Origin of the sequence: Sphingomonas morindae, from assembly GCF_023822065.1 — a bacterium.
GTDB lineage: Bacteria > Pseudomonadota > Alphaproteobacteria > Sphingomonadales > Sphingomonadaceae > Solisphingomonas > Solisphingomonas morindae.
In genome coordinates this window covers 343732-459074 of the sequence record NZ_CP084931.1, presented here as the reverse complement: position 1 = coordinate 459074, position 115343 = coordinate 343732, and the positions used below count along the sequence as shown (strand labels likewise).

At 70.5% G+C, this 115343-nt stretch carries 91 protein-coding genes and 1 riboswitch (1 of these 92 running past the window's edge); of the genes, 48 read left to right on the top strand and 43 right to left on the bottom strand.

Annotation, left to right across the window (positions count from 1 at the left end):
• The first annotated feature begins 114 nt into the window (after window positions 1-114).
• Window positions 115-2673, top strand: coding sequence for a TonB-dependent receptor (locus LHA26_RS18705; protein WP_252168602.1), 2559 nt, complete (start codon window positions 115-117; stop codon window positions 2671-2673).
• A gap of 102 nt (window positions 2674-2775) precedes the next feature.
• Here LHA26_RS18705 and LHA26_RS18700 read toward each other — a convergent pair whose 3' ends face one another.
• Window positions 2776-5379, bottom strand: a complete 2604-nt coding sequence (locus tag LHA26_RS18700; protein ID WP_252168601.1) for a glycosyl hydrolase 115 family protein — start codon at window positions 5377-5379, stop codon at window positions 2776-2778.
• Window positions 5380-5593: 214 nt separating this feature from the next.
• Between LHA26_RS18700 and LHA26_RS18695 the strand changes: the two genes are divergently transcribed.
• From LHA26_RS18695 to LHA26_RS18680, 4 genes are all read left to right on the top strand, one after another.
• Window positions 5594-6097, top strand: coding sequence for a 2Fe-2S iron-sulfur cluster-binding protein (locus LHA26_RS18695; RefSeq protein WP_252168600.1), 504 nt, complete (start codon window positions 5594-5596; stop codon window positions 6095-6097).
• Window positions 6094-7077, top strand: coding sequence for an FAD binding domain-containing protein (locus LHA26_RS18690; protein WP_252168599.1), 984 nt, complete (start codon window positions 6094-6096; stop codon window positions 7075-7077). The genes LHA26_RS18695 and LHA26_RS18690 overlap by 4 nt, the downstream gene beginning before the upstream one ends.
• The gene (locus tag LHA26_RS18685) at window positions 7074-9407 is read left to right on the top strand and encodes a xanthine dehydrogenase family protein molybdopterin-binding subunit (protein ID WP_252168598.1); all 2334 of its coding nucleotides are present in this window, start codon (window positions 7074-7076) and stop codon (window positions 9405-9407) included. Before LHA26_RS18690 ends, LHA26_RS18685 begins: the two co-directional genes overlap by 4 nt.
• Before the next feature lie 61 nt (window positions 9408-9468).
• A complete protein-coding gene (locus tag LHA26_RS18680) occupies window positions 9469-11241 on the top strand; it encodes a putative bifunctional diguanylate cyclase/phosphodiesterase (RefSeq protein ID WP_252168597.1) in 1773 nt (590 codons plus the stop codon).
• A gap of 16 nt (window positions 11242-11257) precedes the next feature.
• Here LHA26_RS18680 and LHA26_RS18675 read toward each other — a convergent pair whose 3' ends face one another.
• The gene (locus tag LHA26_RS18675) at window positions 11258-11971 is read right to left on the bottom strand and encodes an SDR family NAD(P)-dependent oxidoreductase (RefSeq protein WP_367890751.1); all 714 of its coding nucleotides are present in this window, start codon (window positions 11969-11971) and stop codon (window positions 11258-11260) included.
• Entirely contained in the window at window positions 11968-12465 is a 498-nt protein-coding gene (locus tag LHA26_RS18670; RefSeq protein WP_252168596.1) for a DUF427 domain-containing protein, read from the bottom strand. Before LHA26_RS18670 ends, LHA26_RS18675 begins: the two co-directional genes overlap by 4 nt.
• Window positions 12466-12575: 110 nt before the next feature.
• Window positions 12576-12683, top strand: a riboswitch (SAM-I-IV-variant riboswitch).
• A gap of 52 nt (window positions 12684-12735) precedes the next feature.
• Between LHA26_RS18670 and LHA26_RS18665 the strand changes: the two genes are divergently transcribed.
• Window positions 12736-13806 (top strand): threonine aldolase family protein, encoded by a 1071-nt coding sequence (locus LHA26_RS18665; protein ID WP_252168595.1) that lies wholly within the window; start codon window positions 12736-12738, stop codon window positions 13804-13806.
• Between the two features lie 6 nt (window positions 13807-13812).
• Here LHA26_RS18665 and LHA26_RS18660 read toward each other — a convergent pair whose 3' ends face one another.
• The gene (locus tag LHA26_RS18660; RefSeq protein WP_252168594.1) at window positions 13813-15063 is read right to left on the bottom strand and encodes an NAD(P)/FAD-dependent oxidoreductase; all 1251 of its coding nucleotides are present in this window, start codon (window positions 15061-15063) and stop codon (window positions 13813-13815) included.
• Between the two features lie 181 nt (window positions 15064-15244).
• On the opposite strand from LHA26_RS18660, the gene LHA26_RS18655 reads away from it, so the two are divergent.
• Both LHA26_RS18655 and LHA26_RS18650 read left to right on the top strand, forming a co-directional pair.
• The gene (locus tag LHA26_RS18655; RefSeq protein WP_252168593.1) at window positions 15245-16435 is read left to right on the top strand and encodes an acetate/propionate family kinase; all 1191 of its coding nucleotides are present in this window, start codon (window positions 15245-15247) and stop codon (window positions 16433-16435) included.
• Window positions 16432-18834 (top strand): phosphoketolase family protein, encoded by a 2403-nt coding sequence (locus LHA26_RS18650; protein ID WP_252168592.1) that lies wholly within the window; start codon window positions 16432-16434, stop codon window positions 18832-18834. Before LHA26_RS18655 ends, LHA26_RS18650 begins: the two co-directional genes overlap by 4 nt.
• 6 nt (window positions 18835-18840) lie before the next feature.
• Here the strand turns inward: LHA26_RS18650 and LHA26_RS18645 are convergent, their stop codons facing one another.
• The 7 genes from LHA26_RS18645 to LHA26_RS18615 all read right to left on the bottom strand — a co-directional run bounded on the left by LHA26_RS18645 (window position 18841) and on the right by LHA26_RS18615 (window position 29556).
• The gene (locus LHA26_RS18645; RefSeq protein ID WP_252168591.1) at window positions 18841-20334 is read right to left on the bottom strand and encodes a tryptophan halogenase family protein; all 1494 of its coding nucleotides are present in this window, start codon (window positions 20332-20334) and stop codon (window positions 18841-18843) included.
• Between the two features lie 9 nt (window positions 20335-20343).
• Window positions 20344-22380, bottom strand: a complete 2037-nt coding sequence (locus tag LHA26_RS18640; RefSeq protein WP_252168590.1) for a hypothetical protein — start codon at window positions 22378-22380, stop codon at window positions 20344-20346.
• Window positions 22377-25265 (bottom strand): TonB-dependent siderophore receptor, encoded by a 2889-nt coding sequence (locus LHA26_RS18635; protein ID WP_252168589.1) that lies wholly within the window; start codon window positions 25263-25265, stop codon window positions 22377-22379. The genes LHA26_RS18640 and LHA26_RS18635 overlap by 4 nt, the downstream gene beginning before the upstream one ends.
• A 69-nt stretch (window positions 25266-25334) precedes the next feature.
• Window positions 25335-26285, bottom strand: coding sequence for a FecR family protein (locus LHA26_RS18630; protein ID WP_252168588.1), 951 nt, complete (start codon window positions 26283-26285; stop codon window positions 25335-25337).
• Window positions 26278-26865, bottom strand: a complete 588-nt coding sequence (locus LHA26_RS18625) for an RNA polymerase sigma factor (protein WP_252168587.1) — start codon at window positions 26863-26865, stop codon at window positions 26278-26280. The genes LHA26_RS18630 and LHA26_RS18625 overlap by 8 nt, the downstream gene beginning before the upstream one ends.
• 64 nt (window positions 26866-26929) lie before the next feature.
• Window positions 26930-28453, bottom strand: a complete 1524-nt coding sequence (locus LHA26_RS18620) for a sialate O-acetylesterase (RefSeq protein ID WP_252168586.1) — start codon at window positions 28451-28453, stop codon at window positions 26930-26932.
• Between the two features lie 59 nt (window positions 28454-28512).
• Window positions 28513-29556: an SMP-30/gluconolactonase/LRE family protein gene (locus tag LHA26_RS18615; protein WP_252168585.1), complete on the bottom strand. Its 1044-nt coding sequence runs from the start codon at window positions 29554-29556 to the stop codon at window positions 28513-28515.
• Between the two features lie 131 nt (window positions 29557-29687).
• On the opposite strand from LHA26_RS18615, the gene LHA26_RS18610 reads away from it, so the two are divergent.
• Window positions 29688-29876: a hypothetical protein gene (locus tag LHA26_RS18610; protein ID WP_252168584.1), complete on the top strand. Its 189-nt coding sequence runs from the start codon at window positions 29688-29690 to the stop codon at window positions 29874-29876.
• Between the two features lie 9 nt (window positions 29877-29885).
• Here the strand turns inward: LHA26_RS18610 and LHA26_RS18605 are convergent, their stop codons facing one another.
• A complete protein-coding gene (locus LHA26_RS18605; RefSeq protein ID WP_252168583.1) occupies window positions 29886-30986 on the bottom strand; it encodes an NADH:flavin oxidoreductase/NADH oxidase in 1101 nt (366 codons plus the stop codon).
• 107 nt (window positions 30987-31093) lie between these two features.
• On the opposite strand from LHA26_RS18605, the gene LHA26_RS18600 reads away from it, so the two are divergent.
• Window positions 31094-31411, top strand: coding sequence for an ArsR/SmtB family transcription factor (locus LHA26_RS18600; protein ID WP_252168582.1), 318 nt, complete (start codon window positions 31094-31096; stop codon window positions 31409-31411).
• 151 nt (window positions 31412-31562) lie between these two features.
• The gene (locus LHA26_RS18595; RefSeq protein ID WP_252168581.1) at window positions 31563-32354 is read left to right on the top strand and encodes a hypothetical protein; all 792 of its coding nucleotides are present in this window, start codon (window positions 31563-31565) and stop codon (window positions 32352-32354) included.
• On the opposite strand, the gene LHA26_RS18590 is transcribed toward LHA26_RS18595, so the two are convergent.
• Window positions 32351-33679, bottom strand: coding sequence for a GntP family permease (locus LHA26_RS18590; RefSeq protein WP_252168580.1), 1329 nt, complete (start codon window positions 33677-33679; stop codon window positions 32351-32353). The genes LHA26_RS18595 and LHA26_RS18590 overlap by 4 nt on opposite strands.
• An 80-nt stretch (window positions 33680-33759) precedes the next feature.
• Entirely contained in the window at window positions 33760-35145 is a 1386-nt protein-coding gene (locus tag LHA26_RS18585; RefSeq protein WP_252168579.1) for an oligopeptide:H+ symporter, read from the bottom strand.
• Window positions 35146-35337: 192 nt separating this feature from the next.
• On the opposite strand from LHA26_RS18585, the gene LHA26_RS18580 reads away from it, so the two are divergent.
• Complete coding sequence (locus LHA26_RS18580) at window positions 35338-36864, top strand: sensor histidine kinase (protein WP_252168578.1); 1527 nt, start codon at window positions 35338-35340, stop codon at window positions 36862-36864.
• Entirely contained in the window at window positions 36861-37229 is a 369-nt protein-coding gene (locus tag LHA26_RS18575) for a response regulator (RefSeq protein ID WP_252168577.1), read from the top strand. The genes LHA26_RS18580 and LHA26_RS18575 overlap by 4 nt, the downstream gene beginning before the upstream one ends.
• Window positions 37230-37266: 37 nt before the next feature.
• On the opposite strand, the gene LHA26_RS18570 is transcribed toward LHA26_RS18575, so the two are convergent.
• The 3 genes from LHA26_RS18570 to LHA26_RS18560 all read right to left on the bottom strand — a co-directional run bounded on the left by LHA26_RS18570 (window position 37267) and on the right by LHA26_RS18560 (window position 38436).
• Entirely contained in the window at window positions 37267-37782 is a 516-nt protein-coding gene (locus LHA26_RS18570) for a hypothetical protein (RefSeq protein WP_252168576.1), read from the bottom strand.
• 90 nt (window positions 37783-37872) lie between these two features.
• A complete protein-coding gene (locus tag LHA26_RS18565; RefSeq protein ID WP_252168575.1) occupies window positions 37873-38259 on the bottom strand; it encodes a PRC-barrel domain-containing protein in 387 nt (128 codons plus the stop codon).
• 36 nt (window positions 38260-38295) lie between these two features.
• A complete protein-coding gene (locus LHA26_RS18560; protein WP_252168574.1) occupies window positions 38296-38436 on the bottom strand; it encodes an entericidin A/B family lipoprotein in 141 nt (46 codons plus the stop codon).
• Between the two features lie 47 nt (window positions 38437-38483).
• Here LHA26_RS18560 and LHA26_RS18555 point away from each other — a divergent pair, with 47 nt between their 5' ends.
• The 3 genes from LHA26_RS18555 (at window position 38484) to LHA26_RS18545 (ending at window position 42291) form a co-directional block, all read left to right on the top strand.
• Window positions 38484-39584 (top strand): DUF2252 family protein, encoded by a 1101-nt coding sequence (locus LHA26_RS18555; protein ID WP_252168573.1) that lies wholly within the window; start codon window positions 38484-38486, stop codon window positions 39582-39584.
• Between the two features lie 122 nt (window positions 39585-39706).
• Window positions 39707-40741, top strand: a complete 1035-nt coding sequence (locus LHA26_RS18550; protein WP_252168572.1) for an alpha/beta hydrolase — start codon at window positions 39707-39709, stop codon at window positions 40739-40741.
• On the top strand, window positions 40738-42291 hold the full coding sequence (locus LHA26_RS18545; protein WP_252168571.1) for a carboxylesterase/lipase family protein: 1554 nt from the start codon (window positions 40738-40740) through the stop codon (window positions 42289-42291). Before LHA26_RS18550 ends, LHA26_RS18545 begins: the two co-directional genes overlap by 4 nt.
• An 81-nt stretch (window positions 42292-42372) precedes the next feature.
• Here LHA26_RS18545 and LHA26_RS18540 read toward each other — a convergent pair whose 3' ends face one another.
• Window positions 42373-45558 carry a TonB-dependent receptor domain-containing protein gene (locus LHA26_RS18540; RefSeq protein ID WP_252168570.1) on the bottom strand — a complete coding sequence of 1062 codons (3186 nt, stop codon included), beginning with the start codon at window positions 45556-45558 and terminating at the stop codon, window positions 42373-42375.
• 270 nt (window positions 45559-45828) lie between these two features.
• On the opposite strand from LHA26_RS18540, the gene LHA26_RS18535 reads away from it, so the two are divergent.
• The 4 genes from LHA26_RS18535 to LHA26_RS18520 all read left to right on the top strand — a co-directional run bounded on the left by LHA26_RS18535 (window position 45829) and on the right by LHA26_RS18520 (window position 50522).
• Entirely contained in the window at window positions 45829-46077 is a 249-nt protein-coding gene (locus LHA26_RS18535; protein ID WP_252168569.1) for a hypothetical protein, read from the top strand.
• Window positions 46078-46127: 50 nt separating this feature from the next.
• On the top strand, window positions 46128-47000 hold the full coding sequence (locus LHA26_RS18530) for a type 1 glutamine amidotransferase (RefSeq protein ID WP_252168568.1): 873 nt from the start codon (window positions 46128-46130) through the stop codon (window positions 46998-47000).
• A 215-nt stretch (window positions 47001-47215) separates the two neighbouring features.
• A complete protein-coding gene (locus LHA26_RS18525; protein WP_252168567.1) occupies window positions 47216-49723 on the top strand; it encodes a glycoside hydrolase family 9 protein in 2508 nt (835 codons plus the stop codon).
• A 358-nt stretch (window positions 49724-50081) separates the two neighbouring features.
• On the top strand, window positions 50082-50522 hold the full coding sequence (locus tag LHA26_RS18520; RefSeq protein WP_252168566.1) for a helix-turn-helix domain-containing protein: 441 nt from the start codon (window positions 50082-50084) through the stop codon (window positions 50520-50522).
• A gap of 7 nt (window positions 50523-50529) precedes the next feature.
• On the opposite strand, the gene LHA26_RS18515 is transcribed toward LHA26_RS18520, so the two are convergent.
• Window positions 50530-51528 carry a cupin-like domain-containing protein gene (locus LHA26_RS18515; RefSeq protein WP_252168565.1) on the bottom strand — a complete coding sequence of 333 codons (999 nt, stop codon included), beginning with the start codon at window positions 51526-51528 and terminating at the stop codon, window positions 50530-50532.
• A 3-nt stretch (window positions 51529-51531) separates the two neighbouring features.
• The gene (locus LHA26_RS18510; protein ID WP_252168564.1) at window positions 51532-52221 is read right to left on the bottom strand and encodes a SapC family protein; all 690 of its coding nucleotides are present in this window, start codon (window positions 52219-52221) and stop codon (window positions 51532-51534) included.
• Window positions 52222-52621: 400 nt separating this feature from the next.
• On the opposite strand from LHA26_RS18510, the gene LHA26_RS18505 reads away from it, so the two are divergent.
• The 3 genes from LHA26_RS18505 (at window position 52622) to LHA26_RS18495 (ending at window position 59806) form a co-directional block, all read left to right on the top strand.
• On the top strand, window positions 52622-55666 hold the full coding sequence (locus LHA26_RS18505) for a TonB-dependent receptor (RefSeq protein WP_252168563.1): 3045 nt from the start codon (window positions 52622-52624) through the stop codon (window positions 55664-55666).
• Between the two features lie 91 nt (window positions 55667-55757).
• A complete protein-coding gene (locus LHA26_RS18500; RefSeq protein WP_252168562.1) occupies window positions 55758-57311 on the top strand; it encodes a tryptophan halogenase family protein in 1554 nt (517 codons plus the stop codon).
• Window positions 57308-59806 carry a glycoside hydrolase family 9 protein gene (locus LHA26_RS18495; protein ID WP_252168561.1) on the top strand — a complete coding sequence of 833 codons (2499 nt, stop codon included), beginning with the start codon at window positions 57308-57310 and terminating at the stop codon, window positions 59804-59806. Before LHA26_RS18500 ends, LHA26_RS18495 begins: the two co-directional genes overlap by 4 nt.
• On the opposite strand, the gene LHA26_RS18490 is transcribed toward LHA26_RS18495, so the two are convergent.
• A complete protein-coding gene (locus tag LHA26_RS18490; protein WP_252168560.1) occupies window positions 59798-61675 on the bottom strand; it encodes an AsmA family protein in 1878 nt (625 codons plus the stop codon). The genes LHA26_RS18495 and LHA26_RS18490 overlap by 9 nt on opposite strands.
• Window positions 61676-61750: 75 nt before the next feature.
• Window positions 61751-62173, bottom strand: a complete 423-nt coding sequence (locus tag LHA26_RS18485; protein WP_252168559.1) for a hypothetical protein — start codon at window positions 62171-62173, stop codon at window positions 61751-61753.
• A 177-nt stretch (window positions 62174-62350) separates the two neighbouring features.
• Between LHA26_RS18485 and LHA26_RS18480 the strand changes: the two genes are divergently transcribed.
• From LHA26_RS18480 to LHA26_RS18465, 4 genes are all read left to right on the top strand, one after another.
• Entirely contained in the window at window positions 62351-63298 is a 948-nt protein-coding gene (locus tag LHA26_RS18480; protein ID WP_252168558.1) for a hypothetical protein, read from the top strand.
• Between the two features lie 402 nt (window positions 63299-63700).
• Window positions 63701-66442, top strand: a complete 2742-nt coding sequence (locus LHA26_RS18475) for a TonB-dependent receptor (protein ID WP_252168557.1) — start codon at window positions 63701-63703, stop codon at window positions 66440-66442.
• A 2-nt stretch (window positions 66443-66444) separates the two neighbouring features.
• On the top strand, window positions 66445-67482 hold the full coding sequence (locus LHA26_RS18470) for an arabinan endo-1,5-alpha-L-arabinosidase (RefSeq protein WP_252168556.1): 1038 nt from the start codon (window positions 66445-66447) through the stop codon (window positions 67480-67482).
• Between the two features lie 14 nt (window positions 67483-67496).
• Window positions 67497-68825 (top strand): glycoside hydrolase family 27 protein, encoded by a 1329-nt coding sequence (locus LHA26_RS18465; protein WP_252168555.1) that lies wholly within the window; start codon window positions 67497-67499, stop codon window positions 68823-68825.
• Window positions 68826-68831: 6 nt separating this feature from the next.
• Here the strand turns inward: LHA26_RS18465 and LHA26_RS18460 are convergent, their stop codons facing one another.
• Window positions 68832-70208: a glycosyltransferase gene (locus tag LHA26_RS18460; protein WP_252168554.1), complete on the bottom strand. Its 1377-nt coding sequence runs from the start codon at window positions 70206-70208 to the stop codon at window positions 68832-68834.
• A 433-nt stretch (window positions 70209-70641) separates the two neighbouring features.
• Between LHA26_RS18460 and LHA26_RS18455 the strand changes: the two genes are divergently transcribed.
• The 3 genes from LHA26_RS18455 to LHA26_RS18445 all read left to right on the top strand — a co-directional run bounded on the left by LHA26_RS18455 (window position 70642) and on the right by LHA26_RS18445 (window position 74522).
• Window positions 70642-71436 (top strand): N-acetylmuramidase domain-containing protein, encoded by a 795-nt coding sequence (locus LHA26_RS18455; protein ID WP_252168553.1) that lies wholly within the window; start codon window positions 70642-70644, stop codon window positions 71434-71436.
• 17 nt (window positions 71437-71453) lie between these two features.
• Window positions 71454-72617 (top strand): T6SS phospholipase effector Tle1-like catalytic domain-containing protein, encoded by a 1164-nt coding sequence (locus LHA26_RS18450; protein WP_252168552.1) that lies wholly within the window; start codon window positions 71454-71456, stop codon window positions 72615-72617.
• 81 nt (window positions 72618-72698) lie between these two features.
• A complete protein-coding gene (locus tag LHA26_RS18445) occupies window positions 72699-74522 on the top strand; it encodes an aspartyl protease family protein (RefSeq protein ID WP_252168551.1) in 1824 nt (607 codons plus the stop codon).
• Window positions 74523-74525: 3 nt separating this feature from the next.
• On the opposite strand, the gene LHA26_RS18440 is transcribed toward LHA26_RS18445, so the two are convergent.
• Window positions 74526-76448 (bottom strand): CocE/NonD family hydrolase, encoded by a 1923-nt coding sequence (locus LHA26_RS18440; protein WP_252168550.1) that lies wholly within the window; start codon window positions 76446-76448, stop codon window positions 74526-74528.
• Window positions 76449-76596: 148 nt separating this feature from the next.
• Between LHA26_RS18440 and LHA26_RS18435 the strand changes: the two genes are divergently transcribed.
• Together LHA26_RS18435 and LHA26_RS18430 are read left to right on the top strand one after the other, a co-directional pair.
• Complete coding sequence (locus tag LHA26_RS18435; RefSeq protein ID WP_252168549.1) at window positions 76597-78480, top strand: M3 family oligoendopeptidase; 1884 nt, start codon at window positions 76597-76599, stop codon at window positions 78478-78480.
• Between the two features lie 328 nt (window positions 78481-78808).
• The gene (locus LHA26_RS18430; RefSeq protein WP_252168548.1) at window positions 78809-80401 is read left to right on the top strand and encodes an FAD-dependent monooxygenase; all 1593 of its coding nucleotides are present in this window, start codon (window positions 78809-78811) and stop codon (window positions 80399-80401) included.
• An 84-nt stretch (window positions 80402-80485) separates the two neighbouring features.
• Here the strand turns inward: LHA26_RS18430 and LHA26_RS18425 are convergent, their stop codons facing one another.
• Entirely contained in the window at window positions 80486-81736 is a 1251-nt protein-coding gene (locus LHA26_RS18425; RefSeq protein WP_252168547.1) for an arsenic transporter, read from the bottom strand.
• A gap of 201 nt (window positions 81737-81937) precedes the next feature.
• Here LHA26_RS18425 and LHA26_RS18420 point away from each other — a divergent pair, with 201 nt between their 5' ends.
• From LHA26_RS18420 to LHA26_RS18390, 7 genes are all read left to right on the top strand, one after another.
• Window positions 81938-83293 carry an ABC1 kinase family protein gene (locus LHA26_RS18420; protein WP_252168546.1) on the top strand — a complete coding sequence of 452 codons (1356 nt, stop codon included), beginning with the start codon at window positions 81938-81940 and terminating at the stop codon, window positions 83291-83293.
• Between the two features lie 57 nt (window positions 83294-83350).
• Window positions 83351-84751, top strand: coding sequence for an alginate export family protein (locus LHA26_RS18415; protein ID WP_252168545.1), 1401 nt, complete (start codon window positions 83351-83353; stop codon window positions 84749-84751).
• Window positions 84752-84799: 48 nt separating this feature from the next.
• Window positions 84800-87397, top strand: coding sequence for a PAS domain-containing protein (locus tag LHA26_RS18410; protein ID WP_252168544.1), 2598 nt, complete (start codon window positions 84800-84802; stop codon window positions 87395-87397).
• A 108-nt stretch (window positions 87398-87505) separates the two neighbouring features.
• Window positions 87506-88192 carry a MarC family protein gene (locus tag LHA26_RS18405; RefSeq protein ID WP_252168543.1) on the top strand — a complete coding sequence of 229 codons (687 nt, stop codon included), beginning with the start codon at window positions 87506-87508 and terminating at the stop codon, window positions 88190-88192.
• Window positions 88193-88307: 115 nt separating this feature from the next.
• Window positions 88308-88862 (top strand): hypothetical protein, encoded by a 555-nt coding sequence (locus tag LHA26_RS18400; protein ID WP_252168542.1) that lies wholly within the window; start codon window positions 88308-88310, stop codon window positions 88860-88862.
• On the top strand, window positions 88859-89944 hold the full coding sequence (locus tag LHA26_RS18395) for an SPL family radical SAM protein (RefSeq protein ID WP_252168541.1): 1086 nt from the start codon (window positions 88859-88861) through the stop codon (window positions 89942-89944). Before LHA26_RS18400 ends, LHA26_RS18395 begins: the two co-directional genes overlap by 4 nt.
• Before the next feature lie 49 nt (window positions 89945-89993).
• Complete coding sequence (locus tag LHA26_RS18390; protein WP_252168540.1) at window positions 89994-90761, top strand: 3'-5' exonuclease; 768 nt, start codon at window positions 89994-89996, stop codon at window positions 90759-90761.
• Here LHA26_RS18390 and LHA26_RS18385 read toward each other — a convergent pair.
• Entirely contained in the window at window positions 90756-91091 is a 336-nt protein-coding gene (locus LHA26_RS18385) for a hypothetical protein (protein ID WP_252168872.1), read from the bottom strand. The genes LHA26_RS18390 and LHA26_RS18385 overlap by 6 nt on opposite strands.
• A gap of 134 nt (window positions 91092-91225) precedes the next feature.
• Between LHA26_RS18385 and LHA26_RS18380 the strand changes: the two genes are divergently transcribed.
• Together LHA26_RS18380 and LHA26_RS18375 are read left to right on the top strand one after the other, a co-directional pair.
• Window positions 91226-93085: a methyl-accepting chemotaxis protein gene (locus tag LHA26_RS18380; protein ID WP_252168539.1), complete on the top strand. Its 1860-nt coding sequence runs from the start codon at window positions 91226-91228 to the stop codon at window positions 93083-93085.
• A gap of 200 nt (window positions 93086-93285) precedes the next feature.
• Window positions 93286-94317 (top strand): LacI family DNA-binding transcriptional regulator, encoded by a 1032-nt coding sequence (locus LHA26_RS18375; RefSeq protein ID WP_252168538.1) that lies wholly within the window; start codon window positions 93286-93288, stop codon window positions 94315-94317.
• Window positions 94318-94338: 21 nt separating this feature from the next.
• Here LHA26_RS18375 and LHA26_RS18370 read toward each other — a convergent pair whose 3' ends face one another.
• From LHA26_RS18370 to LHA26_RS18355, 4 genes are all read right to left on the bottom strand, one after another.
• Entirely contained in the window at window positions 94339-95193 is an 855-nt protein-coding gene (locus LHA26_RS18370; RefSeq protein WP_252168537.1) for an oxidoreductase, read from the bottom strand.
• 75 nt (window positions 95194-95268) lie between these two features.
• Window positions 95269-96852, bottom strand: a complete 1584-nt coding sequence (locus LHA26_RS18365) for a Na+/H+ antiporter (RefSeq protein ID WP_252168536.1) — start codon at window positions 96850-96852, stop codon at window positions 95269-95271.
• 27 nt (window positions 96853-96879) lie between these two features.
• Window positions 96880-98736 carry a DUF885 domain-containing protein gene (locus LHA26_RS18360; protein WP_252168535.1) on the bottom strand — a complete coding sequence of 619 codons (1857 nt, stop codon included), beginning with the start codon at window positions 98734-98736 and terminating at the stop codon, window positions 96880-96882.
• A 9-nt stretch (window positions 98737-98745) separates the two neighbouring features.
• On the bottom strand, window positions 98746-99117 hold the full coding sequence (locus LHA26_RS18355; protein ID WP_252168534.1) for an ArsR/SmtB family transcription factor: 372 nt from the start codon (window positions 99115-99117) through the stop codon (window positions 98746-98748).
• Between the two features lie 104 nt (window positions 99118-99221).
• Here LHA26_RS18355 and LHA26_RS18350 point away from each other — a divergent pair, with 104 nt between their 5' ends.
• Entirely contained in the window at window positions 99222-99968 is a 747-nt protein-coding gene (locus tag LHA26_RS18350; protein WP_252168533.1) for a glucose 1-dehydrogenase, read from the top strand.
• Window positions 99969-99989: 21 nt separating this feature from the next.
• Here the strand turns inward: LHA26_RS18350 and LHA26_RS18345 are convergent, their stop codons facing one another.
• Genes LHA26_RS18345 through LHA26_RS18325 form a run of 5 tightly spaced genes read right to left on the bottom strand, consistent with a single transcriptional unit; the run spans window position 99990 to window position 102154 of the window.
• Window positions 99990-100454 (bottom strand): periplasmic heavy metal sensor, encoded by a 465-nt coding sequence (locus LHA26_RS18345; RefSeq protein WP_252168532.1) that lies wholly within the window; start codon window positions 100452-100454, stop codon window positions 99990-99992.
• Window positions 100455-100850: a hypothetical protein gene (locus LHA26_RS18340; RefSeq protein WP_252168531.1), complete on the bottom strand. Its 396-nt coding sequence runs from the start codon at window positions 100848-100850 to the stop codon at window positions 100455-100457.
• Entirely contained in the window at window positions 100843-101397 is a 555-nt protein-coding gene (locus tag LHA26_RS18335) for an RNA polymerase sigma factor (RefSeq protein ID WP_252168530.1), read from the bottom strand. The genes LHA26_RS18340 and LHA26_RS18335 overlap by 8 nt, the downstream gene beginning before the upstream one ends.
• Before the next feature lie 36 nt (window positions 101398-101433).
• Complete coding sequence (locus LHA26_RS18330) at window positions 101434-101844, bottom strand: EF-hand domain-containing protein (RefSeq protein WP_252168529.1); 411 nt, start codon at window positions 101842-101844, stop codon at window positions 101434-101436.
• Between the two features lie 55 nt (window positions 101845-101899).
• Window positions 101900-102154: a GCG_CRPN prefix-to-repeats domain-containing protein gene (locus tag LHA26_RS18325; protein ID WP_437441268.1), complete on the bottom strand. Its 255-nt coding sequence runs from the start codon at window positions 102152-102154 to the stop codon at window positions 101900-101902.
• A gap of 155 nt (window positions 102155-102309) precedes the next feature.
• Between LHA26_RS18325 and LHA26_RS18320 the strand changes: the two genes are divergently transcribed.
• The gene (locus LHA26_RS18320; RefSeq protein WP_252168527.1) at window positions 102310-103602 is read left to right on the top strand and encodes a glycoside hydrolase family 130 protein; all 1293 of its coding nucleotides are present in this window, start codon (window positions 102310-102312) and stop codon (window positions 103600-103602) included.
• 12 nt (window positions 103603-103614) lie between these two features.
• Here LHA26_RS18320 and LHA26_RS18315 read toward each other — a convergent pair whose 3' ends face one another.
• Together LHA26_RS18315 and LHA26_RS18310 are read right to left on the bottom strand one after the other, a co-directional pair.
• Complete coding sequence (locus LHA26_RS18315) at window positions 103615-104631, bottom strand: LLM class flavin-dependent oxidoreductase (protein WP_252168526.1); 1017 nt, start codon at window positions 104629-104631, stop codon at window positions 103615-103617.
• A gap of 158 nt (window positions 104632-104789) precedes the next feature.
• Window positions 104790-105707 carry an SDR family oxidoreductase gene (locus tag LHA26_RS18310; protein WP_252168525.1) on the bottom strand — a complete coding sequence of 306 codons (918 nt, stop codon included), beginning with the start codon at window positions 105705-105707 and terminating at the stop codon, window positions 104790-104792.
• Window positions 105708-105709: 2 nt separating this feature from the next.
• Between LHA26_RS18310 and LHA26_RS18305 the strand changes: the two genes are divergently transcribed.
• Complete coding sequence (locus LHA26_RS18305; RefSeq protein ID WP_252168524.1) at window positions 105710-106603, top strand: LysR family transcriptional regulator; 894 nt, start codon at window positions 105710-105712, stop codon at window positions 106601-106603.
• A 63-nt stretch (window positions 106604-106666) separates the two neighbouring features.
• Here the strand turns inward: LHA26_RS18305 and LHA26_RS18300 are convergent, their stop codons facing one another.
• Window positions 106667-107044 carry a DUF1428 domain-containing protein gene (locus LHA26_RS18300; protein WP_252168523.1) on the bottom strand — a complete coding sequence of 126 codons (378 nt, stop codon included), beginning with the start codon at window positions 107042-107044 and terminating at the stop codon, window positions 106667-106669.
• 105 nt (window positions 107045-107149) lie between these two features.
• Window positions 107150-108040 carry a LysR family transcriptional regulator gene (locus tag LHA26_RS18295; protein WP_252168522.1) on the bottom strand — a complete coding sequence of 297 codons (891 nt, stop codon included), beginning with the start codon at window positions 108038-108040 and terminating at the stop codon, window positions 107150-107152.
• A 214-nt stretch (window positions 108041-108254) separates the two neighbouring features.
• Here LHA26_RS18295 and LHA26_RS18290 point away from each other — a divergent pair, with 214 nt between their 5' ends.
• Entirely contained in the window at window positions 108255-109205 is a 951-nt protein-coding gene (locus tag LHA26_RS18290) for a zinc-dependent alcohol dehydrogenase family protein (RefSeq protein ID WP_252168521.1), read from the top strand.
• A 67-nt stretch (window positions 109206-109272) separates the two neighbouring features.
• Here LHA26_RS18290 and LHA26_RS18285 read toward each other — a convergent pair whose 3' ends face one another.
• Entirely contained in the window at window positions 109273-109872 is a 600-nt protein-coding gene (locus tag LHA26_RS18285; RefSeq protein ID WP_252168520.1) for a TetR/AcrR family transcriptional regulator, read from the bottom strand.
• A 78-nt stretch (window positions 109873-109950) separates the two neighbouring features.
• On the opposite strand from LHA26_RS18285, the gene LHA26_RS18280 reads away from it, so the two are divergent.
• Entirely contained in the window at window positions 109951-110898 is a 948-nt protein-coding gene (locus LHA26_RS18280) for an alpha/beta fold hydrolase (RefSeq protein ID WP_252168519.1), read from the top strand.
• A 17-nt stretch (window positions 110899-110915) separates the two neighbouring features.
• On the opposite strand, the gene LHA26_RS18275 is transcribed toward LHA26_RS18280, so the two are convergent.
• Both LHA26_RS18275 and LHA26_RS18270 read right to left on the bottom strand, forming a co-directional pair.
• A complete protein-coding gene (locus LHA26_RS18275; protein ID WP_252168518.1) occupies window positions 110916-111695 on the bottom strand; it encodes an SDR family NAD(P)-dependent oxidoreductase in 780 nt (259 codons plus the stop codon).
• A 110-nt stretch (window positions 111696-111805) separates the two neighbouring features.
• Window positions 111806-112723, bottom strand: coding sequence for an alpha/beta fold hydrolase (locus LHA26_RS18270; protein ID WP_252168517.1), 918 nt, complete (start codon window positions 112721-112723; stop codon window positions 111806-111808).
• Window positions 112724-112835: 112 nt separating this feature from the next.
• Here LHA26_RS18270 and LHA26_RS18265 point away from each other — a divergent pair, with 112 nt between their 5' ends.
• A complete protein-coding gene (locus tag LHA26_RS18265; RefSeq protein ID WP_252168516.1) occupies window positions 112836-113741 on the top strand; it encodes a LysR family transcriptional regulator in 906 nt (301 codons plus the stop codon).
• A 95-nt stretch (window positions 113742-113836) separates the two neighbouring features.
• Here LHA26_RS18265 and LHA26_RS18260 read toward each other — a convergent pair whose 3' ends face one another.
• Complete coding sequence (locus LHA26_RS18260; RefSeq protein ID WP_252168515.1) at window positions 113837-114508, bottom strand: glutathione S-transferase family protein; 672 nt, start codon at window positions 114506-114508, stop codon at window positions 113837-113839.
• A 106-nt stretch (window positions 114509-114614) separates the two neighbouring features.
• Between LHA26_RS18260 and LHA26_RS18255 the strand changes: the two genes are divergently transcribed.
• Window positions 114615-115343, top strand: partial view of a LysR family transcriptional regulator gene (locus LHA26_RS18255; RefSeq protein WP_252168514.1) — the 5' portion only. The gene runs 168 nt beyond the window's last position; only the first 729 of its 897 coding nucleotides appear in the window; the start codon lies at window positions 114615-114617; its stop codon lies beyond the right edge, outside the window.

Below are 115343 nucleotides of genomic sequence, written 5' to 3'. Positions count from 1 at the left end.
AGATTACGGAATTTCTCGGCGTCGCAAAAGTGTAACGAGTTCTACCCCTTTTTGTCGCCATTGGCGCGCTAGCGGCCCCGCATCGCGGCGGTGGGGCCGCGCAAGGGGTCTAGAATGAACCAGAACTATTCCACGCGCCCGCTTCGCGGGGCGGTCTCCACGCGTCTGCGCGCCGCGCTTCCCTTCCTTCTTGCGAGTGCAGCGCTGAGTGCGCCGGCGCTCGCCTTCGCGGCCGCGCCCGACGCCGCCGCCGCGCCGGATGCGGCCGCCGGGGCCGATGCCGAGCCGCTCGGCGAGATCGTCGTCACCGCCACCAAGCGCGAGACCAATCTCCAGCAGACCCCAATCTCCATCTCGGTGCTCAGCGCCCAGACGCTGCGCGATCGCCATGTGCAGAGCCTGCTCGATCTCGCCGACGGCGCGGTGCCGGGGCTGCGCGTCGCCACCTTCGAGGCGCGGCAGAGCGCGCTCACCATCGGCATTCGCGGCATCGTGCCGCTGGATGCCAACCAGCCCGCGCGCGAGCAGGGCGTCGGCATCTATATCGACGGCGTCTATCTCGGCCGCCAGCACGGCCTCAACGCGGCGCTCTTCGATATCGAGCGCGTCGAGGTGCTGAAAGGCCCGCAGGGCACGCTGTTCGGCCGCAACACCGAGGGCGGCGCGCTGAGCCTTGTCAGCCGTGGCCCGAGCGGCCGCTTCGAGGGCCGCGTGACGGGCGGCATCGGCAATTACGGATCGCACAATACCGAGCTGCATCTCGATCTGCCCGAGGTGCATGGCTTCAGCGTAAAACTGGATGGCGTGATCCAGCATCAGGACGCCACCACCAAGAACCCGCTCGAGGGCGCGACCGGGTGGAACTATTATGATCGGAAGGGCATCCGCGCCGCCGTGCGGTGGAAGCCGGTCGACGGCATCACCAACGACTTCTCGTTCGATTACAGCCGCGACAGCAATTCGCCCTTCTACAGCCAGCTGCTCAACGTCAATCCCAATGGCTGCGTCGCCGGGCCGCAGGCCGCCGCGCCCAAGTGCGTGCTGCCGGGCACCCAATATACGACGCTGACCGGGACGGTGAAGCCGACCCTGCCCGGCGTGGTGGTGGAGGGCGACAAGCGCATGACGGTCGCCGATATCGGCGTGCCGCAGCAGCCGAGCGTCGATCGCACCCATGGCTTCACCAACAATCTCAAATGGAGCATCGCCCCGCAGATCGAGCTGCGCTCGATCACCGCGTGGCGCGGCGTGAATGTCGGCCAGTGGGACAATAGCGGCGGCGCGCACCGCGTGCCCGTGGTCGCGCCGGGCTGCGCCACCACCGCGTGCAATTTCAGCCGCTACAGCCTCGCCAATCTGAACCAGACCCAGTTCAGCCAGGAGTTCCAGGCGGTCGGCACGATCAGCCGCTTCGATTATGTGGCCGGCCTCTATTATTTCAACGAACATGTGCGCGACGATGCTGCCACGCCCAATTCCAACGCGATCACCGGCTATGTCACGCCCGGCCAGACCAGCGGCTATCAATATGTGATCCTCGATCCGTGCCGCGGCTCGGGCGGGTTCGGCTCGCAGACCGAGTGCCGCTCCACCGACCGCGCCTCGCGGGTGCGCTCGCGCAGCTATGCCGTCTATGGCCAGGTGACGTGGAACGCGACCGACGCGATCCACCTCACCGCCGGCGGCCGCTACACGCACGACAAGAAGCAGGGCGAGCTGCTGATGTCGCGCAACATCGATTACGCGCTGCGCCCGGACATCGCCGCCGCCAACGGCTATCGCCCGCTCGATGCCAGCTGGAACCGCTTCAACCCGATGGTCACGCTCGCCTATGACGTGAGCAACGACGTGCATGTCTACGCCAAATATGCGACCGGCTATCGCGCCGGCGGCGCCAGCTCGCGCACGTCCAACTATCAGGCGTTCAATCCGGAGGATGTGCGCTCCTACGAAGTCGGCATGAAGACCGATTTCTGGGGCCATCGCGGCCGCTTCAACGTTGCCGGCTACATCATGGACCGCGATGACAGCCAGGTCGATATCAGCTCGATCCAGACGACGGCGACGGGCAATTTCAACAATCTCGTGACGATCAATGCGCCCGGCACCACCAAGATCCGGGGTGTCGAGGCCGATCTGACGCTGCGTCCGGTGGACGGGCTGACGCTGAGCGCCTCCTATGCCTATACCTATACCAAGATCCCGCTGGTGCCGATCACGGTCAATGCGGGCGGCGTCAGCTACACCACGTTGCAGCGCTTCTACATCGTCTTCACGCCGCGCAACGCGGCGAGCGGATCGATCGATTATGAGCTGCCCATGCCGATGGTGAGCGACGGCGCCAAGCTGCGCTTCCATATCGACGGCAATTACGCGCAGGCGACGCAGACCTTCGACCAGTTCGCCACCAAGGCGGACTCGTCCTTCATCGCCAATGCCCGGCTCGCGCTGGCCGATATCAATGTCGGGCGGGGCGATACGCGGCTGACGGCGAGCGTCTGGGTGCGCAACCTGTTCGATCGCGCCTATGTGTATCGCCGCGATCCCTCGAACAGCCTGCCCGGCGCGCCGACCACCAGCGCGACCACGGCGAGCGTCAACAACATCCTCGGGGACTACGGCAATTTCAACGCGCCGCGGACCTTCGGCGGCGAGATCAGCCTGCGCTTCTAAGCGGGCCGAACCGGATGGGAGCCGACCCCGCTCCCAGGCCGGCGCGGCCACCCCGAACCTGCACGGACGCGCCGGCGCCCGATCCAGCCGTCCCGCCGCCGCCTAGCGGTCGTCGGGGCGGCTGGTGACGGTGAGGCCGCCCAGCACCACATTGCCATCCAGCCGCCACACCGAGAGCCGATGCGCCCCCGCGGCGACATGCGGCAGGCGCAGGTGAAGATCGCGCCGGTTCTCGATCACCGCGCGCGTCCAGGCGCGCTGCGCCGCCGTCGCCGGATCGTCGGGCGAGGGCGTCAGCCGATCCTCCAGCACCGCCACCGGCCCATCGTCCAGCGACACGCCGGTGCGCAGCACGCCCGCGCCGCTGGTGTCGAGCGTCGGCACCAAAGTCAGCCCGATGTCGACCGGCCCGTCGCGCGCGACGCGGATGGCATAGTCGAGCCGCATCCCGTCCGCCGGCCGGGTCGGCGCGCGGCCCTGGGGCAGACTGGTCACCGCGCCGCGCCCCGATCCGAGATGCGGGATCACCGCCCAGCGCAGACCCGCCGCGCCTTCGGCGCCGACATAGTCCGCCGCTTCGATATGCAGCGTGTCGGGATCGGGCGCGGGGAGCGTGGCGAAGCGGATCGGCGGCACCGGCCCGGCGGCGGCGATGCGCGTCACCGCCGGCATGATCTGGCGCGCCGGCTCCTGCCAGCCGGTATAGCCGATATGCGTCTGGCGCATCATGCCGTCCCATTTGCCGCCGCGCAGCGCGTGATAGGCGCGGGTCAGCGCCTGATCCTCGGCAAAGGCCGCCTCCGCCCGATCGGCGAAGACATTGGCGCGCGGATCGCCGGCGCCGGCGAGACGGTGGTTCCACGCGACCGCATAATAGAGGCGGTAGAGCGTCGCCATCGCCCGCACCGGATGCTCCACCAGTTCGAAATAGGCGTCGCGCTGATCGGCCGCGAGGTGCGTGCGGACCCGCGCCACATCGCGCTCGAGCCGCGTCCAGGTCTCGACCGCGCGGCCGAAGGCGCCGCCGTCCAGACGCGTCGCGGTCTGGCCGCCGAGCGGGAAGCTGTCGGGATCGAGCAGCTCGGGCTTGCGGAGCGCCACGCCTTGGCCATAGCGGGTCAGGAGCGCGCCGATCGCGGCGGCCTGGCCTGGCCCGAAGGCGGCGGCCGCCCAGTCGCGCGGAAAGGCCTGCATCGCCGCCAGCGTCATCGCGTCCGGATCCCAGGCCTGGCGGAGGAAGAAGCTGAGCGGATATTCCATCGGCTTCAGATCGCCAACATTGACGATCCAGGCGGCGCGCGCGTTCGCCTGATAGGCGAGGTCCATCTGCTGCCAGATCTTCTCGATGGCGTTGGTGTTGATCCACTTATAGTTGCGCGGCGCGCCGACATAGTCGAAATGATAATAGATGCCGTAGCCGCCGGGATGATGATCGCCTGCCGCCGGCAGGCGCCGCAGCTGCCCCCAATTATCGTCCGAAAAGAGCAGGATCACGTCGTCGGGCACGCGCATCCCATGATCGTAATAATCCTGCACCTCCTTGTAGAGCGCCCAGATCTGCGGCGTCTCGGCGGCGGGGCGGCCGGTCACGTCGGCGATGATCGCGCGCTGGTCGGCCACGATCTTTTCGAGCAGCGCCGTGGCGGTGCCTCCGCCCATCGCCTCGTCGCCATCGCCGCGCATGCCGATGGTGACGAGGCTGTCATAGGCCCGGCCGCCGCCCTTGCTCATCATCCGGGCGATGCCGCCGCGCCAGAAGGCGCGGAGATTGGCGCCGTTCCGCGTATAATCCCAGGGGCCGCCGGTGGTGAGGCCGGGCTGCGGGCGGTGCCATTCGGCCTGCGCGCGCATCATCGGCTCGTGATGCGAGCTGCCGATGACGATGCCCATTGCATCGGCGAGGCGGCCATTCTCGGGATCGTCCTGGTGGAAGGCCTTGCCCCACATGGCGGGCCAGAAATAATTGCCCATCAACCGCAGTTCCAGCTCGAAGACATGGCGGTACATGCGCGCATTGACGCCGCCGAACCGCGCCTTGGCCCAGCCGCTGAAGCTCGGATCCTCGTCGTTGATGAAGAAGCCGCGATAGCGGACCTTGGGCTGGTCGCGCCGCGCGCCGGGGGTGATGTCCAGCCGGCGGTGCCGCGCCACCGGCACATCGGCGAACCAGTACCAGGGCGATACGCCGATCCGCGCGCTCAGATCATAGGTGCCGAACACCGCGCCGCGGCGGTCGCTGCCGATCACCACCAGCGCGCGCGGCACGCCGGGCAGCGGATGCTCCACCACGATCTGGCGATAGGCCTCCCACTGGCCGGCCAGATCCTCCGCCGCGATCTTGCGCGCGGCGATCAGCCGGTCGAGCATCGGGCTTTGTCCGCGCACGCCGATCAGCACCACCGGGCCGTGCGCGCGCGCGGGATCGTCGATCAGCGTGGCGCGCCGCCCGCCGACCCGGCCGAGATCCTCGGCGAAGCTGGTCGCGGCCTGGCGCACCGCCGGATCGGCGTTCGCGTCGATCAGCACCGTGGCCGGGCGACCGGGGCGGATCAGCGCGAAGCCGCCCGCGACCGGATGCGTGCACACGGCGATCGGCGCCGCGCAGCCCTTATCCGCCGCCGCCGTCGCTGGCGCGGCCGAGGCGATCGCGAGCACCAGCGCCAGCGGGGCACCTGCGGACCGGCGGATCGAACCGCGATTGAGCATAGATCCTCTCCCTGTCCTTGGTAGCGATACCACCGCGCCGCGCTGCGCGGCGGCGATCCCGCCGCGCATGGCCGCACCCGGAGCACGGCTCGGCTCGTCGCGCGGCAAAGCTCCAAAAGCTGATCTAAGACAATGCAACCAAAGGACATGATCGGGGTTGGCGGCTCCGGCGTGGTCCGCCGCCACGGTGCGGAAAGCAAAGGGGAGGGTCGTCATGGGCTTGACGGTGAATGGCGCGCCGGTGGCGCTGCCGGAGGATCCGCGCGTATCGCTGCTGGATCTGCTACGCGATCGGCTCGGCCTCCCCGGGACCAAGAAGGGCTGCAACCAGGGGGCGTGCGGCGCCTGCACCGTGCTGGTGGATGGCATGCGCATCCTCTCCTGCCTCGCGCTCGCGGTGCAATATGAGGGCCGTTCCATCACCACCATCGAGGGCCTCGGCACCGAGACGGCGCTGCACCCGCTGCAACAGGCCTTTATCGAGCATGACGGGTTCCAGTGCGGCTATTGCACGCCCGGCCAGATCTGTTCGGCGGTCGACATGGTGGCGGAAGCAAGGCGCGGCGTGCCCAGCCATGTCACCGCCGATCTGGCCGAGGAGACGATCCTGCTCGACGGCGCCGAGCTGCGCGAGCGGATGAGCGGCAATCTCTGCCGCTGCGGCGCGCATAACGGCATCATCGAAGCGATCGCGCAGAGCTTGGAGACGATGGCATGACCCCCTTCGGTTATGCCCGCGCCGCCGACGCGGCGGATGCCGTGCGCCGCGCCGGCGGCGCGCCCGTCCGCTATCTTGGCGGCGGCACCAATCTCGTCGATCTGATGCGCGAGACGATCGAGCGGCCGGCGGCGCTGGTGGATGTCACCGGGCTTTCCGCCGAGATCGCGGCGGCGGGCGAGGGGCTGCGCATCGGCGCGGCGGCGCGCAACACCGCGATCGCCGAGCATCGCCTCGTGCGCACCCGCTATCCCGCGCTGGCGCGCGCCATCCTCGCCGGCGCCAGCGCGCAGATCCGCAATATGGCGACCGCCGGCGGCAATCTGCTCCAGCGCACGCGCTGCGCCTATTTCTACGATGTCGAGGGCGCACGCTGCAACAAGCGCACCCCCGGCGCCGGCTGCGACGCGATCGGCGGCTTCAACCGCGCCCACGCCATTCTCGGCGCCTCCGAAGCCTGTGTCGCCACCCATCCGTCGGACATGGCGGTGGCGTTGCTCGCCTATGATGCGCAGCTCGAGATCGAAGGCCCGGACGGCGCGCGCACCCTCGCGCTCGCCGATCTCCACCGCCTGCCGGGCGACCGCCCCGACCGCGACACCGATCTCGCGCCGGGCGAGCTTATCACCGCCATCCTGCTTCCGCCGGTTTCGCCCGCGCTGCGCGCCACCTATCGCAAGGTCCGCGATCGCGCGAGCTATGCCTTCGCGCTGGTCTCGGTCGCCGGCGCGCTGGCGATCAAGGAGGGGCGGATCACCGAGGCGCGGATCGCGCTGGGCGGCGTCGCGCCCAAGCCGTGGCGCGTCCCGGCGGCCGAGGCGGCGCTGATCGGCGGCGCGGCCGAGCCCGCGCGCTTCGCCGAAGCCGCCGAGGCGCTGCTGGCGGGCGCGGCGCCGCTCCGCGACAATGGCTTCAAGATCGAACTGGCGCGGCGCACCATCGTCGCCGTGCTGACCGAAGTGGCGGGAGGCGCGGCATGAGCATGATCGAGGAGGCCAAGCAGGCCGCGCAGGGTCTGGTCCAGGCGGCGATCGGCAAGGCGGTGGCGCTCGCGCCGGACCAGTGGATTCCCGGCGGTGTTCCCGATCCGCTGATCCGCCACCAGCATGGCGTGATCGGCCAGCCCGTGTCGCGGATCGATGGTCCGCTCAAGGTGTCGGGCAAGGCGCCGTTCGCGGCCGAATTCCCGGTCGAGGCGATGGTCTATGGCGCGTTGGTGCACAGCCGCATCGCGCGCGGCCGGATCAGCCGGCTCGATACGGCGGCGGCCGAGGCGGCGCCGGGCGTGGTGGCGGTGATGACGCACCGCAACGCGCCGCGGCTGCGGCCGCCGCCCGTCTTCCTCTCCGCGCCCAAGGCGGCCGGCGGCGATACGCTGCCGGTGATGCAGGACGATCGCATCGCCTGGAATGGCGAGCCGGTGGCGCTGGTGCTCGCCGAGAGCCAGGAACAGGCGGATCATGCCGCGATGCTGGTGGAGGTCGACTATGCGGCCGAGCCGGCGCTCACCGATTTCGCCGAGGCCAAGGCGCGCGGCGCGCGGCCGGCCGAATTTATGGGCGGCCCGCTGCACGATGCGCGCGGCGATGCAGAGCAGGCGCTCGCCGCCGCCGAGGTGCGGGTGGACCAGCGCTACACCACGCCGCGCCACAATCACAATGCGATCGAGCTGCACGGCGTCACCTGCTATTGGGAGGGGGATACGTTGCGGCTGCACGACGCCTCCCAGCTCGTCGCCCACACCGCCTGGTCGCTCGCCCATATGTTCGGCATCGACGAGCGGCAGGTGATCGTCACCTCGCCGTTCGTGGGTGGCGGCTTTGGTGGCAAATGCCTGTGGCAGCACCAGATCCTCGCGGCGGCGGGGGCAAGGCTGAGCGGCCGGCCGGTGCGGCTCGTGCTCTCGCGCGAGGCGGTGTACCGGATCGTCGGCGGCCGCGCGCCGACCGAGCAGCGCGTCGCCCTGGGCGCGGATCGCAGCGGCCGGCTCACCGCGCTGATCCATGAGGGGGTGACGCCCAAATCGCGCGCCAACGCCATGCCCGAGCCCTTCATCCTGCCGACGCGCAGCGCCTATGCCGCCGAGACGGTCAAGCTCGCGGTGGAGACGGTCGAGCTGGACGTGCTGAGCAACACCTTCATGCGCGCGCCCGGGGAGTCGGTCGGCACCTTCGCGCTGGAATCGGCGATGGACGAGCTGGCCCATGCGCTGGCCATGGATCCGGTGGCGCTGCGGCTGCGCAACGAGCCCGAGCGCGATCCGCTGTCCAATCTGCCGTTCTCGGCGCGTCATCTCGATCAGGCGTGGCGGGCGGGCGCGGAACGCTTCGGCTGGTCCGCGCGCGATCCCCGGCCGGGCGCGCGGCGCGAGGGCGAATGGCTGATCGGCCTGGGCTGCGCCACCGCCACCTATCCCTATTACCGCATGCCGGGCGGCGCGGCGCGGATCACGCTCACCGCCGCCGGCGAGGCGGTGGTGGCGATCGCGGCGCACGAAATGGGCATGGGCACGGCCACCGCGCACAGCCAGGTGACGGCGGAACGGCTCGGCCTGCCGATGGCGGCGATCCGGTTCGACTATGGCGATTCCACCCTGCCGGGCGTGGTGCTGGCCGGCGGCTCGCAACAGACCGCGGCGATCGGCGCCTCGATCATCGCCGCGCATCGCGCGCTGGTGAAGGCGCTGCTGGCGCTCGCGGGCAATGATTCCCCGCTGGCCGGCCTGTCGGTGGACGAGGTGGCGAGCCGCGAGGCCGGGCTGTGCGCGCTCGACGATCCGGGCCGGCACGAAAGCTACGCCTCGATCCTGGCCCGCGCCCGACGCGAGTCGATCAGCGTCGAGGCGGAGCCGCCGATGCCGCTCGAGACCCAGCATTGGTCGATGCACAGCCATGGCGCGATGTTCTGCGAGGTGGCGGTCAACGCCGTTACCGGCGAGCCGCGCGTGCGCCGCTTTCTCGGCTCCTTCGATTGCGGCCGCATCCTCAACCCCAAGACGGCGGCCAGCCAGTTCCGCGGCGGCATCATCATGGGCATCGGCCTGGCGCTGATGGAGGAGACCCAGCTCGATCCGCGCACCGGCCGCATCGCCAATCCGAGCCTGTCGGACTATCACATCCCGGCGCATCTCGACGTGCCCGAGATCGACGTGATCTGGACCGACATTCCCGATCCGCACACGCCCATGGGCGCGCGCGGCATCGGCGAGATCGGCATCACCGGCACCGGCGCGGCGATCGCCAACGCGATCTTCAACGCCACCGGCAAGCGCGTGCGCGATCTCCCGATCACTCTGGATCGGCTGCTCTGATCGTATAAAAAATGCTCCTGCTTTTCCCGTTTGTTAAGGGGAAGGCGTGAAAAGCGGGACCATGGACGAACAGAGCGCCCACGATCTGGAGGAAGCCCGTCTGGGCGCGCTGCACCATTTGTGCCTGCTCGATACGCCGGCGAGCGAGAGCTTCGATCGCATCACCCGGCTGGCCGCGCAGATCTTCGATCTGCCGATCGCCGCCATCTCGCTCACCGATCGCGACCGGCAATGGTTCAAGTCGCGCATCGGCGTCGAGCATGATCATATCGCGCGCGATCAGGCGCCTTGCGCCGAAGTCGCGGAGCGGCAGGACGTGCTGATCCTGTCCGATCTCGCGCTATGCCCCGCTTATGCCGAAAGCCGGCTCGCGCGCGATGGCATCCGCTTCTATGCCGGCGCGCCGCTGGTCACGCGCGACGGCCACGGATTGGGCGCCCTGTGCGTGCTCGGCACCGTCCCGCGCGTTGTGAGCGCGGCGGAGCGGGCGGCGCTGCGCGATCTCGCGGCCATGGTGATGGCGCAGATCGAGCTGCAGCACGCCTATGGCCGCGTCGATCCCGTCAGCGGCTTCCCCAATCGCAACCAGTTTCTCGAGGATCTCGCCGATCTCGCGCGCGATCGGCCGGGCGCGTCGCGGATCGCGGTGCTGATCGATCTCGCCCGGCATGACGAGCTCAGCGCGCTCAGCCGCGTGATGGGCGCGGGCCGGCTGGACGAGATGGTGCGCGAGGCGGCGCAGGCGCTGCGCGCGCGCATGCCGGCGGATCGCGCCGCCTATCATGTGGCCGCCACCCAATTCGCCTTCCTCGCCCCGGACGGCGCCGCGCTGGACGATTATGTCGGCCTGCTGAAGACGCATTTCCTCGATGCGCGGGCACGCTCCTCGGTGCGCTTCCTCACCACCGTGTCGATCGGGGTGATGCCCTTCACGCTCGGCGCGATCACGCCCGAGGATGTGCTGCGCGGCGGCCACAGCGCCGCGCAGGATGCGCGCACGGGCGATGGCGCGATCAACATCTTCTCCGCCGCGGCGGACGGCCGCCACCATCGCCGGCTGGCGCTGATCGAATCCTTCGGCTCCGCCTTCGATAGCCCGGGCGAGCTGCGCCTCGTCTATCAGCCGCGGATCGCGCTCGCCACGGGCGCCTGTGTCGGCGCCGAGGCGCTGCTGCGCTGGCATCATCCCGCGCATGGCGAGGTTCCGCCGGCCGAGTTCATCCCGGCGGTGGAGCGCACCTCGCTGATCGCGCGCACCACCGATTGGGTGATGCGCGCCGCCGTCGCGCAGGTCGGCGCCTGGCGCCGCGCCGGCCTCGTCCTGCCCGTCTCGCTCAACATCTCCGCCGCCAATCTCGATGAGCCGGATCTGCCGCACAGGCTGGAGCGGTGCCTGCGCGCCCATGACGTGCCCGTCGAGCTGATCGAGATCGAGCTGACCGAAAGCGCGCTGATGGCGGAGACGGCGCAATCCACCGCCTGCCTCGCCGCGCTCGCCGCCGCCGGCTTCCGCATCGCCATCGACGATTTCGGCACCGGCTATAGCAGCCTCGCCTATCTCCAGCGGCTGCCCGCGCGGATCGTCAAGATCGACCGCGCCTTTGTCGCCGATATCGAGACGCGCGAGGCCGATCGCCGGCTGATCCGCAGCATGATCCGGCTGGCGCAGGATCTCGGCTATGAGGTGGTGGCCGAGGGGATCGAAACGATGGCCGTCGCCGCCTTCCTGCGCGAGCAGGGATGCGAGCAGGGCCAGGGCTATGTCTTCGGCCGGCCGATGGCGCCCGACGCGCTGCGCGCTTGGATCGAGGCGGAGCGCCGCGCCGCCGCCTGATCCGCCGCCGCCCGCGTCAGGGCGGCACCTCGCTGCCGTCCCAGGCGAAGCAGCGGCCGGTGGCGCGCGCGTCCAGCCCGTCGAGCACGCGGAGCAGCCGATCTGCGGCGGCCTCGGGGGTGAAGCGCCGCGCCGCGGGCACTCCGCTCCGGAAGGGCCGGCTGAGCCCGGTATCCACCGTGCCCGGATGCAGGCCGACGCAGATCGCGGCGGGCCGCACCCGCGCGAGTTCGATCGCGGCGGTGCGGACAATCATGTTGAGCGCCGCCTTGGAGGCGCGATAGCCATACCATCCGCCGAGCCGGTTGTCCGAGATGCTGCCGACCCGCGCCGAGAGCGCGGCGATGATCGCGCGGCGATCGCCGGCGAGCAGCGGCGCGAAATGGCGCAGCACCAGCGCCGGACCGATCGCGTTGATCTGGAACTGGCCGGCGAGCCAGGCGGCGTCCAGCGCCTTGAGCGCGCGTTCGGGGCGGTGTTCGCCCTCGTGCAGCAGCCCGGTGGCGATGAGCACCAGCTCGAGCGGTCCGCCGATCGCCGCCGCCGCCGCCGCGATGCTGTCGGGCGCGCCGATATCGATATAGCCCGGCCGCAGCGGCCCCGGTCCCTCGTTCGGGGGCGGATGGCGCGAGAGGGCGTGGACCATATCGAAGCCGGCGCTCGCCGCCAGCCTCCGCGCCAGCGCCGCGCCGATCCCGCCGCCGCTGCCGATCACGACGGCGCGTCTCACCAGCCCGCGCTGCCCGGGCCGCCCTTGAACGGCCCGGCCACGCGCGTGGTGATCCAGCCGCCGTAAAAGCCGCCCGGCTGCGGCACCACCCGCTCGCCATCCACGAAGCAGGCGTCCATCGCCGCCGCGTAGAAGGCGATATGGTCGCGCAGTAGCGCGAAGCCGGGGGTCGGATCGGGATAGCTCCACGCCGCGCGCGGGCGACGCACCCCGCCGCCCACCACGTCGAAATAGCGGGCGTCACCCTTCCATTCGCAAAAGCTCGATCCCGTCGCGGGGAGCAGCACGCCCGCGCGCACCGCGTCCGGGGGCAGATAATAGCTCGGCGGATGGCTCGTCTCGAGCGTCCGGACCGCATGCTGCGTCTCGGCGATCGTCTCGCCGCCGAGGATCACGACGATATGCGCCGTGATCGCCTCGGCGATGGCGGGGCGGGGATAGTCCCAGACACTCTCCTGTCCGGGCTTGAGGGGGTCGGGGGTTGGATGGCGCATCCGGCGGCAACGCGGCGGCGCGCGCCTGGTGCCCTGGCGCCCCTGTACCGCTATGCGACGCGCGCGCGGTCGTGTCGGCTTGATCCCGCCGTGTCGCGCCGCTAGGGCGTCCACGACATCAAGAGTCGGGCCGACGCCCGGCACCAACCTGCTCCCGGGCAAGGTGGTGCCTCCCGTGCGGGAGGGATGTGGCCGGACCGGCAACCAAACGGGACCAAGCCATGCGTCGATCCGAAATCTGGTGGGAACCGGACGAAGGACCAGGACGCAATGCCCAGCAGCCAGCAGTTCGCCAGTGACAATTATGCGGGGATCTGCCCCGAGGTGTGGCGCGCCATGGAGGCGGCGAACACCGGCTCCGCCACCGCCTATGGCGAGGATCTGTGGACGCAGCGCGCATCGGATGCGTTCCGCGGCCTGTTCGGGGCGGCGTGCGAGGTGTTCTTCGCCTTCAACGGAACCGCCGCCAATTCGCTGGCGCTCGCCGCGCTCTGCCAATCCTATCACAGCGTGATCTGCTCGGCGCAGGCGCATGTCGAGACCGACGAGTGCGGCGCGCCCGAATTCTTCTCCAACGGATCGAAGCTGCTGGTGGCGCACACCGAAAACGGCAAGCTCACGGCCGAGACGATCCGCGCGCTCGCCACCGGCCGCTCGGACATCCACTTTCCCAAGCCGCGCGTCGTCACCATCACCCAGCCGACCGAGACCGGCCAGGTCTATACGGTGGACGAGATCCGCAGCCTGTCGGCGGTCTGCCGCGAGCTTGGCCTCAAGCTCCACATGGATGGCGCGCGCTTCGCCCATGCCTGCGCCACGCTGGGCTGCGATCCGGCGGATATAAGTTGGCGCGCCGGGGTCGATGTGCTGTGCTTCGGCGGCACCAAGAACGGCATGGCGGTGGGCGAGGCGGTGCTGTTCTTCGATACCGAACTGGCGCGCGATTTCGATTATCGCTGCAAGCAGGCGGGCCAGCTCGCCTCCAAGATGCGCTTCCTGTCGGCGCCCTGGGTCGGGCTTCTGGAAAGCGGGGCGTGGCTCACCAATGCGCGGCACGGCAATGCGTGCGCCCTACGGCTCGCGCGGGCGATCGCGGACGTGCCCGGCGTGGCGCTGATGTTCCCGGTGGAGGCCAATGCGGTGTTCCTCAAGGCCGATGCGGCGCTGCTGGCGGCGCTGCGCGCGCGCGGCTGGCGCTTCTATACCTTCATCGGCGGCGGCGCCCGCTTCATGTTCGCCTGGGATGCCGATCCCGCGCGGGTGGACGCGCTCGCCGCCGATATCCGGGCGGCGGCGCGGGCCGGCGGGGCGGACGCCGGCGAGGGGCGGGTGGCGGCGTGACGCGCGTCACGCCACTCCGGCCGGGGCATCGGGCGCGATCAGGCTCTTGAGCGGCCGCGCGGCGTCGGCGAGCAGCGCCGGATCGATCACCGCCTGTGCGAGGACCAGCGCCCTGCCCTGGACGAAGTCCTTCACCGCATTGACCGCGTCCACCGCCACCACCCGGCCCTGCTTGAGATAGACGATGGAGAAGGCGCGGCTGGCGGGATCGCCGCGCACCACCTCGGCATCGTGCCCGGCGGAGAGGCCCACCGTCTGAAGCTTGAGATCATATTGGTTCGACCAGAACCAGGGCAGGGCGTGATAGCGTTCGGGCGCGTTCGTCAGCGCCTTCGCCACATTGGTCGCCATGTCGTTGGCGTTCTGCACCGATTCCAGCCGGATCGGCAGGCCCTCGGCAAAAGCGTTGGCGTGGAGCGCGCAATCGCCGATCGCCCAGATGCCCGGCAGCGAGGTGCGGCCATGCTCGTCGACGGCCACCCCGTCGCCGCCGCGCGCGCCGGCCGCGATCAGCGGTTCCACCGCCGGCACGATGCCGATGCCGACGATCACCATGTCGGCGGGCACGATCGTGCCGTCCGCCAGCCGCACGCCGCACGCCCGGCCCTCCGCGCCCTCGATGCAGGCGACCCGCACGTTGAGCCGCACATCCACGCCCTGGGCGCGATGCTCGGCCTCGTAGAAGCGCGAGAGCGCCACGCCGGCGACGCGCGCCAGCACCCGCGCCTGCGCCTCCAGCACCACCACCGATTTGCCGAGCGTGCGCAGGACGGCGGCCGCCTCGAGCCCGACATAGCCGCCGCCGATCACCGCGACCCGCCGCACCCCGTCCAGCGCGGCGATCATCCGGTCGACATCGGCGCGGCTGCGGACGGCATGGACGCCGTCGAGCGCGAAGCCGTCGCACGACAGGCGGCGCGCATGGCCGCCCGCCGCCCATACCAGCGCGCCATAGCCGAAGAGGCGGCCGTCCTGCGCGCGCGCGGTGCGGGCCTCGGCATCCACCGCATCGATCCGCACGCCCGTGTCGATCGTGATCGCACGCTCCGTCCAGAAGCCCGGCTGGCGGATCAGGATGCGCTCGAAGCTCCGCGCGCCCGAGAGATAGTCCTTCGAGAGCGGCGGCCGCTCATAGGGAAGATCGGGTTCCTCGCCGACGATCCGGATCGTGCCCGCAAAGCCGCGCTGGCGCAGCGCGATCGCGAGCTGGGCGCCGGCATGGCCCGCGCCGACGATCAGAATGTCCGAGCACTGCATGATCCCTCCTCTTATGCCGGGGCGCCCCGCCCTTGGCGCAGGGGATCGCGCTTGTCGATCCGCCGCGCGCTGCGCGCCGCGCGGCGGATCGGCTCGGGCGAGCCGGCGCGCGGGACCAGCCGAGGAACGATCGCGCCGGCCGGACGCTTGCGCCGCAGGCCTCATCGCCGGGAGACACCGGATGCGCGGCACCATCCTCGCCCTGAACAGCGGCTCGTCGAGCCTCAAATTCGCCCTGTTCGAGGCCGATCGCGGCGCGCGCGCGGCGCGGGTGCGCGGGCAGATCGAGGGTATCGGCGCTACGCCGCACCTCATCGCCAAGGATGCCGCCGGCGCCTGTCTGATCGAGCGGCGCTGGTCCGCAGGCGAGGATGGCACGCACGAGGCGCTGCTCGGCACGCTGCTCGACTGGATCGACAGCCAGACGGGCGCTGCCGAGCTGGTCGGCGTCGGCCATCGCGTCGTTCATGGCGGGCGCGATTTCACCGCGCCGGTGCGGGTGGATGCGGCGGTGCTCGCCGCGCTGGAGGCGCTGTGCCCGCTCGCGCCGCTGCACCAGCCGCACGCGCTCAACGCGATGCGCGCGGTCGCCGCGCACCGCCCCCAGGTGGCGCAGACCGCCTGTTTCGATACCGCCTTCCACGCCACCATGGCCGAGCCGGCGCGCCACTTCGCGCTGCCGCCCGATCTCGCCCGCGAGGGCGTGCTGCGCTACGGCTTTCACGGCCTGTCCTACACGCATGTGGCGCACACGCTCGCGGACATTGATCCCGCGCTCGCCGCCGGGCGCGTGGTGGTGGCGCATCTCGGCGCCGGCGCCAGCCTCTGCGCCATGGCGGGCGGCCGCAGCGTCGATACCAGCATGGGCTTTTCCGCGCTCGACGGCCTGGTCATGGCCACGCGGCCGGGCGCGCTCGATCCCGGCGTGATCCTCTACCTGCTCCAGCACAAGCATTGGTCGCCGGAGCGGATCGAGACGCTGCTCTACAAGGAGTCCGGCCTCAAGGGGCTGACGGGCGGCACCGGCGATATGCGCGCCCTGCTCGAGAGCACCGAGCCGGCGGCGGAGGCGGCGATCGCGCTGTTCCTCTGGCGGCTGGCGCAGGGCGTGGGGGCGATGGCGGCGGCGCTGGGCGGGCTCGACGGGCTCGTCTTCACCGGCGGCATCGGCGAACATGCCGCGCCGATCCGCGCGCGCGCCTGCGCGCGGCTCGCCTGGCTCGGCCTCGCGCTCGATCAGGCCGCCAACGAAGCCGCCCGGCCGGTGATCAGCGCGCCCGGCGCGCCCGTCACCGTGCGGATCGTGCCGGCCGACGAGGAACGTGTGATCGCCGACCAAAGCCTCCCCCTGCTCGCGGAGACCGACCGATGACCGATGCCGCCCACCCGCTGGACGCCGCCGAGGCGGCCCTGATCGATCGCTACTGGCGCGCCGCCAACTATCTCTCGGTCGGCCAGATCTACCTGCTCGACAATCCGCTGCTGCGCGTGCCGCTCGAGGCCGCGCACATCAAGCCGCGTCTGCTCGGCCATTGGGGCACCACCCCCGGCCTCAACTTCATCTATGCCCATCTCAACCGCGTGATCCGCGCGCGCGATCTCGACATGCTCTATATCTGCGGACCCGGCCATGGCGGGCCGGGCATGGTGGCCAACACCTATCTCGAGGGCAGCTACAGCGAGATCTATCCCGAGATCGCCGAGAACGAGGCCGGCATGAAGCGGCTGTTCCGGCAATTCTCCTTTCCCGGCGGCATTCCCAGCCACGCCGCGCCCGAAACGCCCGGCTCGATCCATGAGGGCGGCGAGCTTGGCTATGCGCTCGTCCACGCCTATGGCGCCGCCTTCGACAATCCCGATCTGGTCGTCGCCTGCGTGGTCGGCGATGGCGAGGCCGAGACGGGGCCGCTCGCCGCCTCGTGGCACGGCAACAAGTTCCTCGATCCCCGCCACGATGGCGCGGTGCTGCCGATCCTGCACCTGAACGGCTACAAGATCGCCGGGCCGACCATTTTCGGCCGGATGGACGATGCCGCGCTGCGCCAATTCTTCGAGGCGCTCGGCCATGATCCGCTGTTCGTCTGCGGCGACGATCCGCTGGTGATGCACCAGGCGATGGCGGCGGCGATGGACCAGGCGCTCACCGCCATCGCCGCGATCCAGGCGGCGGCCCGTGCCGGGCAGGCCGCGCCCGCCGCCGCGCCGCCGCGCTGGCCGATGATCGTGCTGCGCAGCCCCAAGGGCTGGACCGGCCCCAAGCAGGTCGACGGCAAGCGCGTCGAGGGCTTTTGGCGCGCGCATCAGGTGCCGATCGCCGCCGCGCGCGAGAATGCGGATCATCGCGCGCTGCTCGAATCCTGGATGCGCGGCTATCGGATCGAGGAGCTGTTCGACGGCGAGGGCCGGCTGCTGCCCGAGCTGCGCGCGCTCGCGCCGGTCGGCGGCAAGCGCATGGGCGCCTCGCTCTATGCCAATGGCGGCCGCCGCGCGCCGCTCGACCGGCCCGACTGGCGCGCCTTCGAGGTGGCGGTGCCGCACCCCGGCGGCGCCGTCGCCGAGGCGACGCGCGCGGCCGGCGCCTATCTCGCCGAGCTGCTGCGGCGGAGCGAGGCGGCGCGCAATTTCCGCGTCATGGGGCCGGACGAGACGGCCAGCAACCGGCTCTCCGCCGTGTTTGACGTCAGCGACCGCGCCTGGATGGAGCGGATCGAGCCCTATGACGAGGGGCTGGCGCGCGGCGGGCGGGTGATGGAGGTCCTGTCCGAACATCTCTGCCAGGGCTGGCTCGAAGGCTATACGCTCACCGGCCGGCACGGCCTGTTCAACTGCTACGAGGCCTTTGTCCACATCGTCGATTCCATGTTCAACCAGCATGCCAAATGGCTGAAGGTCTCGCGCGCGCTGGACTGGCGGCGGCCGGTGCCGTCGCTCACCTATCTTCTGTCCAGCCATGTCTGGCGGCAGGATCATAACGGCTTCAGCCATCAGGATCCCGGCTTCATCGATCATGTCGTCAACAAGAAGGCCGACATCGTCCGCGTCTATCTGCCGCCCGACGCCAATTGCCTGCTGCGCACGCTGGACCATTGCTTGGGCACGCACGACCGGATCAACGTCATCGTCGCGGGCAAGCAGCCCGCGCCGCAATGGCTGACGGCGGAGCAGGCCGAGATCCACTGCGCCGCCGGCCTCGGCATCTGGCACTGGGCGGGCAGCGAGCAGCCCGGCGAGGCGCCCGACCTGGTGCTCGCCTGTTGCGGCGACGTGCCGACGCTGGAGACGATCGCCGCCGCCGATCTGCTGCGCCAGCACCTGCCCGATCTGCGCGTGCGGGTGGTGAATGTGGTCGATCTCATGACGCTCCAGCCGCGCGAGGAGCATCCGCACGGCCTCACCGATGCCGATTTCGAGGCGATCTTCACGCGCACCCGGCCGATCCTCTTCGCCTATCACGGCTATCCCTGGCTGATCCACCGGCTCACCTATCGCCGCGCCAGCCACGCCAATCTCCATGTCCGCGGCTTCAAGGAGGAGGGCACCACCACCACCCCGTTCGACATGGTGGTGCGCAACGATCTCGATCGCTACCATCTCGCCATGGATGCGATCGCGCGCGTGCCCGGCCTCGCCGATACCGCCGGCCCCGCGCGCCAGGCCTTTCGCGACGCACTGATCGCGCATCATGACTATGTCACCACCCATGGCGAGGACATGCCCGAGATCCGCGACTGGAGCTGGCCCTACCAGACCGCCGCCGACGCGGGCGACTGAGCCGGCCTAGCCGCGCGCCGCGCCGCCGGGGGGCGCGAGCCGCGGCAGCCGCGCGCAGGCGGCGGCGGTGGCCTCGCGGACGGCGGCGAGCCGCGCCGTCAGCGCCGCCACGCTCTCCCCCTCGATCATCGGGCTATGGTCGCGGGCGCGCACGCCCTGCCCATCGAGAATGGCGAACCAGCTCGCGTCGCGGAACAATTCCTCGCTCGCCAGCACGATGCGGCCGGTCTCGCGGAAATGGTCGAGCCGCCAGGCGAGGCTGTCGGGCAGCGTCATCGTCTGGCGCTCGCGCCACATCGGCTCGGGGCGGCCCGAAGTCATCGCATAATGGAGGATGAGGATGTCGCGTATCTCCTCCATCTCGCGCGCCATCAGGCGATTATATTGCTCGGCCAGCAAGGCGCTGCCGCCGCCCGGCGGGAACAGCGCGAGCAGCTTGGCGATCCCGCTCTGGATGAGGTGGATGCTGGTCGATTCCAGCGGCTCCAGAAACCCCGCCGCGAGCCCGATCGCCACCACATTGGCCGACCAGGCGCGCGCGCGGCGGCCGGGGCGGAAGCGGATCAGCCGGGGCTCGGCCAGCACCGGCGCGTCGAGCGCCCCGAGCAGCGCCGCGCGCGCCGCCGCATCCGACTGGAAGCGGCTGGAATAGACATAGCCATTGCCGGTGCGATGCTGGAGCGGGATGCGCCAGCGCCAGCCGGCCTCGGCGGCGGTGGCGCGGGTATAGGGGCGCGGCTCGGTCTCGGCGGCGGTCGGCACCGCCCAGGCGCGATCGCACGGCAGCCACGCGCTCCAATCCTCATAGCCGATGCCGAGCGTCTCGCCGATCAGCAGCCCGCGCAGCCCCGAACAGTCGATGAAGAGATCGCCCGCGATGCGCCCGGCCGAGGTGGCGAGCGCGGCGACGGCGCCGCTCGCCGGATCGCGCTCCGCCCCCTCCACCAGCGCCTCGATCCGGCGCACCCCCGCCGCCTCGGCGCGCGCGCGGAGAAAGGCGGCGTAGCGGCCCGCGTCGAAATGATAGGCATAGCCGAGCGTGGCGAGCGGCGAGCGCGGATCCGCCACCGGCTTGGCGAAGCGGCCGGCGCGCGCCGCCTGGGCGGTGAGCGAATAGGCCTCAGGGTCGATCGCCTCGCCCGCCAGCCGCGCGCGGATCAGCCGGTGGAGGAACATCACCCCGTCCTGCGGCGGTCCGAACGTGCCGAAGGGGTGGAAATAGCGGCTGCCATCGCCGGTCCAGCCGCTGAATTCGATGCCGAGCTTGTAGGTGGCGCCGGTCGCCGCCATGAACTCCGCCTCGTCGATCCCGGCGAGCTGGTTGAACCAGTGGATGGTCGGGATCGTCGCCTCGCCCACGCCGATGGTGCCGATGGCGTCGGACTCGACCAGGGTGATTTCGAGCCCCGGCGGCAGCGTGCGCGCCAGCGCCGCCGCCGTCATCCAGCCGGCGGTGCCGCCGCCGAGAATGACGAGGGAATGGATGCGGTCGCCGGCCATGGCTCCGCTCTAGCGGCTCGCGCCGCCGGGGCAAGTCGGCGCCGCGGCGGGCGGATGGAGCGCGAGATAGACGGTGCTCCACAATTGCGCGGCGTTGGATTCGTCGGCGTCCTTGCCGCGCGCCCCGAACGGCACCACCGCATAGGTGCCGTCCGCATAGCGCCACGACCAGAGTTCGGAGCTTTGCACCGCGCGCGTCGCGTCGATCGCGCGCCACAGCGCCGTCTCCGCCGCCACCAGCCGGCAGCGCAGCGGCGCGGGCAGATCGGTGCGCGCGCGCTGGCGGGCGAGGCCGGCGGCGGCGAGCGCCTGCTGCCACGACCAGACGACCATGCCGTGATAGGCATTGGCGCCGAACTTGGCCTGGAGCGCGGGCGGCGCGAAAGCGGGATTGGCCACCAGCAGCCCCGCGCCCGTCATCAGCCCCGCCGGAAAGGGGCGGCCGAGCGTATCCAGCGCCACCGCCAGTCGCTCGGGGTCGGGCGTGCCGAAGAGCAGCGCGAAGCCCTCGTCGCTGTTCTGGATCGGCACCGGCCGATAGGCGGCGTCGAGCGCGATCGCATGATAGCGCAGCGGCCCCGCCATGGCGGGCGCGGGCACGCCCTGCGCGGCGGCGAAGCGCGCCGCCGCCGCGCGCGCCGCGGCCGCCGGCACCGTCACCGCGAACAGCGGCGGCGCGGCGTCGCGCCAGGTCGCGGCCATGGCGGCGGCGCGCGCGAACAGCGCCGCGTCGCCCGGCTGATAATAGGCCGCGAGCAGCCCGGCGCGATCGAGCGCGGCCGCCGCCTCCAGCGCGGCGGGCACCAGCACCGCGTTCACGTCATAGGGATAGCGGCCGCCGCCCAGCCCGTCATTGCTGTCGCGCCATTCGCCCACCGGCACGCCCGGCTGCAGCCCGATCAGCCGCGCCGGCGCGGGCGCGGCGGCGAAGGCGGCGGCGCGGGTGAGCGCGAAGCGCAGGTTGCGCACCAGCGCGGCGCCCGCCGGCGTCCCGTCGATCGGCGTGGCGAGGAAGGCGCGCGCGCGGGCGGCGCCGCGCGGATCGTCGAGCAGCCAGGCCCGCGCCACGGGCGCGAGCAGGAAATCGCCGTCGATCATGCGATAGTCATAGACGGGCGCGGCCGATCGCGTCCCGTCCTGCTTGAGATGGTCGAGGATCGCGAACTCGCCGATATCCTCCTCATGCGCCACCCGGCCCTCGGGCGAGAGCCGCGCCAGCACCGATCCGAGCCCGCTCTCCACCGCGCCCGGCTGCAGCGCCGGCAGCAGCAGCCGCAGCGAAAGCAGCGTGTCGCGCCCGAAATAGGTGTTGAAGCGCCACGAGCCCGCCAGGAACTTCTCGCGATAGGAGAGGAAGCCCAGCGCCGCGCGCGCGGCGGGATCGGGATTGGCGGCGGCGGTGAGCAGATCGGCGGTGGGCAAGGGGGTAAGCGGCATCTCCCCGGTCAGCGCGGTGATGTCCAGCGTGATGCCGCCCTGCGCATCGGCGCGGATCATGTCGGGCGCCACCAGCCGGCCGCCCGTCACCCGCGCCGCCAGCGCGTAGCCGGGGGCGCCGTCCAGCCGGTCGCGCTGCCAGCGCAGCGTGTCGCCGGTCTGGCGCGCGGGGCTTGTCACCATCGCGGGAGCGGTGCCGAGCGCCTGATAGTCGCGCAGCACGCGCACGCTGGTGAGCAGCGCCTGGCGCAGCCGCAGGGCCGGCGCGTCGATGCGCACGGTGAAGCGCACGCCGTGCATCGCGCGGCCCTGCGCGTCGGCCTCGGTCACCGGCCGCGCGGGCGCGGTCAGCGTCCAGCGCGCCGGCGCGGCGAGCGGCGCGAACCACAGTGCCACGCCGCTATTGCCGGCGGGAAAGGCTATGAGCAGGCGCGGCGCGGTGCCGTCGCGCAGCACGATATGCGCCGCGACCGGGCCCTGCTGCACAAAGGCGTTGAGGTTCAGGCCCTCGCGCCGCGCATCGCCCGGCGGCGGCGCGGCGGCCCCGATCAGCGCCGCCGCCGAGCCGACCGCCGCCGCCAGCACGCCCGCCCGCCGGCCGCGCCTCACAGCTTGACCGTCATGCTGACCAGCGCGTTGCGGCCGACGATGCTGCGACCGTAGAAATAGCCGCCGACGATCGACTGGGTCTGGCCCTGGCGCGGATTGCCTTCGGTGAAGCCGTTGACGTTGGTGAGATTGTCCACGCTGACATTGACATTGACGCGCGGCGTCACGTTGAAGCTGCCGCCGATGGTGATCACGCCATAGCTCGGCAGCGCCACGCCGTTGCCGCTATCGGCGTAGATCTTGCCGATATGCTTGTAGCGCAGATAGATCTCGCCGCGATTGTCGGGCAGGATCACCGCCGGGGTGAGGGTGAAGAGCAGTTTCGGCGTCCGCTCCGGCGTATTGCCCTCATATTGCGGCTGGGCGACGCCATCGAAGCGCAGATTGTTGAGCTTGGGATCCTGGTACACGCCCTGGCCGGTCAGGCTGAAGAAGGAGACCGGCTTCAGGCTGGCGTCGAACTGCACGCCGCTCGTCTTGTTGTTGGCGAGCGCGTTCGCCTGCACCGCCGGATTGTCTGGGTTGATGAACTGGTAGGACTGGTTCTTGAAGATGGTGCGGAAGCCGATCACCGAGGCCGAGAGATAGCGGCTCTGGAAGCGCACGCCGCCCTCGTACAGCGTCAGGTCCGAGGGCTTGTGGGTGCCGCCGGTATCGCCGCCAAAGGTCTGGAAGCCGCGCGCATAGCGGGCATAGAGGGCGATATTGTCGGTGAGCGTATAGTTGACGCCGGCGGTCGCGGCCCAATCGTCATAGGTGGCGGACTGGCGGGTATAGGTGCCCGCGAAGGTGCTGCCGACATCGGCGACGATGCCGGGCGTGCCCGCCGGCACGGGCTGGTTCACCGGCGCGGTGTCGCCGATATCCACGCGGACATGCTGGCGCTCGTAGCGCGCGCCGAAATCGACATGCAGGCGCGTGCCGATCTTGAGTTCGTCGTTGAAATAGCCCGAGACCGAGGTGACCTCGTCCTTGAACACCCCCTGGCCCCAATTGCCGTAGCTGATCATGCCGTTGTTCGAGAGCTGGCCGAGCGGCGCGCCGTTCGCGCCGAGCGCCACGATGTCGTAGATGTTGGACTGGTCGGTCACGTCGTTGATCAGCGTCGCCACGCCGGACTGGTCGTTGTAGCGGCGGACATTGTAGACCATGCCGCCGACCGTCAGCGAATTGTCGAGCGCGCCCATGTCCGCGTCCCAGCGCGCGCCGAAGTCGCTGCCGAAATCGCGCGTCTTCACCGTCTGGTGGTTGAGCACCGTCTGCTGGAGCAGGCCGTTGCCGTTGAGCGCGTTCAGCGTCGCCGTGTCGGAGGCGGGGATGATCCGCCCGGTGCGCGTGTCGCGAATGCCGAACTGGGTGGTGCCGGGAAAGGCGACCAGCCCCTGGCCGAGAAAGCCGGCGATCGGCGAGCGGGCGGGATCGAGATAGGCGCTGGCGCTGGCGAGGCCGGCGGTGCCCGCGCCGCTGCCCGCGAAGATGCCGTTGAAATCGAAATAGGCGTCCAGATAGCGGGCGCGCGCGAACAGCGTCACGCCGTCGGTCACCGGCGCCTCGAGATCGAGCCGAATCTGGTTGGTGCGGGTGTGGATGCCCTCGCTCAGGCTGAAGCGGCGCTGGCAGGCGCCGGTCGCGCAGCTGTCGGGCACGAGGATATTGGCGAAGCCCGGGCCGCCGATATTGGCATATTTGGGATCGAGCCCGGGCACGCCGCCGATCTTGCCGCTCGAGGAGACGGCGAAGGGCATGTCGGCATAATAGGGATCATGCTCGTCGCCGCGCCGCGCCGTCAGCCGCACGAAGCCGCCGCCGGCGAAGCGCTTCTCCAGCATCGCCTTCACATGATAGGTATTGTAGATGAAGGGCGAGCTACGCACGCCGCGCGTGCTGTCGACATAGCCGCCCAGGCTGAAGGCGAGGCTGTCGGTGAGCGGCGCCGAGAAATAGCCGTCGGCGCGGTAATCGCCATAAGTGGTGCCGGTGAAGCGCACCGAGGCCACCGGCTTGGTGAAGCTGGGCTTGAGCGAGATGAAGTTGATCGTCGCGGCGGCGCCGTTCACCGCCAGCACGCCCGACGTGCCGCCCTCCACCGCCTCGACGCGGTCGATGGTGATGTCGTTCTGGAAATAGATGTCCGCGCCCGCGCCGCCATAGAGGATCGGCATGCCGTCCTCTTCCAGCGCGATGAAGGTCTGGCCGCCGCCGCGCAGGCCGCGCACCGAATAATTGTTGGAGACCGGCCCCGCCGTGCCTTCCACGAACACGCCGGGCACCAGCTCCAGCACGTCCGCCGTCGAGCGCGGCGCCTTGCGCTGGATGTCGGCGGTGTTGGCGAGCGTGACGTTGGACGAGGAGGTGAAGACGGTGCGGCGGCCCGAGGTGTTGCCGGTGACGATGATCTCCTCCATCGGCGCCGGCGCCTCGGCGGCGGGCTCCGCGCCGGGCGGGCTGGTGGGCGCGGGGCTGGCGCCGGCGCCCGCGGGGGCCGCCACCGGCGGCGTCGCGTTCTGGAAGGCGACGGTGCGGAAGCCCGGCGCCGGGCGCGCGGCGGCGCTGTCGTCGCCGGTCAGCACGGCGGTGCGCCCGTCGAACGAGACGAGGTGGAGCCGGCTCGGCGCGATCAGCCGCCGCAGCCCTTCCTCCACGGTGAACTGGCCGCGCAGGCCGCCCAGCTGCGCGCCGCGCGTGGCGGTGGCGGGCGCGAGGATCTGGATGCCGGCCTGCTGGGCGAAGCGCACCAGCCCCTTGTCCGCCGGCTGGGGCGCCATGTTGAAGCTGCGCCGCGCGGCGGGCGCCTGGGCCTGGGCCGCGCCGGGCGCGAGGCTGGCCATGGCCAGGGCGGTAGCGGAAACCAGCCCGAAAACGGGCGTGCCGGACAGGCGCATCATCTCTCCCCTTCGATCGATCGCGCATTCTCATGACGCGTACCGGTAAGATGCGGGGCCGGCGGACTTCCGTCAGCCGGGAGAAGAATTTTTCGGAACGATCCGCCAGCCGCCCGGCACGCGGTCGACACGGCCGCCGACCATCGCCGCGCCGGCGCGGGCGAAGCCCTCGAGATCGTCGGTCTGGAACCAGCCGACCACGCGGCGCGCGGCGAGGCGTTCGTCAACCACCAGCTGATCGTCATGATAGCGGTTGAACTCGGCGGCGGCGGCGGCGAGGCTGGTGTCGTCGAGCACGATCCGCCCCTCGCGCCAGGCGAGGCGGCGATCGCTCGCGCCCGGCGCCAGCGCGGCGATCGCCACGCCATCGGCGCCGATCCGCGCCTGATCGCCGGCCGCCAGCAGGCGCGGCGCGGCGCCCGGCGCGGTGATCCGCACCACGCCCTCGGTCACCGTCACCTCCGTGGCGTCGCCGTCGCGGCGGACATCGAAGGCGGTGCCCACCGCCTCGATCTCGGCATCGCCCGCGCGCACCACGAAGGGCCGCGCGCGGTTGTGCGCGACCTGGAACCAGGCCTCGCCGCGCGCCAGCGCGATCGCGCGGCGTTCCGGCCGGAAGGCGACGACGAGCCGGCTGCCGCTGTTCACCACCGCCACCGAGCCGTCGTCGAGCGGCAGATGGCGGATCTCGCCGATCGCGGTGGTGATGCGGCGGCCGCGCGGCCAGGCGCGCCAGCCCAGGGCCGCGACCAAGGAGGCGGCGAGCGCGCCGCCGCCGAGGCGCAGCGCGGCGCGGCGATCGGGCCGGGCGATCGCGCCCGCGCCCGCGCCCGCTTCGGGCTCGGCCTCGCCGCCGGAGAGCGCGCGGCCGCGATCCAGCAGGCTCATCGCCGCCTGGGCGCGCAGCAGGGCGCCGCGATGCCGGCCATCGGCGGCCAGCCAGCTTTCCAGCGCGGCGCGTTCGGCGGCGCTCAGGCCCCGGTCCAGCCGCGCGACCCAGAGACAGGCGCGTTCGTCAATCATGATGCTCTCGCAGCTGGGGGCGGGCGGGACGGCGGCGGGTGCGGCGCGGCAGCTCGGCGCGTTCCTCGGCGGTCATCGCGTCGAGCACGCGCCGCAGCCCGCGCGCCACCTCATTCTCGACGACATGCTCGGTCAGCCCCAGCCGCTCGGCGATCTCGCGCTGGGCGAGGCCGTCGATCTTGCGCCAGCGCAGGATCTGGCGCGCGCGGTCGGGCAGGCCGGCGATCAGCGCCTCGACCCGGGCGAGCGCGCGCCGGCCGGCGACGATCCGCTCGGGCGAGACGCTGTCCTCGGCCAGCGCGGTCTCGAACTCGGCGAGGCCGCTCGCCGTGTCGATCGCCACCACGCGCGTGCGGCGCACCTGCTCCAGCACCACGTTGCGCGCGGTGCGGAAGAAATAGCGGCGCGGATCGTCGATATGATCGACCGCGTCGAGCGCGGCGAGGCGGCAATAGGCCTCCTGCACCACATCGTCGATATCGGCCTGGGGGAAGGCGGCGCGCAGCCAGCCGCGCAGCTCGCGTTCATGGGGCAGCACATGCCGCCCCACCCAGCCGATCAACCGCTTGTTCGCGTCCATCCACACCTCTGGCCAAGCAGATGCACCGGAAAGACTTTTCCGTCACCCAGGCGGCGGCGCGCGGTCATGGAAAAGCGAGATGGCCGGCGATCCGCTCCTCGGAGGTGAAGGTGGAGGCGGGCAGGCCGGCGGCGTTGTAGAGCGCGCCCGGCGTCACATTGCTCCAATTGTACCGGACATAGACGGGCTCGGGGACGGCGCCCGTCACCACCACGCTGTCCTTCTCGATCCGGGCGGTGGCGGGCACGAAGCGATGGTCGGCGCCGGCGATCTCGAAGCCCGTCACGGGGGCGCCCCGGCTGGTCAGCCCCTCGCCATGGTCGAACCACACGCGCAGCCCGCCCGGCACCCCGCTCAGCTGGCGATAGAGCGGCGGCTGGTAGGCGATCGCCTCGCCATAAGCGAGGCCGCGCGCGGCGCGCGCCAGCCGCGCGGCCACGGTCTGCTTGTCGCTGGGATGGACATTGGTGGGATCGCCGACATCGGTCGTCACCGCCATGGCGGTGTTGGCGAGGCCGAGCGCGCGGCGCTGCGCGTCGCGCACCATGCCCCAATTCTCGCGCGGCGAATCGAAGCTGGAGATTTGCGCGAACAGGAAGGGGAAATCGCCCTGGCCGAAGCCATGGCGCCAGTCGGTGATCAGCCCCTGGAACAGATCGGCATAGAAGGGCGCGCGGTCGACCTTGCTGTTGGTCTCGCCCTGATACCAGAGCACGCCCTTGATCTGATAGCCGGTGAAGGGCGCGACCATGGCGTTGTACAGGCCGGCCGGCGTCCAGCTTTCCTGCGGCGGATGCCAGTCATGCGCGGGCACCGGGCGGCCGGCCTGGCGCGCGGCGGCGTCCTCGCGCGCCTCGGCGGCGAGCAGCGCGTCCTTGCGCGTCTCGTCCTCGGCAAGCCGCGCGCGGGCGGCGAAGGCGGGGAGCAGGCGCGGATCGGCGCCGAAGGCCTCCATCGAGACCCAGCTGTCCGCCGGCGTGCCGCCCCAGGCGGAATCGATCACGCCCACCGTCACATGCTCGCGCGCCGCGATCTCGCGGGCGAAGAAATAGCCGATCGCGGAAAAGCTCTTGGCCGTGTCCGGCGTGCTTGGCGTCCAGCCCGCCTCGATATCGTCGAGCGGGAAGGGGCTGCTGCGATGATCGATCCGCAGCAGCCGGATGCGCGGATTGCCGGCATGGGCGATTTCCTCCGCCGCATGGGCGACATGGGCCGAGGGCGGAAAGCCGGCCAGCGGCATCTCCATGTTGGACTGGCCCGAGGCGAACCACACATCGCCGATCATGATGTCGGCGAAATGGCGGCTGCCCTCGGCGCCGTCGCCGGTGATGGTGAGGTCATAGGGGCCGCCGGCGGGCTCGGGCATCAGCCAGCCGTCCCAGCGGCCCAGCCGGTCGGCGGTGGCGCGGCTCTGCTGCGTGTGGAGCGAAACCGTCACCTGCGCGCCCGGCGTCGCCCAGCCCCAGACATGGAGGGGCCGGTCGCGCTGCAGCACGGCATGATCGGAAAAGAGATGCGGCACGCGCAGCTCGGCCGCCGCAGGCGCCGAAAGCGCTGCCGCCAGCGCCGTGAACAGGCCGAATTTCATGCGTCCTCCCAAAGATTTGTTCTTGCAGACGCTAGCCGCGCCAGCGCCCCGCGCAAGGCTCAGCCGCGATAGCCGGGCGCCAGCGGCACGCGGAACACGCTGTCCGAGGCGGCCAGAAACAGCGCGCGGCCCATCTCGCCGATCGCGCAATTGGCGATGGCGCGGTCATGCGCGATGATCCCCAGCGGCTCGCCCTCGGGGCTGAGGATGGTGAGGCCGCCCGGCATGGCGCAGAACAGCGTGCCGTCGCGCGCCACCTTGAGGCCGTCGGGCAGGCCCGGGCCGCCGCGTCCGGGCATCGCCGCCTCGGCCACCAGCACGCGCCGGTCGCCCGCGCCGCCGCGCGCATCCAGCGTATACACCATCAGCCGCGGCGCCGCCGCATCCGACACCGAGACATAGAGACGCGTCTGGTCGGGCGAGAGGCCGATCCCGTTGGGCCGGGTCAGCGCCTTGTCGATCAGCACCGCCTCGCCGCCCGCGCGCCAGCGGTAGACGCCGTTCCACGCCAGTTCGCGCAGCGGCGAATGGTCCGGATCGACAAAGCCATAGGGCGGATCGGTGAAATAGAGCGCGCCGTCGCGCGCGACCGCGATGTCGTTGGGGCTGTTGAAGCGCCGGCCCTGGTAGCGATCCACCAGCACGGTGCGCGGGCCACGCCCGTCGATCGCGATCCGGTCCACCGAGCGGCCGCCGCTATTGGCGATCAGCAGCCGTCCGGCGGCGTCGCGCGCCAGCCCGTTCGATCCGGGCTCGCGCACCAGCGTGGGATCGGTGCCGCCGGCGCCCGAGGGCTGGAGCAGGATCTCGACGCCGCCGCCCGGCCGCCAGCGCCGCAGGATGTTGGCGGGCGGATCGGAGAGAAGCAGCGCGCCCGCCTCGTCGATCCAGAGCGGCCCCTCGGCCCAGGCGATCTTGTCCATCACCAGCGTCACCGGCGCGTCGGCGGCGAGGATGCGGTCGAGCCCGGCGGCGAGGCGGCGGATGCGGGGCCGCGTCGCGGCGGCGGGGGCGGCGGCGCGCACCGTGGCGGCGCCCGGCAGCAGCGCCGAAGCGGCCGCGGCGGCGATCAGCGACCGCCGGTCAAGTCCTTGATGCGCCATTCCATTCTCCCCGAACTCGGCTGGCCTCATGCCATGGCCGGGGCGACGAGGCCAGCGCCCTGCGCCTGACCTAGGTGAGTGCGACTCCCGCGCCGCGAGCCCAGCCTCCGGGCCTGTCGATGGAGACGATCATGCGCTTGAACCAGCACGACACCGCAACCGAGGATCGGATGCGTCGCGAGCTTTTGCAGCGGCGCGGCGCGCGCGCCGGCGAGGGTGGACGCCCCCCTGTCCGGCCGGCGGCGGCGGCGACGGCGGCGCCCGGCCCGCGCCCGGCGGCGGCGCAGGTGGAGGGCCCGCCGCCGCGCCCCGGGCGCTGACCGCCGGGCTCAGGCGGTGCGATAGCGCGCCAGCCAATGGGCATAGGGCGCGGGCAGCGTCCACGCCGCCTCCTCCAGCCCCAGCGTCCGCGCGGCGGCATAGGGCCAGTGCGGATCGGCGAGCAGCGGCCGGCCGAGCATCACCAGATCCAGCCGGTCTTCCGCGATCAGCTGCTCGGCCTCCTCGGCGCCGCTGATATACCAGCTGGTGGCGCCGGGCAGGCCGGTCTCGCGGCGCACCCGCGCGGCGATGTCCGCCAGGAAATGCGCGCCCCAGGGGATGGTCGCCTGCGGCGTCGAGAAGCCGATGCTGACATCGATGAAGTCGAGCCCGCCGGCCTTGAGCGCGCCCAGCAGCGCGATCGATTCGGCGAGCTGCGCCTCGTCGCGCCCGTCGAACTCGAGCACGCCGAAGCGCGCCGTCAGCGGCTTGTCCTGCGGCCACACCGCGCGCACCGCCGCCAGCGTCTCGCGCAGGAAGCGGCCCCGCGCCTCGGCGCTGCCGCCATAGCCGTCCGCGCGCTGGTTGGAATGGTCGGACCAGAAGCTCTGGGCCAGATAGCCATGGGCGAAGTGCAGCACCAGCCATTCAAAGCCGGCGTCGCGCGCGCGCGTGGCGGCGGCGACGAAATCGGCCTGGACGCGGGCAATATCCGCTTCGGTCATGGCCCGGGGCACGCGCGGCAGGCCACCGCCAAAGGCCAGGGCGGAGGGGGCGATCGGCTGCCAGGCGCGGGGATCGTCCTCGGGGATATGATCGTCGCCCTCCCAGGGGCGGTTGGCGCTGGCCTTGCGTCCGGCATGGCCGATCTGGATGCCGGGCACCGCGCCCCAGCGCTTGATCGCCGCGACGATCGGCCGCAGCGCCGCGCCCTGCGCGTCGGTCCACAGGCCGAGATCGCCCGGGGTGATGCGGCCCTCGGGCGAAACGCCGGTCGCCTCCACCACCACCAGCCCGGCGCCGCCGCGCGCGAGGCCTTCGTAATGGACGCGGTGCCAGTCGTTCACCAGCCCGTCTCCCTCGGCCATATATTGGCACATGGGCGAGACGGCGATGCGGTTGCGCAGCGTGACGGATTTGAGCGTGTAGGAAGAGAAGAGGGCGGACATGGAGCCTCCTTGGGGATCGACGCGCGTCCTACCAGTTTAATAGTTCGAATACCACCGTACAATAGCGCGACCGCGCGATCCGTGCTACGCCCGCGCGGGTGAGGACCATGCAGCACCCCGCGATCGAGACGGTCGGGCTCGATCTCCTGTTCCAGGCGCTCAGCGATCCGGTGCGCCTCGCCATCGTCGCGCAGCTCGCGGAGGGCGAGGCGAGTTGCGCCGCGCTCAACGGCGATCGCCCCAAATCGAGCATGTCGCACCATTTTCGCGTGCTGCGCGGCGCCGGGCTGGTCCATACGCGCACCGCCGGCACCAGCCATGTCAACACGCTGCGCCGTGCCGATCTCGATCGCCGCTTCCCCGGCCTGCTCGACGCCATCCTCGCCGCCTACGCCGCCGCCCCTCCCGCCGCGGCCGCCGCCTGAACCGGGGCGCAAGGCGTAACCCGCTCATCTCCCTAGTCGTTCGCCGGCGCCGACACAGTCCGCACGTCCCGGCGCCGCGCGCGCCAAAAGCAGATGCCCGGCCGCCAAGAAACTGCTATGCATCGCCCTCCATCAGCGGGGGGCTGGTTTGATGGCAACGATTGCGCTCGAAAACCGATCGACATGGCGCGGCGAACAGCGTTTCTTCGTCGCCTCGGCGATCATCATGACGCTGCTGGTCTTCGCCGGCTTCTCCTTCCAGCTGGCCATGGGACGGTCGAGCTTCCGCGTTCCCATCTTCCTCCATATCCACGCCTTCTTCTTCTTCGGCTGGACACTTCTCTATCTGGTGCAGACTCTGCTCGCCGGTTCCGATCGCCTCGCGCTGCACCGGCGGCTCGGCTGGATCGCGCTCGTCTGGATCCCCGCGATGCTGGTCATGGGCACCTATGTCACCATCGTCTCGGTCCGGACGCTGCACGTGCCCTTCTTCTTCCAGCCCGCCTATTTCACCGTGATGAACCCGCTCTCCCTCTATGTGTCCGCCGCGCTCGCCGCCGCGGCGATCGCGATGCGGCGCAGGACGCTGTGGCACCGCCGGCTGATGTTCTGCAGCATGTCGATCCTGCTCGCGCCGGCGATCGGCAGGCTCATCCCCAGCCCCTTGCTGATCCCCTTTACGGGCGAGGCGGTGTTCGGGCTGGCGCTGCTCTTCCCGCTCGCCGGCATGATCCACGACGCGCGCGCGCATGGCCGTATCCACCCCGCCTGGCGATGGGGCGTCGGGGCGATGCTGGCGATGGTGGTGGCCGCCAACGCGATCAGCTTCAGCCCGCTCGGGCCGGCCCTCTACCGCGCGGTCACCGCCGGATCACCCGGCGCGGCGCAGCCGCCGCTGGCCTTCCCGCCCCCGCCCTGGGCCAGGCCGGCGCCCCGCCTCTAGAGCCAGGCCGAGAGCAGCAGCACGAACACCAGCCCGAACAGCCCGACCAGCGTCTCCATCAGCGACCAGGAGCGGAAAGTGTCGCGCAGGCTGAGGCCGAAATATTCCTTGAACATCCAGAAGCCCGAATCATTCACATGGCTGCACATCAGGCTGCCCGCGCCGATCGCCAGCACCATCAGGCTGGGATCGACGCCGCTGCCCGCCAGCGCCGGCTGGATCAGCCCGGCGGCGGTCAGCCCCGCCACCGTCGCCGAGCCGAGCGCGACGCGGATCACGCAGGCCAGCAGCCAGCCGAGCAGCAGCGGCGAGACGGGCAGGCCGATCAGCCCCGCCGCCAGGCTCTTGTCGGCGCCGCTCTCGACCAGCACCTCCTTGAGCGCGCCCGCGCCCGCGATGATCAGCAGGATCGGCGCGATGTCGCGGATCGCGGCGGTGAAGCCCTCCATCATCGCCGCCAGCGACAGGCCCGAGGCGGGGCCGAGCGCGGCCATGGCGACGAGGATGGCGACGAGCAGCACAATGTCCGGATGGCCGAGAAAGGCGATCGCCGCCTGGGTGCCGGGCGCCAGCGGCAGCGCCGCCAGCGCGGTCGCGCCCGCGATCAGCACCACCGGGAGCAGCGCGCAGGCGAAGCTCGCCACCAGCCCCGGCAGCGGCCGCGCCTCGGCCTCGGCCGCCGCGCCGCCCGCCTCGGTCAGCCCCGCCACCGGCCCGGCGGGCGCGATCCGCTTAAGGGTCATCGCGAAGAGCGGTCCGGCGATCGCCAGCGTCGGCACCCCCACGATCAGGCCCAGGATCAGCGTCCGGCCGAAATCCGCATGGAATTGCGCGACCAGCGCGGTCGGCGAGGGATGGGGCGGGAGAAAGCCGTGCGCGATCGAGAGCCCGGCGAGCAGCGGCACTCCGACATAGACGGCGGGCAGCCCCGCGCGCCGCACCACCGAGAAGATCAGCGGCACCATCAGCACGAAGCCGACATTGTAGAACAGCGGAATGCCCACCAGCAGCCCCGTCGCCGCCATCGCCAGCGGCAGGCGCGGCTGGCCGAACAGGGCGATCAGCGCATCGGCGATGCGCCGCGCCGCGCCGCTGTCGGCGATCAGCCGGCCGAACAGCGCGCCCAGCACGATCAGCACCACGATCGGGCCGATCATGTCGCCAATGCCCTTCTCGATCGCGGCGGGAATATGGGCGGGGGGAATGCCGAGCAGCAGCGCCGCCAGCGTCGCGGCGAGCACGAAGGCGATGAAGGGCGGCGCGCGCACCCCCACCACCAGCAGCACCAGCAGCCCGATCGCCGCGCCGATCGCCCCCACTATCACCTAGTCCGTCTCCCGATGCCTGGCGGGGGTGCATGACAAGCGCCGCCGCCGCCCGCAAGCCGGACCGTGGTCCCGGGTGCTCAGCCCGGGCGGCGCGGGCGATACCGCCGTGCCAGCGCCATGGCGCCGCCGATCAGCGCGCCCGCCGCCGCCAGCCCCGCCTGCAGCGCCCAGAAGCGCGCGGGGCCGAGCGGCGCATAGAATCGCGCCAGCCAGCCGGCCGCCAGATTGGCGACGAACAGGCCGGCATAGGCCAGCCCCATCAGCGTCGCCGTCGCGCGGGCCGGCGCCGCGCGTGAAACCTCCGCCAGCAGCACCGGCATGACGAACAGATAGCCGGTCGAGGCGAGCAGGAAATAGCCGAAGGGCCAGAAGGCGCCGAGGCGGTGCGCGCCGCCGCTCGCGGCGGCGAGCGCGGTGAGCAGCAGATCGGCCGCCGCCAGCAGCGCGCAGCCGGTCGCGATCCGCGCGGCGGCGCCCGGCGCGCGGCCCCGCGCCGCCTGCGCCTTCACGAGCGCCAGCACCAGCGGCGTCGCCGCCATCGTCACCAGCCCGTCGCTCGCCAGATACCAGGCGATCGGCACGTCATGGCCGCCCACGCGCCGGTCCACCGCCTCGGCCACCCACAGGGGCAGCATGGCATAGCCCTGGCCGAACGGGATATTGTAGAGCAGGGCGAGCGCCATCAGCGCGATCAGCCCGGCGATGCGCCGGCCATCGCCCGCCGCGCCGATCGGCGGCCGCCGCGCCGGCGCGGGGCGGCGCGGCGCGTCGGGCGGCAGCGCGCGGCCGCCGAGCCGGTAGACGGCCAGCCCGATCAGCATCGCGACACCGGCGGCGCCGAAGCCGGCATGGCTGCCGGCGGCGGCGGCGATCGCGCCGCACAGCAGCGGGCCGGCAAAGGCGCCGGCGTTGATGCCGAGGTTGAAGAGCAGGAAGGCGCGCTCGCGGCGCGGATCGGCGGCCGGGTAGAGCGCGCCCAGCTGGGTGGCGATATTGCCCTTGAGGCACCCCGAGCCGAGGATCAGCAGCCCCAGCCCGATCAGCACGCCGGCGGGCGCGATCAGCAGCATATGCCCCGCCGCCATCAGCAGCGCGCCCAGCGTCACCGTGGCGCGGCGCCCCAGCCAGCGGTCGCCGATCGCCCCGCCCGCCAGCGGCGTGAGATAGACGAGCCCGGCATAGAGGCCGAAGATCTGCGCCGCCAGCGCCGCGTCGGGCAGCGGGCCCGCCACCGCGCCGATCGCGCGGCGCAGCGTCGCCAGCCCCAGCACGCGCGCGTCCTGCCGCGCCGGCAGCAGCTCGGTGGCGAGGTAGAGCAGCAGCAGCGCCTGCATGCCGTAGAAGGAGAAACGCTCCCATGTCTCGGTCAGCGCCAGCACGGCAAGGCCCGGCGGGTGGCCCCCGGCGGGCGCCGGGGCGGGGAGCGGGGAGGCCGCCCGGGCCTCTGGCGCGACGTGCGTCATGGCGATATATCGTATACGGACCGCCGCCACGGTCAAGCGTCGGCGCCGCCCGAGCGCGCCGGCGCTGATGCTGATTAAGACAAGATCATAGCCACTTAGCTTGGCAGCGGCGGCGGACCTGCTAGGATGGCACAAAAGCGCCGGCCATTCGGCGCGCAAGGGGTGTGGCGTGCAGCGGCCGGGGCCGGATCAGTGATCGCGTTCGATTGGTCGCACACCCCGCTCGGCCCCGTCGAGCATTGGTCCGAGCCGCTGCGCGCCGCCGTCACCGACGCGCTGCGCGATCGCCGGGTCGCCACCACCCCCAGCCCCGCCGCCGCGCTCGATGCGCTGTTCAGCGCCGCGCCGCTCGGCCTCGCCATCTGGGATCGCGATCTGCGCTTCGTGCGCGTCAATGCCAGCCTCGCGGAGATGAACGGCCTCAGCCCCGAGGCGCATATCGGCCGCACGCCCAAGGAGCTTCTGCCCGGGATCGAGGGGCTCGACGCGCTGATGGCGCGCTGGCGCGAGATCCTCGCCACCGGCGAGGCCTGGCACGATGTCGAGGTCTTCGGCCAGACCCCGGCCGCGCCCTCGCGCGCGCGCAGCTGGACCGAGCATTTCTTCCCGATCCGCTCGGGCGCGGAGATTGTCGGCATCGGCGCGGTGGTGGAGGAGACGACCGAGCGCCGGCGCATGGAAGCCGCGCTCCGCGCCAGCGAGGCGCGGCTGCGCGATTTCGCCGAGGCGTCGTCGGACATTCTGTGGCTGCGCAATGTCGAGACGCGCGAGTTCGAGTTTCTCGGCGCGCCGCTGCGCAAATTGTTCGGCGAGGATGCCGGCGGCGGCGACGTGTCCGATCCCGCGCGGATCGAGGCGATCATCGAGGCCATCGTCGCCGAGGATCGCGCCGCCGCCGCCGATGCGATCCGCGAGGTGCGCCAGGGCCATCAGCGCACGCACAGCTTTCGCGTCCGCCTGCCCGGCCGCACCGGCACGCGCTGGTTCCGCAACACCGCCTTTCCGCTGCGCGACGCCGATGGCGTGGTCCGCCGCATCGGCGGCATCACCCAGGATGTCACCGAGGAGCGCGAGACGGCGCAGCGGCTGCAGATGCTGATCGGCGAGCTTCAGCACCGCACGCGCAACCTGATGGGCGTGGTGCAGGCGATCGCCGAGAGCACGCTGGCCTCGAGCACGGGGCTCGAGGCGTTCGCCGCCAGCTTCTCGGCGCGGATCGCAGCGCTGTCGCGCGTGCAGAATCTCCTCTCCCGGCTCGAGGGGCTGGAGCGGATCGGCTTCGACGAGCTGCTCCGCTCCGAACTCAGCGCCTTCGGCGCGCTGCCCGAGGAGGATGGCCGCGTCTCGCTGGATGGTCCGCCGGCGGTGGCGCTGCGCTCCAGCGGCATCCAGACGCTCGCGCTCGCGCTCCACGAGCTTATCACCAACGCCACCAAATATGGCGCGCTCAGCCAGCCCGGCGCGCGGCTCGCCATCGCCTGGCAGCTGCTCCGGCCGGCCGGCGACACCCGCGCCTGGCTGCGCATCAGCTGGACGGAGCGCGGCGTGCGCATTCCCGATCATGCCGGCCGCAGCGGCCAGGGCCGCGAGCTGATCGAGGAGGCGGTGCCCTATCAGCTGGGCGCGCGCGTCCAGTTCGGCTTCGCCGCCGACGGGCTGCGCTGCGTCATCGAGCTGCCGCTCTCGCGCGCCGCCACCGCGCCGGATGCGCCGGCATGAGCGCGCTCGCCGGGGTGCGCGTGCTGATCGTGGAGGATGAGTTCATCCTCGCGCGTCAGATGTCGCGCGCGCTTGTCGAGCAGGGCGCGGAGGTGATCGCGGCGGCCCCCTCGGTGGCGGCGGCCCTGTCCTGCCTCGCCGCCGGCCCGGCGCCCGATGTCGCGGTGCTCGATGTCAATCTCGCGGGCGAGCCGGTCTATCCCGTCGCCGATGCGCTCGCCCTGCGCGCCATCCCCTTTCTCTTCGCCAGCGGCTATGATCCCGAGGAGCGCGATCCCCGCCATCGCGATGCGCCGCACCTCCAGAAGCCGCTGGTGCTGATGGCCCTGGTGCGCCGCCTCGCCGCCCTGGTCGGCCGGGGCTGAGCCGCCACGCCCGCGGCGCCCGGGCGCCAGGCGGCGCTCAGGCCGGCGCAGTCGGGGCCTGGGTCGCGGTCGGGGCGGCGGGGGCGATCAGCCGCGCCAGCCCCGTGCCCCACAGCATCGCCGCCGCGCCCAGCCCCACCGCCAGCGGCCGCATCGGCGCGGGCAGCGCGAAGCCGATCAGGCCGATCAGCATCAGCCCCAAGCCCGTGGCATAGTAGAGCCGCACCGGCAGCGCGCGCGCGAGCGGCAGGAAATGCGCGCCCACGATCAGCGCCACCACGGGGAAGAGCGCGTCGCGATGGTGCAGGCGCGGCAGGAGCATGGCGGCGGCGGCGATGGCCGCGCCCTCCACCAGGCTCCAGCGCGCGATCGTCCGGCCGCGCTGCGGCGTGCCCTGGGTCGCGGGCTGGGGGCGCGCATGCGCGGCGGCGAGGATCAGCAGCGAGATCAGCACGGGCACCGCCAGCGCGATCGGCGGAAAGCCCGCCGCGTGCAGCCCCGCCACCGCCCAGCCGGTCGCGAAGATCGCCATCACCCAGAAGCCGCCGCGCATCCCATTCCCCCCGGAATTGTGCCCGGGGGGTGAGATGGCGGCCGCAATCCTATTCGTCAAGCCGCGATATAATCGTGCTTTTCGAGTGGCTTAGAGCGTCGGACCGGGCTCGCTGGCATCCACGTTGGTGGAGGCCACGCCGTAATAGCTTGAGACCCGGTCGGCATAGGCCTGGTTGAAGTCCGGCGCGTTGTTCGCCCAGCTCGGCCCGCCTTCCAACACCCGCCGATCGGTCGTGACGACATAATCGTCGGCCGCGCCGTCATAGCGCATCAGCTCGAAGGGCAGTGGGTAGAAGCTCTTGTTCATGCCCAAAAAGCCGCCGATCGCGAGGATCGCGAAGCGGGTCTGGCCGGCGCGCTTGTCGATCATCAGCGCATGCACGCTGCCCAGCGCGTCGCCGTCGCGGGTGCGCACCTTGAGCCCGTCGGTGCGGGCATTGACGAGCAGGCTGGTGGGTTCGCTGGTGGCGTCCATGGTCTCTCGCGGGTTAGAAGGGTCGGGGGGCGGGGGTCAGCGCACCGGCTCGGCGGCGCCGGTCACGGCACGCCCGGCCGACGACACGTCCTTGCCGGCGCCGGCCACGGTGTTACACCCGGCGAGCAGCGCGGGCGCGAGCATGAGGCCGAGGGTGAGCATCTTGGTCTTGCGCATCTTCAATCTCCTTGATCTGTGAAAAGCGCGAGCCGGCGGAGGGTTGCATGAGCGTGGACGGATCGGGCCAGGAACGGCGGGCGGCGGCGGATGGCGTGCCGCCGATCGCGGAATCGGTGCGGCGCTACGAAGCCTGGCTGGCGGCGCAGCTGCCGGGCGCGGTGGTCGCGGCCGATCTCGCCGCCAAGCATGATCGCATGCGCGAGGGTGCCTTTCCCTTTCTGCGCGCCAGCTATTGGCGCTGGGCGGAACGCGCGCCGACGCTGCTGCCCGAGCTGATGACCGCGCCCCCCATCCTCGCCATCGGCGACACGCATCTCGAGAATTTCGGCACCTGGCGCGACGCCGAGGGGCGCCTGGTCTGGGGCGTCAATGATTTCGACGAGGCGGCGGTCATGCCCTATCCGCTCGATCTGGTCCGCCTCGCCGTCTCCGCGCTGCTCGGCCACGGCTCCGGCTCGGCGGGGCCGGTCTGCAAGGCGATCTGGCAGGGCTATGCCGAAGGGCTGGCGGCGCCGGCGCCGGTGATCCTCGAGCGCGACCATGGCTGGCTGCGCGAAGCCATCCTCCTGCCCGAAAAGGCGCGCGCCAAATGGTGGGCGCGGCTCGACCGCGCCGACGAGCCGGTGCCGCCGCACTACCGCGCGGCCCTCGCCGCCGCCATGCCCGAGCCCGGCCTCGCCTTCGCCGCCTTCGCGCGTACCGCCGGCACCGGCAGTCTCGGCCGCCCGCGCTATGCCGCGCTCGCGCTGTGGCGCGGCGCGCCGGTGGTGCGCGAGTGCAAGCCGATCCTGCCCTCCGCCTGGACGCAATTCGCCGAGGCGCGCACCGAGCCGCCGCGCGCGGCGGCGATCGCGGGCGCCGCCACCCGCGCGGTCGATCCCCATTACCGCGTCGCGGATGGGCTGGTGGTGCGCCGCCTCTCGCCCAACAGCCGCAAGGTCGAGGTCGGCGATGCCGGCGATCTGCTCTTCTCGGCGCCGATGCTGCGGCTGATGGGCGCCGAGATCGCCTGCTGCCACGCCGGCGATGCCGCGCGCCTCGAGGCGGTGCGCGCCGATGTCGCGGGCCGCGATGCCGATTGGCTGCGCGCGCCGGTGCGCGCGGCGGCGGCGGCGCTGCGGACCGATTTCGAGGATTTCGCCTGACCGGCGCCGCCCCCCCGCGTGCCTTCGCATTCTCATGTGTTCGCAACCACTTGGCAGAAGGCGCGCGGGCGCGCAGGATGATCCCCGCAGCCGCGCCACGCGGCCAAGGGGAGAGGCGGAGGATGCGATCAGGCGCGCGGCCGGACTGGATGCTGCTGCTCGGCGCGGGGCTGATCGCCGCCGCGCCGCCGCCGCCGATCATGGAGCGGATCGCGCCGCCCTATCGCGATGCGCCGGAGATGGCGCCGCGCGCCACCGCGCCGCGCGGCGTGCTGCGTAGCTTCCTGATGCGATCCGAGGAGAGCCGCCTCTTTCCGGGCATCCGCCAGCGCGACAGCGAGGCGACCCGCCGCCGCGACCCCTATGGCAATCGCGTCGCCGCGCCGCTCGCCGACACCTCGGTGCCGGGGCCCTATCGCCGCGAGGTCTTCGTCTATATTCCGGCGGGCTATCGGCCCGGCGTGGCGGCGCCGCTGCTGGTGGTGCAGGACGGGCGCGATTATGCCGCCCGCGTCGCCGCCGCGCTCGACGGGCTGATCGCCGCGCACCGGGTGCCGCCGATCGTGGCGGTGATGATCCAGTCCGGCGGGGGCGATGCGCAGGGCTCAGAGCGCGGGCTCGAATATGACAGCGTCTCGCCGCGCTACGCCGAATTCGTGCAGCAGGAGGTGCTGCCGCGCGTTACCCGCCTCTATGGCGTGCGCTTCACCGACGATCCCGCCGGGCGCGCCACCATGGGCGGCAGTTCGGGCGCCGCCGCCGCCTTCACCATGGCCTGGTTCCACCCCGAATGGTTCGGCAAGGTGCTGAGCTATTCGGGCACCTTCGTGAACCAGGCGTCGCCGCCCGATCCCGCGACCCCGCACGGCGCCTGGGACTATGCCGCGCGGCTCGTGCCGGGCCAGCCGCGCAAGCCGATCCGCATCTGGATGGAAGTGGGCGAGCGCGATCTCCACTGGCAGGATCCGGAGGAGACCTACCATAATTGGCCGCTCGCCAATGCCCGGCTGGTATCGGCGCTGCGCGCGCGGGGCTATGACGTGCGCGCGCTGCTCGCCGCCGATGCCGGCCATGTCGATGGCGATGTGATCGCGCAGACCCTGCCCGATGCGCTGGCCTGGCTGTGGCGCGATTATCCGCGCGGGGCGGGCGCATGAAGGCCGTGCTGCTGCTCGCCGCCGGCACGCTGGCCGGCGCCGCCCCGCCGCCGCCACCGGCGCCGCCCGCCGCCGCCGCCGCGCCGATCGTGCGCGTGGCGCAGGGCCTGGTGCGCGGCACGGCGGCCGGCGGCGTGCTGCGCTTCAAGGCCATTCCCTATGCCGCCCCGCCCATCGGCGCGCGTCGCTGGCGGCCGCCGGCGCCGCCCGCATCCTGGCCGGGCGTGCGGGATGCCACGCGCTTCGGCCCGGTCTGCCCGCAGGCGCCGGTCGATTGGGCGGGCCATGATCTCGACTCCACGAGCGAGGATTGCCTCACCCTCAACATCTGGACCCCGCGCGCCCAGCCGGCGGCGCGGTTGCCGGTGATGCTGTGGCTGCACGGCGGCGGCTATACCGCCGGCGCCGGCTCGCAATCCACCTATGAAGGCACCGCGCTCGCGCGGCGCGGCGTGGTGATCGTGACGATCAACTACCGGCTCGGCGCGCTCGGCTATCTCGCCCATCCCGCGCTCAGCGCCGAGGCGGCGGATCATGTCTCCGGCAATTACGGGCTGCGCGATCAGATCGCCGCGCTCGCCTGGGTCCACGCCAATATCGCGCGCTTCGGCGGCGATCCCGCCAACATCACCGTGTTCGGCCAGTCCGCCGGAGGGGGCTCGGCGCTGCTCGTCACCACCGCGCCGGCGGCGCGCGGCCTGGTCGCCAAAGCGATCTTCGAAAGCCCCTCGGCGCTCGATCTGCCCGATGGCGCCAGCCCCGCCGCCGCGCGCGCCGCCGCCGAGGCCGCCGGCCTCGCCTTCGGACGGCGGCTCGGCGCCTCGACGGCGGCGGCGTTGCGCGCGCTGCCGGTGCGCGCGATCGTCGCCGCCAGCGTCACCGCGCCGCGCCGCGTCACCGCGCCCGGCATCGATGGCGTGCTGGTGCCCGGCGACATCACCGCGCGCTACCGGCAGGGGCGCGATCTCGGCGTGCCGATCCTGCTCGGCTGGAACAGCGACGAGGCGGCGCGCTTCGTGCCGCGCACCGGCGCCGCCGCCTTCGCCGCGCAGCTGCGCGCGCGCTTCGGGCCGCGCGCCGCCACCTGGGCGCGGCTTTATCCCGCCGCCGGCGCCGATGCCACCGCCGCCGCCCGCGCGCTGCTGAGCGATACCGATTTCGGCTGGCGCAGCTGGAGCGTCGCCGAGGCGCGGCGGCGCCCGGGCGCGGCGCCGGCCTGGCTCTACCAGTTCGACAATCCGCCCCCCGGCCTGGATGGCCGCCGCACGCCCGGCGCCATCCATTCGGACGAGCTTGGCTATGTCTGGGGCAATAACGATCCGGCCGGGCGCTGGCCCGCCGCCGATCGCGCGCAGGCCGAGCGGATGCAACGCTATTGGGTGCAGTTCGCCCGCACCGGCGATCCGAACGCGCCGGGGCTGGCGCGCTGGCCCGCCTATCGGGCGAACGGCGCGGCGCTGCTGTTCCGGGCGGGCCTGGCGCGGCCGGCCGCGCCGCTGGCGCTCGATCGGCTGCGTCGGCTCGACGCGCTGCTGCCGCCGCCGCGCTGATCCGGCGCGGCCGATGGCGGGTCCCCGGCCGCGCCGCCCACCCCCGATCGGAGCGGGCGGCGTGGCGCGGGGGTGCGCGCGTCAGATCTTCACGCGCGCGCCCACATAGAAGAAGCGGCCGACATTGTCGTAGATCGTATCGAAGTTATTATAGCCCGTTGCATTGCCGAGCAGCCCGAAGGGCGGCTTGCGATCGGTGGCATTGTCGACGCCGCCATACAGGCTGAAGCGCCGGTCCACCTGCACCGTGGCCCGGATATCATGGTAGAAGACATTCGGATAGTTCACGCGATCCGCATAATAGGGATCATAGGGCGTGCCATCCAGCCCGGCGACGACATGCTGCGTCTCGTAGCTGGCGATCGACTGTTTGCCGAGGAAGCGCAGCGTATAGCCGATCGTCACCTTCTTGTGCGTGTAGTCGGCGTTGGCGTTGAACTGGAACGCCGGCTGGCCGAGCGTGCCCTTGACCGGGCTGGGCCGGCTGGGATCGTCGACATAGGGATAGTCGGTGCGGAAGCGGTTCCAATTGCCGATGAAGCGCAGCGCGAGATTGTCGTCCGCGCCGAAGCGATGATTATAGGCGACATCGAGATCGATGCCCTTGGCGCGCTCGGCGGCGAAGTTGAGCGAGGATTGGAGCAGCGCCGGCTGCTGGAAGCTGCCATCCCCATTGCGCGGGTTGATGAGCGAACAAAAGGCGTTGCTCAGCGAGGCGGCGTCGTAGCAGCCGTTCAAAATGGTCTGCGCGTCGACCGAGGAGATGACCTGGTTGATCTTGATGTCGTAGTAATCGACCGTCACCACCAGGCCCGGGATCATGCGCGGCTGCAGGATCACGCCATAGGTCCAGCTGCGGGATTTCTCGACCTGCAGGTCGGGATTGCCGCCGGAGAGGATCTGCAGCCGGCTCGAGCGCGTGACCGCATTCTCGAAGCCCGCCGGAACGCCCGCCGCCGCGCAATTGGCCGCGCGGGTGCTCGAGCCCTTGTTGATGAAGTTGACGTCGCAGGGGTCGTCGACGCCCGCATAGTTGATCGAGTTGGAGGCGTAGAGATCGCCCAAGGTGGGCGCGCGGACCGAGCGTGAATAGTTCACGCGGAAGCGGACGTCCGACACGGGCGCATAGATGCCGCCGGCATTATAGGCGTAGACGGTGCCGGCCGAGCCCTTGAAGTCCGATACGCGCACCGCGCCGTTCAGCGACAGCTCGTCCACGAAGCGGATATTCTTGAGCACCGGCAGATCCAGCTCGCCATAGGCCTCCTTCACCGCGAAGGCGGGGGGCCGGAAGTCCGGAATGGCGTTGAGGAAGGTCTGCCCGCTCGAGACCAGCTCGTCATAGGCATAATGCGCCTTCTCGCGGCGATATTCGCCGCCGATCGAGAAGCGCACCGGGCCGCCCGGCAGCTCGAACAGCTGCGAGCTGTCGCCCGTGATGTTGGCGGTGATGTCGAGTTCGCTCGCCGCGCCGCGCCGGTAGGAGGTGGTGTTGAAATAGTCGAGCGCGGCCTGGCGCTGCGCCGCCGTCTGCTGGCTGCCGAACGCGCCGAGCAGGTCGATCGGCGCGCAGGCCGGATCGGTGACGCTGGCCTGATTGATGCGGCACACGATATCGCCGGCGGCGTTGCGCACCGCATCGATGGAATTGTAGAAATTCTGCTCGATGCGGTTGTTGTAGAAGGTGCTGCGGGTCTTCAGATGGCCGTAGTTGAAGGCCACGTCATAGTGCCAGTCGTCGTTGAACGTGCCCTGCGCACCCACCACGACCCGCCAGGTATCGCGCCGGTCCGCCTCGTCGCGCGTGCCGAGATCGACATTGTTGCGGTTGAGGTTGAAGTAGTTGGCGCCGGCCGGCAACAGCCCGCTGATGACGCTGCGCGCCTGCGGCGTGAGAAAGGCGTTGTCGAGCGCGATCGGCGTGTAGCTCAGATAGTTGGTGGGCGCGAAGGGGATGCCGTCCGCGTCCAGGCCCTGGTCGCCACCCTGCGAGAAGGTCGGCGTGCCCTGGTTGAAGCTCTGGGTGCGGACGAACTTCCCCTCGAAATAAGGGCGGAACGCCTCCGACACGTCGAAATGGCCAAGAATATTGGCGATGTAGCGCTTGTACGAGGGCTGGAGCGTGCCGGTGTTGTTCAGCGTCGAGCCGTCGCCGCCCAGCGTGTTGCCCGAGCCGACCGGCCGGAAATCGGTGCCGTAATTGGCCTCGCGCAGCGAGCCGTCCGAGTTGAACAGGAAGATGCGCGGGAAGCCGTTGGGCAGGCAGGCCGTGCTCGGCGCGCCCGCGCAGGAGCGGATGCTCGATCCGTTATAGGCGGTGAAATTGCCGCCATCGGCATAGCCGAGGCTGCGCACGCCCTGGAGGAAGACGCGATCCGGATTGGTGTTGTCGGCGGTGGGATCGTCGACCAGCTGGAACTGGCGCCGCCCGGCGAAGGCGCCGGTCAGGCCCGGCCGATCGGCATAGGTGACGAGGCTGGAGCTGTCATATTCGAACGAGCCGGCGATGTTGCCGCGCCCCTCGGCGAAATTCTTGCCGGCGGTGACGGACAGCTTGTAGTTGCCGCGATCATGGTGGCTGGAGACGCCGCCCTGCGCGTTGGCGCTGAGGCCGTCGAAATTCTGCTTGAGCACGAAGTTGACGACGCCGGCCATGGCATCGGAGCCATAGGCGGCCGAGCTGCCGCCCGTCACGACATCCACGCGATCCACCAGATCATTGGGGATGGTGTTGATGTCGACGAGGAACTCGCCTTCCTGCGAGGTGATGTGGCGATGCCCGTTGACGAGCACCAGCGTGCGCGACTGGCCGAGCGAGCGCAGATCGAGGATGTTGAGCCCCGAGGTGCCGATAAAGGCGGTGGAGCCGGCCTGGTTGAAGCTGGTGCTGAGCGCGGGCAGCCGCACCAGCGCGTCCCCGAGATTGGTGTTGCCGCTGCGCGTGAGATCGGCGGCGGACAGGGTGGTGACTGGGATCGGGGATCGCAGCGTCGGCCGCGCGATGTGCGATCCGGTGACGATGATCTCCTGATCGCGCCCGCTGGTCTCGGCCTGTTGCTGCTGCACGGCCGGCCCGGTGATCCCCGCCGCGACGCCGGGGGTCGATTGGGTCGGCGTCGTGCCGGCGGGCGCCGCCGGGGCAGGCGCATCCAGCGATTGCGGGTCCGGCGCCGGCGCCTGGGCGTGGACGACGACCGGCAGGACGAGCGGCAAGGCGGCGACGATCAGCCGCGCACGGCGGCCGAAACTTGAACGAAAACGCAACATGGCGGCTACTCCCTACGCAGTCCGCTCAAGCCATGAACCCTTGGCCTGCCCCCCAGCGGACGATGGGGGGACCGAAGCGCTTCATTCATCCTTCGTAAAGCTTATCCGGCACGGCTACGGAGCTTTGAACGAGGTGTGTTGCCGAAAAGCCACGAGGTTGACCGGATCCGCCGCGTCGGCGCTCCTCCGCGCGGCGGCGGCGGCGCGCGCACGCCCATCCGCACCGCTCGGGCCATCTCGCGCGTTGGCGCGCGGCAGCAGGAGATGGACATGACCGCACAGGATCGCAGCACCGCGCTTCGCCGCACGGCGGAGATGGCCGCGCTGTTCATGATCGGCGATGGGCTGCTCGGCCTCGCCCAGCCGCGCCGCCATGTCGATCTCTGGCGTTCGCGCAGCGCGGCGGTGGATGCGCTGGTCCGCCCCTTTGCCGGCAAGCCCGGGCGCCGGCGCCTCTATGGCGCGGTGCAGCTCGCCGCCGGTCTCGCGCTCGCTGCGCGATTGCGACCGCCGCGCTGATCGTCCGCAGCCTGCCCCAAAACCTTCCTCCTCCCAGCGCGAGACCGTGCGTGCCCGACAAGACGCTTACCCTGCTCATCGCCGAGACCGGCCCCGCCCAGGCGCGCGAGAAGCGGCGCCAGTCCGTCGGCCGCAGCGCCGGCGAAACCTATGAAGCGCAGCTGGCGGCGATCGCGCCCGACGCGCGGCTGATCCGCGTCGCGCCCACCGATGGCGACGCCGCCCTGCCGCCGGGCCTGGGGCTGGACGCCGTGGATGGCGTGCTGCTCACCGGCTCGCCGCTCCATCTCTACGAGGACCGCCCGGAAAACCGCCGCGTCATCGACTTCATGCGCGCCGTCTTCGCGTCCGGCACGCCCAGCTTCGGCTCGTGCGCGGGGCTCCAGATCGCCACCGTCGCCGCCGGCGGGCGGGTGCGGGCGATGGCGGCGCGGCGCGAGGCGGGCTTCGCGCGCCGCATCCACCCCACCGCCGAGGGGCGGGATCATCCCCTGCTCGCGGGTCGTCCGCCGGCCTTCGATGCGCCCGCCATCCATGGCGACGAGGTGGAGGCGCTGCCCGAGGGCGCCGTGCTGCTCGCGTCCAACGGCGTCAGCACCGTCCAGGCGGCCGCGATCCGGTGCGGCGCGGGGCTGTTCTGGGGCGTGCAATATCATCCCGAGATCAGCCTGTTCGAGGTGGCGGCCGCGCTCCGGCGCGAGGCCGGGACGCTGATCGAGCAGGGGCTGGCGCGCGGTCCGGCGGCGGTGCGCGCGCACGCCGCCTGGATCGAGGCGCTGCACCACGCACCCGATCGCGCCGATCTCGCCTGGCGGCTCGGTCTCGACGCCGAAGTCACCGATCCGCGCCGCCGCAGCATCGAGATCCGCAACTTTCTCGAGCATCTCGTCCAACCCGTCCGCCAGCGACGGGGCCGGGGCTAGCGGCTATCCGGGCGGGGCCGTGCCCGAACAGCAGAGGCAATGCAGCCTCAAGCGACAGACGATTATTGATCCTGATGAATAAACCGTGCGCGATCGGCAAGCGGAGGACTTTCTCGGGAAAGACCAGATCCATCTATTAACGCAACCGGCAAGCCTCTATTGCAGGCCACTACGCCGAGTCGTGGGCAGCACGACCGGGAGAGGGAGGCTTGGGCATGCGCAGGACGTTGGTTGCGGTATTGCTGGCGGGGTGCATGATCTCGGCGCAGGCGCAGGCCGCCGCGCTCCGGCTCGGCCCGGCGCAGACGCTCGAGGCGCCGGGCCTCAGCGTGATCGTCGATCAGAACCAGTTCAGCCCGATCTTCTTCGACGAGAAGAATGCCGGCATCCAGATGGTGCTGCACGGCGATCGCATCGCCACCGACGGCGCTTTGCGGCTGAGCCCCACCCCCGAACAATGGAGCCCGGTGCCGCTCTTCGTCAGCCGCACGCTCGGCGCGGCGCCCGACCAGATCGTGGTGCGCTCGGCCTTCAAGGAGGAGAAGCTCGGCTACAAGGTGACGGTGACGGCCGAGGGCGAGGGGTTCCGCATCGCGGTCGATCTCGATGCGCCGCTGCCGCCGGCGCTTGCGGGCAAGGCCGGCTTCAACCTCGATTTCCTGCCGACCGCCTATTTCGGCAAGACCTATCTGCTAGACGACGCGCCCGGCCTGTTCCCGCGCCACCCGACCGGCCCGATGGCCAAGGACGGATCGGGCGATCCGCTGCCGCTGGCGGCGGGCGGCCACAGCATCACGCTCGCCCCCGAGGATCCGGCGACGCGCGTCACCATCACCTCGGACGCCGCGCCGCTGGCGCTCTACGATGCGCGGGCGCGCGCGCAGAATGGCTGGTTCGTGGTCCGCTCGCTGATCGAGGCCGGCGCCAAGGACAATGCCGTGGTGTGGCACGTGCGCCCGCATCGCATCCCCGGCTGGGTGCGGCCCCCGGTCGTCTCCTACAATCAGGCGGGCTATACACCCGATCGCGCCAAGGTGGCGCTGATCGAGAGCGATCCGAACGACAAGGCGCCCGCCGAGGCGGAGCTGGTGCGGCTTGCGGCGGATGGCAGCCGTCAGCCGGTGCTGCGCGCCCGCGTGCAGCCGCGCGGCCGGTGGATGCGCTACGATTATGCCGCCTTCGATTTCTCGAGCGTGCGCGCGCCCGGCATCTATGCGATCCGCTATGGCGCCACCACCACGGCGCCGTTCCGCATCGCCGCCGATGCCTATGCCCATATCTGGCAGACATCGCTCGACAGCTTCCTCGCCGAGCAGATGGATCATGTCGGCGTGCGCGAGCAGTACCGCGTCTGGCAATCGCCCTCGCATCTCGACGATGCGCGCCAGGCGCCGCCCAACCACATCCATTTCGACGGCTATAAGATGGGGCCTTCGCTGGATTCGCCGTTCAAGGCGGGCGAGCATATTCCCGGCCTCGCGGTGGGCGGCTGGCAGGATGCCGGCGATTACGACATCCAGACCCCGGACAATGCCTGGGTGGTGCGCGATCTCGTCTGGGCGCGCGAGATGTTCGGGCTCGATTGGGACGAGACCAGCGTGGACGAGGCGGCGCGGGCGGTGGAGATCCGCAAGCCCGACGGCGTGCCCGACGCGATCCAGCAGATCCGCCACGGCACGCTCCAGCTGCTCGCCCAGTACAAGGTGTTCGGCCACGCCATTGTCGGCATCATCGATCCGGTGCAGCGGCAATATGCGCATCTGGGCGACGCCGGCTCGCAAACCGATGGCCGGCTCTACGATCCGTCGCTGCCGGCCAATGCGGTAAGCGGCGATCGCTCGGGCAAGCCCGACGATCGCTGGGCCTTCACCACCGATCTTCCGGCCAATGATCTCTATGTCGCGGGCGCGCTGGCGGGCGCGAGCCGCGCGCTGCGCGCCAGCGATCCCGCCATGGCCGAGGAGGCGCTCGCCGCCGCGCGCACGCTCTGGGCCAAGCAGCAGGATCGGCTGGTGGACAGCGCGGCCGCGCGCGACAATGCCTTCGCGCCGCGCGCGCCCGATGTCGCCGATGTGATGGCAACGGTGGAGCTGATCCTCGCCACCAAGGGCGAGCCGCTCTACACGCGCCGGCTGACCGCGCTGATGCCCGTGGTGGCCAAGCATTTCGACTGGGTGGGCGCGGCGGCGGTGCGCGCCTTGCCCTTCATGGGCGCCGAGTATCGCGCGGCGCTGGCGCCGCTGGCGCGCGCGGTGAAGGAGAAGGTGGATCGCGATCTCGCCGCCAATCCCTTTGGCGTGCCGATCAGCCTGGGCAGCTGGGCAGGCTCCAACCAGGTCGCCACCTTCGCGACCGCCATGTACATGCTGCACACGGCCTTCCCGGACATTGTCGGCCCGGACTACACGCTCAACGCGCTCGATTATATCCTGGGACGGCACCCGGCCAACGCGCTGTCGCTCGTCTCCACCGTCGGCACCCAGTCCAAACTGATCGGCTATGGTCATAATCGGGCCGATTACAGCTTCATTCCGGGCGGAATGGTGCCGGGCGTGATCGTGATCAAGCCCGATTTCCCCGAACTCAAGACCGACTGGCCGTTCCTGTGGTTCGAGAATGAATATACGGTGAGCACCACCTCCGCCTATATCCTGGCCGCCAACGCGGCGATCAGCCTCACCCAGACGCCGGCCGCCGCACCGGGCGCGGGCGCCGCCCGGTAACGCCGGACCGCGCCGCCCTCGTGCGGCGCGGACCCGATGCGCGCGGCATCGGGCCGGCGGCGTGACAGGACGGGCGCCGCCGACCGGCTCGCACCGTCCGCCGATCGCGTCCGCCGAGAAGGGCGGCGCCAAGCAGATCCAGAGCATCGCCGCGCGTCAACGCTTCGGCTTTCACCCTCGGCCCCCGTAAGAGGGCTTGCCGACGGCGCCGGCTTGCGGCACCGATCCCTAGACAATGGTCTAAATCAGCGGGGATGGTGATGCAGCACTCGCAAAAATCGCCGATCCGGCTCTAACCGGCAAAAAGATGGTTTACTCGCTATCATCGGTTCATGGCGATTGATCTTGAGCAAGAGTAATGACTGACATAAGTAAGGACCGGCCGGTGGCGCCCCCAAGCCTGGCAGGGGACGAGCGCGAGACCGCCCGCCGGCTTGCCACGGCGCGCGCCTGGTTGCGCGCCAACCGCATCGTCGGTGACTTTATCGGTTGGGAAATGACCGGCAATGCCGCCTGGTCGATGCTGCTGGAACTCTATATCCACACATATTCCGCGGCGCGACCGCTGGGCGTTTCGGATGTCTGCCGTGCCTCGGGCGCGCCGATGACGACGGCGCTGCGCTGGATCGCGGCGCTGGAGACCGCCGACATGGTGCGGCGCCAGCCCGATCCGCGCGATGCGCGCCGCTCGCACGTGCTGCTGCTGGAAAAGGCCTTGTGGAAAATCCATCAGGCGCTCGACGCCGCCGCCGAAAGCGATCGCCGGCTCGGGCTGGAGCGGCTCTCTCTGTCGCACTGAGCGTGGCTCAGCCCCGCAGCATCCGCATCACCTGCGCGCGCAGCCGGCCATAGGTCTGCCGCAGCGGGCCGAGCACGCCATGATCGGCGGCCGGCAGATGCTCGAGCGGATGGCGGTCCGGCCGGAAGACATAATGATCGAACAGCGCGCGCCACGCCGCGCGTTCCCCCGGCGGGCGCTCGGCGATGCTGATCATCGCCAGCAGGACCGAGGCGAAGGGCGGATCGCCGCCCGCTGCGAACCCGTCCCACCAGAAATTGAGCAGCGCGTTGAACGGGGCGAGCCCTTCGACCTGATGCCACCAGAGCTTGGGCATATAGAGCGCGTCGCCCGGCTCGAGTTCGGCGACCAGCGCCTGATCCGCCACGGCGGCGAAGCGCGGATAGCGCGGATCGCCCGGCGGCGCCGAGGCGGCGAGGCTGACCGGTTGGCCCGCCATGGTGCGATCGAGCGGGCCGACATAGAGATCGCCGATCAGCTCGGGCGGGTACAGAGTGAAGCGCCGCCGCCCCGCCACCACGCAGGCGAGATTGTCCAGCATGTCGTGATGGGTGGAGACGAGCGATTCATGCCCGATCCACAGCCGCCCGCCGGTGAGCCCGGGGCGGGGCGGGACGCGCACCTGCTCGGCCAGCCCGGGCAGATAGGCGTCGATCGGCAGCGAGCCGATATAGAGGCTGGGCACGCCGGGCGTGCGTGGCGCCGCCAGTGCCGCCACCGCCTCGCGCAGCGTCATCCGCTGGCGCTCGAAATTGAAGCCGTCGAGCGTGTCGCCATAAAAATAGCGGCCCGCGATGGCGGGATCGCCGACAAAGGCCTCGACCATGCCGCCGCTGTCATAGCGGTCGACATAGGCGGCGAGCCCGTGCGGTGTTTCGGCCGCGGCCACCAGCGGCCAGTGCCGCACCAGGCCGCGCAGCACCACCGGCCGGCAGGCGGCGGCGATCGCATCGAAGCCGGCGGCGTCGAGCCCGGCGCCGTCGCGCGCCTCGATCAGCGCCGCCATGGCTCAGCCCAACCGCGCATTTTTCCGCGCGGCCACCATCGGCACGCACTTGAGCGACGCGAGCAGCAGATGGATGCGCTCGAGATCGCCCGAACGGAACAGGCTGGTGACGACAGTATCGGGGAGCGCCGAGAGGCTGTCGCGCGACACGCTGTACAGGCCCTCCAGCGTGCGCGTGCTGCCATCATCGAAGCTCAGCTCGATCTCGACCGATTCGACCAGATCATGCTCAAGCAGCGTCCTGGCGAGCGCGCGGCCACTATCCATTCCGTTATGCAACGCAACCAGAGCGGTTCGTACCGTTTGCAGATAGTCGCTATATTCGCCGGTGAAATCAAACAGGGTTTCGCCCGGTCCCGTTTCTGAAAGATACGGATTTTCCAGATCGGCGGCCAGCCCTTCGGCGGCGAGGAAAAAGGGCAGGCGCTGGAGTTGCAGCGGGCGGTAGGGCGCGGCGATCGCATCATCGCCGGCGTACAGATTTTCATCGGGATCGATGCCGAGCATCGCACCGAAATAGAAGCCGCCCGTCTCGGCATCCTTGCTAAGGAATATCGGATACCGGACCGCGACGAGCGGAAACTCGATTGGCGCGATCTGGACGAAACGATCGCGGTTTTCGCGCGCGGCGCGGCGCGCGTCGTAACGCAGCTCGCCATGGACTTTTGGATCCAGCAACTCTACCCGCGCCATGCCCGTCTTCCTCTCCTTGGCCGCCCTGTCATGCGGCCGATCTCGCCGCCGCGCCGGCGGTCCGTTGCGCGATACAATCGACTGACGACAGCCTTGTCAAAATATTTCCCCCATTTTGCTGATTGCTATTGATAGCGCTAACCGGCTCGGCTAATTCAAGAATCGCAAGCAAGACGGGAGAAGAGCTACACCGTCAAAGGGGGATGCTCGGGGTTTAGCAAGCAAAAGCAGAAGGCCGCCTCAATTTACCTCGAAAAGGGGGAGTTGAGGCTGGAGAGTATGCGCCTGCCGATAAAGTATACGCACTGCGCGATACGGGCGCGGGAGCGGTCGGTGGCGTGTGCTCGCGAGACGGCACACGGGGAGAGCCATAATGTCGCTTTACACTAAATCGAATGGAATGCGTCGTCCGGCCGGGGCGCTCGCGCGCACGGCCCTCATGGTCGGCGTGTCCGGCCTCGCGGTGATCGGCGCCGGCGCGCGCGCCCAGGCGCCGGCCAGCGATGCCGCCATCCAGGCCGCGCCGCCCACCACCACCAATGTCGCGCCCGTCGATGGCGGCGCCGCCACCGACAGCACCTCGGCCCAGGCCTCGTCCGCGCCCAAGGCGCCGGAGACCAATCCGGTCGCGGGCACGCACAACGACAATGAGGTGAATGGCGCCGGCAATGTCACCAACGGCACCGGCAGCCAGGAGATCATCGTCACCGGTCTGCGCGGATCGCTCCAGCGCAACATGGACATCAAGCGCGCCTCGCCGGGCATCGTCGATGCCATTTCGGCCGAGGATATCGGCAAATTCCCCGATTCGAACGTCGCCGCCGCGCTCCAGCGCGTGCCCGGCGTCTCGGTCAGCCGCGGCACCAGCAGCCTGGGCGGCCTGCCCGGCACGACCGGCGACGCGGTGGCCATCACCGTGCGCGGCTTCGGCCCCGCCTTCAACGAAACCCTTTATGACGGCCGCCCGATCTCGAGCGGCACCAGCAGCCGCGGCTTCGACTTCAGCACCGTCGGCGCCGATTTCGTCGGCGAACTCGACATCCTGAAGACGCCCGATGCCGGCCTCGCCGCCGGCGCCATCGGCGCCACCATCAACATCAAGTTCCCCAAGCCGTTCGATCATCCGGGCTTCCGCCTGGCGGCCTCGGCCTCGGGCTCGATCAACGATGGGGCGGGCAAGGCGGCGCCGGCTGGCGGCCTGCTGCTGAGCGACACCTTCGCCGACGACACCATCGGCGTGCTGGCGGACGTCATCTACACCCAGCACAAGACCCAGACGAACCACATCAACAACCAGGGCTGGAACGGCGCCTTCTTCGCGCCCTGCCAGCAGACCGCGACCTGCACCGACGCCCAGCTCACCGACGCGAACAAGACCATCCCGGGCTTCTACTCCCAGGATTACGGCATCTATCGCGAGGACACCAAGGACACCCGCATCGACGGGCGCATCGCGCTGCAGTGGAAGCCGTCCGAAGCGGTGCTGCTGACGATCGACGACAATTTCTCGCGCCAGAAGATCCGCGCCGACCAGTCGGGCTACAGCGTCTGGTTCAACCAGAGCAATCTGCGCGACATCACCTTCGACAAGAACGGCACCGTCACCAGCTTCACCCAGCCGGCCTCGCCGACCGACTTCCAGGGCCAGATCAACCAGCAGGTTCTCCAGAACAACCAGCTGGGCGGCAATCTGAAGTGGGACGTCAGCGATCGCGTCAGCCTGAACTTCGATGGCAGCCATGCGCGCTCCTGGCTCAATCCGGGGGGCCAGTTCAGCAGCCTCGACGTCGATGTCGGCTATGGCGGCCCGAACGCGACCTCGGTCGGCCTCACCAACATCGGCACCAACTCCATTCCGGCGCCGACCGGCTATGGCCCGGCGGGCGACTCCGCCAACTTCCTCGGCAACGGCATCATCGGCTCGCACGTCGTGCCGATCACCAGCCAGCGCAACAAGGATACGGTGGATCAGGCCAAGTTCGAGGCGGCCTATAATGGCGATGATCTGAAGATCCGGATCGGCGCGCAATATGTGCGCGATCAGTTCCAGCTCTCCAACTACGACACCTTCACCAACAATTTCTGGCAGGCTTATTCGGGCTATGGTCCGGCCAGCGGCTCGGCCACCGGCCTGGCGCTGCCGCAGAACCTCTTCACCAACAGCTTCAGCACCGCCAACTTCATCCCGGGCTTCTCGGGTGCGGGCGCGCTGCCGCCGCGGGTCCTGGTGTTCGATCCCTATGCCGTGCTGAACTACATCAAGGGCCTGGGCAATCCGCAGACGCAGAATATCCCCGGCTATAATTACGGCTCGGTCAACGGCTTCACCGGCACCTACGACTCGGTGCTGAACCCGGCGAGCTTCCAGAAGATCACCGAGCGCGTCTGGTCGGGCTATCTGACCCTGCACCAGGAGACCAAGATCGGCGACATGCCGTTCCACATCAATGCGGGTCTGCGCGAGGAAGTGACCAAGGTCACGTCCGAGGGCCTCGGCCAGCTGCCGACCGGCCTGACCGTCCAGACGGGCGATCTCACCGCCTTCCTGGTGAGCTTCACCGGCACCACGCCGGTGTCCACCACCCACACCTACAGCTATCTGCTGCCCAACCTCGATCTCGGCCTGAACGTGACCGACAAGTTGAAGCTGCGCTTCGACGCCTCGCGCACGCTCACCCGGCCGGCGCTCAACGTGCTGACGCCCGTGCTCAACGTGCCCAACACGCAGCGGGTCGGCGCGCTGGTCGCCACCGGCGGCAATCCGCGGCTCAATCCCTATCTCGCCGACAATTTCGACGTCGGCGCGGAATGGTATTACCGCCGCAACTCCTATGCCTCGGTGGACTTCTTCGTGAAGCGCGTGACCAATTTCGTGGTCGGCGGCTCCACCCGCCAGGCGATCAACGGCGTGGTCGATCCCACCACCGGCGCGGCGGCGTCCTTCACCGTCACCCAGCAGGTCAATGGCCCGTCGGCGGTGATCAAGGGCGTCGAGCTCGCGGTGCAGCATGTCTTCGCCGATACCGGCTTCGGCTTCACCGCCAACGCCACCTTCGTCGGCACCAACAAGAAGTATGATCCGTCGGACATCTCGATCAGCGGCTTCGCCGTCACGGGTCTGGCCAATTCGGCGAACTTCGTCGGCTTCTACGACAAGCATGGCTTCCAGGCGCGCGTCGCGGTCAACTGGCGCGACGAGTATCTGGACCGGTTCGGTCAGACGCAGAACAACTCGGCCTTCGGGACCGAGCCGACCTTCGTCAATGCCAGCACCCAGGTCGACTTCTCGACCAGCTATGACATCAACAAGCAGATCAGCGTCTTCTTCGAGGCTCTCAACCTCAACGATGAAACGCTGAGCACCCATGGCCGGTACAGCAACCAGCTGCTGGATGCCTTCCGCTATGGCCGCCGCTTCACGGTGGGCGCGCACTTCCGGCTCTGAGCCGGGGCGGACGGGCGGGGATCGTACTGGACGATTCCCGCCCGTTGCGGGATACTAGCTGTATAACAATAGCTTCTCGGAGAGTTTCAGCGTGAGCGCTGCGGTACGCGACGTGGTGATCGTGGGCGGGGGAACCGCCGGATGGCTGGCGGCGGGGATCATCGCCGCCCGTCACAAGGGCCGGATCGCCGCCGGCCGCTTCTCGGTCACCTTGGTGGAAAGCCCCAATGTGCCGATCATCGGCGTGGGCGAGGGCACCTGGCCCACGCTGCGCTCGACGCTGGAAAAGATGGGCGTCTCCGAGACGGAATTCTTCCGCCGCTGCGATGCCGCGTTCAAGCAGGGCGCCAAGTTCGCCAAATGGACGACGGGCGCCGCGGACGACGCCTATTACCACCCGCTGATGATGCCGCAGGGCTTCACCCAGCTCAATCTCGTGCCGCACTGGCTGGCGGGCGCGGCGGCGCCGGGATCGAGCTTCTGCGACACGGTGTGCCCGCAGGGCGTGCTGTGCGACGAGGGCCTCGCGCCCAAGACGATCGCCACGCGCGAATATGATGCGGTGGCCAACTACGCCTATCATCTCGATGCCGGCAAATTCGCCACCTTCCTGCGCGAGCATTGCACCGAAGTGCTGGGCGTGCGCCACATCCTGGCCGATGTGCGCTCGGTCGAGCAGCGCGAGGATGGCGATATCGCCGCCGTCCACACCGAACAGGCCGGCCGCATCGCGGGCGATCTCTTTGTCGACTGCACCGGCTTCAAGGCGCTGCTCCTGGGCGAGACGCTGGGCGTGCCGTTCCGCGATTGCAGCGACGTGCTGTTCTGCGACACCGCGCTCGCGGTGCAGCTGCCCTATGACACGCCGGACGATCCGATCGCCTCGCACACCATCTCCACCGCGCAGAAATCGGGCTGGATCTGGGATATCGGCCTGCCGACGCGGCGCGGGGTCGGCTATGTCTATTCCAGCCGGCACAGCGATCCGGACAGCGCCGAGGCCGAGCTGCGCGCCTATATCGGGCCCAAGCACCAGGATCTGGCGATCCGCCGCATCCCGATCCGCTCGGGCCATCGCGAGACCTTCTGGCAGCGCAACTGCGTCGCCGTCGGACTGGCGGCGGGCTTTCTCGAGCCGCTCGAAGCCTCGGCGATCGTGCTGATCGAGCTGTCCGCCAAGCTGATCGCCGAGCAGATGCCGGCGACGCGCGGCGTGATGGACATCGTCTCGCGCCGCTTCAACGAGGTGACGCGCTATCGCTGGGGCCGGATCATCGACTTCCTCAAGCTCCATTATGTGCTGACCAAGCGCACCGACACCGCCTTCTGGCGCGACAATGTCGATCCCGACACGATCCCGCCGCGCCTGCGCGATCTGCTCACCCTGTGGCGGCACCAATCGCCCTGGTTCTTCGACGAGTTCGACCGGCTGGAAGAAGTCTTTCCCGCCGCCTCCTATCAATATGTGCTCTATGGCATGGGCTTCCGCACCGAGGTCGATCCGCTCGACATGGCGGATGGCGCGCGCATCGCGGCGCGGATGGTGCGCGAGAACCAGGCGGCGACGCGCTCGATGCGGCAGCAGCTGCCGCGCAACCGCGATCTGCTGCGCAAGATCCACACGCACGGCATGCAGGCGGTATGAAGCGCGGCCATGTCGCCGCGCTGAGCGGCGCCGCGCTCCTCGCCCTGGCCGGCCAGGCGCTGGCGGCCGGCCCCGGCCTGCGGCTCGATCCCGCCGGCTATCTCGCCGAGCCCGGGCTGAACGTGATGGCGTTCAGCGACTATTATCCCGATGGCCACCAGACCGGGGTGACGATCATCCAGCATGGCGTGCGCGTCGCCGCCAATGGCGATCTGCGGCTGGAGGCGGCGCCGGGGCAATGGTCGCCGATGCCGGCGACGGGCGCGCGCCTCGTCGATCCCGCGCACAACAGCATCAGCCGCCATCTCTCCTTCCCCGATCCCGCCAAGGATCGGACCGGCTTCAACCCGATCGTCTATCCCGATCTCAAGCTCGGCTACAGCGTCACCGTCACGCCCGGCCCGGGCGACAGCGTGCATGTGCGCGTCGATCTCGATCAGCCGCTGCCGGCCCGCTATGTCGGCAAGCTCGGCTTCAACCTGGAGCTGTTCCCCGGCGATCTGTTCGGCAAGACCTGGCTGATGGACAAGACGGCCGGCGTGTTCGCGCGGCAGCCGAGCGGGCCGATGACGGCCGATCAGGGCGCCACCATCGCCGCCCCGCTCGCCACCGGGCACAGCCTGACGGTCGCGCCCGAAACGGATCTCCAGCGGCTGGGCATCACCAGCCAGACCGGCGCGCTGCGGCTGATCGATGCGCGCGGCACGGTCAATAACGGCTGGTTCGTGGTGCGCGAGCTGGTCCCCGCCGGTGCCACCAAGAACGCGATCGAATGGACGATCACGCCCCATGTCGTGCCCGGCTGGACATCGCCGCCGGTGCTCCAGGTGTCGCAGGTCGGCTATGCGCCGGACCAGCCCAAGACGCTGGTGATCGAGCAGGACGCCGCCGATACCCGGTTCGATCCCGTGCAGCTGCTGCGGATCACCGCCGACGGCCCGCAGCCGGTGGAGAGCGGCGCGCCTGCGGCCTGGGGCCGCTTCCTGCGCTACGGCTATGCCACCTGGGATTTCTCCAGCGTGCGCGAGCCCGGCCTCTACCGCATCCGCTATCGCGGCGCGCTGTCCGAGCCGTTCCGGATCGGCGCGGATATCTATGATCGCGGCGTGTGGCAGCCGACGCTGGACTATTTCCTGCCGATCCAGATGTGCCACATGCGGGTGGAGGAGAAATACCGGGTCTGGCACGGGCTCGACCATGTCGACGATGCGCTGATGGCGCCGGTGAACCTCAACCATTTCGATGGCTATGCGCAGGGGCCGAGCACGCTCACTCGGTTCAAGCCGCTCGATCATGTGCCGGGGCTGGATGCCGGCGGCTGGCACGATGCCGGCGATTATGATCTGCGCATCGAATCGCAGATGGGCACGGTGTGGCTGCTGGCGAAGATGATCGAGGAATTCGGCCTCGATTATGACGCGACCACGATCGACGAGACGCACAAGCGCGTGCTGATCCACCAGCCCGACGGCCGCAACGATGCCGTGCAGCAGATCGAGCATGGCCTGCTCTCGGTGCTGGGCGGCTACCATGCCATGGGCCGGCTCTATCGCGGCATCCAGGATGCCACGCTCGCGCAATATACGCTGCTCGGCGAGGCCGCCAACGCGACCGACAATATCGTCGGCAAGCCGGTGCCGGGGCTGGGCACGCTCAACAATGGCGTGGCGATCCGCGCCGACGACCGGCTCGTCTTCACCGAGGACAATCCCGCGCGCGAGCTGACCGTCGCGGCGCAGCTCGCCACGGTGGCGCGGGTGCTGCGCGCATCGAGCCCCGCCGTGGCGGCCGATGCGCTCGCCACGGCGCGCACGCTGTTCGATCGCGCGATCGACCGGACGGACGAGATCGGCCCGCGCGTCTTCGCGCTCGCCGAACTCGCCGCCACCACGGGCGAAAAGCCCTATCTCCAGCGGCTGGTGGCGCTCAAGCCGCGTATCGTCAACGCGATCGCGGACACGGGCTGGATGCTCGCCCCGGTCTTCTCCCGGATCGACGATGCCGGCTTCCGCGCCGATGTGACCGCCGCCGTCGCCACCTATGAGGCGGGGCTGGACAAGGCCGCGCGAGCGGACAGCCCTTATGGCGTCCCCTACAAGCCCGATATCTGGGGCGCGGGCTGGACGATCCAGGAATTCGGCGTGCAGCAATGGCTGCTGCACAAGGCCTGGCCGCAGCTGGTGCCCACCAGCCGCTTCGTGCGTGCGCTGGATTTCGTGCTGGGCGTGCATCCCGGCAGCAACACCGCCGCCTTCGCCAGCGGGGTCGGCGCGCGCTCGGTGACGACCGCCTATGGCTTCAACCGGGCCGATTGGAGCTATGTGCCCGGCGGCGTGGTGTCCGGCACCGCGCTGATCCGGCCGGATCTCCCCGAGCTCAAGGTCTGGCCCTATTTCTGGCAACAGACCGAATATGTGCTGGGCGGCGGCGAGACCAACTATATGTTCCTGGTGCTGGCCGCGCGGCAGCTCTACGCGCACAAGCCGTCAGGATAGGGCGCGCGTCGCCTCGGCCGGGCAGTTCACCGGCGCCGCCGGCGGCGCGCCCGCATCGCCGCGCAGCCGCAGCTTCTTGAGGAAGAAGCCGACGCGATCGAGCAGTCCGGTCTTCTTAGCGCCCTCGGCCCGGGGCGGGCGGATATCGAGATGCGGCTGCGACAGCGTGCCCGTCAGCCGCACGGGCGCGGTGGAGAGCAGCAGCCCCGGCCGCACCGGGCGACCCTGGACGCGCAGCGCGAGCGTTTCCGGCCCGAGCCGGATCGTGCCCGCGCCATCGCCGCGCGACACGCCGGTGGCGACGAGCAGCGGCTGCGCGGTCATCAGCCCGGCCCGGATCGGAAACCGGCCGACCAGACAGGGCAGCGCCGCCGCCGCGCCGCCGCCGCCGATCGCCGCGCCCAACCCCTTCAGAACATCGCCGCCGAGAAAGGTCGCATAGGCGCGATCGATCTGGCCCTGTTCCACCGCGAAGCCGAACAGGCCGGTGCCGCGCGCCAGCGCCGCCCGCACCGTCTCGCCGGTGCCATTCACCCGCAGCACCGCGCGCAGCGGACCGCGCACCGCCTGCTGGTGCGGCAGCATATCCTCGACCCGGCCGCCCGCGAGCCGGAGCGCGAGCGCGAGCCTGGGTGACGGCCCGCGATGGTCGACCAGCGCCCGCCCGGTGATGCCGCCGTGCGGCAGGCCGATCGCGAGCGGCGCCAGCGTCAGCCGCCGATCGTCGAGCGTGGCGGTGGCGGCGAGGCTGCGGAACGGGCTGTCGGGCGCCCCCAGAAGGCGGTGCGCGCGCACCCGCAGCACGCCATCGAAATGCAGCCGGGCGAGAACAATGCGCGTATCGGGCACGACGCGCGGGCCGATCCGCGCCTGCTCGGCGGCGCCGCGCGCGCGTTGCGCGTCCGAGGCGAAATCGTCGAAATCGAGCGTGGTGGCGGTGACTTCGCCCTCCAGCCGGGTCCGGCCCTGGGGGCGGGTGACGCGCAGCGCCGCCTCGAGCGCGGTGCGGCCCAGCCGCGCCTCCAGATGCGCGATGCGCCACGCCGGTGCGTCATGCCGCAGCCGCGCGGTGAGCCGCACCGGCTGCGTGTGGAACAGGCCGATCTCGAATATATCGTCGATCGCGTGCAGGTCCGGGCCGGCGGCGGCGAGCCGCGCGTCGAAATGGCCGGTATCGAGCGGATGATCGAGGCGCAGCGCCGCATCGATCGTGGCGCGCGACGAGCGCAGCGCGATCCGGGCCGGCCAGGGCGCGTTTCCGCCATCGAGCGGCGCGGCGCGGAGCGCGAGACCTAGCGGCGCGCCGCGCAGCGTGCCGCGGCCGCGCACCGCGACGCCCGTCGCATCCGCCGAGACGCGGGCGAGCAGGACGAGGCCGCGCCGCGCATCGTCGAGCCGAACGCGCATCGCGCGTACCGTCACGCGGCCGATGGCGGGCGCGCCGCCTCCGCCGCCCGCCTTGCCCGGCCGCCGCCAATTGGTCCGGCCCTGCGCATCGCGCACCAGATGCACCCGCACGCCGTCCAGCTCGAGCGCGCGGGGGCGGACCTGGCCGATCAGCAGCGGTAGCGCCGCCACGCGCAGCGTCGCATGGTCGATCACCGCCAGCGGCGCGCGGCCGTCGCCCTCGGCCTGGCCGATGCGCACATTGGTGAAGGCGATGCTGGGCGTGAGCGACAGCCAGTCGATCCGGCGCGCGCCGCCAATCTCCACCGATCGGCCGAGCACCGCCGCCAGCGGCCGGTCGGCATGGCGCGCGACCAGCCCCCAGGGCAGCGCCGCCACGAGCAGCAGCACCAGCGCGACGAGCAGCGCGGCCGCCGCCAGCCAGCGGCCCCACCGTCCGCCCGTTTCAACCGCCCGCCACATGCTGGTGCCTCCCCTGTGGCGGCACTAACATTTATCAGGCGCTTGGGCTCCCTCGCGCACGGGGCGGCGCCGCGATCAGCGCGTCGACGGGCGCAGGCTGGCGGGCAGCTGATCGATCGGGCAATAACGGTACGTCGTCGCGGGCCCGCGCGTGCGGATCGAAACGGTCAGCGCATCGGGCACCGTCACCTCCTGCCGCTCGACGAAGCGCGCGCCGGGCCCCGTGCCGGTATCGAGGCAGGTCTGCGCCACGGTGAAGCGCTGGCCGTGGCGCGCGAGAATGCGCACGCGGCACGCATGGCTGTGCGGCGTCGACAGGCCGCGCCCGTCATAGCTGCGGATCGCAGCATTGGGCGGATCGCTGCACGGCGTCCCCTGCGCGACATAGAGGCCGGGCTTGAGCCGGTAGACGCCGCCCGGCGGCGGCGTGGTGTCGACGCTGGCGGTGGCGGCGGTGGCGACCAGTCCGGCCAGCGCGGCAATCGGGACGAAACGCATGACGATACTCCTGACACTCCTGCCCCCGCCTAGCCCGCGCCGGATGAACGGGAGCGAAGCAGGCCCGTCGCGCGCCGCGCGCGGTCGCGCCGCAATGGCTGATAATCCTGTTGTGCAACGCATTTTCTCCCGTACCATCAAGCGGCTGTGTCGTAGCTGCGCGTGGGAGAGGACGGGATGAAAGCCGGTCGCACGATCCTGGTCGCGCTCGCCTCGGCGCTGGCGCTGGCCCCTGCGCGCGCGGCGCCGCCATCGCCGCCGCCGCCGAAGCAGGAACCCGCCGAGATCATCGTGCAGGCGCATCGCCTGACGGCGGGCGAGATCGACCATGCGGTGCGCGCGCTATCGCGGCCGACCGAGACGGGTGGGTTCGAAAGCCAATATGCGCGCTGGGCGGGCGATATCTGCGTGCTGGTGGCGGGCCTGCCCAAGGATGCGGCGCAGTTCGTCGCCGATCGCATCGGCGTGATCGCGCGCGGGCTGGCGCTGCGCGTCGGGGGGCCGGGCTGCGCGCCCTCCATCTTCATCCTCGCCTCCAACGATCCGACCAAGCTGATCGACCGATTGCGGATCAAGCGTCAGGGGCTGGTCTCGGCCGATGATCGCGCGGTGCTCGATCAGGTGCGCCGCAGCCACGATGCGGTGCGGTGGATCGGCCTCTCCGATTTCACCGGCCAGTTCGGCACTCCGGTCTCGGACAGCGGCATGGGCTCGGGCGGGCACGGCATCACCCAGACGGCGCGGTTCGATGGCGGCTCGCGGCTCATCGCCAGCACGCAGACACGGCTGATCCGCGAGACCATCCTCGTCGACACGCGCCGGCTCGACGGCATCCAATATCAGCAACTCGCCGATTATCTCGCGCTGGTGTCGCTCGCCCAGCTCAGCCCGGACGGCGCGCCGCAGGGCGTTCCTTCGATCCTGTCGCTCTTCACCCGGCAACCCGCGCCGGAGGGGCTCACGGCGTTCGACCGCGCCTATCTGAACGGCCTGTACCGCAGCGACGCGAACGCGACGGGCACGGGCCAGATGGACTATATCGCGGCGCAGGTGCGGCGCGCGATCACCGCTCCGGCGGCCGCCCCGACGCCCGCCGCGTCCCAGGCCAGCCCGCCGCCGCGCTGAGCCGCGGGCGCAGCCGCCCGCCACCGGCGCCACCCGGCCTCGCCGTGCGGCGAGCGTGCATAACGCCAAGAAACGGACACGGAAGAACCCCGAGGCCGGCGGGAGGAGAGGGTCCGTGTCCGGCTGCCGACTGCCGATCCCGCAGACTTGTTGGACAATTCGGAGGCCGAAACGCGGGGGCTTCGCTGCGGGCGGGTGCGGCCGGCTCGCGCCCGACTTGTGCGCCGGGCCGGGCTGATTTGGATCGGCTTTCCGTGACCGAACGCAAGGCGATCCGGCGGCGGCGCGGATCTGCAAGGCAAGGCTACAAAGCCGTTGCAAGCCGCGCGAAGCGGCGATATTCAATTGTACGAGTTTTGAAAGCACGGGATTGAACCCGTCGCGCACAGGGGAGGTTCTCGCATGAAGCGCCATGCTCTCGCGGCCGTGTCCGCGCTTGCCATCGCCGTCGCCACGCCCGCTCTCGCCCAGCAGGATCCGAACGCCAGCGTCGCCGGCGCGCCGGGCGCGACCCAGCTGACCACGCCCGCGCGGCAGCAAAGCCCGGCGGACAGCGCCGCGCCGGTGCCGGGCGCCGCCGCGCCGCTCGACAGCCAGGTTGCGGCCGATCCCGCCGCCGGCAGCAACGAGATCATCGTCACCGGCCTGCGCGCCAGCCTTTCCTCGGCCGCGACGATCAAGCGCCAGGCGCCGCAGATCGTCGACTCGATTGTCGCCGAGGATATCGGCAAGCTGCCCGACAACACCGTGTCCGACGCGCTCCAGCGCGTGACGGGCGTGCAGATCATCCGCGGCGGCGGCGAGGCGACGGCGGTGCTGGTGCGCGGCCTGCCCAACGCCGCCACGCTCCTCAACGGACGCGAGGCCTTTACCGGCGCGGCGCGCGGCATCGCGCTTCAGGACATTCCCGCCGAGCTGATCGCCGGCGTCGACGTGTACAAGACGGCGACGCCCGACATCGTCGAGGGCGGCGTCGTCGGCGTGATCGATGTGCGGCTGCGGCGCCCGTTCGATTTCAACGGCCTGCAGATCGCGGGCGGCGGCCGCGCGGTCTATTCCGATCAGTCCAAAAAGTGGAGCGGGCTGGCCAATGCGCTGGTGAGCGACCGCTGGCAGACCGGGCTGGGCGAATTCGGCGCGCTCGCCGGCTTCTCCTTCAATCGGCGCATCTACCGCGACGACACGGCGTTCGACTTCATCTCCAACTGCGTGACCGGACCGACCGGCGCCTGCCTCACCACGCCGCCCTTCGGCAACAGCGCGGGGCAGGGCATCGGCATTCCCGATACGGTGGGCGGCCTCTACACGGTGGGGCAGCGGCAGCGGCTCGCCTTCAACGGATCGCTCCAGTGGAAGCCGGCGGACAATCTCGAATTCTATGCCGACGGCCTCTATACGCAATATAAGAACCGGATCGACACGAACTTCTTCGTGGGCCTGCCCAAGACGGGCGTGGTGACCAACGTCACCACCTATGATGCCTATCCGGCCCTGGCCAACGGCGTGACGGAAACCAACGCCTATACCCTGTCCAGCATGCAGGCCTACCAGAACAAGACGACGACGATCCAGGGCGATGTGGGCGCCAAGTGGAACCCCGGCGAGCATGACGTGATCACCGCCGAGATCGTGTACAACCACAGCAAGCTGCCGAACCGCAACCTGATCGTCGACACCTCGTTCAACGCGCCGACGGCAAGCTACAATTTCGACAATAACGGTACGCCGCTGATCAACATCGGCGGGGTCGATCTTACCAATCCCGCCAACTTCACGCTGCGCACGCTGTTCGACAACCACTCGCTCGAAACCAGCCGGCAATGGGCCTATCGCGCCGATGTGACGCACAGCTTCGATGGCGGCCTGCTCTCCAACTTCAAGTTCGGCGTGCGCTATACCGATCGCCGCGCGGAATCGCAGGCGACGGTGTCCACCCCGATCGGCATCACCAATCCGGTGCTGCTCAGCAGCGTGGACGGGCTCGCCACGCTGTCGCCGGGCGATCTCGTCCAGGGCCGAGCGGGCATCGACCGCTTCGCTCTGTCCGACGCGGATTATCTGCTGAGCCACGCCGATCAGATCCGCGGCATCTTCTCGCAGCCGGCGGGGGACCGGCCGTTCGATCCCAATCTCGCCTTTTTCGACAGCGAGAAGACCTATGCCTTCTACGGCCAGGCCGGCTATCGCTTCGATATCGGCGGCATCGCGGTGGATGGCGTGGCGGGCGTGCGTGTCGTCAACACCGTCGAGGATCTCGAGGGCAATGGCGTGTCCAGCCGGGAGAATTATCTGAACGCGCTGCCGAGCGCGACGCTGCGCGCCAAGCTCACCGGCAAGCTCCAGTTCCGCCTCGCCTATGCCAAGACGCTGACGCGGCCGAACTTCTCCGATCTCAACCCGCTGGTCGGCTATGCCAGCAACGGCGTCACGGGCGGCACCGGCACCGCCTATACCGGATCGGGCGGCAATCCCGGCCTGGGCCCGATCAAAGCGGACAATTACGACGCCTCGCTGGAATGGTATCTCACCCCCACCACCAGCCTGACGGCGGCGGGATTCTACAAGACGATCAAGGGCTATATTCAGGTCTATTCGGCGATCGAGCCCTATCAGGGGCAGACCGCGCTGGTCAGCCGTCCGCGCGGCGTGGACGGCACGCTGAAAGGGCTCGAACTCGCCTATCAGCAATTCTTCGATTTCCTGCCGGGGCCGCTGAGCGGGCTGGGCGCGCAGCTGAACGGCACCTACATCATCGGCCGCAACGACGATCCCATCAACGGCGGCAAGCAGCGGCTCGTCAACGTGTCCAAATATTCGTACAATGCGGTGGCGATCTACGAGAAATACGGCGTCTCGGCGCGACTGGCCTGGAATTGGCGGTCGAGCTTCGCGGCGGCCTATAATTCGGGCGGTCTCCAGGCGGGCAGCGTGGTCGCACGGCCGACCGGACAGCTCGATCTGTCGGTCAACTATGCCATCACCCCCTTCGCCACCATCACCTTCGACGCCACCAACCTGACGGACCGCGTCTATCACGACGAGTTCAAGGGGCTGAACAGCGCCACCGGCGTCTATTCCACCACGCCGCGCGACACGCGCACCTATGACCGGACCTTCGAGTTCGGCGCGCGGTTCAAGTTCTGATCGTGGCGGGCGCGATCCGCAGGGGCGCGGGGCTGGCGGCGTTGCTCGCGGCGGCGGCGGCGCCCGCGCTTGCCGGGCCCGCCGAGAGCGGCCCGATCAACAGCGTGCTCAGCGGCGCGATCGCGCCCGTTCACGATCCCGTGCTGGTGCGCGAGGGCTCCACTTATTATGTGTTCGGCACCGGCCTGGGCGGCGCCGGCGGGCAGATCCTGTCGGGCCGGCGCTCGCCCGATCTGCGCCGCTGGACGGTAGCGCCGCCGGCGGTCACGCTGCCCGGCTGGGCGGTGCGCGCCATTCCCGACGCCAAGAGCATGTGGGCGCCCGACCTCTCCTTCTGGAATGGCCGCTGGCACCTCTATTATGCCGTTTCGAGCTTCGGTTCGAACCGCTCCGCGATCGGTCTGATGACCAGCCCCACGCTCGATCCCGCCAAGCCCGGCTATGGCTGGCGCGACGAGGGGCTGGCGGTGCAATCCACCCCGGCGGACGATTTCAACGCCATCGATCCCGCGCATATCGAGGACGCTTCGGGACGCCACTGGCTGGCGCTCGGCAGTTTCTGGTCGGGCATCAAGCTGTTCGCGCTCGATGGTCAGACCGGCAAGCCGCGCGATCCGGCCGCGCCGCCGATCGCGCTGGCGCGGCGTCCGGTGCCGGCGGGCGCGCCCGATCCGATCGAGGCGCCGTTCCTGATCCGGCATGGCGACTATTATTATCTGTTCGCCTCCTATGATTATTGCTGCAAGGGCGTGAACAGCACCTATTACACCGTGGTCGGCCGCGCGCGCCTTGTGACCGGGCCCTATCTCGGCAAGGATGGCAGCCGCATGCTGGAGGGCGGAGGCACCGTGATACTGCGCGGCGATTTGCGCGAGCAGCAGCGCTTCCGCGGGCCGGGGCATAACGGCTTTCTGCACGATGCCGATGGCCGCGACTATCTGGTCTACCACGCCTATGACAAGGCGGCGCACGGGGCGCCGACGCTGCGCATCTCGCCGGTGCGCTGGACCGCCGATGGCTGGCCCGAGGCGGTGGATTAATGGCGGGCGGCGCCATGCGCATCGATCGTCGCGCCATGCTGGCGGCGGCCGCCGCGCTGCCCGCCGCCGTCCGCGCGGGCGCCCCGGCGCCGGGCGCGGCGCTCGCCCCCACCCCGCCGATGGGTTGGAACAGCTGGAACAGCTTCGGCACCACCATCACCGAGGCGCAGGCGCGCGAGACCGCCGCGATCATGCGCGCCAAGCTGCTGCCGTTCGGCTATTCGATCTTCACCATCGACATCCAGTGGTACGAGCCCGAAGCCTCGAGCTACGCCTATACGCCCAATCCCGTGCCGGCGATGGACGGCTTTGGCCGGCTGCTGCCCGCGCCCAACCGCTTTCCATCTAGCGCCGGCGGCAAGGGCTTCGCGCCGCTGGCGGCCGATATCCACGCCATGGGGATGCGCTTCGGCATTCATCTGATGCGCGGCATTCCCCGGCTGGCGGTGAAGCGCAACCTGCCGGTGCTGGGCACGCCCTATCGCGCCGCCGACATCGCCGACACCGACAGCCGCTGTCCGTGGAACCCGGACATGTTCGGCGTGGACATGCGCAAGCCCGGTGCCCAGGCCTATTATGACAGCGTCTTCGCGCTCTATGCCGGCTGGGGCGTGGATTTCGTCAAGATGGACGATATGAGCCGCCCCTATGATGCGCACGCGCCCGAGATCGAGGCGGCGCACAAGGCGATCCGCGCCTCGGGCCGGCCGATCACGCTCAGCCTCTCGCCGGGCGAGACGCCGGTGCTGCGGGGCGATCATGTCCGCCGGTTCGCGCAGATGTGGCGGATCAGCGACGATTTCTGGGACGAATGGCCGATGCTCGAGGCGCAGTTCACGCGGCTCGAAAATTGGACGCCGTGGCGCGCGCCCGGCGCCTGGCCCGATGCGGACATGCTGCCGCTCGGTCGGCTCGCGCTCGGCGCGCGCGACAGCCGCTTCACGCCCGACGAGCAGAAGACGCTGATGAGCCTGTGGGCGATCACCCGCTCGCCGCTGATCATGGGCGGCGATCTGCGCCATCTCGACGCCGCGACGCTGGCCCTGCTCACCAACCGCGCGGTGCTCGCGGTCAACCAGGCGAGCAGCGACAACCGGCCCCATTTCGTGGAGGACGAGACGCGCATCTGGTCCGCCCGGCCCGACGCGGGGAGCGGCCGCTATGTCGGCCTGTTCAACACCGGCAAGACGGCGCGCACCGTCGGGCTTCCGCTCGCCGCGCTCGGACTGGACGGGCCGCAGCCGGTCCGCGATCTGTGGAGCGGCGCCATGCTGCCGCCCGCCGCCGGGCGGCTGGAGGCGCACCTCCCGCCGCACGGCGCCGGCCTGTACCGGCTCGGCTGAGCCGGCTCAGGCGGCCAGCGCCAGCCGCGGCTTGGAGAGCAGGGCGAGCAGCGAGATGCCGTTGAAGAACCACAGCTTCTCGACATTGAAGCCGCTATATTTCCGGACCGAGTTGGCGAAGGTGTAGGGCGTGTACCAGACATTATGGTCGGGATGCACCACCTCGACAAAGGTCTTGCTGTCGGAAAGATAATCGAAGTGGCGATTGCCGCACTGGAAGGCGTCCGGCACGGTGAGGAAGAAAAGCTCCGCGTCGATCGCCTCGAGCTGGCCGAGAAAGGTCGGCACATCGGGCACATGCTCCATCACTTCGGGCACGAGCACGACATCGTAGCGGTCCGCGATCTGCTCGATCCGTGAGAAGAGGCGCCCCTTGGTGAGCGGGGCGAGCTGCGCCAGCGCCTCCTCATGCACGTCGAATCCGTCGAGCAGCGCGCAATGCGGCTCCAGCGCGAGGTGCAGCGAGGTCGCCGGATCGGTGATCGGCCAGTCCGCGCACCCGATATGGAGCACGCGCTTGCCCGCGCAGATCTGGCGGAAGACCTCCACGCGATTGACCCGGGCGAGGCTGTCATCCACTTCGACGCGCTGGACGAAATAGGGGGCATGCGCGGCCTCGAGCGGGGAGGCGCGGGGCGCCGGCGCCGGCGCCGCCACCGCCTCGGCCACGGTTTCCGCCGGCGCGGCGTCGGGCGACGTCGCCACGGGCGCGGCCTCGGCCGGCGCGGAAACCGGCGCGACGGCGCCGAGATCATGCTGGTGGATCACGTCATAGGCGCGCCGGGTCGAACCCCAGAGCTGATGCGCATAGACGGGATCGCTTCCTTCATAGGCGATGCCGGTGAAATGCTCGGGGATGAAATAATGGCTCGGATAGATGCGCAGCGGCGTGTAGCGATGCGTGCGATAGGCATCGGTGAGCCGCTGCGGGCCGACCGTTTTCCACGCCATGTCGTGGACCACGCTCGGCGCGGCGGCGATATCCTCGATGATCTGCGCGACAAAGGGATTGCCGGGTTCGCAGCCGAAATAGCCGGCGGCGATCAGCCCCGGCCGCGCGATCTCGCTTTCCCAGCAGGCGAAGGCGGGGCAATCGAGCAGTGCGGGATCGAGCGGGCGCAGGCAGATGCTGTCCGCATCCAGCACGATGCCGCCATGGGCGTGGAGGATCTCCCAGCGCATCATGTCGGCGACGCCGTTCAGCTCGCGCGGCGCCATGGCGGCCATGTGCGCCCGGTTCACCCACGGGTCTCCCGCCAATTCCTCATTGCCCCACAACCGGATATCCCAGTCGCGGTGCTGCCGCACCCAGGTCTGGATGCAATTGTCCGGACGCTTGCTCTCGTCGCCCACCCAGATGAAGTGCAGGATCTTGGGAATCATCGGTCAACCTCCCGTGGCCCGCATCGCGCGCGGACGCGGATCGGCGCGTGCGGCAGGTGGCGCCTTTGTAGGAAAAGAAAGTAAACCGATGGTTTAGCATAAAGCCGGCCTGGCTTTGCGCAAACGCCTCGCCGCCGGCACGGGCTGCGGCCGATGCGCCGGTTCCACACAGGCGCGGGGCACCTGCCTAGCAGCAGCTTTCAAAAGATCCGGTCGCAATCAAGTACCTATGAAGAATGGATCGTCCGGCGACTGTATTCCTGCCATCATGGCGAGAAACCGATTCCGCCGCCTCGGCACGACTTGTTTCAGTCCGCCACTTCTCTACTATCGGCACGACACACGGACGCGACTCGATACGCCGGGCAGGCATGCGAATGCCTGGCAACGGTCCCCTCCGCCTGTCGCCACAGCACAGCAAAGGGGAGGTGAGATGGACAGGTTCACCGGACACGGAACGCCGCTCGGCCAGGCCGCGCTGGACGAGGCCTGCGCGACGATCGGCGCCACGCCGGCCAGCCTTTGGGCACTGCTCGCGGTGGAGACGGCGGGTGCCGGCTTCCAGCCCGATCGGCGGCCCAAAATCCTGTTCGAGCGGCATATTTTCCACCGCCTCACCGGCGGGCGCTTCGATGCCCATGATCCGGACGTCAGCGCGCCCACGGCGGGCGGCTATGGCGCGGGCGGCGCGCACCAATATGTGCGGCTGCAGGCGGCGCTCCAGCTTGACGAGGACGCGGCCTTGGCCAGCGCCTCCTGGGGGCTGGGCCAGATCCTCGGCCTCAACCATGCCAAGGCGGGCTTCGAGTCCGCCGCCGCGATGGTGGAGGCGTTCGTCGCCAGCGAGGATGCGCAGCTCGCCGGCATGGCGCGCTTCATCGCCGCGAGCGGGCTGCGCGCGGCCGTCACCGCCAAGCGCTGGGCCGATTATGCCCGCATCTACAATGGCGCCGATTATGCGCGGAACCGCTATGACGAGCGGCTGCAACTCGCCTGCGCCCAGTTCGAGGCGCGCGGCTGTCCGGATGTGGTGTTGCGCGCGGCGCAGCTCTGGCTCAGCTATCGCGGTGCCGAGACGGGCGGGATCGACGGCATCAAGGGCCGCCTGACCATCTCCGCGCTCAAGGCCTTCCAGAAATCGGCGGGCCTGCCGCAGACCGGCGCGCCCGATGCGGCGACGCTGGCGGCGCTGTCGGGCGAGGCCGCGCCGCTCGCCGCCGCCGCCTGATCCGCGCGGCGCGCGCGATGAAAAGGCTGGTGGTGTGTTTCGACGGCACCTGGAACAATGCCGATGTCGGCGGCGCCGATACCAATGTCGTGCGCCTCGCCCGCTCGATCCACGCCACCACCGGCACGGGCGGCGTGCTGCAATCCGTGCTGTATCTGCGCGGGGTGGGCACCACCGGGCTGCGCGCGGGCGAGATTGTCGAGGGCGGCACCGGCCTCGGCGTCGATGATGCGATCCGCTCGGCCTATATGTTTCTCGCGCAGAATTATCTGCCGGGCGACGAGCTGTTCCTGTTCGGCTTCTCGCGCGGGGCGTTCAGCGCGCGCAGCCTGGTCGGGCTGATCGCGGCGGCGGGGCTGCTCAAGCGCCAGGCGCTGGGCTTTCTCGGCGCGGCCTGGCGCCATTACCGCACCCCGCCGCCGCGCGGCCCGGCCGATTTCCTGCGCGCGAACCCGGGCGCGGCGACGCACCAGGCGGTGCCGGTGCAGTTTCTCGGCGTGTGGGACACTGTGGGCGCGCTCGGCTTTCCCGGCAGCCTGTTCGCGCCCGTCAATCGCCGCCTCTATGGCTTTCACGATACCAGCGCCTGCCCGATCGTGCGCCGCGCCGCCCATGCGCTGGCGATCGACGAGCATCGCGGCGCCTTCGTGCCGACCTTCTGGACCGGTCGCGCCTTGCCGGGCCAGAGCATCGATCAGACCTGGTTCGCCGGCGCCCATGCCGATGTCGGCGGCGGCTATGGCGATCGCGCGCTGGCCGATATCCCGCTGCTGTGGATGGCGACGCGCGCGGCGGCGGCGGGGCTGGTGCTCGATCCCGCCTGCCTGCCGAGCCCGGCCACGCTCGATCCGCACGCGCCCCAGCACCAGTCCAGCCGTGGCAGCTTCGCCTATAGCCGCCTCGCGCCCGTGTACCGCCGCGTCTGCGAGCGCGGCGTTGCGCTCGGCTTCGGCCGGCGCCTCTATGTGCCGCGCGATCCCGATGGCCAGACGCTGCCGACGGTGAACGAGGCGATCCACGCCAGCGTGGTGGCGCGCTGGGGCGCGGCGGTGGCGACGCTGACGCGGGAGGCCGGTCCCGCGCCGCCGCGCCGCCGCTATGCGCCGCCGACGCTGGCGCCGCTGCTCGCCGATGCCGGCGCGGCGCTGCCGCCCGTCGATCGCACCGCCTGGCCGAGCTGAAATAGGATCAAGTCTGCGAATTCCCTGATTTACGCCTTGGGTCGACGCGCGCTACCAAGCTCCGGGGCAAGGGGGAATGGCATGGGGATGGTTACGTGTTCGGGCGCTGTCCGGTCGCTGATCGGCCGGGTGGCGATGGTCTTTTTGGCCCTGATCGGGGGGCCGGCCTGGGCCAAATGTGAAATCAAGCAGATGGTGGAACTGCCCGTGACGATCAGCGGCAATCGCGCGATCGTCACCGCCAGCATCAACGACACCGAAGCCCGCTTCATCCTGGATAGCGGCGCTTTTTTCAGCACCATCGCGCCCGCCGCGGCGGCCCGCTACGGCATGGTCGTCAGGGATCTGGGCACCGAGATGCGGATGACGGGCATTGGCGGCTCGAGCCGGCTGCGCAGCGCGGTGGCCAAGCGCTTCGTCTTCGCCGGTATTCCGCTGCGCAATATCGAGTTCGCGGTGGGCGGCAGCGATTTCGGCACGGCCGGGCTGCTCGGCCAGAATATTCTCGGCATCGCCGATATCGAATATGATCTGCCGCACGGCGTCGTCCGGCTGATGAAGACGCAGGGCTGCGGCACCGGCAATCTCGCTTATTGGGCGGGGCAGCGCCCGGTGACGATGCTGAAGCTGGAGCCGGCCGATAAGACCGAGCATAGCCCGACCGGGACGGTGCGGCTGAACGACGTGCCGATCCGCGCCATCTTCGATTCCGGCGCCGAAAGCTCGCTGCTCACCCGTGCCGCCGCGCGCCGTGCGGGCGTGGTGCCGGGCGGCCAAGGCGTCACCGAGGTGGGCGAGTCCACAGGCATCGGGCAAGGCTCTGCCCGCACCTGGCGCGCGCAGTTCGAGCGGCTGGACCTGAACGGCGAGATCATCCCCCGGCCGGTGATCGATTTCGCGGACGCGCCCGGCCTTGATGTCGACATGCTGATCGGCTTCGATTTCTTCCTCACGCACCGGATCTTTGTCGATAATGACGTCGGGCGGCTCTGGTTCACCTATGAGGGCGGCCCCCTGTTCGGCCTTCATCCCAAGGGCGCGGTCGACGCCAAGGGCGGCACGCTCGCGCTACCGGGGGCGGGGAGCGGGGACGAGCCCAAGGACGCCGCCGGCTATGCCCGGCGCGGCGCGGTGCGCGTGGCGGCGGATCGCAAGGACGGGCTGGCGGATCTCGACAAGGCGATCGCGCTCGCGCCCGACATTGCGCATTACCGCGTGCTGCGCGCCGATGCGCTGCGCGCGCTCAACCGCGATGCCGAGGCCGCGCGCGATCTGGACGAGGCGATCCGGCTCGCCCCGCACGATGGCGAGGTGCGGCTGAGCCGGGCGCGGCTGCGGCTGAAGGATGACAAGGAGGCCGAGGCGCGCGCCGATCTCGAGGCGGCCGATGCCGATCTCCCGGCGACGGCGGACCAGCGCCTGTTGCTGGGCTCGCTGCTGACGGGCGCCGGCGACTATCCGCGCGCGATCGTCAATTTCACGCGCTGGCTCGACAGCCACAAGGAGGATAGCGGCCGCGTCTTGGCGCTGAACGGGCGCTGCTGGGCGCGTGCGCTCGCCAATAGCGGGCTCGCCGAGGCCGAGAGCGATTGCGCGGCGGCGCTGCGGCGTCGCCCCAATGATGCCGCCATTCTCGACAGCCGCGCGCTCCTCCGCTTCCGGCTCGGCCGCTTCGCCGAGGCGCGCGCCGATTATGACCGGCTGCTGCCGGCGACACCGGACAATGCGCTGGGCTTTTATGTGCGCGGATTGGCGGAACAGCGGCTGGGCGATGCCGCCGCCGCCGAGGCGGACCGCAAACATGCCCTCGCGCTTTCCGCCAAGATCACGACCCGGGTCGCGTCGCTCGGCCTGGCCCCGGCGACATCGGGGGCGGCCGCCGCCGCCCCGGCCTCGGTGCGCTGAGCCTCAGCGCAGCGCCGTGCTCGCCGCCACGATCGGCAGCAGCACGGCGCTGCGTCCCTCGGCGCCGTGCGCCACCGTCATCGTCGCCGGCTTATAGTCACCGGGCTTGGCGAAGAAGATGTTGGGCACGAAGGTCTGCGGATTGCGATCATAGAGCGGGAACAGGCTGGACTGGACCTGCACCATGATCCGGTGCCCGGGCTTGAAGACATAGTTCACCGTCGGCAGCCGGAACTTATATTCCTGGATCTGCCCTGCCGGAATGGCGGTGGGCGTATCGAAGCCGGTGCGGTAGCGGCCGCGGAAGATATCGAGGCTGATCGGGAGCTGATAGCCGCCCATCTCGGGCTGCTCGGAATCGGTCGGCGGATAGACGTCGATGATCTTCACGACGAAATCCGCGTCGGTGCCGCTGGTCTTGACGAAGAGATCGGCGAAGGGCGCGCCTTCCAGCCGCACCGGCTGCTCGAGCGGCGGCGTCTGGTAGCTCAGCACGTCGGGCCGGGTGGAGACGAAGCGCTGGTCCTGCACCAGCCAGGTCGTCCAGCTGGCATGATCGCCGAAGCGCGCGGGCAGCGGCTCGAACGGCACCGGCTTGGCGGGATCGGAGACATAGCTGTCCGCGCCCGACGCCGGCGCCTGCGCGGCCAGCCCGCCGGCCGGCTGGAAGTAGAAGGGGGTCAGCGCGCCGGGCCCGGCGCCCGGCCAATCGGCAAAGCGATCCCAATGATTTTCCGAGGGATTATAGATCAGCACCTTGGGCGTCGGGGTCGCGGGCGGCTGATCGCGCAGATAGGTGTCGAAGAAGGGAATGAGCACGGTGCGGCGGAAATCGGCGGCGGTGTCGCCATTCCATTTGAGCGGCCCGAGCGACCAGGCCGAGCGGTTCACCTGGCTGTGGAACCACGGACCCATGACCAAATAGTTGGTGCTGTTCAGTCCCTTGGCTCGGAGCGCCTCCCAGCTGTGGATGGCGCCATAGATATCCTCTTGATCCCACAGGCCCTGGAGCCACATGGTCGGCACGGTGCTGGGCTTGGCGGCGAGCAGCCGGTCGAGCGCCTGGCTATGCCAGAAGGCGTCATAGGCCGGGTGGGCGGACAGACGGTTCCACCAGGGCAGCTGGCGGAAGCCGTGCGTCTCCGCCCAGGCGCCGGCGGACCCGGCATCCAGGAAATTCTGATAATCGTCATAGCCGACGCGCGGCACGCTCGCGCCCTCGCCGGTCTTGCTCGTCTGGCCCGTGAAATAATCGAGATTAACCTGGCGGAAGGCGCCGTAATGGAACCAGTCGTCGCCCATCCAGCCGTCGATCATCGGGCTTTCGGGCGCCGCCACCTTGAGCGCCGGATGCGGGCCGAGCAGCGCCATGGCGACCGTCCAGCCATCATAGGAGGAGCCGATCATGCCGACCTTGCCGTTGCTCTCGGGCACATGCTTGGAGAGCCACTCGATCGTGTCATAGGCGTCGGTCGTGTCGTCGGTCTTGCTGGGGTTGAGCGGGCCGATCGGCGGCCGCGTCATCACATATTTGCCCTCGGACCCGTATTTGCCGCGAATATCCTGCGAAACGATGATGTAGCCATCGTCCACCCATTCGCGATCGGCCGACCAGACCGCGTCGCGCATGCGGGGCGCATCGGTCTTGGCGTTGAACTTGGCGTCATAGGGGGTGCGCTCGAGCAGCATGGGCGCGCCATGCGCCGCCTTGGGCACCACGATCACCGTGTGCAGCTTCACGCCGTCGCGCATCGGGATCATCACGTCGCGCTTCACATAATCATAGTCATTCTGGGGTTCGACCCATTTGGCCGGAATGTCGCTGCCCAGCTGCACCGAGGCATCGGGCGCGGCCGCCGGCTTGGGCGGCGCGGCCAGCGCGGACCCGGCGGACAGGGCAAGCATATACAGCGCGAGACGAGACATTGGCGATCCCTGACTGACGATCCATTCCCCCGCAGCGGGTGTGACGGGCGAGGGCGCGCTTGACAAGCCGGCAGGGCTGGCGCGGGCGCCGCGAAGCTGGAATAGTCCAGTCTGTGCCGCCACTTCCGGGCCGGCAGGGGCTGGGCCAATGCGTTCCGATCTTCACCGCCGCGATCTTCTCGTCTCCACCCTGGCGCTTGCCGGCGCCGGCAGCGCCGCCGCGCAGGCCGGCACACAGGACGGCCCGGGAGCGCCGCCCGCGAGCGATGCGCCCGCGCAATGGGATCTGCGCGATCTCTATCCCAGCGACGCGGCCTGGGAGGCGGACCGCCAGGCGGTGGCGGCGCTGATCGCGCGGATCGGCAGCTATCGCGGCCGGCTGGGCACGGACGCCGCCACGCTGCGCGCGGCGCTGCAGCTGCAATCGGATGCGCAGCGCCAGCTCGGCCGGCTCTACACCTATGCCTCGCTCAAGGCGGACGAGGATGTGCGGATCGCCGCCAATCAGGAGCGCAAGCAGATCGGCCTCGCGCTGTACGGCCAGGCGGCCGAGGCGAGCGCCTTCACCGCGCCCGAGCTGCTCGCGATCGGCCGGACGCGGCTGGAAGCGTTTCTCGCCGCCGATCCCGGCCTCGCCAAATTCCGCTTCCAGATCGAGGATGTGCTGCGCCAGCAGCCGCATACGCTCGATGCCGAGGCGGAGGCGGTGATCGCGGCCACGGCGGTGCCCTTCGCCGGGCCCGGATCGGTCCAGCAGCAGCTCGCCGCCTCCGATATTCCGCGCCCCACCGTCACTTTGTCCGACGGCAGCCGGGTGCGGCTCGACGATCAGGGCTATGAGCTGCACCGCGACGCCCCGTCGCGCGCGGACCGCAAGCTGGTGTTCGACCAATTCTGGGCGAGCTACAAGCAGTTCGAGAATTCCATGGGCGCCAATCTCGATACGCAGGTGCGCACCGAGATCTTCACCGCCCGCGTCCGCAAATTCCCCAATGCGCTCTCGGCGGCGCTGTACGGGCCGGCGATTCCGGAAGCCGTCTACCGGACGCTGGTGGCCGAGGTGAATCGGGGCCTGCCGCAATTCCACCGCTATCTGGAGTTGCGGCGGCGGATGCTCGGCCTGCCCGACCTGCATTATTACGACATCTACCCGCCGCTGGTGACGCTGCCGCGCCGCTTCACGCTGGAGGAGATGCGCGCGCTGACGCTCGCCGCGATCGCGCCGCTCGGCCCGCGCTACGGCGCGCTGTTCGCCAAGGCGACGGCGGCGCGCTGGATGGATCCGCGCCCGCGCACCGGCAAGGCCCCCGGCGCCTATATGAACCCCGGCGCCTATGACGTGCATCCCTATCTGCTGCTCAACCTGTCGGACAAATATGACGGGCTCACCACCTATGCGCATGAATGGGGCCATGCGATGCATTCGCTGCTGGGCAATGCCGCCCAGCCGTTCGAGACCGCCAGCTACCCCACCTTCATCGCCGAGATCGCCTCGACCTGTCACGAGACGCTGCTCGCCCATGCGATGCTGGCCAGCGCGCGCACCAAGGAGGAGAAGCTCTTCTATATCGGCCAGCAGCTGGAGACGATCCGCGGCACGCTCTACCGCCAGACGATGTTCGCCGAATTCCAGGCAGCGATCCACGATCTGGCGGAGCGGGGCGAGGGCACGTCGGGCGGCCGCTTCACCAGCCTCTATCTCGATCTGCTGCGCCGCTATCACGGGCCGCGCATGACGATCGACCCGACCTATGCCGCCGAATGGTGCTTCGTGCCGCATTTCTACGGCGGCTTCTATGTCTTCCAATATGCCACGTCGATCACCGCAGCGACCTATTTCGCCGATCAGCTGGTCGGCGGAGAGGCGGGCGCGCGCGATCGCTATCTCGGCGTGCTCCAGGCCGGCGGCTCGGATTATGGCTATGCGATCCTGAAAAAGGCCGGGCTCGATATGGCGAGCCCGGCGCCCTATCAGGCGATCATCGCGCGCTTCGGCGCCCTGCTCGATCAGGCGGAGGCGCTGCTCGGCTAGGCGTTCGATCCCGCGATGCGGCGGGCACGTCGACTCCATTCCGCGAGACGGCGCGCCTTGCACGATGCAGCGTGAGGCTGTATTCTGACCCGGTCGAAAATGGTGGACCGGACGTGGTGAGCCCCGGTCAGCTACCTCTCGGGTAGCCCCAATCCAGCCCGCAGGGTGTGGACCACGGCAAAAGCAGGCGTGTGCCGTTTTTGTCTGGGCCGGGGTCGATCGACATGATGTGTACGACGTTGGATTGTCGCACGTTCGCCAAAGCCGCTAGACTGACGGGCACGTCCTTTCCGTCGCGTATCGCGACCTCAGCAAAGGATGTCTTCCCATGTCTATCCCGTCTCAGGAGCACAGCCAGGTCCTCATCGTCGGCGGCAGCCTCGTCGGCCTGTCGGCCGCGTTGTTCCTGGCGAATCGCGGCGTCGAGACCATCGTCGTCGAACGGCATCGTGGCAGCGCGCCGCATCCGCGCGCGATCGGCTTCACCGAGCTGACGCTCGAACATTATCGCGCGGTCGGCATCGCGGATCGTATTCCCCAGACGCCGCCCGGCCTGCGCTTGCGGCGCGTCAAGGTTGAGAGCCTGACCGGCGCCTGGCATGAGGAGACCGCCTGGACGCCGGGAGAGGAGGAGCCCGACAAGGGCGTGGCCTCTCCCTGCACCGGGGCGGCCATCGCGCAGGACGTGCTGGAGCCGATCCTCCGGCAGGCCGCCCTGGAACAAGGCGCCATCCTGCGGCAGGGCACCGAGCTGCTGTCGTTCGATCAGGACGCGGACGGCGTGACCGCGCAGGTGCGCGCGCGCGCGACCGGGGCGGAATACACGATCCGCGCGGCCTATCTGATCGCGGCCGACGGCGCGGACAGCCCGGTGCGCGAGGCGCTGGGCATTCGCCGCAGCGGCGTCGGCCATCTCCGAACCATTCGCAGCGTCCTGTTCCGCTGCGCCGAGGCCGAGCCCTACCTCGAGCGCGGCGTGCAGCAATTCGAGATCGAGCAGCCGGGCTTCCAGGCCTTCCTGACCCACTATCCCGATGGCCGCTGGGTGCTGATGTTCGGCGACGATGCCGATCGCAGCGAGGAGGAGCTGCGCGCCGCGATCATGCGCGCGCTGGGGCGCGACCTGCCGGTCGAGATTCTCGCCACCGGACGATGGGAGATGGCGGGCCGCATCGCCGACCGGTATCAGGACGGGCGCGTGTTCCTGGCGGGTGACGCGGCGCACCAGCTTCCGCCGACGCGGGGCGGCTTCGGCGCCAACACCGGAATCGACGATGCCTATAATCTCGCCTGGAAGCTGGAGATGGTGCTTGCCGGCGAGGCGGGTCCGGGCTTGCTCGACACCTACAGCGAGGAGCGCCAGCCGATCGGCTGGCTGCGCCACCAGCAGACATTCGCACGTCCGGACTATCGGCGCTGGGTCGGCGACGCTTTGGCTGGGGAAGCGCTTTTCAGCGCGGAGGCGATGGAATTGGGCCAGCGCGTCCTGTCGGCCGCGGTGATCGGCGAAGGCCGCGACCTTCCCCCCGCCGCGTCTCCCGCGCAATGGGCGGGACAGCCGGGGACGCGGGTGCCGCATCTCTTCGTCCAGCACGGCGGCGAGACCGTCTCCACGATCGATCTCTTCACGCGCAATCTGGTGCTCGTGAGCGCCGATCCGCGCTGGATCGAGGCGGCGCGACAGGTCGCCAGGGCCTGTCCGGTGACGCTAACGGCTTTGCAGCTGGGCCACGACATCGTCTTTCCCGACGAGCGGTGTCGGGAGGCCTGTTTCGGCATCGGCGCAGATGGCGCGAGCCTGGTGCGGCCGGACGCGATCGTTGCCTGGCGTTCGCCGGGCGCGTCGGACACGCCGGGCGCGCTGCTCCTCGACACGCTGTCGCGGATCATCGCCCGATCGCCCGCGCATGCGATGATCTAGGCCGCGGGCTCGACATTCCCGATCCGCGGGCGGGACGCGGCGGGCCGGGGGGTGCGGGCTTGACGATGGTGCGGGCTCGCACCCCTACAGGAGCAGCCGCGCCGCCAGCGCGGCGGCGAGCGCGGTCGGCATGGCGAGCGCGCCGATCGCGAGGAACTGGCCGAAGCCGACGCTCTCGCCCTCGCGGCGGATCGCCTGAAGCCACAGGATCGTCGCCAGCGATCCGGTGACCGAGAGATTGGGCCCGAGATCGACGCCGATCAGCAGCCCGTCGACCAGCGCGCGCGGCGCATGGGCATCGGTGATCGCGGTCGCCGCGATCAGCCCGGCGGGCAGATTGTTCATCAGGTTGCACGCGAAGGCGAGGATCGTGCCGGCGAGCGCGCCCGCGCGCTGGGGATCGGCGCGCGCCGCCTGCGCCAGCATCCGGGCGAGCGCGGCGGTGATGCCGGTGCGGTCCAGCGCCTCCACCAGCACGAACAGCCCCGCCACCAGCGGCAGCACCCCCCATGAGACGCAGCGCGCCAGCGCCAGCGGCGTGCGCTTCGTCAGCGCCGAAACCAGCAGCGCGGTGGCGATGCCGGCGAGCGCGGTCGGCAGGCCGAGCGGGCGATCGAGCGCGGACAGCGCCAGCAGCAGCAGCGCGGTGAGCAGGATCGCCGCCAGCGCCGCCGCGCCGCCCAGGCCCAGCGGATCGCGCGGCACGTCGCGCGCGCAGGCACCGGCGATGCGGCGCCGCTCCACGCCGCGCAGCACCGCATAGGTCACCACGATGGCGGCGACCGAAGGCCAGGCGAAGGAGGCGAACCATTGTCCCAGCGGCGGCATATGGCCGCCGTAGAGGACGAGATTGGCGGGGTTGGAGATGGGCAGCACGAAGCTGGCGGCATTGGCGATCAGCGCGCAGGCGAAGAGCAGCGGCAAGGGCTCCGCGCCGGCCTTGCGCGCCGCGACATAGACCGCCGGCGTGAGCACCACCGCGGTCGCATCGTTGGACAGGAAGGTGGTGACGATCACGCCCGTGCCATAGACGAGCAGGAACAGCCTCGGCCGCGATCCGCGCGCGGCGTTGACGGCGGTGGCGGCGACCCAATCGAACAGGCCGTGCGCGCGCGCCGTTTCGCTGAGCAGCATCATCCCCGTCAGGAAGAAATAGACGTCCAGCCCCTTGGCGACGGCGCTGGCGGCGGCGGCGAGCGGCATCAGGCCCAAGAGCAGCAGCGCCGCCGCGCCGGCCACCGCCCAGATCCATTCGGGGAGGCGCCAGGGCCGGCCGATCACGCCGGCGGTGGCGGCGGCGCAGATGCCCCAGGTGCAGCCACTCGCCAGATTCATGGACGGCGCGCGTCCGGGCGGACATGGCGGGGCGGGCGCAGCATCATTCCGGTCTCCACGGGCGTGCGTCGCAAACCCGCTCACATGGATTAAGTTCAGTCCCGGCCGGCGCGGCGGAACCGGGGGCGCGGTCGCGACGCTTAGCCGGCGTCGGCCGGCCCGGCCAGATCGGCGCGCGGCGAAATCATGGCGGAGCGCGGCATGGCGGACGAGGAGTTTGCGCGGGGGCGGGCGGTGCCGGGCGGCCGGCTGGCGCGGCTGGGCCGCTTCGGCCGGCTGGCGGGCGGTGTCGCCGGCGGCGTGCTGGCGGAAGGCGCGCGGCGCCTGGCCGCGGGCGAGCGCCCGCGGCTCGACGCGATGCTGCTCACCCCCGCCAATGCGCTGCGGCTGGCGGACCAGCTGGCGCATCTGCGCGGCGCGGCGATGAAGCTGGGCCAGATGCTGTCGCTGGACGCGGGCGACATCTTGCCGCCCGAATTCGCGCAGATCCTCGCCCGGCTGCGCGAGGATGCGCAGCCCATGCCGCCACGCCAGCTGGACCAGGTGCTGACCGCCGAATGGGGCGCGGCGTGGCGCGACAGACTGTCCGGCTTCCAGGGCCGCCCGCTCGCCGCCGCCTCGATCGGCCAGGTGCATCGCGCGCGCAGCGCGGACGGGCGCGAGCTGGCGATCAAGATCCAATATCCCGGGATCGCCCGCAGCATCGATGCCGATGTCGACAATGTCGCGACGCTGCTCCGCGTCTCGGGGCTGGTGCCGCGCGAACTCGACATCGCGCCGCTGCTCGCCGAGGCCAAGCGCCAGCTGCACGAGGAGGCGGACTATCTGCGCGAGGCGGCGATGATGGCGCGCTATGCCGCGCTGGTGGGCGATGATCCCGCCTATCGCGTGCCGCGCCCCGACGCGGCGCTCACCACGCCGCGACTGCTGGCGATGGACTATGTCGAGGGCGTGCCGATCGAGAGCCTGGTCTCGGCCCCGCAGGCGACGCGCGACCGCGTGGCGGGCGCGCTGGTGCGGCTGGTGCTGCGCGAGCTGTTCGTGTTCGGCGTGATGCAGACCGATCCCAATTTCGCCAATTACCGCTGGAACGCTGCCGAGGAGCGGCTGGTGCTGCTCGACTTCGGCGCCGCGCGCCCGGTCGCCCCCGAGACGGCGGCCGCCTATCGCCGGCTGCTCGTGGCGGGGCTTGCCGGGGATCGCGACGCGGTGCGGGACGCGGCGGTGGCGGCGGGGTTTCTGGGTGCGGCGGCGGTGGCGCGCCATCGCGCGGCGGTGGATCGCATCGTCGCCATCATCGTCAGCGAGATGGATCGCCCCGGCCCCTTCGATTTCGGGGATCGCGGCTTCCTCGGCGAGGTGCGGGGCGAGGCGCTCACTATGGCCGGCGATCGCGCCACCTGGCACGTGCCGCCCGCCGCCATGCTGTTCGCGCAGCGCAAGATCAGCGGCACGGCGCTGCTCGCGGCGCGGCTCAAGGCGCGGGTGGATGTGCGTGCGCTGGTGGACGAAGCGCTCGCCGCGACGCCGGAAGGCCTTGTAACCGTTCCGTCGTAAACCTCATCTTAGCGAGATCTTCCTAATGTCGTCAGGACGATAGGGGGATTTCTGACGATGGTGACACAGAAGGCGAAGCGCCTTGGGCGCGGCGCGGCCGGTCTGTTGGCGCTGCTCGGCGCCGTGCCGGCACCGGCGCTCGCGGCCACGCCCTGGACGCTGCACGATGCGCTGGACCTGCCCGCCGCGCTGACGGTGAAGCTTGGCATCCGGGCGCGGCTGGAAGGGCTGGAGGGGCAGTTTCGCCCGACCGGGCCGGAGAGCGATCATTTCGTCTCCTTCCGCACCGATCTGCTGGTCGATTACGACGATGGCCGGATCGTCGCCGGCGGCGAGCTGCGCGACGCGCGCGGCTATGGCGAGAAGCATGATTCTACCGTGGGCGTCAGCGACATCAACGCGCTGGAGCCGCTCCAGGCCTATCTCGGCCTAGGGCTCAAAGGCGTGGGCGGCCAGGGCGCCGGCGGCCGCGCGATCGCCGGCCGCTACACGCTCGAAACGGGCGCCGGCCGGCTCATCGGCCGCCCCGATTTCTCGAACAGCATCAACAGCTATACCGGCGTGCTGCTGGACTGGCACTCGGCCGCCAAGGATCGGCTGGTGCTGTTCGCCAACGAGCCGAGCAGCCGCCTGCCCAACGACAGCACCGGCATTCACGACAATCGCATCACCGTCGACGCGGCGCATCGCTCGCTGCGCTTCTTCGGCGGCGACGTGACCAAGGCGGCGCTGCTGCCGCACCTGCTGGGCGAAGCCTATTATTACCGGCTCGCCGAGCGCGACCGTCCGGATCTGCCGACGCGCAACCGCCATCTCGCCACCTATGGCGCGCGCCTGCAGCTGGCGCCGCGCGCGGGCCACCCCGATTTCGAGTTCGAATTCGCCAACCAGGTGGGCCGCGCGCGCGCCACCACCGCGATCACCGACCGCACCGATCTGCCGGTGCGCGCGCGGCTGGTGCATGGCGAGCTGGGCTGGCGGCTGCCGATCCGCACCGTGGCGCGGCTGTCGCTGCACGGCGATCTCGCCACCGGCGACGATCGCGATCCGCACCGCTACACGCGCTTCGACACGCTGTTCGGCGCCTCGCGCGCCGATTTCGGACCGACCGGCCTCTATGGCGCGGTGACGCGCAGCAATCTCCGCTCGGTGGGTCTGCGCGCCGAGACGACGCCCACGCCGCGGCTCGATATGTTCGCCATGACGCGGCTGCTCTGGCTGGATCAGCCGACCGACGCCTTCGCCGCCACGGCGGTGCGCGATCGCACCGGCCGCTCGGGCCGGTTCGCCGGCACCCAGGTGGAGGGGCGGGTGCGCTACTGGCTCATCGCCAAGCAGCTCAAAGTCGACGTGGGCGGCGCCGTGCTCGCCAAGGGCCGCTTCCTGCGCGACGCTCCCAATGCGCGCGCCGATGGCGACAGCCATTACGGCTTTATCGATCTCGCCCTCGATATCTGAGGCCGCTCCGCGCATGGCGTCGCGCCGTGCCTGTGCTAAGGGCCGTGCATGAGCGACGATGTCTTCGATCCCGCGCGGCGCGGCCCGGCCTCGATCGAGATCGAGGAAAGCGCCGCCGCCGGGCGCGAGGACGAAGACGCGCCGCCGCCCTTTCTGCGCGACGGCGGCCTGTGCGGCGCGCGCATCGCCGCGATCGACTGGGGGGCGACGCCGCTCGGCCCGCTGCCGCTCTGGCCGGCGAGCCTGCGCGCGGCCGTGTCGCTCATGCTGCGCGCGCCGGTGCCGATGGTGTTGCTCTGGGGCGAAGGCGGCATCCTGCTGCACAACGACGCCTATATCGGCTTTGCCGGCGATCGCGACGCGGCGCCGCTGGGTCGGCCGTTGCGCGACGCCTGGCCCGAGGCGCGCGGCTTTGTCGATGAGGTGCTGGCGACCGGGCTGGCCGGCGGCACGCTGCGCCTGCGCGATCAGGAGCGGGTGCTGATCCGCAATGGCCGGCCCGTGCCGGTGTGGCTCGATCTCGATTTCTCGCCCGTGCCCGACGAGACCGGCGCGCCGGTGGGCGTGCTCGGCATCCTCACCGAAACGACGGAGCGCGTCACCGCCAGCCGGCGCACGGCCTTTCTGCTCGCCCTGTCGGACGCGCTGCGCGGGCTCGCCACCCCGGCCGAGATCATGGCGCTCACCGCCGAGCGCGTGGGGGCGTGGCTTAATGCCAGCCGCGTCTTCTATGCCGAGATCGCCGAGGGGGTGATGACGGTGGAGAGCGACCATGCGCGCGGCGTGGATTCGATCGTCGGCGTCCATTCGCTGACCTCCTTCGGCCCCGATCTGCTGCGCGCCTATGAGGCCGGGCGGCCGGTGGTGGTGCAGGATGTCGGCGGCGATCCGCGGCTGAGCGCCGAGGCGCGGGCGGGGCTGACGGCGCGCCAGGTCGGCGCCTTCGTGGATGTCGTGCTGTTCCAGGAAGCGCGCTGGGTGGGGCTGCTGGCGGTGCAGAATGCCGGGCCGCGGCTCTGGACCCCGGCCGAGGAGAGCCTGATCCAGGAGGTGGGCGAGCGCGTCAAGGTGGCGGTGGAGCGGGCGCGCGCCGAGCAGCGGCTCCGCGAGATGAAGGACACGCTGGAGCAGCAGGTGATCGCGCGCACCGCCGAGCTGCGCCGCTTCCACGAGATCGTCGAGGCGACGGCGGCGCCGATCTGCGCCTTCGACACCGATTATCGGCTGATCGCCTTCAACCGCGCGCACAATGCCGAGTTCGAGCGGGTCCATGGCTTCGAGACCCGGATCGGCGATGTCTTTCCCGATCTCTTCGCCGACACGCAGCGCGCGCAGATGCGGGCGCTGATGGCGCGCGCGCTGGCGGGCGAGGCTTTTACCGCGGTGGCGCGCTTCGGGCGCGCCGACCAGGACATGCCGCTCTGGGAGATCAGCTACACTCCGTTGCGCGACGAAGCCGGCGCGGTGATCGGCGCCTTTCACCAGGCCAGCGACATCACCGACAGAATGGCCGCCCAGGCCGAGCTGGAGGCCGCGCAGGAGGCGCTGCGGCAAAGCCAGAAGATGGAGGCGATGGGCCAGCTGACCGGTGGCGTCGCGCATGATTTCAACAATCTTCTCACGCCGATCATCGGCTCGCTCGATATGCTGGTGCGCAAGGATCTGGGCGGCGCGCGCGAGCGCCGGCTGATCGACGCGGCGCTGCAATCGGCCGAGCGCGCCAAGACGCTGGTGCAGCGGCTGCTCGCCTTCGCGCGGCGCCAGCCGCTGCAGCCGACGGCGGTGGATGTCGGCCGGCTGATCGACAATCTCGCGGCGCTGCTGCGCTCCACGCTGGGGCCCACCATCCAGCTGCGGATGGTGCTGGGGGCCGATCTGCCGCCCGCCATGGCCGATGCCCATCAGCTCGAAATGGCCCTGCTCAACCTTGCCGTGAACGCGCGCGACGCCATGCCTCAGGGCGGCATGCTCACCATCGCCGCGCATCGCGAAACGGTGGCGGCGGGCGCGGCGGCGCCGGTCCCGGCGGGGCGCTATCTCCGTGTCGAAGTCGCCGATACCGGAGCCGGCATGGACGAGGCGACGCGGCGGCGCGCGGTCGAGCCCTTCTTCTCCACCAAGGGCGTGGGCCAGGGCACCGGGCTCGGCCTGTCGATGGTGCACGGGCTGATGGCGCAGCTGGGCGGCGCGCTGACGATCAGCAGCGCGCCCGGCACGGGCACGCGGATCGCGCTCTGGCTGCCGATCAGCCCCACCGCCGCCGCCGACGAGCCCCGGCGCGCGGCGGACGTGACCAGCGGCGCGGCGCGCGGGACCGCGCTGCTGGTGGATGACGAGCCGCTCGTCCGCATGAGCACCGCCGACATGCTGCTCGACCTCGGCTATCAGGTGATCGAGGCCGAGTCCGCCGATGCGGCGCTGCGCATGATCCGCGAAGGCCTCGCGCCCGACCTGCTGCTGACCGACCATCTCATGCCGGGGATGAGCGGCGCCGAGCTGGCGCGGACGCTGCGCGCGGAACGGCCGGCGCTGCCGGTGCTGATCATCTCCGGCTATGCCGAGGCCGATGGCATCGAGGCCGATCTGCCGCGGCTGACCAAGCCGTTCCGCAACGCCGATCTCGCCGCGAGCCTCGCCGCGCTGTGACGGCGGCCGTCTTGCGGATCGCGGCGGCGCCGGTCCATAGAGGCGGGGGGCGGACCGGAGGATGACAGCGATGACGAGCCGCGCCGCCGCGCCGGACAAGGCCGCGCCATGGAGCTGAGCCCGATCCCCGTGGGCACCGCGATCGGCGCCTTCCTGCTCGCCTTCCCGGCCCTGTTCTCGATCGTCAATCCGATCGGCGCGGCGCTGATCTTCAACGAGGTGATGGGCGACCGTACCCCCGCCGAGCGGCGCCTGTTCGCCCGCCGCATCGCGCTCTACGCGCTGATCGTGCTGCTCGTCTCGCTGTGGCTGGGGGGCTATGTGCTCAACTTCTTCGGCGTCAGCCTCAGCGCGCTGCGCATCGCCGGCGGCATCGTCGTCGCGGTCCGCGCGTGGAGCCTGCTGATGCAGCCCGAAGTGCATGAGGAGCGCAAGGCCAGCGCCGCCGAGCCCGCCCATGGCGCGGCCGACGATGTCGCCTTCTTCCCGCTCACCATGCCGCTCACCACCGGGCCGGGCACGATCGCGGTGGCGATCGCCCTGTCCTCGCAGCGCCCGGCGAGCGGGGCGGGGCTGCTCGGCTTCTTCGGCGGCGTCAGCCTCGCGGCGGGCTGCGTCGCGGCGCTGATCTGGCTCTGCTATCGCGGCGCGGACAGCGTGGTGGCGCTGCTCGGCCCCGGCGGCGCGCGGGTGATGTCGCGGCTGATCGCCTTCCTGCTGCTCTGCGTCGGCGTGCAGATCATGATCACCGGCGTGCTCGGCGTCGCCGATCTGATCCGCACCGGCCATGGCTGAAGGCGTAGCGGGGCGCTGACCGGGCTTCAGCGCGGGAATAGGGGCGGGCCGCCGGGCGCGCACCTGCCGATCGGCCGCCCCCGGAGATAATCCGGCGGGCGTGCGTTGGCCGGGCATGGCCCGCGCGCTCAAGCTGTTCCGGACGCCGATCGGCTTTCACGACGCCTATGTCGCGGCGCCCAGCCGCAAGGCGGCGCTGGCCGCGTGGGGCAGCGCGGCCGATCTCTTCGCGCGGGGCATGGCGGAGGAGGTGTCGGATCGCGCGGCGGCGCCGGCGGCGTTCGACGCGCCGGGCACGGTCGTCCGCATCGCGCGCGGCGATCCGGGGGAGGCGGCGCCCGCACGCGCGCGGACGCGCGCGCGGCGAGCGGCGGAGGGCGATGGCGCGGCGGCGCGGCGCGGCCCAGCCAAGGCGGCGCGCCCCGAGCCCAAGCCGCGCCCGTCGCGCGCGGCGCTCGACGCGGCCGAGGCGGATCGGGACGCGCTCGCCACCGCACAGGATGCGGCGCGCGCCGCGCTGCGCTGCGCGCGCGAACAGGCACTCGCCCGCGAACGGCGGGCGCTGGAGCGCGACCAGGCGCGCGACCGGGCGGCGGCGGAGCGCCGGGTCGACGAGGCCCGCGCGGCGCATCTCGAGGCGCTCGCCCGGTGGCGCGCGGACGCCGCATGAGCGCGGTGCGGCCGGCAGGCGCGGCGCGGCGCGGCTGGTGGCCCAAGCGGCTGCTGCTCACCCGCGCGGCGCGCGACTGGGCGCATGGCCGCGCCATGGCGGAGCGCGCCGCCGCCGCCGGAACCGAGGTGATCGAGCTAGACGGCGATCGGCTGTCGCTCCGCTTTTCCGAGGATCCGCGGCGCGCCTATGTCGAGGCCAAGGCGACGGTGGCGGTGGTGGTGGCGCCGCCCTCCAAGCGCCGGCTCCAGCCGATCGCGCCGAGCGCCGACTGGCGGGTCGATCTCGCCGAGGGCTGCCCGGCGCATTGCAGCTATTGCTATCTCGCCGGCTCGCTGAAAGGCCCCCCGATCACCCGCGTCTACGCCAATCTGCCCGAGATACTGAACGCGCTGCCGGCCTATCTCGGCCAGGGCCAGGTCACCAGCCGCAGCGCCGCGCGCGCCGGCGAGGGCACGAGTTTCGAGGCCTCGTGCTACACCGATCCGCTCGCGCTCGAGCCGCTGACCGGCTCGCTCGCCGCCATGATCGCCTGGTTCGGCGGCTGGGAGGCGGCGGCCAGCCTGCGCTTCACCAGCAAGTTCGCCGATGTGACCCCGCTGCTCGCCCTTGCCCATGGCGGGCGGACGCGGATGCGCGCCTCGCTCAACCCGCGCGGCTATGCGCGCTTCGAGGGCGGCACCGCGCCCGTCGCCGCGCGGCTGCGCGCGCTGCGCGCCATGGCGGAGGCGGGCTATCGGATCGGGCTCACCATCGCGCCGATCATCGCCGCGCCCGGCTGGGAAAGCGCCTATGGCGCGCTGATCGACGAGGCCGCCGCCGCGCTGCACGGCGTGCCGGCGCTGGATTGCACGATCGAGCTTATCACCCATCGCTACAATCCCGGCTCCAAGGCGGTGCTGCAGAGCTGGTATCCGGGCTCCGATCTCGACATGAGCGGACAGGACCGCACCACCAAGCGCACCCGCTTCGGCGCCGAGAAGCAGGTCTATGATGCCGCGACGATGCGCGCGCTGCGCGGCTTCTTCGAACAGAGGCTGGCGGACAGGCTACCGGCGGCGCGCATCCTCTACTGGACCTGAGCCCGAGCGTCTTCGTTGCGGATGGCGGCGCCGCGCCCATATCGGCGCCATGGGCATTGGGCGTATTCGCGTGATCGATCTCGAGACCACCGGCTCGGCGCCGCCCGCGCACGGCGTGTGCGAGATCGGCTGGCAGGATGTGGTGGAGCGCGACGGTGCGTGGCAGGTGGATGCGGCACGCGGCGCATTGCTGATCGATCCGGGCCGACCGATCCCCGCCGTGACGATGGCGGTGCATCATATCACCGACGCCGACGTCGCGGGCGCGCCCTTCTGGGCGGCGGCGGCGCCGGCCATCCTGCGGCCGGAGGGCGGGGTGATCGCGCTCGCGGCGCATCGCGCGGCGTTCGAGCAGCGCTTCTGCACGCCGCGGCTGACCGGGGGCGCGGCCTGGATCTGCACCTGGAAATGCGCGCTGCGGCTCTGGCCGGACAGCCCGAGCTTCTCCAACCAGGTGCTGCGCTATTGGCGGCGGCCCGAAGGGCTGGTGCAGGCGCTGGGCCTGCCCGCGCATCGCGCTTTGCCGGACGCCTATGTCACCGCGCATCATCTGCGCGACATGCTCAACACCGCGCCGCTCGCCGATCTGCTCGCCTGGAGCGCCGAACCCGGCCTCTTGCCGCGCGTGCCGAGCGGATTGGCGCACAGCCGCCACTGGCACGAACTGGACGAGGCGGCGCTGCGGCGGCTGGCAAAGGATCGCGGCGAGGATGTGCGCTTCTCCGCCGAGATGGAGCTGCGTCGCCGGAGCGGCGCGGGCGAGGCGGGCGGCGAGACGGCGGCGGCGCCCCCTCAGGCGCAGGGCGTGCTGCTATAGGCGCGGGGCCTGACCGGCGAACCAATCGGCATAGGGCGTGGTGCGCGCGAGATGGCGGGTGAGATCGGGCGCGCCGTCCGTCCACCAGGCCGGCCCGCGCTCGCCGAGCGCGCGCTTGGCGCGATCCACTGCCGCATGCGCCGCCGCTTCCGCCGCCGCATCGCGCGCGCGGCGCGCCGAGGCGACGGACCGGCGCGCCTCCATCAGGTCGGCGACCAGCGCGGCGCGGCGGTCCGGCGGCAAGGCGGGATCGGCGCGGCGCCACAGCCGGCCACGCACCACAATGTAGCGGCCATCGGGGGTGACGAGCGGGGCGGCGCCGGCGGCCATGCCGATCAACGGCCCGGCGCGCGCGGCGATCCCCCTAGCCATTGGTCTAAGCTCTTCAGGAAGGCCGCCCGTTCTAAAATCTTGGTAACGTAGTTTCCCCATATCGACGCAAGCGAAGTTGCGTGGAGGGGGTCATGCGTTTGTCCAATCTTCCAATAAGCCGAAAACTTACTCTAAGTTTCGGTATTCTCCTGCTGGCGTTCGGGCTGCTTGGCGGTCTCGCCATTCTGAAGCTCAGCACCTTGTCCGACACCGCCGAGGAACTCGGCGTCGATCGGCGTATCAAGCTCGAGGCGGCCGGCGCCATCGCCAACACGGTGTCCGATGTGCGGATCGCCGAGGCGGATCATGTTCTCGCGCGCGACGCCGATACGCTCGCGCGCTCCGAAGCGGCGGTTAGGACGGCCCGCGCGCTCATCGCCAGCAAGATCGACTGGCTCGAGCCGCGCGTCAATCTGCCGGCGATGCGGGCCGCGCTCGAGGCATTCAAAAGCGAGAACAACGCCTATGTCGCGGTCTCGGACCAGGTCCTGGCGCTCGGCCGTCGCGAGGGCGGCGAGGCGGCGCTGGCGGCTTTCCGCGCCAGCCGGCCCGCCTATGACCGGTTCAGCGCCGCCGCCGACACGATGCGCACGGCCCAGTCGCATGTCATGGACGAGCGGGTGGAAGCCGCCAAGAGCCTGTACCGCAGCGCGCGGCTGGTGATCCTGATCGCGCTGCTCGGCGTGGCGGGCCTGTGCGTCGCCATGCTCGTGCTGCTGGTGCGGAGCATCGCGGCGCCCGTCACCGCCGTCACCCATGGTCTCGGCGCGCTCGCCCGGGGCGATCGCAGCGTCACCGTCGCGGTGGGGGATCGCGGCGACGAGATCGGCCTGCTGGCGCGCGCCATGGAAGGGCTGCGCGCGCAGCTCGAAGGCGCCGAACAGGCCAAGGAGGAACAGGCGCGACTGATCATCGCGAGCATCGGCAGCGGGCTCGAGGCGCTGTCGCGCGGCGACCTCACCTATCGCGTCACCGCCGAGCTGGACGGAAACTTCGTCAAGCTTAAGAATGATTATAACGGCGCGCTCGACTCGCTGGCGACGACGATGGCGGCCTTCACCGAGGCGGCGAGCGGGATCAACAGCGGCTCGGTCGAGATCCGCCAGGCCTCGGAGGATCTTTCCAACCGCACCGAGCAGCAGGCCGCGAGCCTGGAGGAAACGGCGGCGGCCTTGTCGCAGGTGACGACGACGGTCCGCTCGGCGGCGGAGGACGCGCAGCGCGCGAGCCGGGTCGTCGAGGCGGCGCGCGGCGATGCCGAGCAATCGGGCCAGGTGGTGAAGCGCGCGGTCGAGGCGATGGAGGGGATCGAGCGCACCGCGCGCGAGATCAACGACATCATCAGCGTGATCGACGGCATCGCCTTCCAGACCAATTTGCTCGCGCTCAACGCCGGTGTCGAGGCGGCGCGCGCTGGCGATGCCGGCAAGGGCTTCGCCGTGGTCGCCTCGGAGGTGCGCGCGCTCGCCGAACGGTCGGCCGAAGCCGCCAAGGACATCAAGGCCAAGATCACCGCCTCGGGCGAACAGGTGGCGACGGGCGTCGATCTCGTCACCGAGACGGGCAAGGCGCTCGGCCGGATCGTCGCCTCCGTCGGCGAGATCAGCGGGTTGATGGGCCAGATCGCGACCTCGGCCGAGGTCCAGTCGGCCGGTCTCACCCAGGTCAACACCGCCGTGTCCGAGATGGACTCGATGACCCAGCAGAACGCCGCCATGGCCGAGGAGGCGACCGCCGCGGCGCGCAGCCTCGCCGGCCAGGCGGACCAGCTCGCGGTGGAAGTCTCGCGGTTCAAGCTCGATGCGACGGCCGGACGGGGGACGCGCGCGCCGGTGGTGCCGCTGAAGCGGGCCGCCCCGGCCTCGCGCAAGCCCGCCTCGCGCCCGGCAATCGCCGCGCGAGGCGGTGCCGCCCCCGCGCTGCGCAGCGAGGAGGATTGGACCGACTTCTGATCCCGTTCGGGTGGCGCGGCACCGCAGCGGTCCGCGCCACCCCTGTCTATGTAGCGTCGCGCTGCACCGCCTCCGCCGACCCGCCCGACCCCCAGACTTACCGGGGTTGACGAAGTGAAATCGATTGTATCCAACCACCTTATCGAAGGTTGGACGCACGCGGACGCGGCACCGCGCGGGTCGGCAGGGAGACGCGGTTCATGGCAGGCAAGGAGCGCACGGACACGCCGCCGCGCGTGCGCAATATCGTCGAGCTTGGGCGGCTTGCGGGCGTCTCGGCGGGGACGGTCTCGCGGGCGCTGGCCGGCAGCAACCTGGTGAGCGCCAAGACGGCGGCGCGCATCAAGGCGCTGGCCGAGGAACATGGTTTCCGGCTGAACCAGATGGCAAGCCGGCTGCGGACGCAGCGCACCGGCGTGATCGGCATCATCGTGCCGCTCGGCCACGAAAAGCGCCAGCATCTCTCCGACCCCTTCTTCATGGCCATTCTCGCGCATCTCGGCGATGCTCTGGCGGCGCGGGGCTATGACATCATGCTCTCGCGCGTCATCCCGCATGCGCCGGACTGGCTCGAGCGGATCGTCGATTCCGGCATGCTCGACGGCGTGCTGCTGATCGGCCAATCCAACCAGCATGCGACGATCGAGCGCGTCGCCGAACGCTACCGCCCGCTCGTCGCCTGGGGCAGCCACCATCAAGGCCAGATCCATTGCGCGGTCGGCAGCGACAATTTCGAGGGGGGCCGGCTGGCGGGCGCGCGGCTGATCGAGGGCGGCGCGCGGCGCATCGCCTTTCTGGGCGAGACCAACGCGCCCGAATTCCGGCTGCGTCACGAAGGCGTGGCGGCGGCGATGACGGCGGCGGGCCTGAAGAAAGGACCGCTGCTGCTGCGCACCCATATCGTGTCCGACGGGCTAGAGGGCGAGATCGTCGCGCATCTGGAGCGCGCGGGCGATCGGATCGACGGCATTGCCGCCGCCTCGGACCTGATCGCGGTGACCGCGCTGCGCGTGCTCGCCGATCGCGGCGTCGACGTGCCGGGACGGATCCGCGTCATCGGCTATGACGATCTTCCGCTCGCGCTCCACACCGTGCCGCGCCTCACCACCATCCGCCAGGATCTGGAAGCGGGCGCGGCGGCGATGATCGAGGCGCTGTTCGCCCGCATGGCCGGGGGCGAGGCGGGCTCGGTGCAGATGACGCCACAGCTGGTGGCGCGCGATTCCGGCTGACCGGCCGCGCGCCGCCGGCGCTCAGCCCTCGCCCTCCGGATAATCGGCGCCGAGCGCCAGGTCGCGATCCGCCTCCAGCGCCTCCAGCCGCGTGCGGAACACGTCGCGCGCGGTCTCGTAGGCGAAGGCGCCGAGCACCAGATGGCGCGGCGGCACCGGGCGCGTCACCGCCTCGATCATCGCCGCGCCGGCGCGGACGGGATCGCCCGGCTGGCGGCCGCTATAGCCGCTGGTGGTGGCCATGCGCGCGGCCGCCGTCTCGGCATAGGCGGAAATGCGGCTCGGCGTCTGGCGCAGCGAGCGGCCGGCCCAGTCGGTGCGGAAGGGACCGGGCTCGACACAGGTGACGCTGATGCCGAGCGGCTCCACCTCGGCGGCGAGCGAGGCGGACCAGCCTTCGACCGCATGCTTGGTGGCGCTGTAATAGCCGCTCGCGGCGAAGCCGGTGATGCCGCCCACCGAGGTGATGTTGAGGATGGCGCCGCCACCCTGCGCGCGCATGTGCGGCAGCACCGCGCGGGTGAGCGCGAACAGGCCGAAGACATTGGCATCGAACTGCGCGCGGATCTCGGCTTCCTCGCCTTCCTCTATGCTGGTCTGATAGCCATAGCCGGCATTGTTCACCAGCACGTCGATCCGGCCGAAGCGCGCGGTGGCGGCGGCGACCGCGGCGTCGATCTGCGCGGCGTCGGTCACGTCCAGCGCGAGCGCCAGCGCGCGATCCTCGGCAAGGGCGGCGAGATCGGCGACGCGATCGGCGGCGCGCGCGGTGACGACGACGCGCCAGCCGCGATCCAGCACGAGCCTGGCCAGCTCGCGCCCGAAACCGGTCGAGCAGCCGGTGATGAACCACACGGGATCAGCGGGAAGTGCCATGATATGCCTCTCGAAAGGGGAAGCCGCTAGAACGCCCGGCGGGCGCCGCGGAGCCGCGCCGCCCGGCGGACCGGCTCAGGCCTTGGCCGATTCAGCGCCGAGTTCCTCGAGATCGAGATCCAGCTCGAGGCTGCGCAGCGTGGCATTGTCGATGCGATTGGCGCGGTGCAGCCGCACCAGCTCCGCGCGGCCGGCCGCGACGGCGGCGATGATGATGTCGAAATGGGAGGCGATCGCCTGCACCCGTTCCTCGGTCGAGCCGGTGAATTGCTCGCCCGCGCGCACCCGCGCCGTATAGCGCCGGAGCAGCTGGGGATGGATGACGGTGCCGTCCTCGTCGCGCGCCAGATTCTCGACGCGGGCGAGCTGGGCGCGCATCATCGCCTGCTCGGCCGCCATCAGGTCCAGCGGGGCGGCATCCTCGGCGGTGCGGCGCACGCCCATCCAGCGGATCAGCAGTCCGAGCGTGGAGCCCTGCACGACGACGGTGACGAGGATCACGCCGAACGCGGCGAGCAGGATGAAATCGCGTCCGGGAAAAGTCTCGGGCAGCGTCAGCGCGGCGGCGAGCGTGACCACCCCGCGCATCCCCGCCCAGCCGATCACCGTCGCGCAGCGCGCGCCGAGCGGCCGTTCGCGCGCCAGGCCGAGGCGGCGCAGCGCGACGAGCAGCGCATCCGAGGCGAAGATCCAGGCGAAGCGGGCGAGGGTGAGCGCCAGCAGGATCGCCAGCAGCGGCCCGACCAGACCGCCGAGCACCGCCTCGATCCCGCCCGCGCGCACCAGGATGGCGCGCAGCGAAAAGCCGATCAGGATGAACACCGAGGCTTCGAGCAGGAAGATCATCACCTGCCAGAAGGAGGTGCCGCGCAGCCGCGTGGCCGCCGAGAAGACGACATGCTGCTGCCAGCCGAGCACCAGCCCGCTCGTCACCACCGCGATCACGCCGGAGACGCCCAGCGTCTCGCCGGCGAGATAGGCGCACCAGCTGGAGAGCGCGGTGCAGGTGATGATCAGCACCTCGTCGCGGACGCGGCGCACGATCAGGCTCCAGACCAGGCCGACCGCGAGGCCGACCGCGATCCCGCCCAGGATCAGGACCAGGAAACGGCCCGCCGCCGCGCCCGGCCCGACCTGCGCGCCCATGGCGGCGGCGACCGCGAAGCGGAACAGCACGAGCCCGGTCGCATCGTTGAGCAGGCTCTCCCCCTCGAGCAGGGTCTCCAGCCGGCGCGGCAGCTCGACCCGCTGCAACACGGTGCGCGCCGCGATCGCATCGGGCGGGGCGACGATCGCGCCGAGCGCGGCGCAGGCCGCCCAGGGCAGCGACGGCAGCGCCCAGTGCGCCACCCAGGCGACGATCAGCGTCGAAAACAGGACGGCGCCGATCGCGAGCGAGAGGATTCCCGGCAAATGGCGCCGGAAGCGCGCCACCTCCGCGTTCCAGGCGCCATCCGCCAGCAGCGGCGGCACGAACAGCACCAGCACCAGATCGGGATCGAGCGCCACGCGCGGCGCCCCCGGCAGGAAGGCGAGCAGCCCGCCCCCGATCAGCAGCGCGATCGAGGGGGGCCAGCGGAGCCGCGCCGCCAGCCAGTGCAGCAGCAGCACCGCGCCGAGCATGCCGAGCACGAGTTCGAACGTCGCGGCCGGATGCATCGCGCCCCCCCTGGCGTCTCGCCGCGCTCAGCCCCGCGCGCGGGCGATATGGCGATCGATCACCGGGCCGAGCAGCTCCAGCGGCACGCCGCCCGTCTCGACCACGGCATCGTCGAAGGCGGCGAGATCGAAGCGGGCGCCCAGCGCCGCCTTGGCCCGCGCGCGCTGGCGCACAATCTCGTTATGGCCGGTCTTGTAGCCGCAGGCCTGGCCGGGCGCGACGCAGTAGCGATCCACCTCGCTGGTCATCGCCTCGACGCCCTTGCCGGTCTGCGCGGTGAGGAAGGCGATCGCCTGATCGCGGCTCCAGCCCTTGGCGTGCAGCCCGGTATCGGTGACGAGCCGGCAGGCGCGGAACTGCTGCGCCTGGAGATAGCCGATCTGGCCGAAGGGATCATCGGCATAGATGCCCTGCTCGTCGACCAGCTGCTCGGCATAGAGCGCCCAGCCCTCGACAAAGGCGTTGAAGCCGAGAAGCGAGGTGATGAGCGGGATCTCGTCGTGATGCTCGGCCAGATAGGCGCCCTGCCAGGTATGGCCGGGGATGCCCTCGTGCGCGGTGAGCGTCTGGAGCTGATATTTGGGCCAGAGCGCGGTCGTCTTGAGGTTGACATAATAGATCGCCGGGCGCGACCCATCGAGCGAGGCGAAGTTCATATAGCCGAGCGCGGCGCCGTCCTGAATGTCCACCGGCACCCGCTTCACCATCACATCGGCCTTGAGCTTCAGGTGCGAAAGCCGGGGCATGAGCGGGCGGACCCGATCGATGCAGCCGTTGAGATAGGCGATGAGATCGGCGCGGCCGGCATCGGTGTTGGGGTAGAGGAAGCGCGGATCCTTGTTGAGCGCGGCGACGCGCTCGCCGACGCTGCCCTTGGTGAGGCCTTGGGCCTTGAGCAGCGTGTCGATGCGCGCGAGCAGCTCCTCATTCTGCGCGAGGCCGATGCGGTGCACCTCGTCGGGCGACTGGGTGGTGGTGGTGCCCAGGCGCAGCGCCCAGCGATAATAGGCCTCGCCATCGGGCAGGCGCGCCACGCCGGGCTGGGTGCCCGCCTGCGCCGTGGCGCGGGTGAAGGCGGCGATCTGCCGATCGAGCGCGGGATAGACCAGCCGGTCCAGCGCACCGGCCGCGCGGCCGGCCCAATCGCCCGCGATCCCCGCCTTGGCGGCGCGGGCGGCGAGCGAGGCGACCAGCGGCTGCGCCGCCGCCGGCGTGGCGCGGAAGGCGCGCAGCTGGCCAAGCGCATTGGCCGCGATGAAGGCGGGCGGCACCACGCCCAGCCCGGCATCATGGGTGAGGCGCGCGGTTTCCTCGTCGATCTGCCGGGCCATGCCCGCCACCCGCGCGAGATGCGCCTCGGCGTCCGCCGCCGTCTTGACCGGCTGCACCGAGTTCAGAAATTCGGGCACGCTCAGCACCGTCGCATTCTGCTGGGTGATGACATAGGGCTGGGCGCCCCCGGCAAAGCCGTCCCAGGCGCCGCGGCCATAGGCGAAGGCCGTGCCCTCGCTGGCGCGGTCGGTGGCGTAGGCGACGGTGTCGTAGCGCAGCTGGTCGGCCGGCGCGAGGCCGGCGCGGCGGATCGCGCCGAGCCGCTGCTTCATCGAACGCGCCTGGGCGGCGAAGCGCGCGATCGTCTCGGCGGAGACATCGGCGACCGTGCCGCGCAGCGCCGCGCGCGCGCCGGTATCGACGCCGAGCTGCGTCGCCTGATCGGGCTGCAGCACCAGCAGCTCGTCGGCGAAGCGATCGAGCAGCGGATGCAGCGGCTCGGCGGTGGCGGTGCTGGCCGCGCCGGCGGCGCGGGGCAAAGCGGCGCCCGCGGCGGTGGCGGCAAGGGCCTGGAGGATCTGGCGGCGGGCGGGGGAGGGCTGGGTGCTCATTCCCCGAGCTTAGGCAGGAAGATCGCCGCTCGCCAGTGGATTAGGCGGGGTGCCCGCGAGGTGGGACGCATAGGCGTTGAGGATGCCGGCGAGCAGGCCCGGAAAGCGCTGGTCCACCTCCGCCCAGCGCGAATGGTTGCGCAGCTCCACGCCGTGCCGTTCGCTGCGGATCAGCCCCGCCTCGCGCAGCACCTTGACGTGATTGGACAGCGACGATTTCGGAATGACACGATCGCCGAGCGCCGCGACGGCCGAGCACGCATCCACGCAGCCCGCGCGCATGATCGCGGCGAAGATCGCCGCGCGCTGCGGATCGGCCAGCGCGTGCAAGATGGCTTCGGGGCGAAGATCGTCGATCGCGGGGTGCACCAAGGGTCGCATATTTCCCCATATAGGCACTTGATCGCCGCGTCACTAGTTCCGATATTCCGAACCATGGGAGAAGGGGAGCCAGTCCGGCGCCCGCCCTGTCGGAGATTGGCATCATGGCAAAGCTCAGCGGAAAGGTCGCGATCGTGACCGGCGCGTCCAAGGGCATCGGCGCGGCGATCGCGCGGGCGCTCGCGGCGGACGGCGCCGGCGTCGTCGTCAACTACGCCTCCAGCAAGGCCGGCGCGGACGCGGTGGTGGACGCGATCACCCGGGAAGGCGGCGCGGCGATCGCGGTGCAGGCGGATGTCTCCAAGCCCGAAGAGGCGCAGGCGCTGGTGCAGGCGGCGGTGGAGCGGTTCGGCCGGCTCGACATTCTGGTGAACAATTCGGGCGTGTATGAATTCGCGTCGATCGAGCAGCTGAGCGAGGCGCATTATCGCCGCCAGTTCGATATCAACGTGTTCGGCTTGCTGCTCGCGACCCAGGCGGCGGTGCCGCATTTCGGCGAGGGCGCCAGCGTCATCAACATCTCCTCGGCCATCACCCATGTCAACACGCCCAACGCCGCCGTCTATGCCGGCACCAAGGGCGCGGTGAACGCGATTTCGGGCGTGCTCGCCAATGAGCTGGCGCCGCGCAAGATCCGCGTCAACACGGTCAGCCCGGGCTTTGTCGTCACCGAAGGCACGCACACGGCGGGCGTGGTCGGATCCGATCTCGAGGCGCAGTTCGTCGCCACCACGCCGCTGGGCCGGGCGGGCCAGCCGGACGATATCGCCGGCGTGGTGACCTTCCTCGCTTCGGATGACGCGCGCTGGCTGACCGGCGAGAACATCACCGCCAGCGGCGGTATCCGCTAAGTCCGCCGGGGCCGGCCCCGCTCAGGGCCGGTCCGAGGCGGCGCGGGCGAAGGCCCGGGCGCGGCGGCGCTCCAGCCCATCGGCGAGCCGGGCGCGCTGATCGGCGGGCAGGGTGGCGGCAAAGGCGATCGCGCGCGCTTCCAGATGCGCGCGGATCGCATAATCGGCGGCGCGCACCCGCGCCAGCGCCGCCGCCAGCCGCGCCGTATCGAGGCGAGGCGCGCGCAGCAGCGCCGCCGCTTCGGCGCGCGCCGCCTGGCCCGCATCCGCCTGCGCGCGCATCTCCGCCCGCGCCGTGCGCAGCGTGCCGCGAAAGGCGCGGCGCGCGTCCGGAGGCAGGGTGGTGCCGGCGACGCGGATCGCGCCCGCGCCGATCATGCCGTGGCCGGCGCGCAGCCAGGCCGCCCCGCCCAGGGCGGCGCCGAGCAGGAAGAGGTTGAGCAGGATTGAGGCCGCGCAGACCAGCCGGAACAAGCGGTGGGACATTCAGCTCTCCTGCTGCGGAAGGGCGCCGAAGGCGGTCGCCTCGTCGACCGCCGCGCCATGATCGATCGGCAGCGCCGCCGCCGCGACCGATCCCGCCGCCGCCCCGGCCAGCGCCGTCGCGAGGCCGATCCCGGACCACCAGAGCCGCGCGCGGCGCGACAGCGGGAGGCGCCGCGCGGCGAGGATGCGCGCCTGGAGCGCGGGCGAGGGGGGCGCGACGGTCCATAGATCCAGCCGCGCGTCGAGCCGCGCCGCCTCGGCCAGCACCGCCTGCCACTGGGGAAGGCGCGCCATCTCCAGCGCGGCGGCGCGCTCCGCCTCCGGCCAGCGCTGGACGACGCCGCCATAGGCATCGGCGAGCGCGCGGAAACGGGCTTCGGTGAGGGGCTCAGTCATCGCGCATATCCTGTGCGGCAAAGGTGGCGCGGAGCGATCGGCGCCCGCGCGCGAGCAGGCTTTCCAGCGCCTCGACGCTGATCGCCATCGCCGCCGCCGCCGCGATATTGCCGAGATCCTGGTAGTGGACCAGGAGAATGGCCTCGCGCTGGCGATCCGGCAAGGCGGCGATGGCGTCCGCGACCGCCCGGCCGCGCGCGGCCTCCTCGATCGCGCGGTCCGCCGGGGGGGCGGGATCGGCGATCTCGGGCAGAGCGGGTGGCGATGCCATGCGACGGCGGCGCAGCCGATCGCGACAGAGGTTGAGCGTCACCTGATGGAGCCAGGTATCGAAACGCGCCGCGCCCGGCCGCCAGGCGGCCGCCTGGCGCCACGCGCGCAGAAGCGTTTCCTGCGCCACATCCTCCGCCTCCGCCGCATCGCCGAGCAGGCGCCGCGCGAGCGCGAGCAGGCGCGGCAGCTTGGCCGAGACCAGCTGCCGCGCCGCCTGCGCATCGCCGCGGCCGACGCGCGCCACCAGCCCGGCATCGGGATCGTCCGGGCTCAAGCCATAGCGCTCCCGGCATCGCGGCGGCGCATCCCGTCAGCTTTGCGGATCGGCCGCGCCGCGCCCATGGCCGCGTGCGGCCATGCGTTCCTCGCGGGTGACCACGCCATCGCCGTTGCGATCCATGCGGCGGAAGCGCTGCGTCAGCGCCGCCCGGATCTCGCCCGCGTCCAGCTGATTGTCATGGTTGGTATCCATCGCGTCGAAGCGGCGCGAGGGATCGCGGCCGGGCGGGGCGGCGGCCATCATCTCGGCCCGGCTGATGCGGCCGTCGCCGTCGCGGTCGGCGGCCATGATGCGGCCGGTCTGCCGCATGAGGAAGGTGTCGAGCGTCAGGCCACCCGCCTCCGGGGCGGCTCCGGCGGCCGGGACGGGGGCGGGGGCCGGCTGGGCCAGGGCCGGAGCCGCGAGCAGCGATACGGCCAGCGTGGCGAAGGATAGGGCCATGCGCACAGGCAATACTCCAAAGGATCACGAAAGACAGGAAAGGCGTGCGGCGGGATCAGCGATACCGCCAGCCGCCATGCCAGCGCTCGCGGTGCCGCCAGTAGCGATGGCCATCCCAATAGCCACGCCCGCCATAATAGACGCCGACCACGGGCGCGGCGGGGGCGACGAGCACCGGCCGGCGATTGGGCCGGCAGCCGCCATAGGGGCCCCGGTGAAAGCCCGGCCCGCAGCCGCCCGCCGCCTCGGCGGGGGCGAGCGCGGTCAGCGCGGCTCCGGCGGCGAGCATAGCGATCAAAACTCTTTTCATGCCGTCCATCTCCAACAGAGGACGTCCGGGGCTTGGCACCCGCGAACCTGGTTTGAACGGCGCGCAGCGGACTTTCCGTCGCACCGATTTTTCAAAAGGATCGTCGGCATGCCTGCGGCGTTTGCGCGGTCAGACAGCCAGAGGGAGGGCGGCCGATGCGCGACGACCTGTTCGATTTCTCCGGGCTCCATCTGCGGCCCGATCCCAGCCGCACCGTCATCAAACCCTTTTCCGTCGACTATCCCGAGCCGTTCCGCGACGCGGCCCATCCGCGCATGCGCATCGTCATCGATCGCGTGCTGTCGCTCGGCGCCGAGGCGTGCCTGTCCGAATGCCGCGCCGCGCTCGCCTCGCTCTCCGCCCGGCATCGCAATGTCGAGGCGACGCTGGTGCGGCGCTTCGAGGCGGTGTGCGCCGATCTGGGCGAGGCGATCGACGCGACGCCCGCGCAGCAGCTGCTGATCGGCGCCTATCTGAGCGCGGAATATTCCTTCGAGGCCGCCGCGCTGTTCAATCCCAGCATGGTGTTGCGCCTGAACCAGACGGACGCGCCCGCCGACGGCATCAACTTCATGCTCTCGCTGCGCGGAATCGGTGAGGGCCATGTCTCCTCGGTCACCTTCCGCACGGGCCGGTGGAGCGCCGCGACCGGCTTCGCGGTGGACGAGCCGAGCCCCTGGGTCACCTCGCCCCGCATCCAGGCGGCGCCGGGGCCGGACGATCACGGCACCGTCCGCATCATCTGCGAAGGCAGCGAACAGCCTTCGGAAAGCGTGCTCTTCCCGATCCTGCCGAGCCAGCGCCAGGGCATCGAGGATCTGCGCATGGTGCGCTTCACCGAGGAGGATGGCACGCCCACATTTCTCGGCACCTATACCGCCTTCGATGGCCGCGACGCGCGCTGCGAGCTGTTCCGCGGCACCGGCATCAACACCTTCGAGATGACCCCGCTCACCGGCTCGGTGCCGGCCAGCAAGGGCATGGCGCTCTTCCCGCGCCGGATCGATGGCCGCTTCGCCATGATCGGCCGCCAGGACAACGAGAATCTCTGGCTGATCGGCTCGGACGACATCACCGAATGGAATGGCGGCGCCAAGATCGTCACGCCGCGCTTTCCGTGGGAATTCGTCCAGATGGGCAATTGCGGCTCGCCGATGGAAGTGGACGAGGGCTGGCTGCTCATCACCCATGGCGTGGGCCTGATGCGCAATTACTGCATGGGCGCGGTGCTGCTCGACAAGGCCGATCCGGCCAAGGTGCTGGCGCGGACGCCCGAGCCGATCCTGCGGCCCAGCCCCGAGGAGCGGAGCGGCTATGTGCCGAACGTCGTCTATAGCTGCGGCGGCATGGTGCATGGGCGCACCCTGCTGCTGCCCTTCGGCGTCGCCGATAGTTTCACCAGCTTCGCCAGCTGCCCCGTCGACGCGCTGCTCGCCCGGATGAACTGAACGCGGCCGGCCTCACCGCCAGCCCAGCGCCGGGGCGACATGCGTGAGCACCGCCTCGAGCACATGCGCATTATAGGCGACGCCGAGCTGGTTGGGGATGGTGAGCAGCAGCGTATCCGCCTCGGCAATCGCCGCGTCGCCGCGAAGCTGCTCGATCAGCCGGTCCGGCTCGGCGGCATAGGTGCGGCCGAAGACCGCGCGCATATCGTCGATCACGCCTATATGGTCGCCGCCCCGGTCGCGACCGAAATAGGCGCGATCGAGATCGGTGAGGATCGGGAAGATCGAGCGCGACACCGAGACGCGCGGCGTGCGGGCATGGCCCGCGGCGGCCCAGGCTTCGCGGAACTTGCGGATCTGCCGCGCCTGCTGGATGGCGAGCGGCTCGCCGCTCTCATCGGCCTTGAGCGTCGAGGTCTGGAGGTTGAGCCCCTTCTGCGCCGCCCAGATGGCGGTCGCGTCCGAGGCCGAACCCCACCAGATCCGGTCGCGCAGCGTGTCCGAATGCGGTTCCAGCCGCAGCAGGCCGGGCGGGTTGGCGAACATGGGCTGGGGATTGGGCTCGGCGAAACCGCGACCATCCAGCAGCGCGACGAAGCGTTCGCCATGGCGCCGGCCCATGTCGGACGCGCTTTCCCCCGGCGCGGGGGCATAGCCGAAATGGCGCCAGCCCTCGATCACCTGCTCGGGAGAGCCACGGCTGATCCCGAGCTGGAGCCGTCCGCCCGAAATCAGGTCGGCCGCGCCGGCATCCTCGACCATGTAGAAGGGGTTTTCATAGCGCATGTCGATCACGCCGGTGCCGATCTCGATCCGGCTGGTGCGCGCCGCCACCGCCGCCAGGAGCGGGAAGGGCGAGGCGAGCTGGCGGGCGAAATGATGCACCCGGAAATAGGCGCCGTCCGCCCCCAGCGCCTCGGCTGCGACCGCGAGATCGATGGATTGCAGCAGCACGTCGCGCGCCGATCGCGTCTGCGATCCCGCGTCCGGCGACCAATGCCCGAACGAGAGGAAGCCGATCTTCTTCATGGCACGCTCCGCGGATCCGGACCGGCGCGGCGGAACCGCGCCGCGCCCGGCAAGGATTAGAAGGTGGAGAGATAGACCGACCCCCGCGCCATGGAAGTCGCATAAACTCGGGGGTGCGCGTTCCAGCATCTGGAAAAGCGGCCGGCCGGAGGGTGGCCTTATTCCGGGCGATCGGCGGCGAAGGCGATGTCGCGTTGGGCGCGCAGGGCCTCGAGGCGCTGGCTCAATCCACGCTCGACATTTCGATAGGCGGCACTGCCGAGCGTGAGCCGCAGCGTCGGGTGCGCGGCGTCCGCCGCCGCGATCATCGCGTCGACCGTTCGCCCTGCATCGCCCCGGATGGGAAAGGCCCCGTCCGCGACCATGCGCCGCACGTCGCCCGCCGGCGTCGCTGCATAGGCGTCCATCGCGTCGGCGATGTCGAGCGATGCGCCGAAATTGGTGCCAGTCGGCCCCGGCTCGACGAGAAGACAGTCGATACCGAAGCGCGCCACCTCCTGCCGTACCGCCTCTACGAAACCCTCAATCCCCCATTTGCTCGCGTGATAGAGGCTGAAGCTCGGATAGGCGATCTGCCCGCCCTCGGACGATAGCTGGACGATGCGGCCGCCCCCTTGGGCGCGCAGGTGCGGCAGGACTGCGCGGATGAGCTGGATCGAGGCGAGGAGGTTGGTCGCCAGCTGTCGCGCGATCTGCGCGTCGCTCACCTCCTCCGCCGCCCCGAACAGGCCGTAGCCGGCGTTGCTGACCACCAGGTCGATGCGGCCAAGCGCCGCGAACGCCGCATCGATCGCGTGCCGCAACGCTTCCGTGTCGGTCACGTCGAGCGTGAGGATGCGCAGCCGGTCGCCATGCGTGGCGGCAAGATCGGCAAGTGCGTCCGCGCGACGCACGGTCGCCGCGACGCGGTCGCCGCGGGCCAGCAGCTTCTCCGTCATGTCGCGGCCAAGGCCCGACGAGGCGCCGGTGATGAACCAGGTCTTCATGATTGATCTCCTCTCACGCGCCGGATGTAGACGGGCGCGATTGGTGCGATTAGAGGCGCAAATCGGCATGGGCTGGTGAAGGATCGTCACCAATGGAGGTTTCGCTCGCCGACCTGACCGCCTTCTCCACGGTCGCGCGCTATCGCAGCTTTCGCGCCGCCGCCGACGCGATGGGCGTGTCGCGCTCGTCGCTCAGCCATGCGGTGCGTGGCCTGGAGGAAAGGCTTGGGGTGAGGCTGCTCCACCGGACCACCCGCAGCGTCTCACCGACCGAGGTGGGCGCGCGGCTGCTGCGGCGACTGGGGCCCGTGCTCGGCGAACTCGATGCGGCGCTGGCGGAGGCCGCCGGGGCGGAGGGGCCGGCGGGTCCGCTCCGGATCAACGCGCTGGAGGCCGCGGCGCGCTGGCTGCTGGCCGAGGTCGTGCCCGCCTTCCTCGATCGGCATCCGCGCGTGGAGCTTGATCTTGTGGTCGATGATCGCCTCGTCGATATCGTCGCCGAGGGGTTCGATGCCGGGGTACGCCTGCGCGAGGCCGTGCCGCAGGATATGGTGGCGGTGCCATTTGGCGGGGAGGCCCGCTTCCTGGCCGTGGCGTCCCCGGCCTATCTCGCGGCACAGGGCGAACCCGCCACGCCCGAAGACCTGAAGCGCCACCGCTGTATTCGCCAGCGACTGGCGAGCGGCAAGCCCTATCGCTGGGAGTTCCAGAAAGGACGGCAGGAGCTAACCGTCGACGTGCCCGGCGCGCTGACGCTCAACAATAGTGGCTTGATGGTTGCGGCGGCGATCGCCGGGCTCGGCATCGCGTTCGTACCCGAGCGCGCGGCGGCGGCGGCCTTCGCCGAGGGGCGGCTGCGTCCGGTGCTCGCCGATTGGTCGCCGAGCATAGCGGGCTTGTGCCTCTATTTCCCCGGCCATCGCCATGTGCCGACCGCGCTGCGCGCCTTCGCGGACGCGGTCCGCGCGGCGGGGCGGCAGCGGTGAGGCGCCGCGCGCGCAGCCGCTTCGCAGCGCCGGACAAGGGCGGATCGCGCTGATCGCGCGCGATCAGCACAGGGCAGGCAAGGCCCCGTCGCGGGTCATCCGCGCGATCGGCTGGAAGCAACCAAGGATGAGTCGCTTGGCATCGAAGGGCGGGGTCCCGGCGGAGTCCATCCGAGGATCGTGGTGCATCTTCTCCTCGGCCGCTTGGAACGACGCCTTGTCGCTCCACACTTGCCAGGTGAAGACAATCTTCTCGCCGTCCCGCGCCGCGACTGCCTTGCGGAAGTCGGTCTGCACTCCGTTGGGGATGAAGTCTTCCCAGCATTCGACGATCTCGAGGCACCCATAGTCCTTGAAGAAGTCTGCGCTGTTCTCAGCCCAGCGGCGATAGGCTTCTTTGCTGTCGTCGGGCACCGGAATGACGAGGCCGCAAATGTACATGACGGGCTCCCTTCTTCGGACAAATGTGATCGGCGCTCGGGCGGATCGCGACACCGGGCTTCGATCGGATCCGCCGCGGGACAGCGCAAGCGGCGGCCGGGCGGGTCAGGCCCGCCGCATCCTGGTCTGGCCCTCCGTGACGAGGACATCGATGAACGCGCGCAAGGCGGGCGGCATCAGCCGACGCCCCGGATGGTACAGGTAAAAGGCGCCGACCGGCGGAGTCCAATCGCGCAGCAGCTGGATCAGCAGGCCCGACGAGACGAATTCCGCCACCAGCGGCTCGCCGAGATAGGCGATGCCCATGCCGGCCAGCGCACAATCCAACAGCAAGCGCGTGTCGTTCGATGTGAGCGCATGGCCAGGATCGATCACGACCGGCCCGGCGCCATCGTCGAACGCCCATTTCTGGAGCAGTCCGGTCTCGGAGAAGCGATAGGTGAGGCAGCGATGATCCAGCAGATCGGCGGGCCGCCGCGGGGCGAGCCGGTCGCGCAGATAGGCCGGCGAACACACCGCCATCATGCGGAACTCGGGCGTGAGCCTCACCGCCGTCATATCCTTCTGCACGAGACCGCCGAGCCGCACACCCGCGTCGAACCCGTCGCCGACGATATCACGCACATGATCGTCGATCACGAGATCGATTTCGACCTCCGGATAGCGCGACGCGAAGATCGGCAGCACTGGCTGCACAAGCTTGATCGCTGCGATCCGGGGCAGATTGATGCGGACCCGGCCGCGCGGGCGGCGTTCGTGGCCGGCGGCGCGCGCGCAGGCGGCGTCGAGCCCCGCCATCGCCGGCGTGACATCGGCGAGCATGGCCGCACCCGTTTCCGTCAGCGACACGCTGCGGGTGGTGCGGTTGAAAAGCCGCGTTCCGAGCCGATCCTCGAGCGCAGCGATCCGGCGGCTGAGGGCGGTCGGGGAAAGATCCAGCCGGCGCGCCGCGCGGACGAAACTGCGCTCCGCCGCGACCGCGGCGAAGGCGGCCAACTCATCAAATTCCCGGCCTTTCATTGGTGCGTCCAGCGCAATGACCTATCCCGACAGGCTCCGATTATCCTCGCATCATACGCCATTAGATCGTGTCTCGGCAGGGTGCTTCCGCACCGCGACCAACTGGGAGGCGCATAGCGTGGCCGCATCTATGAGACGCTGGGAGATGAACGCCATAGGGCGGGCGCATCTCGCTTTGCAGGAGGTGCCCATGCCGGTGCCCGGTCGCGGCGAGCTGCTCATCCGCATCGCCGCGGTGGCGCTCAATTACCGGGACAAGATGGTGATCGAGACGGGGCGGGGGCTGCCGCTCGCTTTTCCCTTCACACCGGGATCGGACTTCGCGGGAACGATCGTGGCGCACGGATCGGACAGCGATCGGTTCTCGGTGGGCGACCGGGTGATCCCGCATTTCACGCCCGAGTGGATCGACGGGCGGCGCCCCGGCGATGCCCGCACGCCCGCCTATCGCACGCTGGGCGGCTTCTATCCCGGCGTGCTCGCCGAGTATGTCGTGCTGCCGGACTCCTGGCTGGTGAAGGCGCCCACCACCCTCTCCGACGCCGAGGCGGCGACGCTGCCGGTCGCGGGGCTGACCGCCTGGTTCGCGCTGGTCGAGCGCGCGGGCGTCCGGGCGGGCGACACGGTGCTGATTCCCAGCACGGGCGGCGTCGCGCTGTTCGGCCTTCAGATCGCCAAGGCGCATGGCGCGCAGGTGATCGTCTGGTCCGAGGGCGACATGCTGGACAAGGCGCGCGCGATCGGCGCCGACCATTGCCTCGACCGCGATCGCGCCGACCTGCGGGAGGCGGTCTACGCCATCACCGGCGATCGCGGGGTCGATCATGTGCTCGAGGTGGTCGGTGGCGGCCATCTCGCGCGTTCGGTCGAACTCGTCGCAGTGGGCGGCCATATCTGCCAGATCGGCGCGCTCGACGGGTTCGATCTCAGCGCACCCGCCATGCCGCTCATGCTGAAGGACGTGACGATCCACGGCATCGGCACGGGCCACCGGACCGCGCTCGAGCGGCTCGTGCGCGCGGTCGATCAGACCGGGCTCAAGCCGGTGATCGACAGCCGATATGGGCTGGCCGAGCTGCCGGCGGCGCTCGATCGGCTGGATCGCGGGCCATTCGGCAAGATCATCGTCGAGTTCGGCTGAGCCCGTTCTTCTCCCCGCCGAACAGCAGGCGCCATGATCCGAGCGGCGGGCTGGAAGCGGCGCCGGCCTACGCCGCAGGCGATCGGTGGCGTACCGCCACGCCGATCATCACCTCGTCCCTGATGTGCAGCAACTCGGCTTCGTCCGCGCCATCGCGCGCTTGCACGGCGATGCCCTGCTGGACGGCCAAAAGATAGGCGGCGAGGCGATCGGCATCCTCAACGCTCAGCCACCGGCGCAACGCGGCCGCGATGCGGCCCCGCAGGCCCTGGCGGCGCGTGCGCAGTTCCCGAGCAAGATCCTGCTGCGCGGGCGCGCCCTCGACCAGACCGGTCGAGATCATGCACCCGCGCTCGTCGGTCACGACCGATCTGATCGCGGCTTCCAGCAAGCCCGATACCGCCTCTTCCAATGTCTCGGCGCCCGCCATGCCCTCGAGGGCGCCGGGAAGCGCCGCGTAGCGATCGAGCGCTTCACGATAAAGCCCCGCCTTGCTGCCGAACGCCGCATACAGGCTGGGCGGCGCGATGCCGATGGCCCCGGTCAGGTCCGCGATCGAGACGCCCTCATAGCCATAGCGACGGAACAATCGCATCGCGATTTCGACCGCCTCGTCGCGGTCGAAGGTGCGCGGGCCGGAGGACCGGCGTTGGCGGGGCTTATCCATAGCGATCACTAAACAGGGCTTGACGCGCCACCGCAAGCGAATAGTCTGTATCGATCGCTAAAGACAAGGTTGCTTCGCATGACATTGCTGCCCTTCCCGACCGTCCATGGCTTCGGCTCCGTTCATGGCGTGCCCGTGCTGCCGGACGGGTTCACGCAGGTGTTCGAGAGCTACCGCATACCGACCGGCGAGATCGCGCTGCATGCGGTGATCGGGGGCGAAGGACCGCCGCTGCTGCTGCTCGGCGGTTGGCCGCAGAATTGGTATATCTGGCGCGACGTGATGCTGCCGCTGGCGGAGCGCTTCACGCTGATCGTGCCCGATCCGCGCGGGCTGGGCCTGTCGGACAAGCCCGAGAGCGGGTACGACAAGGGGACGATCGGCCGCGATCTGTTTGGATTGATGACGGCGCTCGGCCACGAGCGGTTCGCCATGGTCGGCCATGATTGCGGCATGTGGATCGGCTACGCGATGGCGGCGGACCAGCCGGAGCGGATCGAGCGGATCGCGCTGGGCGAGGCGATCATCCCCGGCGTCGCCGTCTCGCCGCCGCTCATTCCTGACGAGCGACCGCTCAACGACTTCCTCTGGCACAATAATTTCTGCCGCGTGCAGGCGGTGACGGAGGCGCTGGTCGCGGGTCGCGAGGAGATTTTCTTCGACTATCAATTCACCAAGATCCCGGTGCCGAATCCGCTCCCGGCACAGGTGCGCGCCTTCTACATCAATCTCATCAAAATGGACCGCCGCACCCTCACCGCCAGCTTCGACTATTACCGGGCGATCGACGCGGACATTCCGGCGAACCGGGCGCGGATGCAGCGGCGCCTGACGATGCCGGTGCTCGGCTTTGCGGGCGAACTGGCCTGCGCGGGGGCGGTCGAGGAGCAGCTCGGCCGCGTCGCCGACGATCTGCGCTGCACCGTTATTCCGGGCTGCGGCCATTTCGTGCCCGAGGAAGTGCCGGACAGGCTGATCGCGCTGCTGATCCCGTTCCTCGATCCCTATCGCAAGGGCGCGGCCTGAACATCTTGCCGTGGCCGTCACATCAACGTGTCGATGACCCCGCCATCGACGCGCAAGGCCGCGCCGGTCGTCGCGGAGGCCAGCGGGGACGCCAGATAGACGACCATGTTGGCGACCTCCTCCACGCTGGCCGCCCGGCGAAGGATCGAACTCGGCCGATGCGCCTGGACGAAGTCGGCGGCGACTTCCCCGATCGACTTGCCCGATCGCGCGTGTTCGGCCTCGAGCATCGCCGCGACGCCCTCGGACAGGGTCGGGCCCGGCAGGACCGAGTTCACCGTCACGCCGGTTCCGGCCATCCGCTTGGCCAGGCCGCGCGCCAGGGCGACGTCCGCGGTCTTGCTCACGCCATAATGGATCATCTCCACCGGGATGTTGAAGGCCGATTCCGACCCGAGCAGGAGCAGCCGGCCCCAGCCATTCGCCTCCATGCCCGGCAGATAGGCGCGGGCGAGCCGGACGGCGGCCATGACGTTGACCTGCCAGTGCCGGTCCCAGGTCGCATCGTCGGTGTCGAAGAAATCGGCGGGCTGGAAGATGCCGAGATTGCTGACCACGATATCCGCCCGCGGCACCGCGGCGACAAGCGAGTCATGGCCGTCCGCGCTGCCGAGATCGCTCGCCACGCCACGGGCGCTCCCGCCGAGGCGCGCGACCGCGGCATCGACCTTGGCGCTCGTCCGCCCGTTGATCACCACGCTCGCCCCGGCCTCCGCCAGACCTTTGGCGATGGCGAAGCCGATGCCTTCGGTCGAGCCGGTCACAAGCGCGACCTTGCCGCTGAGATCGATGATCATGGTGAAGGCTCCCGGTCTGATAGGATGATCATGATTGATCGCGCTTTTTCGTCACGCCATGGCGCATCAACACCGCCCAAGATCAGCGCGTTCCTCCGGATGGCGCAGGCTCACGGCCGCGTGTCGAGAAAGGCGCGAACCGCCGCGACCGTGGCGTGTGGCTGCTCTTCCATCAACCAATGGCCGGAGTCCGGGATCACCTGCTCCTGCACGTCGGTCGCGGCGAAGCGCATCACCGCCGCCATCGTCGGCCCGAAGGATTTCTCTCCTCCGATCGCGAGCACGGGCATGGTGAGCTTGCCTTGGGCCAGGAAAGCGCGATCGTCGATCGCATCCTGGTCGAAGGCGGCGAATTGCGCAAAGCCGGCATGCATCGCGCCGGGCAGCGCATAGAGCGCGGCATAATGCTGGCGGGAGGCTTCGCTGAAGCGCTCGGGTCGGGCGGAGAATTCGTTCCAGAACCGATCCAGATAGATGCGCTCGCGACCCGCGACCAGCCGCTCCATATCGGGGCCGCCGAAGCGGAAGTGCCAGAGGAGCGGATTTTTGAGGATCTCGTCCCAGGGTCCGATACCGGGGATCGGCGCATCCATGAGGACAAAGCGCCGCACTCGGTCGCGATGCTCGGCGGCGAAGGCGAAGCCGACCATATTGCCGATATCGTGCGTGACCAGATCGACCGTGCCGACCTTCAGCGCATCCAGCACGCCGGCCATGTCCTCGCCCTGCGTCTTCTTGTTATAGCCGCCGGCCGGTCGCGCGGACAGGCCGAGGCCACGCAGATCGGGCACGATGACGAGATGGTCGCGCATCAGGTCGGCGGCGAGCGGGGCCCACATGTCCCCCGTCTCGCCATAGCCGTGAAGCAGTAGCACGGCGGGCCCGCGACCGCCGATGCGGACATGGATCGTCGTGCCGTTGGCGGCGATCTCCCGCGTGTCGAAGGAAGGCGGAAAGGGCGGCACCTGCGCAGAGGCGCTCGTCGCCGCGAGCATGAGCATCGCGCTGGCAAGATAAGACCGGATCATAGTCGCTCCCCTTAAGCCGCTGATCCCCGGCGGCTCTCGACAGCAAGCTGCGCCAGCCCCAGTCTGCTGACTAGCCGGCCACTCCCGAACCCGGCGTCCGGAATGCCGAACGATGCTCAAGCTCGACGGATTGGAAGCGTTCGTCACCGTGGTGGAGGCGGGATCGATCAGCGCCGCGGCGCGGCGGCTCGGCTGCGCCAAATCGGTCGTCAGCGATCGGCTGGCCGAGCTGGAACGGACCATCGGCGCGCAACTGGTGCAGCGCACGACGCGCAGCCTCGCGCTGACCGGCGATGGCGATGCGCTGCTGGTCCGCGCCCGGTCGATCCTGCGCGACGTCGCCGACGCCGAGGCGGAGGTGGCGGAGCGGCGCGGTGCGCTGGCCGGGCCGCTCCGCATCGCCGGCCCGATCAGCTTCGGCGCGCTGCACCTCGGGCCGGCGATTTACGGCTTTCTGGCGACGCATCCCGGGATTCAGCTGACGCTCGATCTTGACGACCGGTTCGTCGATGCCGCCGCCGACGGCTATGATGCCGTGATCCGGCACGGGCCGATCACCGACGGGCGGCTGATCGTCAAGCATCTCGCCTCCAGCCGCCGCATTCTCGTGGCTTCGCCCGCCTATCTGGCGCGGCGCGGTACGCCCAAGACCGTGGCGGACCTCGCCCAGGCCTGTGCCATTCTCTACACCAATCGCGAGGCCGACTGGCGCTTTCCGGCGCCGGGTGGTGACACGATCCTTCGGCCGCTGGCCTGTCTGAGGGTCAATAACGGACTGCTGATGCGCGACGCCGCGCTGGCCGGGCTTGGCATCACCTTGCTCCCGACCTTCTTCGTCCATCGCGAGCTTGCGAATGGATCGCTGGTGAATGTGGATGTCGGCGCCGAGGCCGAGGGGGCGACGATCCATCTCGCCTATCCGGCCAATCGCAGCCCCTCGGCCAAGCTGGGCGCGCTGGTGGCATGGCTTCGCACCGCCTTTGGAAGCCCTGCCTATTGGGACGCCTCTGCGGAGTAAGGGGCGGCCGACCGCTCCTTGCGGGCGTCCGGCCCGCCCCCTCATCTCCGCTAGCCAGATGCGCGCTCATCCACCCCCGGCATCATGGCCTCCCGTCACAGCACGATCCCCGCGCCCGCCAGCGCACCGTCGATCCGCGCATCCACCTCGCGCTTTGTCTCCGCCCAGGCCGGCACGGTATCGAGCAACCGCTGCTGCCAGGCGACGAGATTGGGATAGTCCGTGAGCGGGAGCTTCGTGCGCGCGCTCTGCGAGAATGGCCCTGCAATATCGAGATCCGCCAAGGTCAGCCGGTCACCGGCGATGAAGCGCCGGTCCGCCAGATGCGCGTCCAGCACTGCGGCGGCGGCGTGGATCTTGCCGAAGGCCAGCTCCACGATGCGCGCATCCTCAGCCTGGCCGACGAAGCGCTTGCCGATCCGTTCATCGAACACCAGCGTGGCGAACACCCGCCATTGCTCGCCCGACCAGAACATCCACTGCAACACCTGATACCGCTCGGCCGGCGTGGTGCCGAGCAGGTCTGATCCGACCTTCTCCGCCAGATAGATGTTGATGGCCGAGGATTCGTAGAGGATGGTGTCCCCGTCGACCATCACCGGCGTCAGCCCATGCGGGTTGAACCGGGACTTGAAGTCGCTGGTCTGGCTCTCGCCTTTGAACAGATCCACTGGCACGCGCTCGAGTTCGATGCCCATGATCGACGCCGCCGTGATGACCCGGCGCAGACTTCCCGATCCCGGATCGCCGTAAACCTGTATCGCCATTGAATTGCTCCTCGCATCGCGGCCGCGCCGCCGATGCAGTGGGGCTAGGCTATTCAGCCGCATGAGAGTATCGGCCAGGAACGGAGAACATATATTCGGAGCACGAATGAGCGATCGCTGGCAGGAGATGACGGTCTTTGTCCGTGTGGCGGAAAGCGGCAGCCTCTCGCGCGCGGCGCGCGAGCTGAATCTCTCCCAACCCTCGGTGTCCCGCATCATCGCGGCGCTCGAAGCGCGGCTCGGCACGACGATGTTGCTGCGGACGACCCGCAGCGTCTCGCTCACCGACGCCGGCGCCTTGTACCTGGACCGCGCGCGCCGCCTTCTCGCGGAGATGGCGGAGGCCGAGCAGGCGGCGCGCGGATTGGATTCGCTCCACGGCGTCGTTCGCCTGGCCATGCCGGTTCTCTACGGGTCCCGCGCGGTGATCCCGGCGCTGGCGCCATTCCTGGCACGGCATCCGGACCTTCGGGTCGAGATCACGATGAGCGACGAGCGCCAGAACCTCATCGCGGACGGTGTGGACATCGCCATCCGCCTAGGTGTCGGGGCGCTGGACGATTCCAGCTTCGGCGCCCGCCGACTTGCGTCGGTCGAGCGCCTGTTGGTTGCCGCACCCGCCTATCTCGCAGCGCGGGGCGCACCCAAGGATCCGACGGAATTGGCGCGCCACGACTGCATCGTCCAGCATGGCCTGTTCGGCCGTGCGAGCTGGCGCTTCATGCACGATCAAAAGGTCACGGCGGTCGATGTGACGGCGCGGCTCTGGATCAACTCGGCATCGGGTGTCCTCGCGGCGGCAACGGCAGGATTGGGGGTCGCTCTGGCGACCCGG

Coding starts and splice junctions, on each gene's coding strand:
- LHA26_RS18265 (WP_252168516.1), top strand. CDS start 112,836: ATGCTCAAGCTCGACGGATTGGAAGCGTTCGTCACCGTGGTGGAGGCG.
- LHA26_RS18475 (WP_252168557.1), top strand. CDS start 63,701: ATGAAGCGCCATGCTCTCGCGGCCGTGTCCGCGCTTGCCATCGCCGTC.
- LHA26_RS18485 (WP_252168559.1), bottom strand. CDS start 62,173: ATGCGTTTCGTCCCGATTGCCGCGCTGGCCGGACTGGTCGCCACCGCC.
- LHA26_RS18505 (WP_252168563.1), top strand. CDS start 52,622: ATGCGTCGTCCGGCCGGGGCGCTCGCGCGCACGGCCCTCATGGTCGGC.
- LHA26_RS18595 (WP_252168581.1), top strand. CDS start 31,563: ATGGCAACGATTGCGCTCGAAAACCGATCGACATGGCGCGGCGAACAG.
- LHA26_RS18480 (WP_252168558.1), top strand. CDS start 62,351: ATGAAAGCCGGTCGCACGATCCTGGTCGCGCTCGCCTCGGCGCTGGCG.
- LHA26_RS18425 (WP_252168547.1), bottom strand. CDS start 81,736: ATGAATCTGGCGAGTGGCTGCACCTGGGGCATCTGCGCCGCCGCCACC.
- LHA26_RS18630 (WP_252168588.1), bottom strand. CDS start 26,285: ATGATTGACGAACGCGCCTGTCTCTGGGTCGCGCGGCTGGACCGGGGC.
- LHA26_RS18650 (WP_252168592.1), top strand. CDS start 16,432: ATGACCGATGCCGCCCACCCGCTGGACGCCGCCGAGGCGGCCCTGATC.
- LHA26_RS18375 (WP_252168538.1), top strand. CDS start 93,286: ATGGCAGGCAAGGAGCGCACGGACACGCCGCCGCGCGTGCGCAATATC.
- LHA26_RS18695 (WP_252168600.1), top strand. CDS start 5,594: ATGGGCTTGACGGTGAATGGCGCGCCGGTGGCGCTGCCGGAGGATCCG.
- LHA26_RS18700 (WP_252168601.1), bottom strand. CDS start 5,379: ATGCTCAATCGCGGTTCGATCCGCCGGTCCGCAGGTGCCCCGCTGGCG.
- LHA26_RS18565 (WP_252168575.1), bottom strand. CDS start 38,259: ATGGACGCCACCAGCGAACCCACCAGCCTGCTCGTCAATGCCCGCACC.
- LHA26_RS18355 (WP_252168534.1), bottom strand. CDS start 99,117: ATGCGACCCTTGGTGCACCCCGCGATCGACGATCTTCGCCCCGAAGCC.
- LHA26_RS18645 (WP_252168591.1), bottom strand. CDS start 20,334: ATGGCCGGCGACCGCATCCATTCCCTCGTCATTCTCGGCGGCGGCACC.
- LHA26_RS18615 (WP_252168585.1), bottom strand. CDS start 29,556: ATGGCGCATCAAGGACTTGACCGGCGGTCGCTGATCGCCGCCGCGGCC.
- LHA26_RS18465 (WP_252168555.1), top strand. CDS start 67,497: ATGCGCATCGATCGTCGCGCCATGCTGGCGGCGGCCGCCGCGCTGCCC.
- LHA26_RS18285 (WP_252168520.1), bottom strand. CDS start 109,872: ATGGATAAGCCCCGCCAACGCCGGTCCTCCGGCCCGCGCACCTTCGAC.
- LHA26_RS18440 (WP_252168550.1), bottom strand. CDS start 76,448: ATGTCTCGTCTCGCGCTGTATATGCTTGCCCTGTCCGCCGGGTCCGCG.
- LHA26_RS18575 (WP_252168577.1), top strand. CDS start 36,861: ATGAGCGCGCTCGCCGGGGTGCGCGTGCTGATCGTGGAGGATGAGTTC.
- LHA26_RS18570 (WP_252168576.1), bottom strand. CDS start 37,782: ATGCGCGGCGGCTTCTGGGTGATGGCGATCTTCGCGACCGGCTGGGCG.
- LHA26_RS18660 (WP_252168594.1), bottom strand. CDS start 15,063: ATGCAGTGCTCGGACATTCTGATCGTCGGCGCGGGCCATGCCGGCGCC.
- LHA26_RS18380 (WP_252168539.1), top strand. CDS start 91,226: ATGCGTTTGTCCAATCTTCCAATAAGCCGAAAACTTACTCTAAGTTTC.
- LHA26_RS18680 (WP_252168597.1), top strand. CDS start 9,469: ATGGACGAACAGAGCGCCCACGATCTGGAGGAAGCCCGTCTGGGCGCG.
- LHA26_RS18490 (WP_252168560.1), bottom strand. CDS start 61,675: ATGTGGCGGGCGGTTGAAACGGGCGGACGGTGGGGCCGCTGGCTGGCG.
- LHA26_RS18560 (WP_252168574.1), bottom strand. CDS start 38,436: ATGCGCAAGACCAAGATGCTCACCCTCGGCCTCATGCTCGCGCCCGCG.
- LHA26_RS18655 (WP_252168593.1), top strand. CDS start 15,245: ATGCGCGGCACCATCCTCGCCCTGAACAGCGGCTCGTCGAGCCTCAAA.
- LHA26_RS18455 (WP_252168553.1), top strand. CDS start 70,642: ATGGACAGGTTCACCGGACACGGAACGCCGCTCGGCCAGGCCGCGCTG.
- LHA26_RS18535 (WP_252168569.1), top strand. CDS start 45,829: ATGACCGCACAGGATCGCAGCACCGCGCTTCGCCGCACGGCGGAGATG.
- LHA26_RS18450 (WP_252168552.1), top strand. CDS start 71,454: ATGAAAAGGCTGGTGGTGTGTTTCGACGGCACCTGGAACAATGCCGAT.
- LHA26_RS18420 (WP_252168546.1), top strand. CDS start 81,938: ATGGCGGACGAGGAGTTTGCGCGGGGGCGGGCGGTGCCGGGCGGCCGG.
- LHA26_RS18410 (WP_252168544.1), top strand. CDS start 84,800: ATGAGCGACGATGTCTTCGATCCCGCGCGGCGCGGCCCGGCCTCGATC.
- LHA26_RS18325 (WP_437441268.1), bottom strand. CDS start 102,154: ATGAAAAGAGTTTTGATCGCTATGCTCGCCGCCGGAGCCGCGCTGACC.
- LHA26_RS18320 (WP_252168527.1), top strand. CDS start 102,310: ATGCGCGACGACCTGTTCGATTTCTCCGGGCTCCATCTGCGGCCCGAT.
- LHA26_RS18605 (WP_252168583.1), bottom strand. CDS start 30,986: ATGTCCGCCCTCTTCTCTTCCTACACGCTCAAATCCGTCACGCTGCGC.
- LHA26_RS18540 (WP_252168570.1), bottom strand. CDS start 45,558: ATGTTGCGTTTTCGTTCAAGTTTCGGCCGCCGTGCGCGGCTGATCGTC.
- LHA26_RS18625 (WP_252168587.1), bottom strand. CDS start 26,865: ATGGACGCGAACAAGCGGTTGATCGGCTGGGTGGGGCGGCATGTGCTG.
- LHA26_RS18280 (WP_252168519.1), top strand. CDS start 109,951: ATGACATTGCTGCCCTTCCCGACCGTCCATGGCTTCGGCTCCGTTCAT.
- LHA26_RS18290 (WP_252168521.1), top strand. CDS start 108,255: ATGCCGGTGCCCGGTCGCGGCGAGCTGCTCATCCGCATCGCCGCGGTG.
- LHA26_RS18365 (WP_252168536.1), bottom strand. CDS start 96,852: ATGCATCCGGCCGCGACGTTCGAACTCGTGCTCGGCATGCTCGGCGCG.
- LHA26_RS18555 (WP_252168573.1), top strand. CDS start 38,484: ATGAGCGTGGACGGATCGGGCCAGGAACGGCGGGCGGCGGCGGATGGC.
- LHA26_RS18330 (WP_252168529.1), bottom strand. CDS start 101,844: ATGGCCCTATCCTTCGCCACGCTGGCCGTATCGCTGCTCGCGGCTCCG.
- LHA26_RS18350 (WP_252168533.1), top strand. CDS start 99,222: ATGGCAAAGCTCAGCGGAAAGGTCGCGATCGTGACCGGCGCGTCCAAG.
- LHA26_RS18370 (WP_252168537.1), bottom strand. CDS start 95,193: ATGGCACTTCCCGCTGATCCCGTGTGGTTCATCACCGGCTGCTCGACC.
- LHA26_RS18445 (WP_252168551.1), top strand. CDS start 72,699: ATGGGGATGGTTACGTGTTCGGGCGCTGTCCGGTCGCTGATCGGCCGG.
- LHA26_RS18610 (WP_252168584.1), top strand. CDS start 29,688: ATGCGCTTGAACCAGCACGACACCGCAACCGAGGATCGGATGCGTCGC.
- LHA26_RS18685 (WP_252168598.1), top strand. CDS start 7,074: ATGAGCATGATCGAGGAGGCCAAGCAGGCCGCGCAGGGTCTGGTCCAG.
- LHA26_RS18525 (WP_252168567.1), top strand. CDS start 47,216: ATGCGCAGGACGTTGGTTGCGGTATTGCTGGCGGGGTGCATGATCTCG.
- LHA26_RS18665 (WP_252168595.1), top strand. CDS start 12,736: ATGCCCAGCAGCCAGCAGTTCGCCAGTGACAATTATGCGGGGATCTGC.
- LHA26_RS18405 (WP_252168543.1), top strand. CDS start 87,506: ATGGAGCTGAGCCCGATCCCCGTGGGCACCGCGATCGGCGCCTTCCTG.
- LHA26_RS18670 (WP_252168596.1), bottom strand. CDS start 12,465: ATGCGCCATCCAACCCCCGACCCCCTCAAGCCCGGACAGGAGAGTGTC.
- LHA26_RS18390 (WP_252168540.1), top strand. CDS start 89,994: ATGGGCATTGGGCGTATTCGCGTGATCGATCTCGAGACCACCGGCTCG.
- LHA26_RS18345 (WP_252168532.1), bottom strand. CDS start 100,454: ATGTCCCACCGCTTGTTCCGGCTGGTCTGCGCGGCCTCAATCCTGCTC.
- LHA26_RS18515 (WP_252168565.1), bottom strand. CDS start 51,528: ATGGCGGCGCTGATCGAGGCGCGCGACGGCGCCGGGCTCGACGCCGCC.
- LHA26_RS18690 (WP_252168599.1), top strand. CDS start 6,094: ATGACCCCCTTCGGTTATGCCCGCGCCGCCGACGCGGCGGATGCCGTG.
- LHA26_RS18360 (WP_252168535.1), bottom strand. CDS start 98,736: ATGAGCACCCAGCCCTCCCCCGCCCGCCGCCAGATCCTCCAGGCCCTT.
- LHA26_RS18415 (WP_252168545.1), top strand. CDS start 83,351: ATGGTGACACAGAAGGCGAAGCGCCTTGGGCGCGGCGCGGCCGGTCTG.
- LHA26_RS18395 (WP_252168541.1), top strand. CDS start 88,859: ATGAGCGCGGTGCGGCCGGCAGGCGCGGCGCGGCGCGGCTGGTGGCCC.
- LHA26_RS18600 (WP_252168582.1), top strand. CDS start 31,094: ATGCAGCACCCCGCGATCGAGACGGTCGGGCTCGATCTCCTGTTCCAG.
- LHA26_RS18300 (WP_252168523.1), bottom strand. CDS start 107,044: ATGTACATTTGCGGCCTCGTCATTCCGGTGCCCGACGACAGCAAAGAA.
- LHA26_RS18545 (WP_252168571.1), top strand. CDS start 40,738: ATGAAGGCCGTGCTGCTGCTCGCCGCCGGCACGCTGGCCGGCGCCGCC.
- LHA26_RS18260 (WP_252168515.1), bottom strand. CDS start 114,508: ATGGCGATACAGGTTTACGGCGATCCGGGATCGGGAAGTCTGCGCCGG.
- LHA26_RS18275 (WP_252168518.1), bottom strand. CDS start 111,695: ATGATCATCGATCTCAGCGGCAAGGTCGCGCTTGTGACCGGCTCGACC.
- LHA26_RS18585 (WP_252168579.1), bottom strand. CDS start 35,145: ATGACGCACGTCGCGCCAGAGGCCCGGGCGGCCTCCCCGCTCCCCGCC.
- LHA26_RS18385 (WP_252168872.1), bottom strand. CDS start 91,091: ATGGCCGCCGGCGCCGCCCCGCTCGTCACCCCCGATGGCCGCTACATT.
- LHA26_RS18620 (WP_252168586.1), bottom strand. CDS start 28,453: ATGAAATTCGGCCTGTTCACGGCGCTGGCGGCAGCGCTTTCGGCGCCT.
- LHA26_RS18315 (WP_252168526.1), bottom strand. CDS start 104,631: ATGAAGAAGATCGGCTTCCTCTCGTTCGGGCATTGGTCGCCGGACGCG.
- LHA26_RS18520 (WP_252168566.1), top strand. CDS start 50,082: ATGACTGACATAAGTAAGGACCGGCCGGTGGCGCCCCCAAGCCTGGCA.
- LHA26_RS18510 (WP_252168564.1), bottom strand. CDS start 52,221: ATGGCGCGGGTAGAGTTGCTGGATCCAAAAGTCCATGGCGAGCTGCGT.
- LHA26_RS18435 (WP_252168549.1), top strand. CDS start 76,597: ATGCGTTCCGATCTTCACCGCCGCGATCTTCTCGTCTCCACCCTGGCG.
- LHA26_RS18495 (WP_252168561.1), top strand. CDS start 57,308: ATGAAGCGCGGCCATGTCGCCGCGCTGAGCGGCGCCGCGCTCCTCGCC.
- LHA26_RS18400 (WP_252168542.1), top strand. CDS start 88,308: ATGGCCCGCGCGCTCAAGCTGTTCCGGACGCCGATCGGCTTTCACGAC.
- LHA26_RS18460 (WP_252168554.1), bottom strand. CDS start 70,208: ATGATTCCCAAGATCCTGCACTTCATCTGGGTGGGCGACGAGAGCAAG.
- LHA26_RS18305 (WP_252168524.1), top strand. CDS start 105,710: ATGGAGGTTTCGCTCGCCGACCTGACCGCCTTCTCCACGGTCGCGCGC.
- LHA26_RS18430 (WP_252168548.1), top strand. CDS start 78,809: ATGTCTATCCCGTCTCAGGAGCACAGCCAGGTCCTCATCGTCGGCGGC.
- LHA26_RS18635 (WP_252168589.1), bottom strand. CDS start 25,265: ATGATGCGCCTGTCCGGCACGCCCGTTTTCGGGCTGGTTTCCGCTACC.
- LHA26_RS18340 (WP_252168531.1), bottom strand. CDS start 100,850: ATGACTGAGCCCCTCACCGAAGCCCGTTTCCGCGCGCTCGCCGATGCC.
- LHA26_RS18270 (WP_252168517.1), bottom strand. CDS start 112,723: ATGATCCGGTCTTATCTTGCCAGCGCGATGCTCATGCTCGCGGCGACG.
- LHA26_RS18550 (WP_252168572.1), top strand. CDS start 39,707: ATGCGATCAGGCGCGCGGCCGGACTGGATGCTGCTGCTCGGCGCGGGG.
- LHA26_RS18705 (WP_252168602.1), top strand. CDS start 115: ATGAACCAGAACTATTCCACGCGCCCGCTTCGCGGGGCGGTCTCCACG.